A 115,343-nucleotide genomic window follows, 5' to 3' on the forward strand; every position below is an offset into this window, starting at 1 on the left:
GCTTCTAATTTGTCACCTTTTTGAACACGCACTATAAGGCGCAGACAGAGGTCTAGTTGCCTTGATACTTTATGCCTCTTAAAGTGTAATAAAACGGATCATCCTCTACTAATTAGGATGATCCGTTTTTTCGTTATGACGTTAATTTCTTATTCGTGTTCAATTTCTTATTGCAAGGTCGTTCTTTCCCTACGGTCGCAATAACAATTCCTAATAGAATAAAACAGCCACCGATATAAAAAGAAAAGGACAACGTCTCCTTTAACCATAACCAGCCAAGGACGGCCCCAACAATCGGTTGGAGAAAAAGAAATAATGAACCAACCCCTGCATCCATAAGTTCTAGCCCTTTATTCCATAGAAAGAAAGCTCCTGCAGTTGATACAGTTCCTAAATACAAAATACCTAAAATAATAGGTGTTTGACCAATTGTCATAGGCTCATTCATTTGTTCTACGATCATAAATGGCGTTGAAAACAAGAGGGCAAAAAACATTGAATACGTCGTTATCATGAGTGATGAGAATCTTCTAGATGCTTTTTTGACATAGACGGACAAGAGTGCCCAAGTCACGGCAGCCCCCACTAAAATGAAATTTCCTAAAGAGTAAGTCCCGACTCTTGGTGAACCTCCAATGCAAATCACCACACCGATCGTTGCCACGATAAGAGAAAGGAGCTTGCGAGCGGTTATCCTCTCTTTTAAGACAAACCAAGCAAAGAAGACAATAAAAGCTGGTGTGGATGATGTAATCAAAGCCCCTGTATGAGCATCTGATAACTTTGTTCCAATAAATTGGAAGGCTATGGAGATAAAATAGCCGATAAAACCGATCCACATAAATAATAACCCGTCTCTTTTGGAAAGCTGCTTCCTCTTTTTTTCTTTATGGCTAGCCATCATAACGGCGAATAGTAAGAGACAAGCGATCACATAACGAAACCAAAGTAATGTGATAGGTGGAACATACATTAAAATATATTTACTAACGACATACATACTTCCCCAAATGCTTGCAGCTAATGTTAAGCAGCATGCTCCTGCGATTGATTTTTTCATAATATCCAACCCTTTCTACATGGGAGTTTAATTAATCCCGCTAAGAAAGGCATGACTAAAAGCACATCATCCCTGTTCTTAGGAATAAAGGGCTGGTTGATCATTTTCAAAAAGATCAAAGTAAGGTCTTCTCATTGCCTACACCACCTTAAATCATCATCATATATATAAATTCGAAGAATAATGAAGTATTCCTGCTAATTTTTTTTAGATGAATCCATGACAGATTGCATGGCTGTAATGATCGCCAGTTTGTAGACATCTTCGGTATTGCATCCTCTTGATAAGTCGTTCACAGGTTGATTTAGACCTTGCAAGATAGGTCCTATGGCTTCATATTCACCAAGTCGTTGGGCAATCTTATAGCCTATATTCCCGGCTTCGAGACTCGGAAAGACAAAAACATTGGCCTTTCCTTTAAGCGGTGAGTCAGGAGCCTTTGTTTGAGCCACCTCTGGTACATAAGCCGCATCAAATTGAAATTCTCCATCGATGAATAAATCAGGACGTTTCTCTTTAACTAATTGGGTCGCTTCAATCACTTTATCTGTTTCAGGAGCCTTTGCTGACCCTTTTGTTGAAAAGCTGAGCATGGCAATCTTTGGATCCATACCAAATGCCTTTGCTGTATTAGCACTCTCTATGGCAATATCAGCTAATACTTCACTATCAGGGGCTATATTAATCGCACAATCCGCAAATAACAATTGCTCCTCTCCTTTTAGCATGATAAAAGAACCAGATGTTCGTTTCACTCCTGGTTTTGTTTTAATAATTTGCAAAGCGGGCCTGACCGTATCTGCCGTCGAATGGGTTGCCCCACTGACAAGTCCTGCCGCTTGATTTGTATACACTAGCATCGTTCCATAGTAATTTTCATCTTGAAGCCATTTTGCGGCTTCTTCTTTTGTTAACTTTCCTTTTCTACGATCAGCTAGTTTATCAGCTAAACGATCCAAATTAGGATCCTCTTCCGGGTGCTTAATGGAAAGCCTATCTTTCTTTTCAAGTTCTTGTATGTATGCTGGACATTCATCCCGCTTCGCGATTAAAATCGGAAAAATGATCTCTTCTTCTGCAAGCCTTTGAACCGCTTCACAGATACGACCGTCATGACCTTCAGGAAAAATCAGTTTAGGTTGTTCTTTTTTAACTTGGGCCTTCATTTGATCAAAAAGTGTGGTCATCATGGATCTCCTCCATTCAAAATATATTGCCTTTGTATCTTCCATTTCGAATTATAGAGTAGTTAAACCCCATAAAGTAAAGTAAGCTTATTTTAGGACAACTGTCTCGAATAGCTCACCATCAGTCTAAAACACCGTTGATGGTAGTTACGCCGATCCTCTACTCTTATTATATTGATTATAATGGAAAAGAACTCCCTTTGGAATTGTGACAATTTAGTGAACTCAAAACCGTCCGTTTCGCATCTATAATTATGATTATGATATAGTTAAGAATGTCAATAATAACAAGATAACATGTTATCTTATCAAATAAAATTGGACAAGCATTGATTTGACTATTTAGTCCGTACAGGAGTGATATAAAAATGAGTGAAGCAGCTCAAACTTTAGATGGTTGGTATTGTTTACATGATTTCAGATTTATTGATTGGAAAGCATGGAAAAGTCTATCCAGTGATGAACGTGAATCAACGCTTCAAGAATTTTATGCTTTTCTAAATGAATGGGATCTTATTCAGAAAGAAAAGAAAGGAAGCTATGCATTCTATTCCATTATTGGTCAAAAAGCTGATTTTGTCTTTATGTGGCTTAGACCAACATTAGCTGATTTGAATGCCCTTGAAACAGCCTTTAATAAAACAAAATTGGCTGAAGTGACCATTCCTGCCCATTCCTATGTTTCAGTGGTTGAATTAAGTAATTATTTAGGGCAAAGCGATGAGGATCCGATGGAAAATCCACGTATTAAATCTCGCCTGTTCCCTATTTTGCCAAGAACACAGTATCTTTGTTTCTATCCGATGGACAAGCGCCGGGATGGAGAAGACAATTGGTATATGCTTCCGATGTCAGAAAGACGTGAGCTAATGAAAAGCCACGGTTTAATTGGCCGCTCTTATGCTGGGAAAATCAAACAAATCATTACGGGCTCTATTGGTTTTGATGATTGGGAATGGGGCGTCACCTTATTTGGCGATGATGCGCTTCAATTCAAAAAACTCGTCTATGAAATGAGATTTGACGAAGTCAGTGCCCGTTACGGCGAATTTGGTTCATTCTTTGTAGGGGCCTTGCTATCTAAGGAACGCTTTAGCCAAATGATGGCTTTGTAATTTGATCTTTAGAATAACCGGGTCAACAAGATTCAGACTGTAGACAAACTCGAAGAATTTCGAGGTTGCTACAGTCTTTTTTATTTTAAAGTATGGTAAGATTTCCGCTGCGGATGGACTCATTCCGCGGGCGGGGCCGAGCCGCTTTTCCCGCAGGAGCTTACGATGAAGAGGAAAGCAAGCGTCTGGAGCGGAAATCAACCTTTTCTCCTACAATTCGTATACAAAAATTGTAAAAAGACACTGAAGAGCATGCTCTCGATACCTTTTGTCGACAATCTGAAACCGAGTCAATAAGGCTCGGTTTTTCTAATGCTTCTATCATTATTCAAAGACTACTGCCTCAATTTTTGATAAAACGAAAAGGTTTGCTTTATCTTACTGATTTTACTTTTAAAACATTGACTTGATTATTCAATGAATCTATTCCTTTAGAGATATCTTCAATACTTTCGATGATGTGTGACACATGTTGTGTTTGAGTAGCCGCACTTTGCTTTAAGCCTTTTACCATATCGGACGTCTGTTTTGAAATCTCGAACGTTTTCTTCGCATCATAAACGATGTTCGACAGAAACCCATGTTGAATATCAGCATTCTGTAGAATGTTTTCAATGCTCTCTCTAACTTGATAGACTGAATGTTTCATCGTTTTAATTTGTTCGTTCGTCTGATTTGCTCTCTTAATTTCTTCTTTACCCATTTGTAATTGTTCATGTTGGTTTGCTAGGGCTTGATCAAAGGTCACTTGGATATTTTTTATTCTTTTGTGAATTTGATTTGCTGCATCTGTACTTTGATTCGCAAGGTTTTGAACTTCGTCTGCTACTACAATAAATCCTTTTCCCGCATCTCCAGCTCTTGCGGCCTCGATGTTTGCATTAATCGCTAGAATATGTGTTTTTTCCGCAAATTCACTAACCGTCTCAACAATACTGTTAATTTCTTTCATATGGACCTGTAATTGATTGGATACCGTCATCATATGTTCATTCGTACGTCCCATTTTATAAACACCTTCAATAAGGTCATTCACCGATTGGGCGCTTTGTTCCAAGTCATTAACCGTTGTTATAGCGAACTGTGAAGAGACAGTCGCTTGTTTCTTTATGGATTCTGAAATATCAAGCCCTTTTTCTATCCGGTCTAATACATCTAATGACATCTCCGTTTCAGAGTGTGCACCTGTTGAAATCGATGTAATTGTCTCCTCGACTTTTGTTACTTGACGGTTCACTTCATCCGATGCTTGATGAAGGTGTTTAATTCGCTTAGTTGTGACTTCCGTATGATTTTGAATGGTGTAAACGGTTTCATTTAAACGTTCAACCATAACCTTTAAACAGTTGCTTAATTCTTCTAACTCATCATGAGTATGTATGTCTGGCATATTCACATCTAAACGACCACCGGCAACTTGACGCACTGATTTTTCAATATCACGCAAAGCTTTTGTTATATAATTTGCTGCAAAAAAGCCTAAAATACCTGACCATAAGATTCCTAGACAAATCGTTAGGATATTGAACCACCTTTCAGGTATCCATGAATCTACAAGATGTGATAGATAAAAAATAAAAAAACTACTGATTCCATACGTAATGATGGCGACAAGCGTCATACCAAAAACAAGCTTTTTCGTTAGCCCTACAAAATGATTCATATACTATCCCTTCAATCTTTTAGAATTTCCGAGTTGCTTAGTGATTGGGAATTTTCAAATTTAACCAATGTCACAACTATTATACTATAAACATGATAAACACTAAATACTTTTGATTGGTAAGCCTATAAGGCGCAGACAGAGGCCTAGAATGTGTCCCTACGACTTCGCCTTCTTGGCAATTCGATGCTTAATCGAAGAAGATTAAGCTAGTTGTACTTATACTTTTTTAAAGTGTGAGAAAAACCGCACCCAGGTCTTTTGTCCCTCTATAAGCCGTCAGCCCCACATATTTAATTAGCCATTGCCTGACTGCCTAAGCGGGTTAAAACCTATTTCGTTATTAAATTTACAAGCACCTTATGACAATATCTTTATATAATGAAATGAAAATAGAGTTATGACATATTTTATTTGTCATGAATTTATCGACCTCTTCATAAATTAGGTGTTAGAGTGCGGTCCATAACTGGGGGTGAACGAATGGCAGTTATTCAACATACTGAAAACGATGTTTCCTTATTAGCAAGGCTCATGCGGGCGGAAGCTGAAGGTGATGGATTACTGGGCATGTCAATGGTTGGAAATGTTGGTGTTAACCGTGTACTAGGTAATTGTTTGGATTTCAGAAATGTTCGAAACATAAGGCAAATGGTCTTCCAAAGCCCTGGTGGATTTGAAGCAACACAAAAAGGATACTTCTATCAAGCCGCTAGGGAACAAGATAAACGTTTGGCAAGAAGAGTCTTAAATGGTGCTAGATTTCATCCTGCTTCAAATTCATTGTGGTTTTTTCAACCACCTGCTTCATGTCCAGCTCAGTGGTACAATCAATGGAACTCGGGTAGATTTAAAGCCCATTGTTTCTATCAACCATCCGCGGCTGATTGTCCTAGAGTATTTTAAATAGACTAGTTGAGTCAGTGCAGTGAAAACATTTTACTAGCTTATAAAAACGTACTGTTAATAATTAGTAGAATAGAGCACTTGATTTAGACAATCTTACTCATTTTACATTTTATCACTGGTACATCAACCTAATAGAGGTTGTTCAAAAAGTCACCAAATGATAAGCTACGAATCTCGGCGTTGGCTTGTTTTTCCGGTCCTCATGTAGTAAAAACCTACATTCCGGTCCTCAAAACGGCGCCGCCTTGATCTTCTTGCTTCTAATTTGTCACCTTTTTGAACACGCACTAATAAAAGGAGTGAAATGATATGAGTTATTATTCATCTTTTCCAGAAGATCAGCAACGTCAGACATCGGGTATACCGCAACAAGGTATGCAGCAGGGTATGCAACAGGGTATGCAACAAGGCGTGCAGCCACAAATAACTGGATCTCCGACAACCATTTTCCCAGGACAATCAAGTATCATGCCTCCAGCACAGCAACAACCAGCTTTTCCGTTTCCATCCTTTACGACAACGCCGCCAACATCCCCTCAATTACCGTTATTTGAACAATCGTATATTGAAAATATTCTTCGACTAAATTTAGATAAGCCTGTTACTGTCTATGCTACATTTGAAAATAATACTCAATGGAATGCAAAAATTTTCAGAGGAGAACTTGAAGCCGCTGGACGTGACCATGTTATCGTGAGTGAATCGCCAACTGGCACTCGCTATATCATTCCTATGGTATTTGTGAATTACATTACATTTGAAGGACCTATTAGTTACTCCTATCCGTTCGCTCCTCAGCAGACAACAAGAGAATAGCCTTCAGAAAAATTCTGAAGGCTTTTTTTTAACACTTTTAGAAGAGCTTCTTATGCACGTAAAAAAGCAAGGATAACAAGGAACCAGCTAATTAAAAATAAGACGCCACCGATTGGTGTAATCGCCCCGAGAATACCGATCCCCGTCGTACTCAGTAGGTATAAACTTCCTGAAAACACGACAATGCCTAAAGCCATTAATATGCCCGCCCAATGAAGGGACTGAGATGGACCAGAAATGACTTTACTTGCTAAAATTCCTATAAGAATAAGACCAAGGGCATGCATCATTTGATATTGCACACCCGTTTGGAAAATTGATAGAGCATGTTCAGATAGTTTTTCTTTTAATATATGAGCCCCAAATGCCCCAAATGCTACTGATAAAAATGAAAAAATTGCGCCCAATATAATAAACCATTTACCCAACCGAACCACCATCCTTTTGGTTCTCTTGATGCATTGTCAGTTTTTTTAGTAATCTTGAATAAACGGCTTGCAGCCATCTTTTATTCATACCAAAATCTGCAATTCCAATTCGTGAAATCGATCGGAATTGAAGATTTTTTTTATCTTCATCAAAATAAAATTCCGCATCATGAGGAAGATTTAGAATGGGTGTTTTATATTCAACGTGTACGTAATGATCATCATTGACTTTTATTGCTGTCTTAGGAATGGTCGATAAAACTTCTTGTAAATAGCTCTTTGCCGTATCCATTGACACTCCCTTGTAAGATAACGGCACCATTCGCCGGTTTGGGTCATTATGTTCCGTTGATACTCCATTAGGCCATTTCGAGCATGGTAAAAGTTGTCCATTCCTTACTCCTAAATCAACGTGTGCGTTTTCTGTCATCTTATCATCTCCGCTTTTGGTATAAACCTGTTTATTCATTATCTACTCATCGTTTGATGTTTATTTAAGTGTTGTTTTTTATTTTTCTTCTTATTGTTATTGATAAGATAGCCAGCGAAGACAACTAAAAGGGCAAACAAAACAGCTATCCCTTTATTTATTAAGTCTGTTTGGAACCATTGATCAATTAATTGGTCTTTAAAGATCATTTCACCAGCAGTATAGCCTAATATAGCCGCACCAATGGTCACAATGATAGAGAACCTTTCCATTAACTTCATTAATAACTGACTTCCCCAAATAATAAGAGGCATACTTATCGCTAAACCAATAATGATGAGAAAGACATTACCATGTGCAGCTCCAGCGATGGCCACAACATTATCTAGGCTCATGACAAAATCAGCAATAATAATGGTGCGGACAGCACCAAATAAGGTTGAACTACTTTTTAAGTCTGGATCTTCATTACTCGTTAATAAATGAATCGCAATATAGAGTAATAGAATGCCTCCAATCATATTTAACAATGGGAGTTCAAGAAGCCAGAAAGCGATAAACGTGAGAATAATTCTTAGCAGTATCGCTCCGCCACTTCCTAATAATATGGCCGGCCGCTGCTTTTCTTTAGGTAAGTTTCGACAAGCAAGGGCGATAACAACGGCATTATCTCCGCTTAGCACTATATCAATAATAATAATACTTAATAATCCAATTAAAAAAGTCATTATATTTTACATCTCCAGTATATCTTCATAAGGTCATATATAAAGTATACCTTCATTTACCCTTCTACTCAATGGTTATGCGTGGGTGGATATGAAGATTTATCCTACACCAACACCATCTTTTAAGGATAAGGGGGTTCAAAGAAGATCAAACCCACTCAACTTAAAAAATTAGGTATAATTAAAGTTACAGTCAGAGACCGCAGCTTTATTACATCGCTTGAGGTCTGCTATTAGACAGATCATGAGAGAAAAAGGTGACCATATGGATTTCCAAATCGATTTTTTATCGTTTTTTGTGATACAAGTCAACGGTAAAGAAGATCAACTTAATAAAAGCTTTAAACACTTTCAAACTCTGGATCGAGATGACTATGAAACAAGTCGTCTTAAAGACTTTTTAGATGGTATACTTGCAAAAATTGTGAAACGAAAAGTGGACAAGCATCCAAAATCAGATCAAGTGTCAACTAAGCTCGGTTATTTTATTGTAGAGCCGGGTCATGAGCTAACCTCAAACCCAAACTATAATTTATTTCATCGAACACTCATAGCGAACACGAAAGAAGAGTTTAAAACCCAGAGCGAGGACCTTATACGACTTTATTTGGATACCAGTGCCGTTCGAGGCGGTGCCTTCCTAGTAGCAACAGCCGTTCCAAGAAAATATTTTGATGACCGGTTTCTCTTTATTATGAAATGCGATTTTGAACCCAAAGTCGCTTCCATAACAGACGAAGCCTCGCTTATTCATAAAGTTGAAATGGCGATTACAACAAAGAATATGAAATCGATCCAATATCCCTACATGCCTGAGGAGAGCATGATTGAGGAAACTGAAATTAAGATCCATCAAGCTTCCCATGCTCGTTATTTCGAAGACTTTTTAAAATTCGTGGATTATGAAGAATCCATGCCAATGATCATGAAGGAACAAGTCAAAACAATGGTACAGGAGCATTTCCATGAGGAACTGCCCGAGGAAAGCCCAGAGCGTCAAGCATTTGAAGAAGCGATGGAAATATGGGAATCAAGTGAAAAACGTGATATTCAAGAAAGGCTCACAACGGAACAAGTTGTTGAAGCCACTGCTCAAATCGTTGAACATACACCTGATGCTGAATTACAAATGAAAGTTGGAAATACAACCGTCAAAGGCCTGCTCGCTGATTTTGGCGAAAACCTGCATCTTGCGAAAGTGAATGGACGGTATGTCCTCGTTGTAGAAGCAGAATCCATCCAGTTTGAAAAAGGATTTTCACCTATAGAATTTCATAAGCCAGATGATTTGCATCGCTTAGTTGAGAGGATTGGGAAGAAAGGTTTCTGACAGTTAACTTATAGAGATTCGTTATCCCACACTCCTCTTTCATCTTAAAAAATACTTAAAAAAAAGAAAACGCATTATTGTCAGTGGAGTGGTACGTGGCTTTAAAGAATTAATTCTAAAAAAATTCCCAAAAGTTAGAGTTTCACTCTCATTTTCGGGGTCCAGTACAAAAGAAGGGATTTATTTGTCATCATCCTGTGTATCTTTATTATTTTCAACAACATACTTAAGAATCGATAACTTGTTCGTCCAGAATTGTTCATAATACGCGAGCCATTCCTTTAATTCTGTTAATGGTTCTGGATGAAGGCGGTAGCGTTTTTCCCTCCCGACCTTTCGTCCACTGACAAGATTTGCTTCAGATAAAATAACAAGATGCTTGGCAATGGCCGTACGAGTCATTGGGAAATGGGCCGTTATTTCTGATATCGGCAATTCTTTTTTAGAAAGTAATTTTAATACGTCTCTCCGTGTGGGATCAGCAATTGCTTGAAAGACATCATGCTTTTTTGCTGATTGCGCCATTACTTTTCAACAACCTTTCGAAGGCTTTCAACCATTTTCGCCCAGCCGTGATTCATTCTGTCACGAATAACGGAGCTTTTCTCGTTCGCTTTCGGCAGAATGTCATTAGGATGCTTCCATCCTCCGTGGATAAGGGTGAATTCTGTCTTTCCATCCAATTCCTTTAACAAAAAAGATACAACCCACCCGTCAAGATCCCAGGTAAATGACAGTTTGTTGGGAGGATCAAATTCTAAGACTTTACACGGCGAAGGTCCAAACGGTGTTTGTAAATGAAATTCATATCCGATCTCCGGCTGAAAATCATTCGGCATGAACCATGTTTCAATACCTTCTGAAGTAGCAGCGTAGTCCCAAACTTTTTGGATCGGTGCATCGATTAGAACGGTTTGTTTGATATCTGGAATCTGTGCTTGATGATTCTTATCCAAAATTATCTCTCCTTTTATATGAAATGTAAAACCTTTTGGTTGTGCTTTAGATTATATAACACTATTTGGTTTCATGTCAAATAGGAGGAAGTGATCAAAAAGAAAAGAAAACTTGCCGATTGGCTAGCCTATAAGGCGCTAGAAAAGAGGCTTAGAATGTGTCACTACGGCTTCGCCTTATAGGCAACTCGATGCTTAATCGAAGAAGATGATGCAAGTTGCGCTTATACTTTAAATTTTTATACTTCTTAAAGTGCAAAAAAACCGTGGTGATAAGAATATCAACCGCGGCTATTTTAGTGCGTGTTCAAAAAGGCGACAAATTAGAAGCAAGAAGATCAAGGCGGCGCTGTTTTGAGGACCGGAATGTAGGTTTTTGCTACATGAGGACCGGAAAAACAAGCCAACGCCGAGATTCGTAGCTTATCATTTGGTGACTTTTTGAACATCCTCTTTTAGTTCAATATTTCATATATTTATATTCTAAAAGATCATTTAACACAGATATTTGTTCAAGTAATTTCTTTCCGACATTGGTTTCTAATATTTTCTTTCGTCTAAGCTCTCTGTCGACGAGCCTTTTTACAGATAAAATATCCGCGCCGTTTTTAAGAACATCTTCTTTTGATGTAAATGGTTTATGGGCGACAAGCTGCATACCATATGAATTGTATAATAATGTATAACCAGCGATGCCTGTTTTCGGTTGATAGGCTTTTGAGAACCCCCCATCGATCACGATCATTTTACCGTTAGCCTTAATTGGATTTTCTCCATTTATTTCTTCAACTGGCGTGTGGCCATTGATAATGTGCCCTTGATCAGGATCTAAATCAAATTCTTCCAAGATTTTCTTACATGTATCTTCTTGTTCACGCAAGTGATAATATGGGTTTTTATGCTCAATGTGTGTTTCTTTTTCTTTAATAAAATATCTTTCAAATGTCGTCATATCCTTTTTGCCAAAAAGCGACGAATTTTCACCTGTCCATAAATACCAAATCATGTCGGTTGCAAGATCATCTGTTTCCTCTGGGTGCGCAAAGCTATAGCGTAAGTAGTGTTCAAATGTATCAAGTAAGTTTTTCCCAGAGTATTCTTTTCCTTCTATCGTCATATTCTTCATCGTGCCATCTTCATTTAAAGGGATGCACCCATGTATGAGCAGATTTCCATTATATTTTAAATAAAGACTCCCTTTTCTTATGAGAAAATTCATATGTCTCGAAAGTTTTTCTGAATGCTGAATCGCAAACAATAATTTTTCAATCACTTGCTCTTCTTCTTTTAAAAGCTGCTCAGGATGTTCTGGGTTAATTGTCGCAAAGCATGTATTTTGTAATGGATAGGTTTCACCATGGAGCCTGATCGTCATTTGATCGTAATCAATGTTGTTAAGCAATAATCTATGGTTCATTTCAAAATCCGGACGCCTCTGTATGATTGGCATTTCTAACTTAAATTGAATGATCGAGATCGCTTGATGAATTTTTGTAATTTGTAAAATTTCATCTTCGGAAATATCTTTGTCACTGGAACTCAATTTTGGCCTGAAAGCCGGATTATCACCGTAATATTTCTCCGCTAGATTGAGAAGTGGTCTTAAATTTATACCATAAACATCTTCAATAATGTCTAAATTGTCATACCTCGCACAGATCCGGATAATATTGGCTAGGCACACTTTTGAACCCGCATACGCACCGATCCATAAGATATCATGATTCCCCCATTGAATGTCAACGGAGTGGTACCCCATTAATGTATTCATGATTCTGGCTGGATCAGGACCACGGTCGTAGATATCCCCCACAACATGCAGATGATCAACGACCAATCTCTGAATGGTGTAGGCGAGTCCTGTAATCAGTTTATCTGCTTGACCGAGAGACATAATACGTTGAATAATTTTTGTGTAGTAGCTTTTTTTATCCGTGAATTCATCCGTTTTGTATAACAGTTCTTCTATAATATAGACAAATTGTTCGGGCAATGCTTTACGTACTTTGGAGCGTGTGTATTTCGATGCTGCAAATGAAACTAATTTAATCATGCATTCAATGGTTTTTGCATACCAATGGTTGAGGCTCTGAGGATCTTCAAACAAGTTTTTCATAAGTAATATCTTATCTTCAGGATAATAAACGAGTGTCGCAAACTCGTCGACCTCTTTACTTGAAAGTTCCTCTTTAAAAAGGTCTTTGATTTTTTCTTTAACATTTCCAGATCCGTTCCTTAAAACATGTTGAAACGCTCTATACTCTCCATGCAAGTCACTGACAAAGTGCTCCGTTCCTTTCGGTAAGTTTAAGATAGCTTCTAGATTGATAATCTCGGTGACTACTTTTTCTTCGCAATCATATTTCTCAGCGAGTAAATCTAAATACTTTGTATCCATCTGCATCCCCTCATATTGAACGAATTAAATATTGCAATAAAGATTGTAGGAGATCTCAAAAGATGAAACTTCCTTATATTGCGTGTTCAAAAAGGCGACAAATGAAAAGGGTTACTGGCTAAGTACGCTGGCATCCTGCCAGAACGCCAGTACTAGCCCGTCCTTGGCGTCGGAAGATCAAGGCGGCGCTGTTTTGAGGACCGGAATGTAGGTTTTTGCTACATGAGGACTGGAAAAACAAGCCAACGCCGAGATTCGCAGCTTATCATTTGGTGACTATTTGAACAACCTCTTATATTATTATACTATTCATAGACGGAAAACTCCTGCTATTTGGTTCATTTTAAAGATGCATATATAGTATGGGAGACGTTGGAAGAGAGGGTTAGACTGGTTTCTGCCGCTTGGTCATGGTTGTGGTAGACTAATAAAGTCATTCATCATGTGTCGAAATGCGGATGATTTTATAGAAAGCAGAAAGAGATGAAAATTTAAGACTATAACACGATTATAATAGGGAGATTTCTTGAATAATCTCTTAAATAAGCCCCCCTTCCCTTCAATACCTAAATCATTGGGATGGGGGGTTCTGTTTTAAGCTCTCTCTAACTTCGGCTTCATAATGAGCTGTTTGATTATTTTAAAGTTAGCTAGGGCAACACCACAAATAATGATCCCCCCACCTACGATTGAGATCCATGATACTTGTTCACGGTAGATCATAGCTCCCACAAACAAAGCAAGAAATGGCGAAATATATAGCCATGTGGATGGAAATAAGGGATTGGTATTCATCACTAGCCAGTAATAAAGCGAATGAGCGATCATTGAGCCAAGAATGATCAGATATAAAAGAGCCATGACGGCATGACTATGTTGAAATAAAAGGAATTGATGATCTTCTGTTAAAAAAGACAAGATTAATAACATGAAACTCCCGTGCATCATCTGTGCTCCATTCATCGCGACAGACGATGTTCCCTCCAATACTTTCATCACTTTTTTACTGTAGAGGGTGGCTGATGCAAAAAATATTTGCGAAATCAAAACAGCTATACAACCCATAAACCAATACACCGACGCATTTGAAGAAATGTTTGGCCATAAGAGGACCAAAACACCTACAAAAGCTGTACCGCAGCCTATCTTAGATAATACCGATACCGTCTCTTTTAATATCATTGTTTGTACCAAAATGATGAGAATAGGTGCCATCGCAGACAAAACAGCAACAATGCCGGAAGCGACATATTGTTCTGCCCAGTAGGATGCCGCAAATACAGAAAATGTCAGCCCCATCCCGGTTAAAAACATTTCTTTTTTTAACAATAATGAAAACGAGACTTGTTTTTTACTTTTCATCCATAACAGAATCATGAATCCTGCGACAAAGAACCGAACACCAGCAGAAAAAAATGGCGGTGCCCCCGAATCGACTCCTATTTTAATAGCTAAAAAAGTTGTTCCAAATATCATACACATAATAGTGTAATTGATGATGACCATTGCTTAAGCCCCTCCTTTTTTAAACATTATAAAAGGAGGCACATAGAACAGTTTTTATTCTATAGAACAGATGGAATCGACTATGTTAGAATGAAAAAAGGGATAGATACTTTAAAAAGGGCGGTGATTTCTGATGGCGATCGTTAAACAAACTCTTCCACTCTATCAGCAAGTTTATCAAGATATTCTCAGCCGAATCCAATCCGCAGAATGGAAGCCGGGAGACAAACTTCCTTCTGTTCGGACGCTAGCACGTGAGAGAAGCATTCATCGTTTAACGGTGTTAAAGGCTTACCAATTATTAATGAACGATGACTGGGTCTATGTCAAAGACAAATCTGGATATTATGTGGGGAGCCAAAGTCAACATCATTTCACCGATCATTCAAATCCCATTGTCCACTCTTTAGTTCAAAAAAACCATTTATCAGAAATACATCAAGCCGATGTCACGTTTCAATTTTCGAAAGCATTAATTGATCCAGCTCTATTGCCAAATCAATTTTTTTCTAAATATGTAAAAGATATATTTGATAAATATCCAAAAGTTTTAAGTACGTATGCCCCACTTGAGGGAGACCGTGAGCTTCGTATGTATTTAGCCCAGTTCTTTCATGAAAAGCAGTCACTCATGGTTAATCCTGAACAAATTCTGATTACTTCAGGTGCTCAGCAAGCCATTCATTTAATCGCTGAAGCCTTTATTTCACCAAAGGACGTTATCTTGATGGAAAGACCGTGTTATGGTGCGGCCATGGGAGCCTTTAGACAACAAGGGGCTTCGATCATTCCGGTAGACATTTTTCAATCTGGATATGATCTTTCGCAGATTGAATCTTATATGAAAGAGTACAAACCAAAGTTATTTTATTGTAACCCAACCTTTCACAATCCGACGGGATACACGATTCCTGACGAACAACGAAAACAGCTTGTTGATTTAGCTAGAGACTACCAATGTTTCATTGTAGAAGATGATTCGTTTTATGATATGTATTTTGATGAACCTCCTCCTCATCCAATTTTTAAATATGATACGGATGGTTTTGTCATCTACATTCGTGGCTTTAGTAAATATATCGCGCCTGGACTGCGGATTGCCGCCATAACATGCCACCCAATTATTAAAAAAGATTTATTAACGATCAAGTCGCTGATCGACAATGGAAGTCCTTTATTGACACAGAAAATATTCCTTCATTATTTTCAATCTGAACGCATGCGGCAGCACATTGAAAAATTACGTATTGCTTTGCAAATTAGAAAAGAAACAATGGAATTTGAGTTAAGAAAAACATCATGGAATTGGGTTAGCCCGAACGGTGGTCTCAACTTATGGGTGGAATGTCCTTCCTCCATTTCAATTGAAAAGTTGTTAAAGGACTGTCTAGATGCCTCTATTTCTTTTGTACCCGGAAGCGTCTGTGATCCTAAAAATGAGATGAACCATTATCTAAGATTAAGTTACTCATATAACAACGAAGGGCAGATTCATGAGGGAATGAAACGTTTGATTCGTATAGCTGAAGGGATGGGCTGAGTTCTAGTTGAGAAGTGAATACTTTGGTGGTAATTGTCTGCCTTCAGGTCGTGCAATCAGTGGGCGAACTCGTGCAATCTGAGAACAAACGTGTGCAAATTTGGCCAGAGGCGCAATTCTCCTTCGAGGCGGTGCAATTCTCCTCCGAAGTGGCGCAATTCTCCTTCGAAGCGGTGCATCTTAAAAATGCACCGGGCGTGAGCTGCCCGGTGCATGATGACATATTATTTTTTAAAAAGAGGTTTAGCTTTACCTGCAACATAGTGACTTCCATGACGATCCTTCACATCTTGGATCATCATACTGATGAGCAAGTTTTGGTTTTTGTAATCAAAACCGACAAACCAGCCATTCTCTGTCCCTTTTTTATCTTCTTTTGATTTTTTTAATTCAGCCGTTCCTGTCTTTCCTGCCACTGTGATGCCCTTAACGACGGGATCATGGGCTGAACCATTTGGCGATTCGATGACACCTTTTAATCCTTTTGTGATTGCATCAGCTTCACTTTGAGACATGACTTGTCTATGCCAGAAGGACGGCGTTGTTTCGTCATCCTTAATTAATTTTGGCTTGACGAGATTTCCATTATTTATTAAAGGTGTGTAGCTTACAGCTAGATGTAATGGTGACATTTCAATTTGACCTTGACCGTATCCAGAGTCTGCAAGCAGTATATCCGAGTCGATTTTCCCATCATTTGAAATGGAAGATTCCTGTGTTGGAAATTCAAATGGGACTTTTTCAGCAAAACCAAATTGTTTAAGACCCTGAATAAATTTATTGGCTCCCGTATCGAGCGCCGTTTGGGCAAAGTAAATGTTATCAGATGTGATAAGGGCATTATTGAGATCAACTTCAGAGAGACGACTGGATACCCGAGTGACTGAATAATTTCCCCAACTCTTATCTTTTTGCCATTCTTTACCTGATATTTTTTTCTTTCCATCAACCGTTATACTCCCATTTTCGAGTCCAATTGCTGCTGTTATCGGCTTGATTGTCGAACCTGGTGCATAAATTTTATTAAACTTCGCTGAAAATGGTCGGTTTGGATCATCATTTAATTTCTTCCAAGTCTTATCATTCCATCCGAAAACGAAACCGTTCGGATCGTAGGATGGCGAACTAACAAGAGCAAGAGCTTCACCAGTTTTAGGGTTGAGGGCAACAGAGGCCCCTGAGTCTCCTTTTAACTGATTATAAATCTTTTTTTGTAAATTAATATCAATGGTGGTCTTTACATCTTTGCCATTTTTAACGTCTTTTTTCGCAATAACCGTTTTCGTTTCACGAACTAAAATGGTCCACCCTGTCTGACCCCGCAATTGATTTTCGTAAACATTTTCGAGTCCAGCGACACCGATAGAATCCGTACTACTATAATTTTTATTTTCAGGTTTCTTAAGATCTTCCGCTGTTATAGGGCGTATATAACCTGTGACATGAGCCGCCGCTTCTCCGTACGGATAAAAACGCGAATCCACATCCCGTTTACTGATACCTTTCTGGCTTGTGAGTTTCTTCACGAGATCCATTTGGTCGGGTTTGACTTTTTTAATTGGAACAAATGAATCATCCGTGACCCAGCTAGCCGAAAGTTGTTTATCAATCTCATCTCTCGACATATCTAATTTTTTCGCTGTTTGGTCTAGAACCTTATCTTTGCCTTTGCCTAACTGACCAGGTACAATCCCTATTTCCGGAACACTCTCAGTAATAGCGAGGGCATTTCCATTCCGATCTAAAATATTGCCTCGAACCGCATCTGTTGTAAGAACCTGAATGGTCTGTCCTTTTTTTAATTGAGAGAAAATAAAGGAAGGATTCCAATTAATTTTCCAGTCCTCATGATCATTTGATTTTTCATTGACAAGAGTGGCTCGTCCGTTAAAGGAAACCTTACCCGCTTTTGTATCCATTGTGACTTTGTATGGGATATGTTGTGTCTTTTTATTGTCTGAATCTTTTTCAGACTGTTTTCCGACCGTCACTTTTAAATTGGTCGTACCCACTTGTTCATATATATTGTTATAACGATCAACGAATGTCTTCTTTGAGACCGATTTTTTGGCGTCATTTGATAGTTGTGCATACATAGATGAAAAGTTTTCTTTATTCCACTTGCTTACGTATTCATTCATTCGATCCTTGGCCGTAGGTTCATTGGAACAACCAACAAGTACAACAAACATGATACTCAATAAAAAACCGATCTTAATCTTAATTGTAGAGCCCTCCAATTATGTCAAATTCCTATATTTAGTATAATTGAAAAAAGGCATTATTCCAAATCAATATCATCCTGTTCGGAAGTTAATGACGGGACCTCACTTATCCCATTATGAATGGGAGCTTAGAAACTGACTTTTTGTGCCATGTTAATTATTTAAATAAAACATAATCACCAGGTCCTGTGAACGCTATGCCTACAACGGTCGCAATGAGGACTAAATTATATTCAAATCCATTATTTACCGCCCAAAAACCATTCGGTCCATGTACCGTTAAAATGGCATCAAGCATAATGAGACCTATCAAACTCGCACCAACAGGAACCCAAAAACCAATTAAAAATAAAATACCGCCAACGAGTTCAAAAACACCTGCTACAATGGCCCAAATTTTACCTCCAGGTTTGATTCCAATCGATTCTAACCATTCTCCTGTACCAGTCAATCCAGCCCCGCCGAACCAACCGAATAATTTTTGTGCTCCATGACCGACAAATGTAAGACCTATGACTAAACGGATAAGCAATAATCCGATGTCCTCCATGACTAAGTTACCTCCTTGTTTTTCTAAATTAACTTTTATTTTTGCTGCTTATTGGGGAGAAGATCACCGCCTCGTATCGAGAAACACAGGTGGGACAACTTCCCGTTACCACTCGATTTCTAACCATCATTCTATTGATTGACGTATTACTCCATCTTGTCCATTTTTAAAGAAAACTTGCCTACCCGCCAGCCTGTAAGGCGCAGACAGAGGCCTAGTTGAACTTATACTTTATAGAGGTTGTTCAAAAAGTCACCAAATGATAACTTGCGAATCTTGGCGCCCGCTTGTTTTTCCGGTCCTCATGTAGCGGATACAAGAGGATCGCTGGCTAAAATCGCTCACGTCCTGTGGCGGGCACCTGAAGCTACCACAACGCGAGGATTGCCGATCCAAAGAAAACTGACGCCGCTCTTAGCCTTCTGACGCCTAGGACGGGCAATTAACTGGCGTTTCTTGCAGGATGCCAGCGTACTTAGCCAGTAACCCTGTTCGTTTGTCACCTTTTTGAACACACACTTATACCTTAAATTTTTATTCTTTCTTAAAGTGTGAAAAAAACGTCCGCCCCGTTATCCATAGTGTCCAAAGATAAGGTAAGGGTGCGGTTAAGAATTGAATATATAAGGACCATGATGGTAACCATAAAGAGAGTAGCGCACCCAGACAGCCTAATAGACTAGCTCCTATTCCAACTAGTTTTACATAACCATGATATGAACAGGCCCATATCAAAAGACCAACGTACACCAGAATCATGGCTAAGTATCCCGCAAATAGTCCCCAAGTAAATAGAGCTCCCCACAGGGGATATAGTGACGTCTGCCCATGGATGATTTTATTCAGATGTTGGGGTAGGACAGCAATCTCGGCAGAAACTATGAGACACCATAAACCAAGAGATGTGATAAAAAGAGATGTGGGAATCCTGTTTACTTGTATCGGTGAATGTTTCATAAAAAAAATTAACCCAAGCAACCATATGGACAGACCAAATAAAAATAACCAATGATCTAAGATCCAATGATGATGCGCGGCCACTTCTTTGAATGCAAAGCCAACATCCCATGGATTCGTTAACAAAGGATGGAAGACTGTCGCGAGTCCAAGTAAAAGGGCACCAATAATCGAAATAAGAGCTGATAATTTTTGATTTTTCATCGATATCCCTCAGATTAGCCTTTTTCATCCAATATAGGCAAATATACGAATCTATAAACATGTTTATGAAGATCGAAAAAAATTGTCAGAGCCAACCTTGTCTATATCGCCTTCCTCTTAGATGAAAAGTTCCCTTTATGATAATTAAAAATATAAACAAATGGTATATATTACTAGTGCATAAAGCACGATATCTCTTGCATTATCCGTTTGACTTTTGTACTATAGACAAGGTTTGTATATTTGGGAGTTTTTTACATTATATTCTCATAATTCTAACACTTCAAGGAGATGACAACATGAGCCAAAAAAAGAGTGAGACATTTACTCCATATGTACCGGCTTCAAAGTCGTTACCCGAGTTAACGGTAACCGCCATTATATTAGGTATTCTTCTAGCTATTTTATTTGGTGCCGCTAATGCCTATTTGGGTTTATTAGTCGGTTTGACCGTATCTGCGTCTATTCCAGCTGCAGTTATATCCATGGGGATTTTGCGTGGAATTTTTAAACGCGACTCCATTTTAGAAAATAATATTGTGCAGACAATGACAACAGCGGGCGAAGCTTTAGGAGCTGGAGCTGTATTCACCTTGCCTGCCCTCTTTTTACTCAATATTAAGATCTCACAAATTCTTCTTATTTTTATTGTATTAACAGGTGGATTTCTCGGTGTCTTTATGATGGTGCCTTTGCGTAGAATGCTCATTGTTAAAGAGCATGAAATCCTACCATACCCGGAAGGCACAGCCTGTGCAGAAGTTTTAAAAAGTGGTGAAACAGGTGGCCAAAATGCCAAATTGGTCTTATCTGGCTTTTTAGTCGGTGGATTTTTAAAATTAATCGTTGATGCGGTTAAATTGGTAAAATCGGACTTGAATATTGGTATTTGGCGTTTTAAAAATGCTTTTGTCGGTATGGAAGTCTACCCTGCTCTACTTGGTGTTGGTTACATTATTGGACCAAGTATTGCTGCTCAGATGGCAGCTGGTGGGTTATTTGCTTCGATCGTCCTTGTCCCTATGATTGGATTTTTCGGCGGAGACAACGCAGCCGTTATTTTCCCTGCAACCGAAGCCTTAAAGCAATTGGATGCTGCGGCTATTTGGGACAACTATATTCGTTATATCGGAGCAGGTGCCGTTGCAGCCGGTGGTCTGATTACTTTATTAAAAACTCTCCCAACCCTTGTTAGAACCATCGCTGAAACGGTTCAATCATTACAAAATACGAATGGTGGGAAACGTTCACTCGAACGCACAGATCGCGATATGCCAATGAAATATGTTCTTCTCGGTATTATCTTACTCATTCTCATCATTGCCTTTGTTCCTCTAACTGAGGTTGGCCTTATTGGTGCGATTGCCATCGCGATATTTGGATTCTTATTTGTTACAGTAGCCTCTCGAATTGTCGGGGTTGTCGGAAGTTCATCTTCTCCGGTCTCAGGTATGACAATCGCAACGCTGCTTATTGTCGCATTAGTTTTCAAATTATTTGGCCAACACGGTGCAACTGGTATTCTCGCGACATTAACGGTTGCAGCCATTGTATGTACAGCTCTAGCCGTTGCAGGTGATATATCACAAGATTTAAAAACAGGTTATCTTGTTGGTGGAACACCATGGAAACAACAAGTGGCCATGCTTATAGGCGTTGCAGCTAGTGGTCTTGTGATGGGCTTTATGCTCGTCCTTTTCAATCAAGTCTATGGATTTGGAACAGCAGCCATGCCAGCACCAAAAGCCGTATTAATGAAAATTTTAGTACAAGGTATCTTCAATGGTAACTTGCCTTGGACCTTGATTATTATTGGAGCGGCTATTGCGGTTGCTGTTGAATTTATGGGAGTTAATTCACTAGTCTTTGCGGTTGGATTATACTTGCCTATCAATATCAGTATGACCGTCTTCTTTGGCGGAATCGTTCGCTATTTCGTCAATCGTTTTTCAAAATCAGATCAAGAAAGAGAAGCAAGTGTGGAACGAGGAACGTTGTATGCGGCAGGCTTAATTGCTGGTGAATCTCTTATTGGGGTCATCGTTGCCGTCCTTATCTGGGTCAAAGTACCGCTTCCAGCGAATGTCATCATTCAAAATCAATGGCTTCCATTTGTTCTCTTCCTAATCGTATGTTGGTTATTGTATCGCGTGAGCATGAAGAAAAGAAAAGCTTAATTAATAAAGATAAAACTTCCTTCCTGTGTTTGGAAGGAAGTTTTTTAATATACGAGGAGGTCGTGATATGAAGAAAAAAGATAACATGCTTCTTTTATCTCCAAAATTAAAAGAAGGGGTTAAAGTCGCAAGAGATCAAGATCCTTATTTACTGATACAACGTCAAAATTGGTTGGAACGCCTATCGATTCGTTTTTTTAAGCAACCTTCATGTCGGAAGATTAAACTCGATGCGCTTGGTGAGTTTGTTGTAGGTCAACTTGACGGAAAACAAACTGTTCTTGATATCGAAAAACGTTTTATCGAAAAATTTGGGAACGAAGATGACAAGGCATTAGCCCGTTTAGTAAAGTTTTTGCAAATTCTAGAAGCTAATCAATGGATTGAATGGAATAAATGATCGTAAGAAAAAAATGACTCCATCTAAACTGTGCCTCCAACTGTTAAGACGTTAAACAGTAGAGTTACAGTTTAAATCGGAGTCTTTTTCATTTATGATTATTTGTATCTTTTATAGATGGCTTGTGTCCCGCTATTTTCTTCTCCAGAGGCAGCGAGTTCTTCATAAAGTTTTTCCGATAGTGAAAGACCTGGTGTGTCTAAATTTAATGATTCAGCTGAAGAAAGAGCAATTTTCATATCTTTGATCAGGTGTTTGACATAGAATCCAGGTTCAAAGTCACCTTTTAACATTCTAGGTCCTAGATTAGATAGGGACCAGCTTCCGGCAGCCCCTTGTGAAATACTACTTAAGACTGTTTCAGGATCAAGTCCAGCATGTTCAGCATAGGCTAGGGCCTCAGCAACACCTAACATACCCGAAGCAATCGCTATTTGGTTGGCTGCTTTCGTATGTTGACCTGCGCCTGCTTTGCCTTGATAGACGATGTTTTTACCCATGGCTTCAAAAACAGATTTAACCGCTTCAAAGTCTTCTTTATCTCCGCCTACCATAATCGATAAGGTCCCATTTTTCGCACCTACATCTCCACCCGAAACCGGCGCATCTAATGCGTGAATCCCTCGTTTTTCAGCTTCTTCATGTATTTTTTCAGCGAGCTGTGGTGATGATGTGGTCATATCGATCACATAAGCCCCTATTTTGGCATGAGCCAAAATTCCATCTTCGAGATAAACAGACTCGACATCCTTTGGATAACCGACTATCGTAATAATAATATCTGACGCTTCTGCAATTTCAGCCGGTGAACCATACCAAGTGGCACCTTCTTTGACTAGTTCATCAGCTTTTTCCTTTGTTCGGTTATAGACATTAACATTAAAGCCGGCTTTAAATAAATTACGTACCATTCCTTGACCCATAACTCCAGTTCCAATAAAACCAATGATTGGTTTTGACATCCTCTTCACTCACTTTCGATGAACTCATGTTTTATCAATTATAAACATAACATGTCTTTCTGAATCCATCAAAAGATTATGAGACGACGAATAAATTAAACTTTTCGAATTCGAAAAACGCGTGTCAATACGTAAGGTGCTTGTGGGAAACTTAGGTTTAATTGCCATGCTCCGATCCCGCCGATGCGATACCTTTTGGCTAGCAAAGCTTTAGCAAAAAGGCTTCGTGTATCGTCGAACCAAACCGTATGATTCTGTCCTTCTTCATCTGTGTAATTAAAAAAGGCGGTTTGATCTCTCGTTGAATATTGAATAGGTACCTGGTACCTCATCGCCAAATTCGTTGCTGCTAGGCTGGATATGGCTGCGCCTGGATTTTGAGGAGTGACAGGAACAACCCAGTTATAACCATAATATGGAACACCTAAAAAGATCTTTTCTCTAGGCATCTGACTAATGGCATACTGTACCGTTTGTTCCACATTAGGTAGTGGCGCTGTTGGTCCTGGTTCACTGCCAACGTAATGCCAGTCATACGCCATAAGAAAGACGCCATCTACTGCAGCACCAATAGCGCCGTAATCATAGCCTCGGGTCCATGGTGCTGTGTCATCTACTTTTGCAGGCACCGCGACAGTTAACGATGTTCCTTGTGGCATTCTACTTTTTAACTCTTGTAAGAAACTCGCATAAACGACACGGTCTGAGCCTCGAACACCTTCAAAATCAATATTAACGCCACCATAACCATGAGATGTCATATAATTAATAATGTTTCTAATTAGATTTTCTCTTACTGTCGTTCCGTTTAGGGCACGAGTTGCAAGCTCAGGGCTAAAACCGCTTGATGTTAAGTTTGTGACAGTAATAACGGGCCTCACTCGACGTTGCCAGGCTGCTGTCACTGCATCTGTATCATCTAACGTACTGAGATCTCCATTCCAATTAAAATGTATTTCGAACAATGCAATGTATGTTAAGTATGGTGCGAAGTTATTCACTAATGCTGTATCAATGGAAGGTATCCGTAATTGCGTATAGCTTAAATTTGAGATAACCGTCTTTGGCGGAGTCGGTAAGTTGAGTATTTGACCAACCCTCAGTTGATTTGAATTGACGCCTGGATTGGCTCTTTGCATGTCTTCAATGGTTACATAGGCCGATCTTGCTATTGTAAAAAAACTATCTCCAGGCTGCACAACGTACTGATCCGTTGTAATTAAAAGTGCCTGACCTGGCACGACTTGAAGAAATTGTTGCAGGCCATTTACTGCACGTAATGTATCAAAATTTATATTGAATCTCTGACTAATGCTATATAAGGAATCTCCTGATTTTACAGTATAGACAAACAAGGTCTCCCACCCTTTCCATTGCCATTTTTAATTGGCTATAAAATTCATTCACTAGCTCCACATCTATTCCTATGATATTCATCTAGTTCTTAGATGTTCGAAAAGTTTTTAATGGAAGTGGGTTCATGGTTTCAAGTGGCCAAATGTACCAACAATTAAAATGGACATTTAACCATCCTAATAGAGGTTGTTCAAAAAGTCACCAAATGATAAGCTACGAATCTCGGCGCCCGCTTGTTTTTCCGGTCCTCATGTAGTAAAAACCTACATTCCGGTCCTCAAAACAGCGCCGCTCTTAGCCTTCCGACGCCCAGGACGGGCAAGTAACTGGCGTTTCTTGCAGGATGCCAGCGTACTTAGCCAGTAACCCTTTTCGTTTGTCACCTTTTTAAACACGCACTAATAGAAAAAAGGACCTTCTTGTGATAGTGTAAGACCAACTATTAGATGAGGTGATGACATGTCTTTGTTTTTAGCAAAGCCAACGGTCGAGTACGAAAAAGAGTATCTTGATTTTTATCATGAATGGAAGCAAAGTGGCGAACCGATGATTCCGTGGGTTATAGAAAAGGATCCTTCAGACTTTCCTCGAATGGTGAAGAGTCTTCTAGATAGCGAAAAAGGGATTGGTTTACCTGAGTCATGGGTTCCTGATTCAACTTACTGGTTAATGGATGAAAATCAGCGTATCCTTGGTGTTTCAAATATACGCCACCGTTTAACTGAAAATCTCTATAATTGTGGTGGTCATATTGGCTACGGCATCCGTCAAACTGAACGCCGCAAAGGTTTTGCTACAAAACTATTAAACTTATCGATTGAAAAAGCCAAAGGACTGGGAATCGAGAGAATATTGGTTGTTTGTGATGCAAGTAATATAGGCTCTAAGAAAACCATCTTGAAAAATGGTGGAGTAGAAGACCATGATTTTGTAGAAGAGGATGGGAACGTGGTTAAGAGATATTGGATTGAAGGCTAGTATTTTGAAGAAACATGGGGCGTGGAAGAACAAATAGATTTCTCATGTTCTGAAAAACACTAAAAAAGCTTACAAATCGAAAATGTAGTCCCTTTTAAAAAAGGACTACATTTTTTTAGAACTGTATTACTCGATAACCCATAAGCAAGATGACGATAAAATCAATACCAAATAGAATCCAAAGAATCGTTGTCGATTGACCACGTCGAATTCTAGCAGGAAGCATTTCCATAAAGCCGATTAATATTAAACTTAGAAACAACTTTATGATTGGGGTAATAGGAAAATGATAAAGTATCAGCATCCATACACCAGTAATAATCATCACTAAGTAAAAAAGGCGCAAGATCATAGCGGTTAGCTTCTGGCGACTAAAAAGGCATGTTAATAAGAATAAAACAGCTAAAATCATCCAAGAATACCCATGAATCGTCAGTAAAGTGTCTTTCACTTTCACCCCTCCATTCATCATTGATTACATTCAAGTAAATTTTACAATATTAAATATGTATATTTTGACTTGCTCTTATTTTATCATAATCAAGCGCTGACTATAAATTAATCTTGTTCATGTGCTGTTCATATTCAACTTATATCATGACTACTAGAAATTTGTTTAATCTTTACGTGAAAGGTATAATCAGTTCTATGCGATTTATTTAGGAAGAAACAAAGTCATTTGGCCACCCTGTTTAAAAAAACATAAATGAATATCACGTGAATAAAGGAGAGAAAAAATGGAGATAAAAAGCAGTCATTTAAAATTTGTTATTGCCGGACTCCTACTGGGAATGTTAATGGCAGCGATGGACAATACCATTGTGGCCACTGCTATGGGAACCATCGTATCGGATCTCGGGGGTCTCGATAAATTTATTTGGGTTACTGCGGCCTATATGATTACAGTCATGGCTGGAATGCCGATATTCGGTAAACTTTCAGATATGTTTGGCAGAAAGCGTTTCTTTATATTTGGTCTTATCGTTTTTTTAATTGGGTCAGCCTTATGCGGTATCGCCCAAACAATGACCCAGCTAAGCCTCTTTAGAGCTCTTCAAGGAATTGGTGGTGGAGCTCTGATGCCGATTGCCTTTACGATTGTGTTTGATATTTTCCCACCTGAAAAGCGTGGAAAAATGACAGGCCTATTTGGTGCCGTCTTTGGTTTGGCAAGTGTTCTTGGGCCGCTTCTTGGTGCTTATATTACAGATTATTTAAGTTGGCATTGGGTCTTTTATGTGAACGTCCCCATCGGTATTGTTGCGTTCGTCCTAATCACGACTTTCTATAAAGAATCTACTAAACATCATAAACAAGTCATTGATTGGACAGGAGCCATTACTCTTGTGATTTCCGTTGTGAGTCTTATGTTTGCTTTAGAGCTCGGTGGGCATGAATATGCTTGGAAGTCTTGGCAAATTCTAAGTTTGTTCGCTAGTTTTGCCGTCTTCTTTGTTGTCTTTTTCTTTGCTGAATTAAAAGCAAAAGAACCTATTTTACCATTTTGGTTATTTAAACGGCGTTTGTTTGCCGCATCACAAATCCTTGCTTTCTTATATGGTTGTTCTTTTATTATATTAACGGTCTATATTCCCATTTTTGTACAGGCCGTTTATGGTGGATCTGCAACCAATGCAGGATTTATTTTAACACCAATGATGCTTGGTTCAGTTCTTGGCAGCTCCATAGGAGGCATTTTTCAATCAAAAACGAGCTTCCGTAACTTAATGTTTATTTCTTTTATCGCCTTCTTTGCTGGTATGCTGTTACTTGCTAATATGACACCGTCCACACCTCATGCGTTACTTATTCTTTATATGGGGATCGCAGGTTTTGGAGTTGGATTTTCATTTTCATTACTACCTATGGCATCGATTCATCGGTTAGAGCCTCAATATCGTGGAACAGCTAATTCAACGAATACCTTCTTACGTTCGCTAGGTATGACCATTGGTATTGCTGTATTTGGCTCGATTCAAAATAACATTTTTACAGATAAGATGAAAGATGCTATGAAAAGTATTCAGCAACACTTGGCAGGTCAGGGTGGACAAGCAGGTGGAAATCCTCTTGCCAAGATAGATAATGTCAATCAAATCTTTCAATCCGAATATCGTTCGAAGATACCTGCATTTATTTTAGACAAAATCATCCATGCGATGTCAGTCTCCATTACACATACATTTCTGTTTGCGTTAATTCCGGTTGTTATGTCATTAATTTTTATTTTCCTCATGGGAAATGCAAGAAGTGTCGGGTCAAACAAATCTAAAGAAAAAGCATCGTGAATCTAGTTTAAGGGAGATGATTTATCTCCCTTCCTTCCGATTATAACCTGTATAGTTTATCCATTTATGGATGTTATTAAGTTAACGCAGGAGAAACTCCCGCAAATGTTCATCACTTATATTTGAAACTCCGAAAAGTTAATACCATGTGAGTGAAGTCACCTGGCTTATTCGGTGCTAACAACAGGGTGGTTTTGCCTTATTTTTAATAATTTGACCTTTCGAAGGGTCAATTTGATCATTCGGGTTGATATTGTAAGCGTTATCATTTATAATAATCTTAGGTTGAACAACAATTGTGGTTGTTATGGCATACGGCGTAGGTGGAGCCGATGCTGCAGGGCGCATATATCATGGGTCCTTTTTATTTTGTTATTTATCCAACAAATGTTTTGAGTGGCAAGATCATTATGTTACCATGGAGGATCTCATAAAGAAAAATGAAAATAGCCCCTCAAAAAACGAGGGGCTTGGGAGAGTTTTTGAAGAGGGTCGGCATGCTATGTTTGGTTCATAGTCTACTGACCCAATGGATGGAAGGTTAACCTAACTATATCAAGGTTTATCTACCAAATTTCTGACTCCAAAAATTGTGTTTTTTATTTACTTATTGATGACGCGTCAGATCACATTTATCTAATGGAATTAATCTTGTTTTGTTTTTCCATTTGTGCCCGAGCCATATAATCAAGAAAAGCGGAATCCCGATATACGCTGTTAATGCACCGATCCAATCGATTTGACCACCTGTAAAGGCTTGATAGTTTTGACCGATCGCCACAATCGCACAAATGATAAAGGCCAAGATCGGGCCAAATGGAAACCATTTTGCTCGATATGGAAGGTCAGATAAGTTGCCACCTTGAGCTTTGTAGGCTCGTCTAAATCGATAGTGACTGATTGAAATACCAAGCCATGCAATGAAGCCAGACATTCCTGAGGCATTTAGCAGCCATGTATATACCACGCCATCTCCAAATAAAGAGGCAATAAAAGCAACCGCTCCTATCGCTGCAGTAGCAAGAAGGGCATATACTGGAATCCCTCTATGATTCACTTTAGCTAAAAATCTTGGTGCTTTCCCTTCTGCTGCCAGGGCATATAGCATACGTGTTGACGCATAAAGACCCGAATTTCCGGCAGAGATAACGGCCGTTAAGATGACTGCATTCATCACAGATGCCGCAATCGCAAGTCCTGCTTTTTTGAAAACAAGTGTAAAAGGACTGACCATTACACTACCTGATGAAAGTCTTGGATCTGCATATGGAAGGATCATCCCAATAACAAAAATGGCCACAATGTAAAATAAAATTATACGCCAGAAAATACTTTTCATCGCTTTTGGGACGTTTTTCTCTGGATGTTCACTTTCACCAGCTCCGACGCCAAGAAGTTCAGTTCCTTGGAATGAGTACCCTGCCAAGAGAAGAACACTAAACATCGCTAAAAAACCACCATGAAACGGTGCATCACCTTTAGTGAAATTTGAAAATCCTGCCGTGTGACCTTTCATAATGCCTAAAATCATTAAGAGACCAATGATAATAAAAATGATAACAGTAGCGACTTTTATTAGAGAAAACCAGTATTCGGATTCACCGTATCCTTTTACCGATAAGATATTAAGCAAGACAATGAGTAAAAGAAATAGACCGCTCCACAAAAGGGATGAACTGTGCGGGAACCAATATTTCATGATAATGGTTGCTGCAGAGAGTTCCGCTGCAATCGTAATGGCCCAGTTGTACCAATAATTCCAGCCCAAAGCAAAGCCAAAGGAAGGATCAACAAAACGCGTGCCATACGTACTAAAGGATCCACTATGTGGCATATAGGCCGCAAGTTCCCCTAAGCTGGTCATTAGAAAGTACACCATTAAACCAATAATGGCATAAGCAAGCAGTGCTCCGCCAGGTCCTGCGGTATAAATAGAATTCCCACTTGCTAGAAATAAACCTGTACCAATGGCGCCACCTAGCGCAATCATTGTTAAATGCCGTGATTTTAAACCACGTTTGAGACCTGATGTCTCATTTGACTGAATAGACATGATGCTTTATTACCTCCAAAATTTTGGAAGAAAAAAGGGCAAAGCTTGCCAACCGGCAAACCTTGTTTAAGTAGACAAAACATGTCCACCATGCACTTATCTTCTTTAAGCACAAAAAAACCGCATAGATGTTGTGTATCCAAGCGGAAAAATGACCCTCTACCTCTTCCATTTGATAGCACACCACATTACCCTTGTAATGTGACAGTTCTGCTCCTATTCGATAGCAGCCCCAACGAAGTGAGCTAGGAATCTCAGTTTCGTTTCGGCGATATATCCTTTCAAACAGATTCATAGATCTTCCTATGTCTCCTCTGTCCTACTCATAGATATCGCGACCTCTACCCCACCGTACGATGATGAGGATGTTGATATGCAATTATGATAACGTTCTTTAGTGTACAGGAAAAAGAAAGCATGATCAAGAGTAGCAACTGTGGCAATATCATCCAACCAGTTGATTTTCATTATTTTGTCATAATTACACAATAATTTTTTTGATTTTTCCTTAATCATTAAGCAAGTTATCTTGAAAATGATCGTTATTTACCTCTCGCCTACATAGTAGATTGACTCGGTGCATGTCCTACTTTATTCATCTGGACCATTTTTTATCTACTATCCGTTTACTCGGCTGAAACTCGATTGTTCGTCACTTTTGATCCGTTTACTCGGCTGAGATTTTAATTTCTTAAGTTTTTCCATCATATGATCAACTATAATGATACTTCTTTATTCCCTTGATATTCTGCAATTGCACGTAAAAAGACTTCACCATATCGTTCGAGTTTTTGCTGACCGACACCTTTAATCATCAGAAATTCCATATCGGATGATGGGAGTTTCGCACACATATCACGCAACGATTGATCAGAGAAAACAACATACGGTGGCACCATTTCTTTAGCCGCTAGCTGTTTTCGAATGTCGCGTAGTTTTTCAAACAAAGCATCGTCTACGGTGACTTTAACAGCTTTGATATTTTCTTTTTTAAAGACTTTGCTTTCTCCTTTAAGCACACTGATCGCTTTTCGAGACAGCGAAAGTGTCGGATACGTTCCTCCGGAGGGGATTAGGTATTGGTCCGCCGTTAAAAAGTCAATAAAACTACTTACATCTTTCTGCGTCCGATCACGCATGATCGCATACGTCGATAATCGATCAAATCCAAAATCTTTAATGCGCTGATTCGTCGCTCCGGTTAAGATTTGTGCCACAAATGTTTTACCAAAGCGCTCACGAATGCGCTTGATGCAGGATAGAACCATTTGTGCTTCGCGAGTGACATCTTGCCGTTTGCGGTCATCCTTACAGTTCCCGCAACGTTCACATCGTTCAGACGATTGATCCCCAAAGTATTCAAGTATATAAGATTGTAAGCAATCCTCCGTATGACAATAACTAATCATTCGCTCAAGTTTGTGATATTCGTCTTTTTTTAAAACATCATCCATTTCAGATTGATCGATAAAGAATTTTTGCAATTGAATATCTTCTGGGGCAAATAGCAGGATGCAGTCTCCCCGTTCACCATCACGACCCGCACGCCCGGCTTCTTGATAGTAGGCTTCAATGTTTCGAGGCATATTATAATGCATAACGTAGCGTACATTCGATTTATTAATTCCCATACCAAAGGCATTTGTAGCCACAAGTACGGTCACATCATCATATAGAAATTGCTCTTGATTCTTCTGTCTGTCCTCTTCAGACATCCCTGCATGATATTTTCCGACCTGAATGCCTTCTTTTTTTAAAAAATGGTGAAGGTTGTCCACTTCTTTTCGAGTGGCAGCATAGATAATGCCGGGTTGATCTTTATTTTTTCTCACATATTCATTTATAAAAACACGTCTGCTTTGCCCTTTAATGACTTGAAAGTACAAATTATCCCGTGCAAAACCTGTTAGAATAACTTCTTTTCTTCCAATCTTTAATAGGTCGCAGATATCCGCTGTCACCCTCGGTGTTGCGGTAGCTGTCAAAGCGACAACGGTTGGGCGCACGGCGCAGCTCTCAATCATATTAATGATTAACCGATAGCTTGGCCTAAAGTCGTGTCCCCATTGAGAAATACAATGCGCTTCATCTATTGCAACTAAGGAAATATTAAGTTGAAGGAGGCGATTTAAAAAAGAAGGAACTTCTAATCTCTCAGGAGCGACATACAATAATTTATACCGACCATCTGATACACCCCTCAGGCGCTTCCAAGCCTCATCACTTGTGAGAGAACTATTAATAAACGTCGCCGATACCCCTTGTTTTTCAAGCGCATCGACTTGATCTTTCATAAGTGAGATGAGGGGAGAAATCACTAAGGTAATCCCTGGCAACATTAAGGCTGGAATTTGATAACAAACGGATTTCCCACCACCCGTTGGCATTATTCCTACTGTGTCTTGCTGATTAAGTAAGCGACTAATGATCTCTGCTTGCCCACTGCGAAATGAATCATAACCAAAATATTTTTTTAATAAACCTTGTGCTTCTTGAAGCATGCATGGGTCATCCTTCCCTACCATAAGTCAATCTATGTTTACGAGATCTTTTTCATTCGATAGTCTTATCTTAACGCAGGAGTTGACTTTATTTCTACCATTTTATTAAAAAAACAGTGGATAGGAATGGACGCCTTGAATAGACATAAACTGTTAACTTTCAAATAAGATTTGTTCTTTTTTACACTTTAAGAAAGTATAAGTGCAACTAGGCCTCTGTCTTCGCCTTTGGCCCCGCAATCGGCAAGTTTTCTTTATACTGATTTTTATTTGTATATTTTGGTTATCAGTATAAGTGCAACTAAGCCTCTGTCTTCGCCTTTGGCTCGCCAATCGGCAAGTTTTCTTTATTAAATGCCTTTTTCTTTATTTTTAAGATTTAATTCTTTTTGAGGAGATATGTTCGCTTTCAAGACATTTTTCATCATTTTTAAAGCATAATCATTGTCTTCCTTCACATTGGAAGCACAGCAATCTTGGGGGATGAAAAGCTTATAGTCTCGCATATAAGCATCATTAGCTGTGAATAAAACACAGATATTCCCAGCAACACCCATGAGGATCAGTGTTTCTACACCTAAATGCATAAGCAACGGTTCAAGTGGCGTTGCAAAAAAACCAGAATGTTTTGGTTTGAAGACAAAGTAATCGTCATCATCTGGGACCAGTGGCTTGATAATATCTTTAGCCTTTCCCTTCATAGCTTTAGATACAATGGCATGAACATCCGATTTCCAAAGATCGTAATGATCATTGATATAAATGATGGGAATGTGTTCTTGTTTACAACGCTGTTTTAATTCAACCATATTATGTATTTTATATTTGAGCTCATGAATGAGAAGATCCGCTTCTGGAAAGTCCATGTTGTTCATCATATCAATAATTAAAAGGGCGACGGATTGATTTAATTGTTTATCTTTCATAATGATTCATCATCTCTATCATTCCTTCTTATAACTTTTAATAGCTATATCCTTATCTCATTTATTTCATTCTGACTGTTTATAAAAAATTGGGTTAAACTTGGGGTTTTTCTAAAGAGCTGTGGCCAGTTTCACAAAAACACCCTTAATTATTTGGGAGTTGGAAGATGACATTGTTTTTAAAAGGGCAGTTTTAGCACATATTTTATGGTAAATAAACCCTATGGTCTTTTTGACTTTATTTTCTAGTTTAAATGTATTAATATAATTAATGCACACTAATTTTATAGGAATAAGAGGTGTAATACATGTCTTCATCATCAGCTTCTACTGCTTTGTCAAAAGACAATGTAAATAAAAAAGTCAAATCGCAAATCGTACCTCTTGGTTCTCCTCAAACTTGGCTTGTTATAAGCGCTGTGATTATAGCTATCATCCTAAGTATTGCCAGCATTTCAATTGGGGGAATTAAGCAGGGCATCCTTTTGTGGATAGGATTGCTATTAGGCGTTACTCTTTTTCACGCAAGATTCGGTTTTACATCTGCGTTCAGACGATTCACATCTGTCGGAAATGGAGAAGCGATCCGAGCTCATATGCTGATGCTTGCGGTTGCTAGTACATTATTCGCCATTATTTTTTCTGTAAATACCACTCTATTTGGAGCAAAACCGACACCTAACTTAGATCCTGTCGGCACAAGTCTCATTGTTGGATCTTTTCTTTTTGGTATTGGGATGCAGCTTGGCGGCGGTTGTGCATCAGGTACCTTGTACGCTGTCGGTGGCGGACGTACGGAAATGTTTTTTACTTTAATCGCATTTATTGTTGGTTCCGTCATTGGTGCTTGGCATTTTGACTTTTGGATTAATCAAATGCCATCCTTTAAACCCTTTTCTTTAGCAACAAGTACGGGACTCGGCTGGTTAGGCGGTTGGGTGCTTCAAATGATCATTTTTGGTTTTATTACTTGGATGACGTTTGTCGTTGAGAAAAGAAGGAAAGCGCCAAAAATGGCGTCTCTACCAACAACTACAGGCTGGAAGCGGATCTTCAGAGGTTCATGGCCTCTTTTAACGGCTGCTGTTGTTCTTGCAGTGCTTAATGCGGCTACATTATTTGTCAAAGGAAGCCCATGGGGCATCACCTCTGGTTTTGCTTTATGGGGTTCTAAAGCTGCTAGTGCCTTAGGAATTAATGTGGAAAATTGGGCGTATTGGTCAGGACCAAAAGCTGCTGCCCTCCATCAATCTGTTTTCACTGATGGAACAAGCGTGATGGACTTTGGCTTGATCATTGGTGCCTTTGTTGCCTCAACTCTTGGCGGACTATTCGTACTCAAAAAAATCCCAGCTAAACGATTAGCCGCTGCGATTATTGGCGGATTATTGATGGGATACGGCGCCCGCCTTGGCTTCGGATGTAATATCGGTGCCTATTTCAGCGGAATCGCTTCATTCAGCCTTCATGGCTACGTTTGGGCGATCATGGCCATGCTTGGTACCTATGTGGCATTGTACTTACGCCCATTGTTTGGCATGTCCGTCCCGAAATCAAGCGACCATTTTTGTTAACATCTGAAAAATAGGAGCTATACCTTACATTGATGAAGGTATGGCTCTTTTTTCTTATAAGGTTAAGGGTCGACTGGAATGATAGTGCTACTTCGAAACTTGATCGAACGACTTAAGGACGGAATTGAGCGACTTCGAACCTTAATTGAGCTACCTCAAACATAATTGAGCCACTTTGAACCTTAATTGAGCTACCTCAAACGTAATTGAGCGACTTTGAACCTTAATTGAGCTACCTCAAGCTTAATTGAGCGACTTCGAACCTTAATTGAGCTACCTCAAACATAATTGAGCCACTTTGAACCTTAATTGAGCTACCTCAAGCTTAATTGAGCGACTTTGAACCTTAATTGAGCTACCTCAAACGTAATTGAGCGACTTCATACCATTTACTAATTCCGGGTGGTGACAGTAGATTACGGAACAACAGGCACGCAATTTGACCTGTGAAGCCGTTTTATGCCATTCTAAATATAGCTTCACTAAATTCAATTACATATGAGGTGATATAATGGAAAATTTCACGTTTTATAATCCAACAAAATTAATTTTTGGCAAAGGTCAAGTGGAACAATTAAAAAGCCTCATTCCAGATTACGGGAAAAAAATATTACTCGTTTATGGCGGAGGAAGTATTAAACGGTCTGGTCTCTACGATCAGGTGATTGGTTTATTAAATAGTATAAATGTTGAACTCTTTGAGCTCTCTGGTGTTGAACCTAATCCAAGATTAACCACGGTAAAAAGAGGCGTCGACATTTGTAAAAAAGAAGGCATCGAGTTCTTGCTTGCTGTTGGTGGAGGAAGCGTGATTGATTGTACTAAAGCCATTGCTGCAGGTGCCAAATATGACGGAGACCCTTGGGATTTTGTCACGAAAAAACATCAAGTAACGGAAGCCTTACCATTTGGTACTATTCTCACCCTTGCAGCAACAGGTTCTGAAATGAATGCTGGTTCTGTCATTACCAATTGGGAAACAAATGAAAAATATGGTTGGGGTAGCCCTGTGACTTATCCTCAATTCTCTATTTTAGACCCCGTCAATACGTTCACAGTACCGAAAAATCAAACGATTTATGGTATTGTCGATATGATGTCTCACGTCTTTGAACACTATTTCCATCCAGCTAAACATACCCCACTTCAAGATCGTTTCTGTGAGTCCATTTTAAGAACCGTGATGGAAGAAGGACCAAAACTGGTTAACGACTTAGAGAATTACGACTTACGAGAAACCATTCTTTATTGCGGAACAATGGCGCTTAACGGTATGGTGTCAATGGGTTACCAAGGTGATTGGGCTACTCATAATATTGAACACTCTGTTTCAGCCGTCTATGACATTCCACATGGCGGTGGGCTTGCTATCATCTTCCCAAATTGGATGAAACACAACTTAGACGTAAATGTGGATCGATTCAAACAGCTCGCTGTTCGTGTATTTGATGTTGATCCTTCAGGAAAATCCGATCGTGATGTTGCTCTTGAAGGAATTGCAAAACTTCGCGAGTTTTGGAATCGTATAGGTGCTCCAAGTGCACTTAAAGATTATGAAATTGGTGATGATAAAATTGATCTGATGGCGGATAAGTCCGTGATTAATGGTGAATTTGGCCAATTCAAAAAGTTAAATAAAGAAGATGTTGTCTCGATTTTAACAGCGTCTCTCTAATAAATGGATCATTTGAAAAGGTAGCGGCTGTCCGCTGCCTTATAAAAAGCCACATGCCAAATTTTTTACTTTTTGGCTTGTGGCTTTAAATATTAATATTACTTCCCTGCTTTACTCGCGACCTTCATATTCTTTTCAAAGCAAACAAATGGATGTTCTTTTCCTAAGTCCATTTCTCCACGCAATTCATAGCCTGTTTTTTCATAAAGTTTTACAGCCCCGACATTGATTTTATATGTATCTAACCGAATTTGGTTGTATCCATGTTCGTGTGCAAAATCTTCAGCAAAGGCTAAGAGTTTTTTTGCAAGTCCTTTCCCTCTTGCTTCCGGATGAACAACAAGCCGGTGAATAATTAACGAGGGACCGTCGGTATAGTTCCATGGGATCTTTTCGGTTTCTTTATCATGATCTTCATTCAGTACGATCGCAGCCAAGTATGTGTCGTCCTCAGTATAAACGTATAATTCTTCATTCTCTATATCTTCAACTAATTGATCATGACTTGGATATTTTTCATCCCATTGATCAATTCCTTGGTCTTTCATGATTTTTACAGCTTGTTCGTACATGGAAAAGATCGCCTCTGATTCTGATAATTTGGCTTTATGCATTGTCATTCTCTATTGACCCTCCATTTTAAGATAAGATTGTGATAACTATCACAAAACAATGAAAGTTTATCATAACATAAGGTTAGACGCGCTCACAAATATTATCATTAGTTTGGTACACTTTTTCTAAAAACATACAGCCTTATGCGTATTTGTACCCTTTTATTTAGATGTTTAATCCCTCTTTTCGTCGTTTTTTGCATCCAATGATTCATCCATCTGTTTCTTCTTTTTATTTTTTTATTTCAATTACATTTGGTGTCACAAGCCTTAATAGAAAGTCATAAATTATTAGTGGAGCGGGCTATTTTGTATGTCCGAGCACTATTTTTAAAAAGGAGTAAAAGGATCATGGATGAACAAAATAAAGAACCTGAAAATAAATTAAGAAAACTTCCGCCAAAACCATTCAATTTTGGTCACGGACTCCTTGGCCAAATGGATGAGTTCTTTAAAAGTGAGTCTTATCGTGGTATTTTGGATTCCATTGATTCATTTTTTCAAAGTTCTTCATTGCAAGGTTATTCTTTTCCTGTAGATGTTTATGAAACGGAGTCTGAGTGGGTGGTTGATGCAGATCTTCCAGGTGTTGAGCGTCAGAATATCCATATTGAAATGTTAGGAGATCACCTCCGAATTTCAGTTGTACAAAAAGAAGAAACAAACGCCAATCATGATGCCGAGCATTATTATTATCATGAAAGACGCATGCAGCAATCTTCTCGAACAATATATTTACCTTATACCATTGTTAAACAACGGACGAAAGCGACGTTCAAAAATGGAAAGCTTCAAATTAGAGGACCGAAATATCCAAAAACGAATAATACATTGTCAATTGAAGACTAGAGGGCATTAGGTTTACCTAATCCCTCTAGTCTTTATCCCGTTAAACTATAGCAGAGCAGGTCTCTATCTCTAAGATTCACAGGACAACTTGTCCAATTGGTTTAGCTAATAATCTGTAGGGAAGTATCACTTTATTTTTCTAAAGTTTGAATAAATCGTTCAAGACGATCCAATCCTTCTTGTAATTGTTCTAGTGAATAAGCATACGATATTCGAATATAACCTTCTCCAATTGGAGAAAACGCATCTCCAGGTATCACCCCGACATGTTCTTTTTCAAGTAATTGATGAGCAAATTCAAAAGAGGTCAAATTGAATTTTTTAATTGAAGGAAAAACATAAAAGGCCCCTTGCGGACGAACGGTGTCGATACCCATATTTTTCAATCGTTCAAGTACATAGTCTAATCTTTTTTCATATGACTGCCGCATTGGTTCGGCATCATTAATTCCATTTGTTAAAGCTTCAATAGCCGCATACTGCGTAATACTTGAAATACATGTCACCGCGTATTGATGTGATTTAATGATGTGTTTAATTAAATCTTTATCAGATAAAATATACCCCATTCGCCAGCCTGTCATGGCATGGGATTTTGATAAGCCGTTTATCACGACTGTTTTCTTTTTCATAACAGGGTATTCTGCAATCGATAGATGTTTTATCCCATATGTAAGTTCACTGTAAATTTCATCAGAGAGAACAATCACATCTTCATCTTTTAAGACACTCACAAGATCATCGAGTTCTTCTTTTGTTAAAACACATCCTGTTGGATTACATGGATAAGGAATGACCACCATTTTCGTCCGATCAGATAGATGTTTTTTTATTTGTTCACTTGTAATTTTAAAATCGGTATGAGTTGTATCAACATATACAGGAACCCCACCACATAGTTCAATCGGCCCCGCATAGCCTGGATAAGCCGGTGCAGGAATAATCACTTCGTCTCCAGGACTTAAAAAAGTACGAAACGTGATATCTAGCGCTTCAGTTGCCCCAATCGTTGCAATTATTTCAGATTCTGGGTCATAATGAAGATGGTATTTCTTTAAGGCAAACTGTGAGATAGCTTCGCGAAGTTCCGGCACGCCTTCCATGGCGGTATATGCTGTATGATTATGATCGATGGCTGCTTTGGCTGCTTCTTTGACATGTTCTGGTGTTTCAAAATCAGGTTGTCCAATCGTAAGAGATAGGACATCTGGATACTTAGCCATGAGCTGAGTAAATCGTCTAATACCACTAACTTGAACTGCTTTAACATTTTCATTCACGAGGTGTTCCAATGTGATCATCCTTTGCCCTTTTCTCTTCTGTTTCTTTTCTTTTTTACCTTTATTTTATCATGACTTCGTCTTGCGGTGGTGTTGTCTTTTAAAAAAATTGGACCCCATCTATGCATCCATTGAGGTTACCTCTAGGTCACAGATAGGGTCATTTTCTTATACGGGTTCACTAATAAGATGATTATATTTTATTTTATTGTTGCTAGTTCTTCAACGTCTGTTGTCCAGCCAAATTCATCTTTTATTTTACCGCTTTGAATACCTGTAATGGCATCATAGAGTTTTTGAGAGATCGTTCCAATCTCACCCTTATTCACGTTCATCACATGATCTTCCCATTTCAATTCGCCAACCGGTGAGATAACGGCCGCTGTTCCTGTTCCAAAAACTTCTTCAAGTTTGCCAGCTTTAGATGCTTCGTAGATGTCTTCGATGGCAATTTTCTTTTCTGAAACTGGAACACCCCAGTGTTTCAATAAGTTAATAACGGAATCACGTGTCACACCTGCAAGAATACTTCCGTTCAACGCAGGAGTAACGACTTCACCGTCAATTTTAAAGAAGATGTTCATACTGCCTACTTCTTCAACGTATTTTTTCTCAACACCATCTAGCCAGAGAACTTGGGCATAGCCGACTTTTTCTGCTTCTGTTTGGGCTTTCAAACTGGCAGCATAGTTCCCTGAAGTTTTTGTAAAACCAACGCCGCCTTTGACTGAGCGAACATAGTCATCTTCAACGTAGATTTTAACGGGTTTTAATTGATCTCCATAATAAGAACCTACAGGAGATAAGATCACAATCAATTTATATTCAGAAGAAGGTCTAACTCCCAAGTAAGGTTCTGTAGCAATGATGAAGGGTCTAATGTAAAGAGACTGTCCTTCTGCTGTTGGAACCCATTCTTTGTCGACCGTAATTAATTTCTTAATGGCATCAATCACAAACGTTTCATCGACGGCTGGTATGTCTAATCGTTCGTTTGATGTATTTAGGCGACTAAGGTTTTTATCAGGACGGAATAAAAGAACTTGGCCTTTCTCCGTACGATAAGCCTTCATACCTTCAAATACAGCTTGACCATAGTGAAATACCATGGAGGATGGGCTTAAGGAAATCGGCTCATAAGGGACAATTCTTGGATCGTACCACCCTTTATCCGTATGATAATCCATCACAAACATGTGATCCGTAAAGTATCTGCCAAATCCTAGTTTGTTATAGTCTGGTTTATCTTTCTTTTGTGTCGTCAAAGTGATCTCTATTTTTTTACTCATCATGACATCTCCTTAGGTCTTCAATGATTAACATACATTATAGCAAGACCAACAAAAAACTTCTAGACATCTTTCGAATATTGTCACTATTTTGTGAAGAAAATGAAGAGTTTTGGCAATGAATCGTTTCTCAATAGGGTTGTATCCAATTTGAAGGCCATGCCAAGTCTGGTTAAAAAAACGTCAAAAAAACACGCTTATGAATAGAAGCTTTATTCATAAACGCGGTTCAATCTGACGTCTACACGATTAGAACGTTATAAAATTTCTACATAATTTGGATTCGCAGTGAGAAAATTGCCGCTTTTGAGCTTATACATTTTGGATTCGTTGACCCTTAAGGTTTTAACAACCGTAAATACTTCACCTTTATGAACTAGTCCTACTTTTGAATTCCAATCAGGTTTATTGTAATAATAAAGGTCTTGTACTTTCACTCGAACTCTAAAGGATCCGTCATTTGATCTCCTTGATGAAGTCCTTGCTGAAGCTTTTCCTTTATTTGCTCCCTTTTTGCTAGAAAGATGAAAAGCTTTAACGAGACCATTGACATGACCTCGGGCGATTTTTTCAATAAAGTTGGATTCTTTAAGTTTATTTGCATCGGAGTCATTATCAATAAAACCATTCTCTGTCAGAAGGGCTGGCATGTATGATTCACGCAAGACATGATAATTGGCTGTTTTCATTCCTCTATCTATAAAACGAGTGGTTCCTATCACGGCTTGATGTATGATATTTTGGTAAGTTGTCGTTGGGCTTCCTGTCCCAGGATAAACGTAGTCTTCATAACCTGTTCCTCCACCCGCGTTAATGTGGATGCTTAGAAAGAACTTGGCTCCCCAGCTATTGGCTTCATTCGTTCGCTGGCTAAGCGCCCTATAGGTATCCGTCGTTCGACTCATTTTTATAGAATGTCCCGTATACTCCCTCTCCAGGATGTCTCGTAATCGAAGCGCAATTTGTAGAGTTAAGTTTTTTTCTTGTAATCCATGGCCACTAGCACCTGTGTCCTTCCCGCCATGACCTGGATCTAAATATAATTTTAATGCCATCGACATATCCTCTCCTTTTGGGAATAGTTTGTCTTACTATTAGTTTATGAAATTATATTTGAAAATAGCTTGTACGATTGTGCCACGTGAGAAGAATAATTAAAAAATATGCGGTTTATTTAAATTTTATCAAAATCCCACGATAAAAAAATAACTCAAGTTATAACGTTCACCTCATTGCCATTTAACTTTGAATATTTCGTTAACTATCAATAATTTCTAACCACTTCTATCTAATAGCAAACAGACTTACCCTCTAGTGATTTAAAAGAAATTACTTTGAGATTTAATTATTTTCCATAATATGCATTAAATTTCAATGATTTCATCAGATCGTTCGTCTATACCTCTTTTAGTAGAGAACATATGATACTAGAGAACTTAGTTAAAGTTCAAAAAACATATTGAAGAAAGGATGGATTATATTTGTCAACATATCATACTAAGTACGGCAAAACTAAACATGATGATGATTGTGGATGTTATGGCAGCCTAAAAACACCCATGCGCAGTAGTCTAAGAACATCGAGGAATAAACACTCTCATTCTAAATCTTCCAAATTATCTGATGTAAGAATCAATCAGACATTCCCTATTACTCAAAGCATCCCTGGATCGACCCCTTCAATTTCCCCTATCCCAGGAGGAGCGCCCAACCGAAACTTTCCGAGTGCAATTGGCTCAGGTAACCAACTGACTATATTTAGAACCTTTACCAATAAAGATATCGAAAGATTCTGTAATTACAACCCTGTAAAAGACTTTAACCGCTGTTTAAGTGAGCATATTAATGCTGTTCCTTCCAATTGGACAAGAGAACAAGCCGAAATGATTCGAATCACACCTGAAAATACGACCAATGTCATTAACGAGCCTTTTCCACGAATCTCACCAGATGTCTGGATTTGGGATATGTGGCCATTAACAGAAAAGGATGGATCAATAGCTGTTCTTCCAGGAGGATGGCGAGTTCTTTTTGCGTTAACTGCACCAAAAAGTGTATTACCTGGAAAACGTCATGACGTCGCAAGAATTGGTTACTTTTATTCTCGAAATGGCGTTGATTGGATTGAAGGCGGAACTGTATTTCCAGAGGGAGCTTCACCTGGTTCCCGTGAATGGGCAGGATCGGCATTCGTAGAAAATGGAAGAGTTAATTTCTTCTACACAGCAACAGGAAGACGTGGTGAAACCCAGCTCACTTTTGAACAACGTATTGTACTAGCAACAGCCAACGTCGTTTCCAATTTAGACGGGGTCATTTTTACTAACTTTGGGCCTCATCGAGTTATCCTTGAACCCGAGGGTGTATTGTACCAAACCTTGCAGCAATCGCAAGGCGGAGGTATCATCTATGCCTTTCGTGATCCATTCTTCTTTAAGGATCCAGCCACGGGGTGTGAATACTTGTTATTTGAAGGCAACATCGGTGGTTTACCAGGAGAAATAAATTGTGGTCCAGGAGTTCCACCTGAAGCCAGTTTATATACAGGAAATATTGGCATCGCTCTTCTTCGTAATAATAATTACACTGAATGGCAGCTGCTCCCTGCTTTACTTCAAGCACCATGTGTAAACCAACAAACAGAACGGCCTCATATGGTTGTCAGCGGTGGACGTTACTACCTATTTACCGATAGTCACAGATTTACTTTCGCCCCTGGTCTTATGCCTGGTCCAGGTCCAGATGGTTTATATGGTTTTGTTGCGAGTCGCCTTCGTGGCAATTATGTTCCTTTAAATGGCAGTGGCCTTGTCGTTACCAACCCTCCGCAAGAACCATTTCAAGCTTATTCTTGGCTCGTTCTTCCTGATTTCACTGTGCTTAGCTTTATTGATAATTTTAACTTACAAGGTATTCCGATTGAGGAAGTTGGTTTACTTCCGCCTGAATTCCAATTCGCTCACTTTGGCGGTACACTAGCTCCAACCCTTCAATTAGAAGTCTTAGGAACCAGAACTCGGATTGTTAACGAACTAGCATTTGGATTGATGACGGTTTCCGAAACAGAAAGTCCAAAATGCCCTAACAAACACCTAGATAGGAATAAGGATTATCATAATAAGAAACACCATAAAAAATATGATTACGATCCAAAAAAATCATTTAAAAACAAACAAAAACAAAAGCATAGAAAAAAACAACAAAAACAAAAGAAACAGCATAAAAAGAAACAATATAGTTCAATATAAAGGAAAATCATTTATTTTTTTTAAAACAGTTTAGTTCTATAGCTCGCATCTTATAATACTAAGTATCTCCCTTATAAAGGCAAAGAAGTCCTTATTAAGGGAGAAAACTTAGTTACAACACAGCCTAAACAAGAAAAATAATAGATAAAAAAGATGACTCAATTTTACAAGATAGTCATCTTTTTTACATTGATTATTGATCTGTATCACATAGTTCATAATTATTCAACAATCATTTATCTCTTTCTACAAAGACTAATCCACAAATACAATGACAGTCAATGATAAATTTTTTTTGTACGAGATGAGGATACTTCGTTTTATCACTTGATTGATGGAATGTAAACACAGCACAACCATCTTCATGTTTAAATTTCTCAAGTGTAAGAATTGTCCCTCCAGTTAATTCGTCTTCTTCATTTAATGAAAGTGGTACAGAGGTACCTTTTAATATAAGAATAAATTTCTCTTTAGTTTTTGCTTTGCTTAACGTATCACATATACATCCCACGCAGGAATTTGTTTTTTTTCTAATTTTCTTACTTGTCAATTCATTAAACAGATTGGTCGTTTCCCTCGTCAAATCTGACATTTTTGGACATCTCCTTCTAAAATGATCATCAATATATGTATATTAACCTAACCTTATTGATGAATCCGCCAATGCCCTATTTTTAAAATTATTATATTCTTTTGCCTTTAAACCATATGACAAATTCAAATTCACTAACTGTATACCTGTATTAGGTTACAACCTTTTTAATTTCCTTAGATAGAAATTTTTGTACAAATAGCCTATACAAAAAAGCGCTAACTATAATAATGTATAGTAATCTTGCAATAAAGGCGGGCGAAACCTATGGCACACGAAGAAAATCGTTTTTCTATATATAATACCGTTATGAAGTTAGTGCCTGGAGATAAATTGAACGTTTTTCTAAAAGGTTCTAATCGGTCGTTGATGATGACTTTCTCTAAGTTTAATCATCATTGTTTAATTGGTTTCGACTTAAATAAACGCACGGTTCATTTAAACTATCAGGATGTTATCGCTCTAGAGTTAAATTCTGCATCTCTTCTTTATAACAAGTCTTCTTCTACGCCATGTTCCACTCAAACAAATGAAGCGACATTTAAGAGTGAATTGAGTTCAAATAATCAAACGACCCATTCTCAGGAAAAGAAAACTAATCAAGATAAAAAGGAAATTTCTCAATCCAAAATCAGCAACCGTTTTGACTCTTATATTAGACAGAGTTCAACTCTTAAAAAGATCCTTTTGCCACCTGCATCTTTCATTGATGAACCTGAAGTTATGTTAGATAAGAAATCCGATCAAAACGATCTAGAGTATAAACCGCATCATCCTTCTGAAGATACAATGAATAAAAAAGCACGCTCTGATTTCCATCAACCTTATCGAAAAAAGGTAAGCATCATCCTATCATCTTATAACGCTAAGGAAAGACTTTTGTTAGCCTTAAGGTCTTATTTATATCAGGATTTTCCAAAAGAATCCTTTGAAGTCATTGTGGTGGATGATGGATCTACAGATCAAACAATGGCTGCTATCAGTCAAATACAAACGAATTATTCCTTAAAATATATTCGTCTCCCAAATAATTCCGGAAGATCATGTGCAAGAAATCGAGGTATTGAGGCTTCAACAGGTGAAATTATCATTTTTAGTGATAGTGATATGATTGCTGAACCAAACTTTATTACAAAACATGTAACCCTTCATGAAAAATATGACAAAATATTTGTTTGCGGTTCTTTTTGGAATAAAATACATGAAAATTTCTCAGAGCAAGAAGGAACTTATATACCTTCAATAAACCCACAAGATATTTTGACGGGTCAACTCTTTGCTCATTCATCAAAACAAGATTTTTCTGGATGGTATGAGTTATTTGTCAATCAATATGACAGTGAACTTTCTGGATTTGAATTCCCTTGGATGTATTTCATCATAATGAATTGCTCTGTAAAATCGAGACATTTAAAAAAGATCGGTATGTTCGATGAACACTTCCAAGGATATGGAGGAGAAGACGAAGAGATGGGATACCGTCTTTGGAAAGACGGATTAAAAGGGATTGTAGATACTTCGATTAAAAATTATCATCAAGAACATCCTCGTTCCAAATTTCAAGCTCATGAAAGTCAGCAGAACATTCATTACATTATAGATAAACATCAGGAAATAAATCCAATTATGTATTATCGTATAGACTTTATAGAGCCAATTGAAAAAAGTCACGTTTTACAGTTAATCCGATACGTGATAAACGAAAAACTCGTATCCGGATCATTTGAGCAAAATTGTTATGATTTACTTTTTAACTATCACAAAGGAATACATTATCCTGTGCCACAAGAATTCATTTGGGATGTCGCTCGCCTACAAGACGATTCAAATTTAAAATCACTTACTGATTTTCTTATGAAGCTTATTTCTATTCTAAATATAAGGGAGAACGAATATTGAAAACATTTGGAGTTATACCCGCAGCAGGGTTAGGTACAAGATTATCACCACTCGCCTTTTCAAAGGAAATGTTCCCTATTGGTTATCAAAAATATCGAGGATCTTTAAGACCTTGTCCAGTTTCACAATATTTAGTCGAATCTATGAAACTAGCAAATGTTAAAGATGTTTTTTTTATCATTAATTCGTCTAAAACAGATATTTTATCCTACTATTTAGATGGTCAACGCTTTGGGATGAATTTTTCATATTTAATCCAATCCAAAAGCAATGGAATGGTCCACGCACTTGCTCAAGCAACACCTTGGCTGCCAAAGCAAGAAGACTACTTAATAACGTTTGGAATGCCAGACACATTGTTTAAACCCGACTCTCTCTATAAATCGTTAATTCAAAAGATAAAAGATAAACCTAATGCAGATATTATTTTAGGTGTATTCCCTACAAAGGCTTGGCACAAGTTAGGAATGACTACTTTAAAAGAAAAGAAAACAGACTTCCAAGTCGTTGATATAATCGATAAACCTAAAGTAAAACCTGAAACAGACTATGCCTGGGGAATAGCAGCTTGGACATCTAAATTTCAAAAATTCCTTTCTGATTACGTTAAAAATTATACCGATACAAACGAACTCGTCTTAGGAGATGTTTTCTCGACTGCCATGAAGGAAGGATTTCGGATCTATGCCGTTAAGGGCGAATCGTATTTAGATACCGGAACAACTGAAGATCTGTCAAAGGCTATTGAAAAAATGAATAAAACTGGAGGAGTATAAATGGGTACTGAGGTAAGTGTGATTATTCCATCCTATAATCGATATCCTCTAAACTTACTGGCCTTGGATTCTTTAGCAATCCAAACTTTTGATCCAAGTAAAATGGAAGTTATTTTCATAGATGATGGTTCAACAGATGAAACAAAAAATATTCTCAAAATGTATTATCCACCCTTCTCATTTCAATATATACGCACGTCAAACAAAGGAAGATCAAAAGCAAGAAACCTTGGAATTAAAAAGGCAAAAGGCAAAATTATCATTTTCCTAGATGCTGAAATGATTGTTAACCCTGATTTTGTCGAAAAACATTACACCTATCACCAAACTCATCCTAATGGTGTTCTAACAGGTGAACTGGGTTTTCACACGCTCTACTCCTTTGCATTTCCGGAACTAAATTCAAATCAATTAGCTCAATTAGAGGATCTCATAAATCAATCACCAATATATATGAAAAAATTCAACACCTTTATTGAAACAAGACGTCCCGTACAGTTGATCGATAAAAACGATCTCCATTCACAGGCTTTTCGGAAACTCTCATTTTTTTCTCAATCAGAATTAGACAAAAAAACAATTGAACTATTTGGAGAAGACTTAAAGCAGTTTCAAACACCATGGATGGCATTTGTAACAGCAAACGTATCGGTAAGAAAATCATTGCTTCAATTGAGTGGATATTTTGATGAATCATTTAGAGGATGGGGTTTTGAAGATTGGGAACTTGGTTTCAGACTTTATCAATACGGAGCTACCTTTGCCTATCGAAGAGATATTGCAGGTTACCATCAAGAACATCCTATATCTAATGATTCTAACTGGGAATCATCATTAACTAATTTTTGGCTGTTTCAAAAAAAACACAAATCAATCGATGTTCTTGCCATTGTATTCATCTTGTTGGGCTTGTACGATCGGCTCGATGTTCATTATATTTTAAAAGAATTTAAAACTCTTAAAGTGAAGTACCCTAATCAGTTCTCTTCTTATCGATACTCCATACGAGCCCTATTAAACACAGCGTTAGATTTAATGAAAGATGGAGAACCAGTAAAAAACTTAACAACCCTTTCTGGATTAGAACAACAATTACAAACTATTTTAACCGAACAAGATACGATTAAATCACTTGAAGCATATCCTAATTTAGTTAAAGCTTTCGACGATTTAACTTCTTTGTAAAAATGAGCTAATCCTTACAGAATGGAGTGTTCTTCATGGAGATAGATGTAAGTGTGATTATTCCATCATATAATCGATATCCACAAAATCTATTAACCCTTTACTCTTTACAAAATCAAAGCTTTGATCCTTCTAAAATGGAAGTTATATTTATTGATGATGGTTCAACTGACGAAACACCATGTATTTTAAACCAGTTCACACCTCCATTTCTTTTTAAATATCTGCGTAATGATAAAAATTTTGGTCGGTCAATATCAAGAAACATTGGTATTGAAAGTTCATTAGGGAAGATCATTATTTTATTGGATGCCGAGATGATTGTTGATCCAGATTTTGTACAAAATCACTATAACCATCACCAAACTGAAGAAAATCAGGTTGTATTAGGTACCTTTTATTATAAAAGTGTCTATACTTGTATCTTTCCTGAATTCGACCCCGTGACAAAGCTCAAAATAGAAAACATATTAAAAGACAAGAACTTAAACCTATCAAGTAAAGAACTTCAGCTCAATAAAGGAAATATCGTCCAACTACTATCACAACAAGATATTCAGGCTCAAAAATATCAACTTTTGGCTCATGAAGCACCTTACTTTCCACAAATACTAAAGCATTTTGGGGAACAATTGAGTGGATATCATCTTCCATGGACCACATTTCTTAGTGGATTTGTTTCAATTCCAAGATCATTACTTGATAAAATTGGTGGTTTTGAAGAAAGTTTTAAAGGATGGGGATTTGAAGACACAGAACTTGGCTATCGGCTTTATCTCGCCGGAGCTAAATTTCGCTATTATCCTAACGTATCTGCCTATCATCAAGAGCATCCCATAAATTATGTAAACATTTACCACGACTTAATGAAAAATTTTTATCGATACCAAGAAAAATACAACACCTTTGAAATTTCTGTCCACATATTAGTTCTACTTGAAGAAATTGATATGATAGAAGAAAATCTTGTCGTACGACAACATAAGCAACTTACTCAGGACTATCCTGATGACTTTGCACATTTTAAGAATGGGTTTCATATGATTCTTCAAAAAATAGCGTTCCTCTGTTCTAAGGATAAAACAATATCAAACTTATTGTACGAACTAAATCTGAAAGATCCAAAACAATGGAAACAAAAACTATTATCTGAAAGAGATCATATTAATTCTCTTGGTCATTATCAAAACTTTATTAAAGCGTTTAATACTATTGAGCACCTCTTATAGTTTTTTATTGACCTATTCTTAACTTGAGGTCTGTCATTTATCGATTCCTATTTAAAAATAAAGAAAACCTGACTGAAACTTCTTAGCCCAAGTCAGGTTTTTATCATTCTATGCCGTATATGTTCTATTTTTTGATCGTTATTCGAAAAAATCTTTTCCTTTTTCACTGATTAAAAATTGAATAAAGGATTCATTGTCTGTTAATTGTTTCTCAATATTTGAAGCAGATTTCATAACAAAGAATAAGCCAACTTTAGCGACAAATAAAGGCAATAACTTTTTCTCTTCAAAGATTAAGTCACTATAGCCTTCAACAAACAGGTCTGCATATGCCTTCTTGTCATGACTAGAAGCATTCATATAAATATGATATAAACCATAGGCCACATCGTATAGACGTATTTCACGTTGGATTCCATCCAGATCAAGAATACATGACACTTGTTCTTGATTGTCATATATGAGATTCCAAGGATGCCAGTCGTCATGGATGATTGATTGTGGAAGATGGTCGATGCTTTCTTTCGCCCATTGTTGATTCACATGATAGTACAAAGATTCTACGCGACTCAAAGCCGTTTTAGAGATCCTGTTACGCTTCTTATATAGATTTTTTAGTTTTTTTTCTAAGTTTTCTTCAGATGGATGATTTTTATAACCTGGTTGTGGTCCTTGAATACGGTCAGAAAGCGTATGATGAAATTGACTCAGTGTTTTTCCAAAAGATTTTATTTGATTGGGAAGAAAACTAAACTTTGAACCTTCAATAAATGGGAAGACTTGGACCATTCTATTTTTGTCAATAAAATAGCAATCACCCATTTTATTCCTGATTGTGCTTTGTACGGGTAAATTAACTTTTTTCAAACACTTTACAGTGTCTTCTATATAGAAGATGCGCTCTTTTGAAACAGGAAACGTAATATATCTTAAAACAAACTTTCCTTTTAGTGTTTCAAGGTAGATATTTGTATTAGTAGATCCTCCAAGCAAACTAATTTTCTGCTTAATTCTGCCTAGATTATATTCATTACAAACCTTTTGAATATCTTCTAGTAAAATTGGCTGTCCATATTTATCCTTTGTTATAATTTGCTGGTTAGACATATAATCCCTTCTTTAACCTGTATTAACAATTAGTAAACCCCACTTCTAACCGAAGGAAATTTAGGAACTGAAGTGGGGATTTTAAAGAAATACAAAAATCTAGTACTCTATCCCATAATGTTCACGCAAAGCTTTCTTCCATTTGGAATAGCGTTCATAATCCAATTCTTTCACTTGTTCAAGAAACGATCCCATCAACCTTCTCTTACGTAACCCTTTTAAAAATTTTATAGGGGCAGTACGGTTAATCGAGAGCGAATTAACATGATCTATGACCTTTAATCCTCCATTTACAACGTAAATATGGCGAAGATTGGCATCAATCCTTTTATATCCTACTTTTTCCATTTGGTGAAATAAAGATAAAATGCGTTTCGTCATGCTATAAGGAAAAGTGGTGTATTTCTCAAGATAATCTCTTAATGATTCTCCATTAATATATTCCATCACAATATAGTTTGGACCTACTTCGAACATATGAGGTACAATATTCGAGTTTTGCCCTGCTTCTAGTGCATTTCTTTCCATCGTACAATATTTTTCATCAACATATACCTTGACGCAACGATCATCAGATACCTTAAATACGGCCCCTTGTAAACCCTTACCGATTAATTTATACGGCGTTGGATTGAAAACGTCTAATTCCGTACCGTCATTATTTTTTTGGACACTAATTTTTTTTAAGTCCTCCATGTATTTAAACCCCTTTATGACTACTATATTCGTTAACTAAGATTTTAGACACGGCGATTAACTACTCTTCAAGAAAGAACTCTGGTATTTCAAAGAAACAACCCACTTATTCATGTTGATATGCCTATACCACATCTTCTTTACCTTCATATTATATTAAGAACGTTAATAAAAATTGAATAATGAGGTGTTTTCACATATGAAAAAAATCCTAATAACTGGGGTGGCTGGTTTTTTAGGATCACACCTAGCTAAAGATCTCGTAAATGAGGGAAATGTCGTCATAGGTATTGACAATTTTGTTTCAGGAAAATATCAAAATATCAAAGATCTCCCATCCAAACTTTTCTCTTTAATAAACACAAATGCAAGCTCAAACAAATTGCTTAGTCATTACTTATTACAAGACATTGATGAAATCTATCACTTGGCATCACCTGCTTCACCAAAGTATTACCAGGCATCCCCATTAGAAACAATCAAAGTCAATACTCAAGGGACAAAAAACATGCTGGAACTTGCCCAAAAAAACAACGCAAAAATGGTTTATACGAGCACTAGTGAAGCATATGGAGATCCGGAAATAACACCTCAAATTGAAAATTACCGTGGAAACGTTAATACATGGGGACCTAGGGCTTGCTATGATGAATCAAAAAGACTTGGAGAAGTTTATTGTTACCTTTATTACACATTATTTAATACAAAGGTCAAGGTCGCTAGAATCTTTAATACGTATTCTGCAGGTTTGGCCAATGATGATGGCAGAGTGATCTCTAATTTCGTTAACCAAGCGTTAAATAACGAAAGTTTAACTGTGTATGGAGACGGTTCACAAACACGCTCATTTTGTTACGTAACCGATACCATACTTGGGTTAAAGTTATTAATGAAACAAGATGAAGCAAACGGAGAAATCATTAATATCGGGAATCCGAACGAAATTAAAATTATCGATTTAGCTAATATCATCATTTCTCTAACACAAACAAAAAGTCAGATCACCTTCCATCCATTGCCAGAAGATGATCCGAAACAGAGACAACCTGATATAACAAAAGCAAAAAAATTGTTAAATTGGGAACCAAAAGTTGATCTTGTGAAAGGTTTAAAAGAAACCATTAAAGTCTACAAATTAAATCTTAGAAAGTAGTGGTATTGTGATTCTTGTTACTGGGGGAGCAGGTTATGTTGGTAGTCAAGTTGCTCGGATGCTATTAGATCTAGGACATGAGCTAATTATTTTTGACAATCTATCCAATGGCAACAAACGGGCGATTGACTCAAGAGCTAAATTTATTCATGGAGACTTAACTCGATATTCCGATATTCACGAAGTCTTTCGTCAAAATAAAATTGATGCTGTTATCCATTTAGCCTCGTATTGTTATGTAGGTGAGTCGGTCTTAAAACCTCTTGATTACTATCAGAATAATATTGTGTCAACGCTAAATTTACTCCAAGCCATGGAAAAATTCGATGTTGATAAACTTATATTTTCTTCTTCATGCGCTGTGTATGGAAGTCCATCTGTTCAATTAATGAATGAATTAACACCTACCAAACCTATAAATCCTTATGGAAAATCGAAATTAATGAATGAAACGATTATTCAAGATGTGGCTAAAACGACAGGTTTAAACTATGTTATTTTGCGTTTCTTTAACGTTTCAGGTTCAGACTTTGAACACAAAATTGGAGAAGATCACACTCCCGAAACCCATCTTATTCCGAATATTATACAATCAATTTTAGATAAAGATAAAACCATCGAGATTTATGGAGATGATTATCCTACCCCTGATGGGACTTGTATTCGAGACTATATCCATGTAAAAGATATTGCTTCTGCGCACATCAAATCTCTGAACTACCTCCTTTCAAATAATCCATCAAATAAAATATATAATTTAGGAACAGGTAAAGGGCACTCTATCAATGAAATTATAAACTATTGTGAGAAAGAAGCTTCTAAAAAAGCAAAAACTAAATATAGGAAACGAAGACCAGGGGATCCCGATACATTGGTCGGTGATTATAGTAAAATTCATAAAGAACTTCATTGGGAACCAAAATATACAATTCAGGACATTATTCATTCAGCATGGAAGTGGCATTCAACTTTTCCAAAAGGGTATAAAACGGAAGAGTAATACTAATAGGTCTAAAAGCGTTTTGCTTAAGGAAGACGTCATGTACGTCTTCCTTTTGTTATGTAGATTGACAAATTCCATCGAATCGCTTGAATTGAAACATATACATCTCCATTGATATACAGACGTTTCGTACCTCTCTTGTAGGGATATTTAGAAGAACGATGAATCTTTGAAGTTTAAATGAGAAAAAACGCCAAAAAAAGTGGAGATAGATCCACCTCCACTTTCAGTATTTATTTAATTCGTTCCATTTTGCAATCGAAAAACATTAGAGTTGTATTTCATCCCTTTGGATTTCAAGTAATTAACAATATAGTCCTCCTTATATCCTTCAAGAATTAATACACCATCCGCCTTATGATTGACAACATATTTAAAGGCTTTCTCTGCTGCTTCTAAGATCCTTCCCCCCGTGCAATAAACAATCTCTAAATCAACATAAGGAAGGATATTTATATAAAAATTGGAAATGGCTTTTTTTGTCCCTAGCAATACAAACTTGGGTCGATCATGTTTATAATAAATTAACTCTCTAATGTACTTACAAGTGATATGCATCATTTCATTACATGTTTCAGGCCAATTTTTGTTTGATAATGATTTTAAATATATTCGATATTGATAAAGAATTTCAGGCACCTTTTCAATTAAACCTATTTCTCCCATTCTAATCCACAAATCCATATCATAGGCTATCTTATAATTAGGATCGTATTTTCCGGCTTTAAAGAAGGCTTTTTTGGAAAAGGCGACCGTTCCATGACACAATGGACAACCTCTTAACTTTTCATAATTAATTTTTTCATTTGTATCGAGGGTATTCCAGTATTTTTCTATTGCCTTCAGTCTATATTGATCAATATCATCTTTACCTGTAATGCACTCCATAAATGTTCCTAAAACGGCAATATTGGTATTCGCATTTTGTATATACTCTACTTGTTTTTTTATTCTATCTTTGTAACTAATATCATCTCCATCTTGAATAAATATCCAATCGCCTTCTGCTAATTCGATAGCTTCATTTAACCGCTTAACAGATCCTTCATTGTGTGGATAGTGGATAACTTTGACTCTAGGATCTTGTATTCGATTTAGTATTTGACTTGTGCTATCCGTTGAACCATCATTTACGATAATATATTCAAACGTGTTATATGTTTGGTTAAGAATACTATTAATCGCCTCTTGTAAATATTCTTCTCCATTATAAACTGTCGTTACGACGGTTACTTTCATAAAAAGGTCCTCCTCTAATGAATGATGAAAACATTCTCATTTAATTTCAGGCCTTTATTTTGAAGAAAAGATAAGATCGTCATCGAATGTTCATCACCAATCATGACTATGGCATCTACTTTCTTTTCTTTATAATGCTCAAAAGCTTTTTCTATTGTTGATTGATGACTGCTTTTCAAATAGTTATGAACGAAAAAATGGCCCTTAGGGACGATCAATGAGCCAAAGGAGTTAAAGTCTTCTTCTTTTCCGATGATGGTGAAGGATGGCTTTCTTTTTAGATGATTAAATCTTTGCTTACAAATGTACTTCATTGTAATTTCCCGAACCTCTTTCATTGTCCATGACATGTTTTTCCTGCCAAGAGAATTTGAAACAACTCTCCAATAATACAGAACTTCGGGTACCTTTTGTAAGGGAAGGACTTCTTGCATGCGTAACCATAAATCATAGTCATAGGCAATTTTATACTTAGGGTTATATCCTCCTACTTGATCATATATCTTCCTAGAAAATATCATTGACCCGTGACAAAATGCATTTCCCCAATATCGATAATCATGAATATGATCTTTATCAACGCGAATATTAACTTCGCCATCTTTTCTTAATTGTTCATAAGGAACATTCTTATCTCCTGAAAAACATTGGACGAGTGAACCCACACCAGAAATACCTGGATGTGCTTTTATATACTCTATTTGCTTAGCAAATCGATGTTTACTACTGATATCATCAGCATCATGGATGGCAATCCATTTACCTTTAGCATACTCAATCCCTTTACGTAGAGAAGCCGATCCTCCACAGTTCTTTTTTGAATTGATCACAATCACTCGACTGTCGTTAATTTTTTTTAAGATTGTCGATGTATTATCTTCAGAGGCATCATTCACAATAATACATTCAAAGTCTTTATAACTCTGATTAAGAATACTATCAATCGCTTCTTGCAAATAATCTTCTCCATTATAAACTGCCATGACCACAGATAAGAACATCGCTATAGCCTCCTATCTCTTTATTTCAAAAATAGGCATTCCATAGTTTACTAGTTTCCAATTCCATAATAGTCAAATCCGATTTTTTCCACCGTCTCTTTATTAAGCATATTTCTTCCATCAAAAATAATCGGTGAGTCTACTAAGGACTTCATTTTTAGCCAATCGAGGTTTTTATACATCTCCCACTCCGTGCATAATATAACCGCGTCTGTATCCTTCAGTGTTTGATAAACATCATCGCTTTGAATGACATTCTTAATACCTATTTTTACCACTGGATCATGGACTTTCACTTTAGCACCTGCATCAAGTAATAGAGATATCACTTTAAGTGCGGGAGCTTCTCTCATATCATCTGTATTAGGTTTGAAAGTCAACCCTAAGATACCAATTGTTTTACCTTTTAACTTACCTAAAACCTTCTTAATTTTCTTTAGAAGATAGTTAACCTGCGTTTTATTTGTATTTACAGCAGCATTTAAAATGGTTAACTCAACCTGGCTATCTTTCGCTGTTTTCAGTAAGGCATTAACATCTTTTGGAAAACAAGAACCCCCATACCCTATGCCTGCCTGCAAAAAGTATTTTCCAATTCGTCGATCAAGTCCTATACCTTTTGCAATATCGTTAATATTAATGTCTAGTACATCACATAATCTTGCTAATTCATTCATGTAAGAAATTTTTAACGCCAAAAAAGAGTTAGCGGCGTATTTAATTAATTCAGCAGCTTTTGGAGAAGTTATAATAATAGGACAAGTAAAGTCCTTGTAAAGACTTTTCATCATGTTTGTTGCTTTTTCATTTAAACTGCCAATAACGATTCGATCTGGATTCAATGCATCTTGAAGGGCAGATCCCTCTTTTAGAAACTCCGGATTAGACACGACATCAAACGGAATATCATTTTTTTGATATTCTTTAACCCAATTTTCAACTAATGCTGCCGTACCAACGGGCACAGTACTTTTATCAACTATAACTTTATAAGTATTCATATATTTGCCTATTGTTTCTGCAACATTTTTGACATAACGCAAATTAGCACTTCCATCTCCGTCTTGTGGCGTCCCGACACAAATGAAAATGATTTCATTTTCTTTAATTGCTGTAATTGGGTCAGTGGTAAACGTAATATTCTCCCCATCAATATGCTTTTTAAGGATTTCTTCTAATCCTGGTTCAAAAAAATGAAGTTCACCCTTTTCTAACTTGTTAATTTTATTTTTGTCGAGATCAAGTCCTGTTACTTTGTGTCCCATTTCACTAAAAACAAGTCCTGTTGTCGCGCCAACATAACCTGTGCCAATAACTAAAATATTCATGTTGCAAGTTTCCCCCTGGTGTTATGCTTTTATTTTTCTGTTGATTTCCAGACTTTATTTATAAGGGCGATATATTCCGGAATTTTCGACACATCGTATGTTTTGCCCTTTATGACTGTCGCGTAGCTAGGGTGTTTTTTTAACATTAGCTTTATGGCATCGGTTAGCTGCATTTCAGATCCGATACCTGGTTTTGTTTTTTCTAAATAATCAAATAGCGTTGGTTCAAAAATGTATCTGCCAATGACGGCAAAATTAGAAGGCGGTGATTCCTGTGGCTTTTCAACAATGTCTTCAATTTTGTATTGATTATCCGCTATTTGTTTTGGGCTAATCACCCCATAGTTTTTCAACAGTGAATCATCCACGACTTTTAAGCCGATAATACTAGCTGCTTTATAGTTTTGGTACATATCAATTAATTGTAATAACGGAGGGTTGTTTTTTGATAGAATGATTTCATCAGGGAGCAGGACGGCAAAAGGTTCGTCTCCAACAAATCGTTTTCCTAAGTTTACGGCGGACCCTAAACCACTGGCATAATTTTGTCTAACATATTGAATGCGCACATTGGGGATTTGTAATTTCTCTATCAATTCGGCTTTGTTGTGTGCTTTAAGATACTCCTCTAATTCAGGATTTGTATCATAGTAATCAAGTATTAAATTTTTAGATCTAGAAACCACAATTAATATATCTTCTATACCTGATTCAATAGCCTCTTGGACGATATAATCAATCGCAGGTCTACCACAGATAGGGATCATTTCTTTAGGTAAAACTTTAGTAATGGGTAAATTCCTTGTTCCATATCCTGCCGCTGGAATGATGGCTTTTTTAACCCTTTTCATGTCTGTCCCTCCTTTCCAAGTAATATCAATGTATTCATTAAAGGTAGTAAAGTAAGTTGTCCACCGGGAGAAAGGGCTATATATAGGTGTTTGTAGGTATAGGAAAAATGCTTAAGGATTAAAATGAAGAAAACTTCATCAATAGGAGCAGTTATAATTAAGACTGTCAAGTTTTACTAGGTTAAACTAAGTATTTTATTATTTAAATTTTTGTTATAATTAATCCTTGATTGTATGGGTTTCGTTACTACGACCGTATTTTTCATATGGACTGAACATCTCATTGGTACATTATTCAAGTTATGGTCCCTACTGAAAACAGTTTAGTTTGTATTTTCTCAAGGAAAATTTGAGATTAAAAAAGTCAATGAGTGAGTGTTCAAAAGGGTGACAAATGAAAAGGGTTACTGGCTAAGTACGCTGGCATCCTGCAAGAAACGCCAGTACTAGCCCGTCCTGGGCGTTGGAAGGAAAAGAGCGACTCAGTTCCTTAGGACCGGAACTCCACGGGATGTGGTAGCTTCAGGTGCCAGCCACACACCTGAGCGATTTAGCTAGAGATCCTCTTCTATCCGCTTCATGGGGAACGGAAAAACAAGTAAGCGATGTCGCACTTTCATTTGGTGCTTTTTGAACATCCTCTAAGGGTAAAAAAGATATAAGATCGAAAGGAAGGTATATTAAGGTGAAAAAAGAAGGACAAGATGAGAACTTAAAAAAAGGGCTCTTGCCCCGCCATATCCAACTGATGGCTCTTGGTGGAATGATTGGAACGGGGATTTTTAAAGGAACAGGAGATACGTTAAACATTGCGGGTCCCGGAGTTATCCTTGCTTACCTACTTGGTGGATTATTATTATTTATCGTCATGGTGGCCTTAGCTGAAATGGCGGTTGTCTATCCTGAGCTTAATATTCAGCACTTGATTCATAAAGCCTTTGGTTTTAGGGCATCGATTATCGTTGGTTACCTCTATTGGATCAACTGGATTATTGTGACCGTTGTTGAGATTCTCGCGGCAGGATTTTTTCTACAATATTGGTTCCCTGCTGTACCACTTTGGGGACTCTCACTCATATGTGCCCTTGCTATACTACTTGTGAATTTTTCTAATGTTAAGTATTATGGTGAGTTTGAATTCTGGTTTGCAGGAATTAAAATTTTTGCTATTATTGCTTTCATCATTTTTGGATTAGCCATTCTTTTTGGGGTTGTTCCTGCTCATCACATTCATCCATCATCTAATTATTTTGATCATGGTGGTTTCTTCCCGCATGGATTTAGTGGCGTTATGAATGCCTTTTTAGTTGTCATGTTCTCTTATGGTGGTTCAGAATTGATCGGTTTGACGATTACGGAAACAAAAGATGCTGAACGAATCTTACCAAAAGTCATCAAAGGGGTGATTGGACGCGTTCTGATCTTTTATATTGTCCCGATTATCATTATTTGCGGACTTATTCCTTGGGACAAGGTATCAAACTTAGAGAGCAGCCCGTTTGTTCAAGTTTTCAATCTTATTGGGATTCCTGGTGTATCTCATATAATGAATTTTGTCATGCTTACAGCTGTTCTTTCTGCAGCCAACTCGGGTGTCTATGCGACAACAAGAACACTCTATTCCATGGCACAAAGAGGCGAGGCTCCTCCTTTCCTTTTGAAACTTTCAAAACAAGGTGTACCGATTGGTGCTATAACACTTAATTCCGTGTTCTTGCTTGTTGGCGTTTATCTTGCCTATCTATACAATGGCCCCATTATCAATGAATTAATGAGTATACCTGGTTTCACCATCATGATTGTGTGGATGGCCATTTGCCTAGCACAGCTAAAATTGCGTCCATCTTACCCTGTTCGCCCATATTTTAGAATGTGGTTCTTCCCTGTCACAACCGTGGTTGGGTTACTTGCCCTATTAGGTATTTTTATCTCATTTGTTATCAATAAAGCCAATTTTGTTGGGTCAATGACTTGTCTTATTATTATGGCTCTCCTTATTTTTCTTTCATTTTTTATTAAAAAAGATTAAATTCATTTTTTAGAGATGCTATTCGCATCTCTTTTTTTATACTTCAAGAAAGTATCCGTAGTGACACATTCTAGGCCTTTGTTCTAGCGCCTTACAGGCTGGCGGGTAGGCAAGTTTTCTTTATATTTTGGAGCGCCTATTGTTTTTAAGTGTATTAATTGATATAATACACTTAATTCAGTTAATACTTTGCACCTTGATGGGAGGAATAAAGATGGATGCAAAACAGGTTGGTTCATTGCAATTTATGATCGATTTCAGCCTCCCCCTTTACGAACAAATTCTTAATCAAATTCGCAGTAGTGTCGCGAAAGGAGAGATTGGTTTGGGAGAGAAGCTACCATCTGTTAGGGAGATGGCCCATAGCCTAAAAGTGAACCCTAACACGGTTATGCGAGCGTATCAAGAGCTTGAACGAGACGGTTTGACCGAAAAACGCCGCGGTCAAGGCACCTTTATTACTCATGACAAAGATAAAGTGGCTGAATTTAGAGATGACCTCGCTAAAGAATACATTTTAAATTTCATAAATAGTATGGAAAATCTAGGTTTTTCACTGACTGATATACAATCCTACTTAAAAATAATAGTGAGGGAGGGGCACCCACATGATAGAAACAATCATTAAATGTGAACATGCAACAAAGAAATTTGGTGATCGTTTCGCCTTAAATGATCTAAACCTTGAAATACCCAAAGGAAAAGTCATCGGTATTCTTGGCGAAAATGGGGTTGGAAAATCGACACTATTTCGGGTCCTTGTCGGATTAACACGATTGGATCAAGGAAAAATAACCGTTCTTGGTGAGCAGCCAAATATCAAATTAAATGCCAACATTGCTTACTTACCGGATAGAGCGAGCTGGTATCAAGATCAAACCGTGCGAAAAGCCTTTGAATTTGGTGTTAAACTACTTCCCCATTTTAATATAGAAAGGGCAAAGCAATTTGCTTCACTTATGAATCTTGATTTAGATATGAAGGTATCCAGTATGTCTAAAGGGCAAGAGTCAAGACTCATGCTTACGATGTGCATGTCTCGAAACGTTCCTCTTATCATCTTAGACGAACCTTTTTCAGGGATTGATGGAACATCGAGAGAACATATTATTGAAAGTATGATAGATTACATGAGCGATAGAGAAGTAACCATTTTAATGACAACTCATGAAATCTATGAAGCTGAAGGCCTTTTAGATTACGCCATCTTTCTAGATAAAGGTCATGTTTTAATCGCAGACGAGGCAGAAAATTTAAGACGTGAGCATGGTTCGCTTCACGATTTATCTCGAAAGCTGTATCGATGAGGGAGGGAGCAACATGTTATCTGTTTATTGGAATCTAGTCAAACACGATTTGAAATATCGTTCGAATAAAAATTTTAATTGGAAAACGTTTCGTTTTTGGACCTATGTCTACTGTATTCTTTTTATTATAGGCGTTTTTGGTGTCTTTACTTATGGAAGCTTCCATTGGAAGATAAACCTTACAACCATCTGGTATTTTCTCTGGATCCTGCCCTTCTTTACTTTTGGAATGGCTATTGGAAAATTGAAAGATGAATTTAAAAACGGGACCTATGGCTGGTGGCTCACACTCCCATATCCACGCTTAACACTTATATTAGCAAAACTATCAGCCTGCGCTATTCAAGTCGTTCAGATTATTATAGGGATTTTTGTTTTAATCACCGTTTTAGGTGGTTACATTTCATTTCTTAGTCCTGAAGGCTCGATGGACCGTTTTGTAAACTTTGTTAAAGTAGGTCTAACATGGAATGTTATTGTTATTCTATTTGTTCCTATCATGCTGAGCTTAGGTCTTGTTGTCGGCGTGCTAGTACAGTCTTCTTTAAAACCATTTCTAGGGTTCTTTTGGTTACTTTGGGGACTTTTTTGGGTGTTTTTTAATGTTTTTGGAACGAAGGATAACTTTGGATTTTTTCAATCTTTCTTTCAAACAAACCCTATAAGACTCGAAACGATCACAACGATCCTCACAAGTTGGATTCTCAGTTTTCTTATCTTGATTTTAATGGCAAAAGTTCTTGAAAAATATATTAAATTATAAAATGGGAGGCGTCATTCATGCCATTTCTGCTAGAGATTCAGAACTTAAGAAAGACTTATAAAAGTAAAAAGGCACTTGATGGTGTGTCCTTTTCCGTTAAAGAAAAAAGCTGCTTTGGACTACTTGGACCAAATGGCGCGGGTAAGTCAACCACGATGAAGATTTTGACCGGTGTGCTAACCTCGGATGGTGGAAGCATTAACATGTTTGGAAAAGATGCTCGCAAAAATAGAAAAGCGATTCTTCAACACATTGGATATGTGCCACAAGATATTGTTCTGTATGAGAAATTAAGTGCCTACGACAATCTCGTTTTTTTCGGTAAATGCTATGGACTTGATGGAGATGTACTTAAGGAACGTATTAATGATGTATTGAAACAAACGGGATTATCTGACCGAGCGAAAGATACAGTCAAAAGCTACTCAGGCGGGATGAAACGTCGAATTAACATTGCTGCTGCCCTTCTTCACAAGCCCAAGCTACTTATATTGGATGAACCTACTGTTGGGATTGATCCGCAATCTCGCAACCACATATTTGATATGATTCGTTCGCTAAAGGAACAAGGGACAACAATGATTTACTCTACTCACTACATGGAAGAAGTTGAAGCTCTTTGTGATGAGATTGCTATTATTGATAATGGAGAAGTTGTCACTCAAGGGACACTAGACTACTTATTTACTGAATATGGACGTAAAGCTGTCTATATGGAAAGTAAAACAAACTTCCCAACAGAAAAACTTACTGGCATAGAAGCTGTTCATTCTCACCATCAAGGGCTGATTATCGAAACAGCTGCTCCAGTTGATTTAATGGAACAAATTATTCACATATCAAAAGAACAAAAGATACTCTTACACCATTTGGAAATCGAAAAGCCTTCACTCGAATCTGTATTTTTGTCATTAACAGGAAAAACGCTAAGAGATTAATCGTTAGGGGGGATTCTATAAATGAATAATATTTTATTAAAAGAAATGCAATTAATGTTTAAAGAAAAAGCAAATCTTATTTATCTCATTATAATGCCGCTTGCTTTTATCATCATTTTTGGAACGATTTTTAACCACGCGGAAGATTCTACCATTACAGTAAATGTGACAGATAACGACCATTCTGCTGCTTCAAAAACATTTATTGCCCAAATGAAAAAGATTAAAGGTTTTGATGTTAAACTAAATCACAAAGATGTGGACAAACAGATTTCGCAAATTAAAGACGGCAAATTGAACTCACTCATTGTGATTCCAAAAGGGTTTAATGACCAGCTTGCATCAGGACAAAATAAGGCTAAAATCAGTTTCTATCAAGACGCTGCAGCTAGCAATGAAACCGCATCAATAGAAGCCATACTAAAAAATCTTTCTAATCAATATCGTGAAAATCAAATTGTGGGTGCTTTAGCCAAGGATGGTAAAACTGATGAGCAAATCAAAAGCATTATGAACTCACCGGTTACCATTGATTCTGTTAAAGAAAATTCCCATAACGTCGATATGATGAGCCAAATGGTTCCTGGCTACACCGTTATGTTTGCCTTCTACATCTTTATTAGTGTCATCAAGCGATTCTTTACAGAAAAAGAATCCGGTATGATAAGTAGATTGCAAAGTACAGGTATGAATCCGCTCAGTTATCTGCTTGGAATGTGGATACCTCATTTCTTAACCATCATGATTCAGTGTATTGTTTTAATTGGATTCGGACACTTTGTATACGGCATGCATATTGGAAGTTTTATCGGCATCTTCCTGCTGATCGTCTCTCTTGCTGTATGCGGCTCAAGTCTCGGTGTCGCCCTTTCCTTTATTGTAAAAAACGAGAATCAGGGCATTGGCATGACACAATTCATCGCTCTTGGTGGTGCGATGCTTGGAGGATTATGGTTTCCATCCAATATGCTTCCGAAATTTGCTCAAGCCATTGGCAAATTCACACCTCAATATTGGGCTCAACAAGGTTTCCTTGACGTTATCGTACGAGATATCCCTGTAACTGGACTATGGAAATCATTTGCTGCCTTAATAGCCTTTGGTATCATTGGAATTATCATTGCTCTAACAAGATATAAGGCATTTTTGCGCTCAGCTATAGAATAGTTTATCATCGATATTAATTTAAGATCCTTGTCTATTTTTTAGCAAGGATCTTTTTCTTCATGAGCCCTAATTATATAGGTTGAGCTTTATTTAGGAACTCAGATTGCATGACTTCTGGACTGAATTGCACCGCTTCGTACTCGATTTGCACGACTTTGAACTCGAATTGCACCACTTCGTACTCGAATTGCACTACCTCGTACTCGATTTGCACCACTTCAAAGTCGAATTGCACCACTTCACCCTTATAGGTCTATATGATTGGATATCCTCCAGTTTATAGGTTCTTCTCCTACTGATTCTAGAAATTGATTGGTTTTCGAAAAGGGACGGCTACCAAAGAAACCGCGATGTGCTGAAAATGGGCTTGGATGTGGTGAGGTAATAATATAGTGATCCTTGTTTGTAATTAACGTTTGTTTATTCTGAGCGTGACGTCCCCATAGAATAAATACAATGGGTTTTTCTCTTTTATTTAGACTTAGGATCACATGATCGGTAAAATGCTCCCAGCCAAAATTTTTATGTGAATTCGGCTCGCCTTTTCGCACAGACAAGACTGTATTCAAAAGCAATACGCCTCTTTTAGCCCATTCAATAAGGCAACCATGTTCTGGGATAGGGTACCCCAAGTCACCATGCAATTCTTTAAAAACATTTTGCAATGACGGCGGTTTCCGGACACCGGGTTTTACTGAAAAACTAAGACCATGAGCTTGATTTGGACCATGATAAGGATCTTGGCCCAAGATAACAACTTTGACTTTATCAAAAGGCGTCTCATTCAGCGCGTTAAACAAATCATACATATCTGGATATATGATTTTTGTTTCATATTCCTTTTTTAGCTTGGTTCTTAAATCTTTATAATAAGGCTTTTCGAACTCACTATTCAGTTCTTCAGCCCAATCATTTTTTAAAATTGTTTGCATATTGAACATCCTTTGATTCCTAGCATTAATAAGATAATCTTTAGTAGACAACTTTCCAGTTATGATTAACCGTTGCTTTGACTACTTTTCTATCTAAAATATAATTGGCGATAAGTTCGGATACATCAATTGGAATATCCTTTATGACCGGTTTTCCTTTATACATCGGATAATCTCCTGCTCCCCCAGAACGGTAATTGTTCATAACAACATCAAATTCACCTGATAAATCCAGTGGAGCCCCTTTATACTCTAGTTTAGTGATTCGTTCACCGACAGGTTTCGAAATGTCGATGATATAATCTATTCCTTCCCACATATCATAGTTATAATGTTGCGGTTTAGGGGTTGTAAAGGTTGTACTTACTTCTATTTCCTTGCCGTTATAGGTTTTAAAATAACCAGCCGATCGTTCTAGACCATCTTTAATATCTTGACCTGATATACGGATGACTTTTAACGTATTCGGGTAAATATAATTTGATACGACATCTCTCATGGTTACAAACTCTCGGAATCCGGGAGATTTATTATCAAACAGGGCTGTATTGGATATATCAACACCTGCCGCTTCCATTTGAACTCTATTTATGAACTCAATTAAAGGGTTATCCTGAATTCTTATTTTCATTGGATCCTTGACCGTCATGTCCCCGTCAATTTTTCCAATCGGTTGGTCTAGCCACTTTTGGGTTTCTGATTCATATTCACTCACATTTTCAAGTAATTCCTGATCCTCTTTCACGTCTTCAACTGGTAATAATTTCGATTCTTTCGATAAAATCCGAACACCATCAGATGTTTTTTCTAGTTCCAGTGTAACTTTAGCTAAATGAGTTCCATTACACCCTGGTTGAACGACGACAACTCCATTGACTTCCTTTTTTTCAATTTTTCTGTGTTGATGACCCGTTAATAATACATCAATACCACTAACTTCGGTGCATAGGCGATAGCCTTGATTTTCTCCTGTCAACGTTTCGGTAGGTCGGCCCGAGTCAAGGTCTGACTCAAAACCTCCGTGATAAGAAACAACGACCACATCTACCTGTAATTGATTTCTTAAATATGAAACCCATTTTTTAGCAGAAACAACGACGTCTTCGAATTCCATATTATTGATGTGTTCAGGTTTTTCCCAGTTAGGAATATAATGAGTGGTCAAACCTAAAATACCAATTTTCATGTTTTCGTATGTTTTAATAATATAAGGTGTTCCATAGTAAGGCTCTTTTGTCTCTAAGTTCAATATATTAGCAGAAAGCCACGGAAAACGAGATTCATCAACTGCTTTTTGTAAAAGGCACTGTCCGTAATTAAACTCGTGATTTCCAAAGATGGCTGCATCATAGTCGAGCTGGTTGGCTAAAACGATCATCGGGTTTGGTTTTTCATGATTTAAGCGTGCATAATGATAAGTTAAGGGTGTGCCTTGTATTAAATCACCGTTATCAATGAGAAGAACATGATCATTCTTCTCTCTTTGTTTCTTAATGATACTTGCTATCTTACCTAACCCAGAATGCTCATAATTATTATTGGCGTATTGAATGGGAAAAATATGTCCATGAATATCACTTGTCTCAAGAATGACTAATTTCATTTGCTTCATCACGTTCCATTCCTCGTCTCTCATTTTTAGAAGATTGCAAGCCCTATTCATGATCTCTATGTTCAATCTGCTTGCTAGATTTCCTCATCTATTTATTTTTTAATTACGTAATAGCCTATGTTTAATTTTTATTTTAGCATAAGTTTATACTCGTTAATATTTATTGCTTAAAACTGACAATTGGTTTTATTGATAAATTTTCTCACTAATATAATTTTTTATAAAATTTTATACTTTAGCATTTATTTCCTTAAAAAGATATATTATGATAGATTAGTATTCTATTTCAAAAATAATGGCTAGGGGGTCAAAAGTTTATGGTAAAAAAGATCGTCTTATTATTTGCTGCCTTAAGTTTAATCATCGGAGTTCTTTCCGGATGTGGTAGTAAATCTTCTGGGGGCTCGAAAGACTATGTTCCTAAGAAACTCTTAATTGGATTTGTTCCATCTTCAAATGCAGATACTCTTGAAGCAAGAGCTAAACCTCTCGCCAAATTGCTACAAAAACGTCTGGGTATCCCTGTTAAGGTCACCGTGACAACGGACTATAATAGCATTGTAGAAGCAATGGGCCATAACAAAATGGATATTGGCTTCTTACCACCTACAGACTATGTGCTAGCCCATGATAAAGGTTATGCTGACGTCCTTCTTCAAGCTGAACGCTTTGGTGTAAATCCAAAAGACGGTAAGTCGACTAATGAAAAAGTAGACTATTATTACTCTGGTATGTTAGTTAGAAACGACTCAGGAATAAAATCGATAAAAGATCTAAAAGGTAAAAAAATTGGTTGGCAAGATACCACATCAACAGCAGGCTACGTATTCCCAGCTGTAACCATGAAAAAAGCAGGTATTGATCCTCAAAAAGACGTCACTGGAGTCACCTTACAAGGTCATGATAAAGGGGTATTAGCTGTACTAAATAAAGATGTTGATGCAGCACCCGTATTTGTTGATGCACGTAACATTGTGGCTGCCGAATATCCTAACGTCTTCAAAGATACACACTATATTTTCCAAACGGCTAAAATTCCAAATGACACGATCAGCGTTCGCCCTGACATGTCTAGCAAGTGGAAAAAGAAAATCTCTGATGCATTCGTTGATATTGGTAATGATCCTGAAGGAAATAAAATTATTATGTCCATTTACACTCATTCTGGATATGCTAAGTCCAAAGATTCTAACTTTGATATAGTACGTGACTATAACAAAAAAATCCAAGAAGTTGGAAAATAAATTTTTAAAATACATAGGGGCGCTCGAGTATGAGCGGCCCTTATTTTATATCTACGACACTGATAAATGCGTCGTGTTGATACCTCATGTATCTGAAAAAATAGATTCAACTATAGCTGTTTTGTTTTGTAGAGACAAGAACGCCATTCGGATTTGTCTACTTGAACACGCCTCCACTCAGAACACAGCAAGATTAAAGTCTATATGTTATACAATCCTTTTCCTTATCGTAGCCGAAATATAATCGATAATCGTCACCATTACAATAATACCAATCAAAATCATACCAACTCGATCCCATTTATGTCCTTGAAGAGCAAAGATAAGCGGTGCACCAATCCCGCCAGCTCCTACAATTCCTAGAATTGTCGCTGCCCGGACACTTAATTCAAACCTGTAAAGGGTAAAGGAGACAAAAGAAGGCATAACTTGCGGGACGATGGCAAACCAAAGCGTTTGAATTTTATTTGCGCCACAAGATTTCAAAGCTTCAGAACTACTAAAATCCATATCCTCTATCGATTCTCCAAAGAGTTTTCCAAGCATTCCAATAGAATGAAACCCTAGAGCTAAAATACCAGCAAAAGGACCTGTTCCGACTGCTGCAATAAATAATAGAGCTAATATTAATTCAGGAAACACACGAATGGCGCTTAATACAAATTTACCTATACTGGAAACAAATTGATATTTGTTCATATTTCGTGCAGCCCAAAACGCGAAGGGAACACAGAGAATAGAAGAAATAAATGTTCCTAATACAGCTATGTAAAGTGTTTCAAGTAACGTTCTTAATAAATCCTCCCCCTCAGGATCATAAAAGTAATCCCAATCTGGATGTATTAGACCTGAGAAAATGGCTTTTATAGCCTGGACAGCAGAAGGTTTAAATTCCATGGCTGGCATGCCACTAAATGCCCAAATATAGATAACAGCAATAATGATGACACTCGTCCAAATCTTGATTCGCCGCATGATTCGTTTTTTTCTAATCGTCTCATTCATATCAATTTCTCCCTACACTTGTTACTGATCATGTCAATGATAACGACGACAATTAATGTGTAAATAATAATAGTCGATACCCTTTGATATTGAAATAATTTGAGCGTATTATTTAAATACAAACCAATGCCACCTGCTCCGACATAACCTAAAATGGCAGCAGCACGAACATTGATTTCAAAACAATATAGCGTATAGGATACAAATGATGCTATTACTTGAGGTACCACACCATAGAAGATCCACTGAATTTTATTTGCTCCTACAGCCGTCATGGCCTCTAATGGACCATTATCAATGGCTTCTACTGCCTCATAAGCGAGTTTTGCAATAACACCAAATGAAAAAACAGATAAGGCCATAATCCCTGCATTATCTCCAATACCAAGCACTGGAACAAACAGAGCAGCTAGAAGTAATTCAGGAATCGTTCGGATTAGATTCATAACAAATCGGAATGGGTAATAAATCACTGGCCACTTCACGACATTTCTAGATGATAGTAACGCAAAGGGTATAGCAATGATCGCCCCATAAGTCGTCCCAATAATCGCCATTCGAATCGTTTCTAACATGGGGTCTGTCACATAACTAAAGTAGCTCCAATCAGGTGGGAGCATCTCTAAAAACAAGCTTCCCATTCCTGGCAAACCATCTATTAAACTACTTATTGATACTTCTGATCCTGCGCTACTAGCCCATAAGATGATGATGATAAGAATAAGGGTCACAAGACGTTTCATCAAGGATAATCTTCGCTTCTTAAGTGCATCCATTAAACCTTCGCCCCTAACATTTCATCTTGCTTAACAGGTCGTCCATAGATACTTGAAAATACATCGTCTGTTGCATCTTCAACAGATCCATCAAACACAATTTCCCCCGCACGGACACCTACAATACGCGTCGCATATTGTCTCGCTAAGTCAACAAAATGGAGGTTAACGATCGTTGTTATCCCTGTCTCCTTATTAATTCGCTTCAAATCATCCATGACTTGTTTTGTCGTTAGTGGGTCTAGTGAAGCAACAGGTTCATCAGCCAGTATAATTTTAGCCTCTTGAGCAAGAGCCCTAGCGATGGACACTCTTTGTTGTTGTCCCCCAGATAACTCGTCTGCTCTTGAATAGGCTTTTTCTTCAAGATTTACACGTTTTAAAGCATTTAAGGCAATCGTTATATCTTCCTTAGGAAATAAACCAAGTATAGTTCGGATCGTTGAGTGATATCCTACTCGTCCAGAAAGGACATTACGAAGAACTGTTGACCGTTTAACTAAATTAAAATTCTGAAAAATCATGCCAATATCTCGTCGACATCTCAATAAGGCCTTTCCTCTCGCTTTCGTAATTGATTTCCCATCTATGATAATTTCACCGGATGTAATTTCGTGAAGTCGATTGATTGACCTAAGCAGAGTTGATTTACCTGCCCCGGAAAGACCTACAATCACAACAAATTCTCCTTTATTAATTTTAATGTTTACATTATTCAGACCTTTTGTTCCATTAGGGTAGACCTTGGATACATCCTTGAACTCAATCATATGTACTCTACGCTCCTTTTTATGATGGCTACTTACAAATTAGCCTATCTTAAATCTACCAATGGTCATAAAAAGATACAAGTAAAATCTACCATTTTACAAATAATTTATCAAAAAATGGTCTTGATTTTTATGTACTTCTCATAAATTAGTATGCCAAAATAAAAAAGGTCAACTACTTTATTCAATTTGGTCTTTTCCCTTGCCTTTTCTAAGCGACTATGGGGTTAGTTGTTTGCTAAAACAGCCTTTCACTATTATTTAGAGAAATCAAAAAAACCCTTCTCCACTCGGAAAAGGGTTTTCAGATCAAAGATTAGCTTAAATGTGTTTTAACGTAATCGATCACTTCGTCAACTGTATCTAAGTTTAAGAATGTTTCTTTATGCTTAGTAAGTTCTTCTTTCGAAAGTTTGGCAAGCTGGCTGCGTGCAGGTAAGATAGATGTTGCACTCATGCTAAATTCATCTAGACCAAGAGCTAATAGTAAAGGAATAGCTGTTTCATCACCAGCCATTTCACCACACATACCAGCCCATTTGCCTTCATTGTGTGCAGCTGTAATGACGTTGTTGATTAGACGAAGAATCGATGGGTTGTACGGTTGATACAAGTATGATACTCGTTCGTTCATACGGTCCGCTGCCATTGTGTATTGAATAAGGTCATTTGTTCCAATACTGAAGAAGTCGACTTCTTTAGCAAAACGATCAGCGAGTACGGCTGTTGATGGAATTTCAACCATCATACCAATTTCAATATTATCGGAAACAGAAGTGCCTTCAGCTACAAGCTTTTCTTTTTCTTCAAGTAAGATGCCTTTTGCTTCGCGGAATTCGTTAAGCGTTGCGATCATAGGGAACATGACTTTCAATTGACCATAAGAACTTGCTCTAAGTAGGGCACGTAATTGTGTTCTAAAGATATCTTGTTGTTCCAAACATAGACGAATGGCTCTAAATCCAAGGAATGGATTCATTTCTTTAGGTAGATCTAGATATGGAAGTTCTTTATCGCCACCGATATCAAGTGTACGGATAACAACGGGTTTTCCTTCCATTTTTTCTAAAACAGCTTTATAAGCTTCAAATTGTTCATCTTCAGTTGGTAATTTATCACGGCCCATATACAAGAATTCAGTACGATACAAACCTACAGCTTCACCGCCGTTATTAAGAACGCCTTCAATATCTCCTGGGTTACCAATGTTTGCGGCTAATTCAACGTGATGACCGTCAGCTGTTTTTGTGGATTCATTCACAAGTTTTTTCCACTCTTCTTGTTGTGCTTGGAAATCCGCTTGTTTCTTTTTGTATTCATCAAGTTCTTCCGGTGTTGGATCTAGAATAACTTCACCTGAAAGGCCATCTACAATAGCAAGAACGCCTTGTTCAGCTTTTTCCATGATTGTTTTTGTTCCCACAACGGCTGGAATCTCCATTGAACGACTCATGATGGCAGAGTGTGAGGTTCTTCCGCCAATATCTGTTGCAAATCCTTTAACATATTTACGATTTAATTGAGCTGTATCTGATGGTGTAAGATCTTCAGCAACAACAATCGTTTCTTCTGTAATGCTTGCAGGAGATGCAAATTGAAGATTTAATAAGTGGCTAATCACACGCTTCGATACATCGCGGATATCAGCTGCCCGTTCCTTCATATAATCGTTGTCCATATTTTCAAACATCGAAATAAACATCGACGATACATCATCTAAAGCAGCTTCTGCACTAAGACTATCTGACTCAATTTTGCTTTTCACTGCACCAACAAGTTCTGGGTCACTGAGAACAAGTAGATGAGCATCAAAAATGGCCGCTTTATCTGCTCCGAGTTCTACTTTAGCATTATCACGAATAACTTCTAGTTCAGATTTAGATGTAGCCAGAGCTTTTTCAAGACGCTCGACTTCACCTGCTTTGTCAGAGATGGTTTTACGTTCAATCACAATTTCAGGATTGGCTAAAACAAATACTTTTGCAATGGCAATTCCTGAAGATGCTGCAATACCTGTTATCTTTTCAGACATTTCATTCACCTAACCCTTCAGATTTCATCGTTTCTTCAATTGCTTGAATTGCTTCATTTTCATCTGATCCTTGCGCTGAAATTTTTACTTCTGCACCTTGTTGGATGCCCATAGCCATCACACCCATTATGGACTTCAAATTAGCTTTTCTACCATTATATTCAATATCTAAGTCAGAATTAAACTGACTTGCTTTATTAACGAGCGATGTTGCAGGTCTAGCATGAATACCGGCACTACTAGTCACCTTAAAAATCTTTTCAACCATGGTCGCTAACCCCTTTATCTTATTACTAACTTCTTCATTATATCAAGGATACTTGTTCTTTTGAATACGCTTTAAAAAAATATATAAAGTTGTCAAATTTAAATGTCTATTAAAAATAAAGCTGTATTTCTCAAGTGAATGAACACTCCGAGAAATAACAGCAAATATTATTATGCCTGTTCTATAGGTTTTTTCCAAACGCCATATACAAGACCAGTGATTAAAGCACCGATAATAATAGATAGAATGTACAAGACTGGATTCCCGTTAACAAAGAAGGCGACAAAGATACCACCATGAGGAGCTTGTAATCCAATCTTGAAGAATAGAGCAAGTCCGCCAGCAACTGCCGCTCCAATCACACTAGAGACAATAACGCGTAGTGGATCTGCTGCAGCAAATGGTATGGCTCCTTCAGTGACAAAAGTAGCACCAAGGACGTAAGCTGTTAAACCTGTGTCCCTTTGTTGTTTCGTAAATTTATTTTTAAAGAAACTCGTGGCAATACCCATTCCAAGTGGTGCAACCATTCCTCCTGCCATAATCGCAGCTTGAGCATAGTAGAAATGAGCATCAATCATAGCAATACCGAATGTAAAAGCCGCTTTATTAATTGGGCCACCCATATCAATAACGGTCATTGCGCCCAAAATCATTCCAAGTAGAACAAGGTTACCCGTTCCTAAAGATTGAAGCCAATCCGTTAAAGCATTCATGATCCAACGAATCGGTGAGTTGACAACATACATAATAAGACCCGTGATAAGTACACCGAGAACTGGGAAGATCAAGACAGGTTTTAATCCAGCTAAGGCTTGTGGTAGATTTGCAAAGACTTTTTTTATCAAGACAACGACATAACCCGCAAGGAAACCCGCAATTAAGCCGCCCAAGAAGCCTGCCCCACTATGAACAGCCATCATTCCACCTACCATACCAGGCATGAGTCCTGGACGTTCCGCAATACTAAAGGCAATAAACCCAGCTAACACAGGGACCATTAAGAAAATCGCATTATCTGCACCAATTAAATGGAGAGCCGCAGCAAAAGGATTATACTGTGGTGAATTTGGATTACTTGAGTTTATTCCAAATAAGAATGAAATGGCAATGAGAATACCGCCACCTACTACGAATGGGAGCATATGAGATACACCATTCATTAAGTGTTTGTAAAAAGGATTTTGTTTTGAACCGCTACTTTCTTTTGTTTCACTTTTTGCACCATCTCCATTGTAAATAGGTGCTTCTCCTTCTACAATTTGCTTAATCAAACCTTCTGGATTCCGAATACCAGCGGTAACAGGTACTTGAAGAACAGGTTTACCAATAAACGGTTCTAGGTCAACTTTTGTATCTGCTGCAACAATAATTCCTTTTGCATTTTTGATATCTTCAGGAGTCAAATGGTTTTGAATACCTGTTGATCCGTTTGTTTGAACTTTAATCTCATAGCCCATATCTTTAGCTTTTGCTTTAAGAGAGTCAGCCGCAATATAAGTATGAGCAATCCCCGTTGGACAAGCTGTAACTGCAAGAACTCGCACAGCATCTGGATCTACTGGTACTTCCTTTTTAGGTTCTTTTGCTGCTTCTTCAGCAGCCTTTTTCTCTGCTTCTTCAGCTTCTTCTTTTTCTTCAAAAACACGAATAATATCTTCAGGTGTTTCCGCTTTAAATAATTGTTCACGGAAATCAGGTTGAATTAAGTAAGTTGAAAGTTTTGATAGAGTTTGTAAGTGAGTTTGATTGGCTCCCTCAGTTGCAGCAATCATAAAAAATAAATGAGCAGGTTTCCCGTCTAATGACGCATAGTCTAATCCTTCTACTGATCGACCAAAAGCGATCGAAGGAACTTTAACTGCAGCCGTCTTAGCGTGTGGAATGGCTATACCTTCCCCAATTCCAGTCGTACTTTCTGATTCCCGTTTTGCAATAGCCGCACGATAATCTTTAAGGTCATTCAATTTACCAGCATCATATAAGACCTTGGCCATTTCATCAAGTACATCCTCTTTCTTCGTACTCTTTAAGTTTAGATTAACCGTTTCGACCGTTAATAATTCTGTTACTTTCATTTATGTGTAAACCTCCTTTATACTTCCGATAGCTTTACTTCAGGCAATAAAGCTTCAACATCCTCTTTTGTACATAAATCAACAGAGAAAGCTGTTGCGCTACCTGACGCAGCACCATTATGAAAAGCTTTGACTATGTCACCGCTAACGGAATATTCCGCTAAGAAACCGCCGACAACGGAGTCTCCAGCTCCTACTGAATTCTTTACTTGACCTTTAGGCGCTGATGCAAAAACAGCATCCTCTTTTCCTACAAGGAGAGCCCCTTTTCCACCCATAGATACGATAACATGTTCTACACCTAAATCGATTAATTTTCTCGCATGCGAAACAATATCCTCAACGTTTGTTAGTTCAACACCAAAGTAGTCACCGAGTTCAAGATGATTTGGTTTAATAAGAAATGGTTTCATGGTTACGACTTCATTAAAAGCAGGACCGCTTGTATCAACAATGACTTTGACATTCTTCTTGCTAACGACTTCCATCATATCTTTATAGATTGTTTTTGGTAGTGATTCAGGCACACTTCCAGACAATACAAGAATATCTTGGTCAGTCAGTTCTTTTAATTGATTAAAAAGCTGATCTATGTTTTCTTTTGTTATATCAGGAGCATGTCCATTAATCTCTGTTTCTGTATCACTTTTAACTTTTACATTGATACGGGAGTCTCCACTAACTTCTATGAAGTTTGTCCGAATATCTTCTTTGACTAAGGCTTGTTTGATAAAGTCTCCCGTAAAGCCACCAATAAAACCTAATGTTTCTGAACTGACGCCTAAACGTTTAAGAACAATAGAAACATTTATACCTTTACCTCCAGGCATTTTCTTATCATTTTTCACACGATTGATTTGTCCAGTTCGAAACTCGTTCACATCTAAAAAATAATCAATTGAAGGATTTAGTGTGCATGTATAAATCATATCTCGACCGCCTCAATTCTTGTTATTTGTTGATATTTCAATAATTTTTTACTGTTCTTTCTATTATTGGTTATAATGACAGCTTTATTTAACGGATTTACAGAGCTAAATGTGACCTGATCAAATTTTGATTGATCGGCTAATACATAGCAGACATCTGACAACGACATGACCTTTTGTTTAATTAAACCTTCATCTGGGTCAGGTGTTGTAAAACCATACGTTGTATCAATGCCGTTCATTCCCATAAAGCATTTATCAAAATGATAATGTGCCAGACCATCAAGTGCCCCTTTACCAACAAAAGCACTGGTGAGTGTTTTAATTCTGCCGCCAATACTATAAGTAGGAATACCTATATCAACACATTGTTCAATGATAGACAACCCATTTGTTACTACAATTATATTATGTCTTAAAAACTCAACCATATTAACAACGGTTGTACCAGCGTCTAAAAAAATACAATCTCCCGGTTCCACCAAATTAGCTGCAAATTCTGCGATCGCTTTCTTTTGTTCAACATTACGAACTCTTCTTGCTCCTAGAGAAGTTTCAACATTCGGAGAAAGTATAGATTGAGCACCACCATGAAAACGTTTAAGTTTGTTTTCTTTTTCTAAATAACTTAAATCTCTTCTGATTGTTGCTTCTGAACACTGCGTCCACTCAGCTAATTCTCTTATAGAAACTAAGTTTTTTTCATTAATTAGGCTCAATATAAGATGACGTCTTGATGGAGTTAACACCCAAATCACCTCACCAATGACCATTATAGATGAATGCCCTTTCTTATTCAATCAAAAAAATGCAATTTCGCTCACAAATAAAACAAACGTTAACAAAACTTTAATAAATTTAGACGGATATTTTGTAGAAATAACTCGAAATTCCAATTAATTTGTATCCTTGATTGCTTATTTTATAGTTTTGTGATTATTTCTGATCATTTTTACTATACCCTTATTGAGACTGTCCTAACATGGATGATTGTTATCCTGTAATTGAATTTATATCGGTGCTATGGATGATAACCATCAAAATATGAAAATGGTCTTTTACCTAAAGAAAACTTGCAAAGGCGCAGACAGAGGCATAGTTGAACTTAATTTATTCTTTCTAAGAGCGCAAAAAATAACCATAAGAATCAATCGGGATTGATTCTTATGGTTATAAGTTATTGCTATGTTTTTTCTTTTATCCCGCCTTAACGGAAAGTAAAGACCCCCACCTCAAGATGAGTATCCAAAGAAGATAGGTGGGGATGACGCAGGCTAAAAACCAGGCGTCCTGTCGCAACGCCTGCACTAGCACATCCTGTGCGTCGAAAGACCCCCACTGATGGAAGTTTCACTTCATCAGACCGTAAACCACATGATCCAAAGCGAGCCATAAACGACGACGGCTGCGATATAAAAACCAAAGGCAATGGCTAATATTCTGTAACCTCGACCATGATTCTCATTAATGTGCATGAACATTAACAATTGAATAAAGGCTTGGCAAATCGCTAACAAAACGATAATAGTTAATGTTGCCACCGTAGGAAGGGATAATGAAACGACAACCCACAAAGCAAGTAACGTCAAAATAAGTGATAAAGCTAATCCAATAACATGTTTCCACGGAAATTTATTAAGTTCATGGTTATTTGCGCTCATTATAACACCAACCCTGTCAAATAAACTGCTGTGAAAATGAAGATCCATACAACATCAAGAAAGTGCCAGTACAAACCGATAATGAAAGCTTTACGAGCGGTAACAGGTGTTACTCCTCGTCTAAGAAGTTGAATAACAACGCAAATCATCCAGACAATCCCTAAGCTAACGTGTGCACCGTGAGTACCAACAAGGACAAAGAAACCTGATAGAAAGGCACTTGTTTGAATGGTCGCATGTTCCACAGTTACATAGGTTATAAATTCGTTAAGCTCCATGCCTACAAATCCAAGACCTAGTAGTAATGTAATGACAAGCCAAGCAACAAGTCCTTTGACATTGTGTCTTCTAAGTTCTATGGTTCCTAAACCACATGTAAAACTACTGATCAATAATAGAAAAGTCTCGATCATAAATTCTCTGACTTCAAACAAGTCTTTTGATGTCGGACCACCTGCTGTGTGGCTGTGCAAGACAAGGTAGACTGAAAATAGAGCCGAAAACAAGACAATTTCAGCACCTAGAAACACCCAGAAACCAAGAATTTTGTTACTGCCTTCTTCTGTAGAGTATTCAATCGGTGTATGATTTGTTGTCTCCATTACGATAACCTCCCTGCTGCACGTTCTGTTTGTTCCACTTCTTCAGCTGGTATATGATGATGGTCGTCATGATCTTTAAATGATCGTAATATCATACATACAACGATACCAATGGCCCCAGGTATCGCCATCCAGTACCATTCAAAAACAAGACCAAATCCAGCTATGAAAAAGAATACAGATAAGATAAATGGAATTCCACTATCATTTGGCATATGAATCGCTTGAAACGGTGCTTTGTAGATAGAGTCAGCTGTTCCCTTTTCTTTCATATGTGCAAATGCATCAACCGTTTCTACCTGTGGAATATGAGCAAAATTATATTCGGGAGCAGGTGATGATGTTGCCCATTCTAAAGTTCGGCCGTTCCACGGATCTCCCGTTGTATCTCTTTTTCCATATTTTGCACTGTAAACAATCATCCAAACCATAATAAGGAACCCTACACCCATACCGAAGGCTCCAAGTGTAATAATAAGGTTTAACGGTTCCCACCCTAAGCCTGAAGGGAAAGTATACATTCTACGAGTCATTCCCATTAAACCAATAAAATACATTGGTAAGAAACAGATATTATAGGAAATCATAAATACCCAGAATGCCCATTTTCCTAATCGTTCGTTGAGAATATGACCAAACATTTTTGGCCACCAATAATGTAATCCAGCAAACACACCAAAGACGGTACCTGCAATGAGTACATTATGGAAGTGCGCAATAAGAAAGTAACTATTGTGATATTGATAATCGGCTGGTGCAAGTGAAAGCATAACACCTGTAATACCACCAATAGTAAAGTTTGGGATAAATGCTAATGCCCATAACATCGCTGTCGTAAATTCAATTCGTCCTTTATTTAACGTAAACAGCCAGTTAAATATTTTTACACCCGTTGGTATTGCGATAATCATCGTTGAGATGGAGAAGAATGAATTGACCATAGCTGTATTACCCATTGTAAAGAAGTGGTGAAGCCATGTTGTAAAACTCAAAACTGAAATCGCAATCATAGACCAAACCATCGCTTTATAACCGAAAAGCGTTTTATGTGCAAAGGTTGAAATAACCTCTGAGAAAATTCCCAATACAGGGATAAGTACAATATAAACCTCAGGATGTCCCCATATCCAGAAAAGGTTAGCCCACATCATCGGTGAACCGCCGGCTTCTATTGTAAAGAAATGCGCACCGAATAAACGATCAATCGACATAAGTGCTAAGGCAATCGTAAGTACGGGAAAAGCAAATATAACAATAATCGAAGTAACTAGTGTAGACCAAGTAAACATTGGCATTTTGAACAACGTCATACCTGGAGCTCTCATTTTAAAAATGGTAACTAAGAAGTTAACACCAGTGGCTAAGGTTCCAATCCCAGAAATTTGTAATGCAATAAGATAGTAATTTTCTCCGACACCTGGGTCTAGCTTTAACCCTGCTAGCGGGGCATAACTAGTCCAACCTGCGTCTGGTGATCCCCCGATAACGAATGAAATGTTAAATAACATCGCTGCTAGGAAAAACAACCAGAAACTTACCGCATTAAGAAACGGAAAGGCGACATCTCTCGCACCAATTTGAAGAGGCACGGCAATGTTCATCAATCCAAAGATAAACGGCATGGCCATAAAGAAAATCATGATTGTTCCATGTGTTGTGAATATCTCATTATAGTGCTGAGATGTTAAAAATGTATTATTTGGGATAATGAGCTGTGCACGCATAAGAAGCGCATCAACACCACCCCTAAACAGCATCAATATAGCGGCAATAATATACATGATACCAATCTTTTTATGGTCAACAGTGGTTAACCACTCATCCCACAGCCACTTCCATTTTTTGAAATAGGTTAAATAAAATACGATCCCTATTGATGCTAAGGCAATCGATGCATCTGCACCATAGATCATTGGATCTCCTGTTACAAAAAAGGAGCCTAAGAACGATTTTATGTTTTCGATCAACTTACTTTCCTCCCTTCGTGCTGTCATCCGACATATCCATTCCATCCATGTCGTTGTCTTGGGATTTTAAATCCATATGATTTTCCGGGATATCCATATGTTCCATGTGATTCATTTTTTTCATGGCTTTATTGTCTTTTTTATCCAATTCTTTTGGATATGACGAAAATGCACTCGTTTTTACATTACTTGGTTTCAAAAGATCCTCATATTTAGACATCGTCAAAGCTGGTTTTGTATCTTTAATATTTTGAATCCAAGCTTTATAATCGGCATCTGTCTTTGATAAGACATGGAATTGCATCCCTGCAAAACCTCTACCAGAGAAATTGGCACTTCTTCCTAAGTAATTTCCAACATGATCAGCTTGCAGCCATAGTTTCATCGGCATGTCAGGCATTGTATATTGTTGACCACCTAGTTCTGGAACCCAAAATGAGTTCATCGATGAATGAGCAAATAAATTAAATTTGACCGGCGTATCCTCCGGAATAACAACATAATTGACCGTTTGAATACCCTCGTCTGGATATCTAAATATCCACTTCCAATCCGCAGAAGTTACATTGATAGTAATAGCTTCTTTTTTTGACATACCCTCTGCAGGTTTAGGTGGGCCGTCTAAAGCAAACAATGTTTTAACAGTTGGAACAGCTAATAAAATACAAATAATCACAGGGATAAGTGTCCATGTAATTTCAAGTTTTGTATTCCCATGATTATTAGGATCGTATCCTGCATGATTATTTTTTCGTCCAAATTTCACAAGTACGTAAATAAAAATAATGAGCACAACAGCAAAGATAAAGGCTGTAAGAATAACGGACCAGATAATCAAATGATATTGTTGCCGAGCTATAGGTCCCTGTGGATTTAACACAGCAATCTTATTCGTACAACCTGTTAAAAATAGCAATAATAAAGAACATGCTCCGATTAATTTCATAGCAAGTTTTTTCATAATTGCTTAAATTCCTCCCTTCTTTCCGTATACATTTTCTCTAAGTAGAATTCGCCTTACACGCAATCATTATTATAGCATAATTTTTCATTATAACCTCATTAAATGAATTTATACTATAATAATGTTTACAACAAATATAAGTGTCTAAATTTATTCGGTTTTTAGATATAATATCGACACGATTCGTTCTCTTTTATGCGAACAACCATTACTTATTCTACCATGTTATACCACTTTTCTTAGTCTATTCAAACATAACTCTTGGCATACAACAAAATAGCGATTAGTATATTATTCAATTTGATTAAAAATTAATATAATTTAAAAGTTTCTAGAGGAATATTTATAAATAAGGAAGGTCTTTAAACGTAAAGATAACTTGCCGATTGTGGGGCCTATAAGGTACAGACCGAGGCCTAGTTGCACGTAATACTTTCTTAAAGTGTTAAAAAGTTGCATAGCGATCGCTATGCAACTCATATATTTATTCTTATACAAGAATAGATCAAGTTATCTACTTTTTACTGAGGGATCGAGAGGGTTTGACCCGGGTATATAATAATGGAACTTAAGTGATTGGCTTTCATTAATTTATTGACTGTCACGTCGTGAAGTGTAGCTATATCCCATAAACTATCACCGCTCTTTACTTTATAAGTACCAGATTTTGATGATGGCGACGTAGATGTTACCTTATTTACCTCCGCTTTCACCGAGCCATTTACTTTTAATGTTTGACCTGGGTAAATCATATCTGATTTTAACTTGTTAAGACTTTTTAAAGTTGAGACAGTCGTCTTATACTTGTTAGCAATTTTCCAAAGTGAATCGCCTGAACTTACTCTATATGTACCAGTTGAAGAACGAGTAGTTGAACTAGTTGACGTGGTTGTTGTTTTTGGCTTATTCACGCTTGGTTGTTGTGCCTTTTGGGTAGCTCCTGAAATAGTCAATTTTTGACCAATATGTATTATATCTGAAGTTAGATGATTTAGAGATTTAAGAGTAGAAATTGATACACCATATTGCTGACTAATTTTCCAAAGTGAATCCCCGCTCTTAACGATATACGAACCGTTTGAAGATGAGCTAGTAGCTGAATTTGAGTTTGAGTTTGAGTTTGAACTTGTATTTGTATTTTGTGGATGGTAGGTCATATTGCTAGGTCCACTAGAGTTGGTATTCAGAACTCTTCGCGATGTAACATAAGCTTTTGACCAATATGATGAAAACACATTTGTTAAATGAACGCCATAAGTTTCTTCCGCATCGATCATTTTCCCATTTCCAGCGTAAATGCCGACATGATTAATACTGCCATTTTGGTCGGTGTCAAAAAATATCAAATCACCAACTTGTAAATTACTTTTACTTACTGGTTGTCCAACTAAAGCCTGCTGTGACGATACCCGAGGTAAATTAATACCGAAATTAGCAAATACCGTTTTTGTGAATGAGGAGCAGTCAAATGAATTCGTTACACCAACTAACGCTCCGTAAACATAAGGTGTCCCTAGAAATTTCTCACCAAACTGGATAATTTCTTGTCCTGATGCTGCAAATGATTGGCTATTACCAGCTAATACGATGCCTCCAGCCAATATTGCAGGAATAATTATTTTTTTCATCATATCCCCCCAAGATGTATAAAGTTCTGCATTCTATTTAATATAAATTTTTATCGAGAGCCATTAAAGTCTATTTTTCTAGTTAACAGGAATAGTAAAGCAAGTCATCTATAAAGATAGAATAACATCCATTCACTAGATGTCATCAGACTTTCCTATCAATTATATGATTAATTTAAAATTTTTAATTGATAACCTCTGATAATCAATATTATATGCTTATTTTACTATTAATCAACCCAAAACTTTGCAAATATTGTCGTATTTTACCTATATTTTGCCGTTTTTCTTGACTACTGAAGTTGTTTAGAAATTAATTAATTTTCATCAGAGAATTTTGCCTGATACATTGCAAAATCTGCTCTCTGAAGGAGCGTTAGAATATCTGATCCATCTTCCGGAAAGATACCGGTACCAATACTTGCTGAAATCGATATTTCATAGTTGTTAAAATAATACCTTCTAGAGAGTTCTTTCTTTATGTTCCGACTTATATCGTCGATCTTTTCTAAACAGCTATCTACTAAGACTAAAAATTCATCGCCTCCATATCGATAGGCATGAAAGTTGAATTGACTTTTTAACTTTTCAAGTCGATGCCCTATTTCCTTTAATAACTGATCACCCATATTATGGCCATAGGTATCATTTACTTCCTTAAAGCCATTAATGTCTAAAAATAAAATACCAAATCGCTGATTACTCTCTAAACATTCAACAATTTTTTCGTTAAATGAGATTCTGTTTGGCAAATCGGTTAATGAATCGAAATAAGCTAATCGATGAATCTTGGCCTGATTGTCTTTTTGTGCCGTAATATCCTTTATGACATGACCAAAGAGGCAATCTCTTTTTGTTCTGATAAGATAAGTCGTCATTTCTAACCAGATCATCGTACCATCTTGCCGTTTTGTCTTAAATTCAATGACATGATCCTGATGTAAAGGGCTCTCACATAACTTTCTTAAATTATGTATTGATTGATCATTTTTATTTAATATAAAGTCTGAAAGTTGCTTGCCAACCATATCGACTTTTTTATAGCCAAACAAGTGTTTCGCTGCATTGTTTACAAGTTGAATCGTTAATTTTTGATTTGAAATAACGATGGCGTCTTTTACCGTCTTAAATAGATCGTGATAAATATAGACCATATCTGACCTGTTACGTATACGAAAGCTTCTTTTTATTTCTCTTTTTAACCAATCTATGATAAATTTCATCATTCCTTGATTTATAAAATGAGTATCAACATCAAATTTTTCGTTTGAATAGAATAGAAGCACTGAAAAACCATTCTTATCTGTGATTAATTTCTTTCCTATCACGTCATATTTTCTAAAGTCAAATCTAAAATTAACCATATCCTTGCTAAAATCAAAGTAATCTATGAATGGCTGATTAAGCTCGTCCCCTGATTTCAGCCATGGTCCGACAGCGTTTTTCACTATTCCTTTTCTCTCAGATGAAAAAGAGACAATAGCTCCACCTAATCCACCTAATAGCTGGCAGCTTAATAGAATCAGATCGTTTATTTTTTCAGATAAACTATTTGATTTAGACATGATATCGGCAAGAAGTTGATAAAAGTCGTTATTTATTTTTAAGATTGTTTTTCCAAATTCAGAGGCCATCCATTTTATATAGATGTCTAATCTTTGTTGATCTTGCTGCGAAAAATGACTCGGCAGAGGATCCGCCAAAAGTAAATGACCGATCAGCCTTCCTTCTTTATCCTTTATAGGATTGCTAATAGCAAAAGGTAAATCCGGTAATTCATGATGGTCAATTAATAAATCGATTTCTTGGAGTTTGTTCTTAGAAATTCCGTAAGTTGATAAGGCGTAGGGACGTGCGTCTCTTAAAATGATTAAAATAGCAATGGACTTCTTTAGAGCTTGAGCGACTTCATACAAAATAGGATCAAGATTCTCTCTAAGTTCAACTACTGAGGACTTTAGGGGAAAAATGGTTTCAAGATTCCGATGCATATTTTCTATTTTATTGAGGAAGCTATCATGAAAATTCATATTTCTCACTCTTCCAACTTTGTCATTATGACACTTTTATACTAAATTCGAATAATTATATACATTCTTATATCAATAAGACTAATGCACTATAATTACTGATTATCATGAATAGATAACTTATATGTAGGTAGGAGATGCTCAAAAAAGATTGGTTTTTTCATTGAACATGAACTTAGGTTATAGTACTTATTAACCATTATACATAGCAATCTAACTTATTTGCAAGAATTTGATAGATTATTATACAACATGTAAAAAGACACAAGAATCTTGACATTAATTTAGAGCACAGTCCCAGAAACTGTGCTTTTCAATCGTCAAATGTTCACTTTATTTAACAGGTCAAATTTTTAACATTTCATTGTCGTTATCCAACCATTTTCATCAACCCAATAAATAGTACACTTTTTTACAATAAGTAAAAACTAAAGAAACTCAAAATAAGGAGAGATACTCCCCGTATCCTTCTTTAACAAGATCTTTCTTAGGTATAAACCGGAGAGCTGCAGAATTAATACAATAACGAAGTCCCGTTGAAGCAGGCCCATCATTAAACACGTGACCCAAGTGTGAATCAGCGTATTTACTTCTGACCTCTGTTCTAATCATACCGTGACTTAGATCGGTATGTTCTTCAATATGAGCAGATTGAAGTGGTTTTGTAAAACTAGGCCATCCACATCCGGCATCATATTTATCTTTAGAACTGAATAGAGGTTCGCCGGATACAATATCGACATATAGACCTTCTTCTTCGGTTGCATAGTATTCATTTTCAAACGGACGCTCTGTTGCATTTCGTTGAGTGACATTGAATTGAATATCCGTTAATTTCTTTCTTAATTCATGTTCATCCTTTTTGACTCCCCAATGTTTCTTAATAAAAGCATCCCGGCCCGATCCTGTAAAATAGCGTTTATAGTGGTATGAATTTTTTTTATAATAATCTTGGTGATAATCTTCCGCAGGATAAAAAGTTTCCGCCGGTAAAATGGGCGTCACAATAGGTTTCTTAAAGATACCGCTCTCTTGTAATTTCTTTTTGGATTCTTCTGCTGCAGATTTTTGTTCTTCATTGTGATAATAGATGGCTGTTCGATAAGAAGACCCTTGATCAAAAAATTGCCCATCAGGATCAGTTGGATCAATTTGCTGCCAAAAGATCTCAAGTAATTTCTTATATGGAAAAACAGTTTCATCATAGGTTATTTGAACAGCTTCAACATGCCCTGTTAAACCGGTTGTGACCTCTTCATAGCTGGGATTGATCGTATGTCCACCTGTGTATCCAGAAATGACACGTTCAATCCCAGGTAGCTCATCAAAAGGTTTGACCATACACCAAAAGCATCCCCCTGCAAAAGTCGCCAGTTGATAATGCTGGTTATCTTGATTCATACGATTTCTCTCCTTCTCTTTTACCATGTTATATCTAATTTACCCGTAATAAATAGGATATAGCCACAAATTTGCTTATCGTGTTCAAAGTAAGCTATCATTTTCTCATCACCTTATGAGTACATCATAATTTCGTCCGTTAGGGAATTCTGATAAACTGTTAAGAGAAGAGAAAATATATGGATAGTATACTCTAGTTAGAAGTCTACCGGTAACTGACGTCTTAAGGAGGAATTCGCGATGAAGCCAATCGAGCAGCACCTTGTTCAACCCCTTATTGATACCTTTAAGAATAAACAGATTTATGTACATCTTGAAACAACAAATGGGGCGTATGCAACACATACAGATCAAACCTTTCATTCAGCAGGCGCATTTATCCGTAATGCACAGGTTGAATTTTCTCAAGGGAAACTCACGGGGGAAGGTCCATTCCGTGTTGGTTTAAAAATGGAGTTAGGCTGGATCTATGCCGAAGGACTCACCGATTTTGAGATAGATGAAAAAGGACGCCTGCTCCTTGCAGGGCATAATCGTGAAGGTAAGTTAGCCATTGCCCTCGAATTAAGCGAACACCCTTTTTAAGAAAGAGGAGGTACTAATTTGAATAAAAAACCCATCCTTGTCATTTTCCCACATCCCGATGATGAATCATTCGGAGTTGCTGGAAGCTTGATACAATGGTCCAATCAAGGGATCCCGGTCACATATTTATGTTTAACACTTGGAGAGATGGGGCGCAATATGGGGTCACCTATATTTGCCACAAGGGAAACTCTGCCAATGCACCGAAAACAAGAGCTCCAAGAAGCCAGTCGACTCGCTGGAATTAAAGATCTTAGAATGATGGGCTACCACGACAAGACGATTGAATTTGAAGATAAAGACGCACTCGCCGATGTATTTATTCACGTTATTCATGAATTAAATCCTCAATTAGTTATTACATTCTACCCTGGATACAGTGTGCATCCAGATCATGATGCTTGTGGTGCAGCCGTTGTAAGAGCACTTGAAAAACTCCCAAGCCAAGACCGTCCACTACTACATTGTGTAGGATTCTCACATAATATTGTAGATGACCTTGGAAAGCCAGATGTCATCCGCGACGTGTCAGACGTTATCGATCAAAAGTTAGCCGTCTTAGCTGCTCACACATCCCAAACTGCACCCATCATCAAAGAATTGAAACAAAATCCGAGTCTGCAAGAACGATTTAAGACAGAGGAATTTTGGACTTATTCATTCGATCAGTAATAATGGCATGCTTTGAAAAACAATCTATAATAAGGAGAAGATACTTCATGACTCATTATAAAGCTTTAACTGTTGCTGGTTCTGATAGCAGTGGTGGCGCAGGACTACAAGCTGATTTGAAAACTTTTCAGGAACTAGGCGTATATGGTATGAGTGCCATTACCACGATTGTCGCTATGGATCCGTATAATAGCTGGGCACACCAAGTCTTTCCAATTAGTGTAGATATTTTAAAACCCCAATTAGACACCATCGTTGTCGGTGCTGGTATCCATGCCATGAAAACAGGTATGCTCGGATCTCCAGAGATCATTGAATTAACGGCAAAAACGATAAAAGAAAACGATATTAAAAACGTGGTTATTGACCCTGTTATGGTTTGTAAAGGGGCAGATGAAGAACTTCAACCAGAAAACACAACGAGCTTACGAGAACTTCTTGTGCCATTAGCCACCGTAACAACGCCAAATCTTTTTGAAGCTGCAAAATTGGCTAAACTACCACCTATTACAACGGTAGATCAAATGAAACAAGCAGCTGCCATCATCCATGATCTTGGTAGTAGATATGTGATCGTTAAAGGCGGAAGCAAACTTAACACAGTTAAGGCCGTTGATGTACTTTATGATGGTCAAGATTTCGAATTAATTGAATCTGAAAAAATTGATACCCCATACATTCATGGCGCAGGATGCACCTATTCAGCTGCCATCACAGCCGAATTAGCAAAGGGACGTTCAGTTAAAGAAGCGATCCAAACAGCTAAAGATTTCATAACCGAAGCGATTCGTCATTCATTCAAATTGAATCAATATGTTGGTCCAACAGATCATAGTGCCTATAAAAAGAGCTTAACTACCCAGAACAATTAAGGTACGCAAGAGTTAAGAACCTATCCATTTGATGCGGATAGGTTCTTCTTTTTTATTCTTTTTCTTTTCGCTAAAAGTATTCTGCGGGCATGTAACCAATCATCTCCCTAGGCGACTTTTTGACTCGCAAGCCTCCTTCGCTGCGGCTTGCCCTGCGGCGTGTCCTGTTACGAAAGCAGCCGTAATATTATAACCTCCTGTATAGCCGTGAATATCCATAATTTCTCCACTAAAATAAAGACCTGCCATTTTTTTTGATGCCATCGTTTTGGGATTTATTTCTTTTAAAGAGACGCCTCCACCCGTAATAAAGGCTTTTTCGATAGGTAAGGTTCCAGAGACCCATACTGGAAACGCCTTTAACATATGAGCCATTTCACGACATTTTTCATAAGATAATTCATGATAATTCATAATAGGTGATAAGTGAATCTTCTCGAAAAGAAACATCAAGTATCTTTCTGGAACAATCCCTTTCCAAGCCGTTTTCAAAGTTTTTTTTGGACTTTCTTTGGCCAAATGGAGAAGCCATTGAAAAACATCTTCTTGATTTCGATCTGGCAACGTATCTATTTGAACTTCTAAGTGGGGTACTTTGAATTTCTTGAACGCTTTAACCACAAATTGGCTTAACCTGAGTATAGCTGGACCCGAAAGACCAAAATGGGTAAACAACATGTCCCAACGATGTGTTTGAATGGCCTTTCCCTTTGGATTTACAAGGGTTACGGCTACATCTCGTAAAGATAGACCCTGCAGTACTTTCTGTTTAATAAAAGATTCATCAGATAGCAACGGAACTTCTGTTGGATACAAATCTGTAATCGTATGCCCACATGCTTTCGCCCACGCATATCCGTCCCCTGTCGATCCTGTTTGTGGAACTGATTTACCTCCTACCGCAACAATGACTGTTAACGCTCTAATTTTTTCATTCGATACAAGTTTTACGCCTTGCACTGAACCTTCTTTGTTTAAAATAGCTTGAACAGGTTGATTAACACGTATATCAACGTTCAGCGACTTAACTTTTGTTAACAAAGCATCAACGACAGACTTAGCATTATTCGATACAGGAAACATTCTCCCGTGATCCTCTTCCTTTAATTCAATTCCTAGTTTTTCAAAAAAAGACATAATGTCGTGGTTATTAAAAGCTGACAAAGCGCTATAAAGAAAACGACCATTCCCTGGAATATGGCGAATTAAATCATCGATAGGCATGGCATTGGTGACATTACATCTCCCTCCGCCAGAAATAGCTAGTTTTCGCCCTAGTTTATCGCCCTTATCTAATAATAAAACGGACGCACCTGCTTCTGCGGCAGCAACCGAAGCCATTAATCCTGCAGGACCCCCGCCAATGACTACTACATCATATATCATCCCTACACCTCTACCATCAAATTATTACAAAAACAGACTTATTATAACATCAAATAAAGAAAACTTGCCGATTGGCCAGCCTGTAAGGCGCAGACAGAGGCCAAGAATGTCACTTCGGCTTCGCCTTATAGGCAACTCGATGCTTAATCGAAGAAGATTATGGTAGTTGCACTTACACTTTATACCTTAAATTTTAATTCTTTCTTAGAGTGTAAAAAAATTCGATAAAAAACCCCTTTTTTTTCAAAAATACTTAGTTATCTTCAAATAATTAAGCTATTATTATATTAGATAAGGTGAAATTTCATACAGGAGAGGTTTCGATCCCTCAACTGTTTGTTAGTTATACCAATCGGATTTTTTACGGGCAGTTTATCCACCACTCCCGCGCTTCTTCAATTCCACTTAATCTTAAGATAGCGTTCTTTCTGCCCGCCAATTAACTTAATAATGGACTGTTCATTTTATTATTCCGTAACAATGACTATTATAGACCGCCAAAGAGAACATTTTATGTTATCGATGAATGGTAATGAAGAGTTCGCCCATCATATATATTAAAAATCATTGGATTTCACATTAACTTAAGAAGGTGTCGACTTTGAAGTATATAAAACAATTTTTATCCTTTATCAAGCGTAAAAAAGCAAAAAGTGTTCAAAATCTAGTTGTACAAACATTAGATCCTGCTTTTTTTATACTTGATTCAAACCTTCAATTTAGTTATGTGAATCATGAAGCGGAACGATTATTAAATAAAAAATTAAATCGCCTTATTGGAAAATCGATTTTATCTGTCTTTCCCTCTTTAACCTACTTAGTCGAAAGATGTCGAACTTCCTACAGACGAAAAATTGTTCAAAACTTTCACTATTTACTACCCATCATAAATAATTGGGTCCATGTATTTATTTATCCCTCGAAACACAACATTTGTATTTTCATACAAACCGTGCCAAACGAACATTTATACATATCAGACATGAAAGTCTATCGGCATATTTTCGAACATTTTCCCGAAGCTATCTCTATTTTGAATATCGATGGTTTTGTTGGTTCCGTTAATCATGCTTGGGAAAATCTCTTAGGAATATCTGAAAAGAGAATCCACGGACACCCTCTTAGTACCATTATATCTAAAAGTGATGAAAACGCTGTTACCCAAGAATTAAAGAATGTAACCAAAGGACAAACGGTACAAATTAGTGTAAACGTCTTATACCGTTTTGAAAAACATCTTCACGTCGATATTACCATGATGCCCATTATGATTAATCAACAAGTGGCAAGAATCTTCATTACAATAAAAAAAGAGCCACAGTCCCTTACACATACAAAAAGAGAGAATAAGAATGAAGTGAAGCAATCGTTGTTTGATAAAATGAATCAGATTATTGGTTGGGATTGGGATTATAAACTAGATCAACTGACATGGCTCCCGCTTAAACGAGATCTTTTTGGGATTGAAAGTGAGGACCAAATCAATACACATAGAAAATTTACGATGTTAGTTCATCCAGAGGATCGTGATCAATTTCTTGAAAGCATCAATCGGGCAAAAACAAAGTATGACGAACCTAGTAAAATCTCTTATCGGATTATTCGTCCAAACGACCAAGAGATTCGTTATATCCAAAGTTTGGTACAACCGAATCATGAAGAGAATCATCACCAATTAACCGGCGTGATCAAAGATATCACAGATAATATCAAAGAACAAAATAAACTAAATAGAACCGAACAACTCTACCAACTTATTACTGAACACTCCTTAGAGATTATTGCTTATACTACGCCAGATGGAAGATATGAATATATTTCACCAGCTGTCCGCAGGCTTGGCTATGAACCAGATGAATTAATCGGTCGTTATTTTTCCAGTTACATACATCCTGACGATCTATATAAAATAGATTCACCTGATTATACAAATGTATTAACCTGCCGATTTCGACATAAAGATGGACATTATGTCTGGTTAGAGCGTTCACTGCAATATATAGAAAACAACCAACACCAAGTTGAAAAAGTACTCTCAATCAGCCGAGATATTAGCGAGAGAATCGAAGCTGAGGATATTATGAAACGTTCCGAGAAGTTGACAATGGCTGGTGAGCTTGCTGCAGGAATTGCACACGAGATTAGAAACCCACTAACCTCTTTAAAAGGCTTCTTGCAGATGATGCAATATGGTTATTCCGTCAAACAGCAATATTATAACGTCATGGAATCCGAACTTAACCGCATCGAAATGATTTTAAATGAACTATTACTACTCGCTAAACCAACCGTTAATAAATTTCAAAAACAAAATATCATGATGCTCATTGAACATGTAACGACCCTACTTGGAAGTGTGGCCAATATGAGTAACGTTGAACTTATCATAAACCCTCCAAAAGAAATGGTTTACATTAATTGTGATGAAAGTCAAATGAAACAGGTATTAATTAATTTAATCAAAAATGCAATAGAAGTCATGCCTAACGGAGGCAAAGTGACGATTAATGTTCAATCAACGACAAAATTTGTGACGATAAGCATTACTGATGAAGGGTCAGGTATACCTGAGGAAAAAATAAAAAACATCGGCCAGCCCTTTTTCACTACGAAAGAACAAGGTACGGGTCTTGGCCTAGCTGTTAGCTTTAACATTATAGAGAATCACAATGGTAAAGTATCAATTGAAAGCAAAATAAATCAAGGTTCAACATTCACATTAAGTTTCCCAACAATGGAGTGAACCTTCTTATCTAAAACCAGGTGAATCATCACCTGGTTTTCTATTTTTGTTAAAGGCTCTTTTTTAAAAGATTGTGGCTAGTTGGGCAAAAACAACCATTTTGTAAAAACAGCCTATTAAAAGTGTATTTTATTTTGACTCGTTTCATCATTACTCCGTTATAACCCGAAACCCGTTCGTCTCTGCAGGACCCCTTGAAATAATGGATTGTAATTTTGAAGCTAAAACATCTGGATCAAGCGGCATATCTGCTTTTATCCACCATTCAAGTACACCAAGAATGCCCGATGACACAAACGTTACCGTTACTTCTAAATCGATAGGATCAGCCGAATTCATGAAATGCGGATTTTCTTTGACCTTTCCTACCATTGCCTTTTTTAGTTGTTGCCTAAATCCAACAACACCCTCATTTATAAACATCACTTTAAAAAATAAATGGTGGTCCCGTATGTGTGTTAGCATTTTTGTTATATATTCAATGACCAGCTTTTCTTTTAATCTACCGTAATTTAGCGCTTTTTCCGGTTCAAGATTTTTCAATAATAGTTGTATTTCCTTTTTTATGATTTGGCTTAAGAGATCATATTTATCTTTATAGTGCAAGTAAAATGTTCCCCTACCGATTAGGGCCTTTTCTGTTATGTCCTTTATCGTGATATGTGTGAAATTTTTTTCCGCCAATAATTTGATAAACTGCTCTTTTATCGCATGTTTTGTTTTTTTGATACGTAAATCCACTGAAGGATGATCCAACTATCCCACTCCTATTGAACATTTTTATGTTATTTGTTCATTAGCCAACGTTTCATCAGTTATTGCATATTGCTTTATAAGCCTTCCCATCTTAACATAATACTGTACACATTGTTCAATATTGTATACAAGTTCACTAAAGTCTTACATGAAAGGATGCGAACAAATTGGTTATTCAACTGAGTGGTCACCATTTATATAAGAAATTTAAGCAACAAACCATTTTAAATGATGTCAATATTTCTTTAGCATCTGGAGAAATTTATGGTCTCCTTGGACCTTCTGGATCCGGAAAAACGACTTTGGTCAAAATATTACTTGGCTTAGAAAAATGCGATCAAGGTAAAGTGGAACTTTTTAATCAAAAACCGAGCATTTCATCCTTTCATCATTTAGGGTATATGGCCCAATCTGATGCTCTGTATGAAGAACTCACAGCTTATGAAAATCTAGACTTTTTTGGATCTATTCAAGGTTTGAGAAAAAAAGAAAGGAAGCAACGAATCGAGGAAGTTGCGGAAATTGTTCACTTAAAAGACCACTTATCAAAGAAAGTACTGCAATACTCAGGTGGGATGAAACGCCGGTTATCGTTAGCATGTGCTCTTATTCATAAACCGAAACTTTATCTACTCGATGAACCAACCGTTGGACTAGATCCATTGTTACGGCAATCTATTTGGGATCTCTTTCAAAAATTAAAAGATGATGGGGCAACGCTTATTGTAACCACCCATGTCATGGATGAAGTGAATCGCTGTGATCGTGTCGGTCTATTAAAAGATGGGAGAATTCTGGCGACTGGATCTCCTATTGATCTTTTGAAAACCTATCAAGTCAATTCTATTGAAGAGATTTTTTTGAAAGGTGAGAGTGACTAATGCAAAATGTACTAGCCTTAATGAACCGAATTTCTAGACAATTTATCCGAGATAAACGTACCCTTGCTTTATTAATAGCTGCTCCTATCCTCATTCTAACACTGGTTTGGGTTGTTTTTGCAGCAAAAACCGATGAACCAAAGCTCGCCGTTGTCGGTGATTCTAAGATGGGCATGGTTAAACAATTTACGCAGCACGATTTTCTGCACCTTCTACTGAAACAAGCACAGTCTAAATTAAAGAAACAAGAAATAGACGCTTACATTGAAATCAAGCAACCGCTTTCTGTTCATCTTGAAGGCAGCGATCCATCTACTAACCAAAAAGCCCTAAAGAAGATTCAAGATACCCTTGGCCAGACGCAAAATCAAGGTCAACAAGCCTTATCTATTCATTACCTTTATGGCAATAAAGACATGAAAATGTTTGATTCATTCGGCCCCGTCCTACTTGGTTTATTCGTCTTTTTCTTTATCTTCCTTTTAAGCGGCGTCTCTTTTTTAAGAGAAAGAACCACTGGAACTCTTGAACGGCTTATGGCATCGCCAATTAAAAACGTTGAAATTATTTTAGGTTATCTTTCAGGGTTTGGACTATTCGCGATGATTCAATCTATTATTTTAACGTGTTATAGCATTTATGTCCTTCAAATGCATATCGAAGGCTCGATCTTTTATGTCCTTCTAACGATCTTCATTCTTTCGTTAAGTGCCCTGACTCTTGGGATGCTGTTATCAACATTTGCGCGAAATGAATTACAAATTGTTCAATTCATTCCCATTGTTATTGTCCCACAAATCTTCTTTTCCGGATTATTCAAACTCGATAATTTACCATTATGGGGGCAAATCATAGGTCAATTTACTCCGCTATATTATGCTAGTGATGCGTTAAAAGATATTATGATTCGTGGTGCTCGATTCTCCGACTGGTGGGGCGATCTTGCTCTATTATTAGGTTTCTCTCTTCTGTTTATCATTTTGCATATGGTAACGTTAAAAAGCTACCGAAAAGCATGATGGCGTAAATGAATGTCAAAAAAACAAAACGTATGCCCGGCATTTTTTTGGGCATACGTGACTTATTTATCATGACTTTTGCTTTTCTATCTCTTCTATCAGCAGAGATAACTCTTCCCAACGCTCCATGGCTTTCTCTAATGCTGCTTCTGTTTCTTGTTGTTCATGAAACAACTCCTGAACCTTTCCAGCATCGCTTCCCGCTTCGATAATGGCATTTTGTAAATCTTCTAATCTTTGTTCTAAATGGGCGATTTTATCTTCTAAACCATTCCATTCTTGCTGCTCTTTGTATGACAACTTTAACTTTTTCTTAGTTGTTGTACGGCTGGATTTCTCGTTCAGCTTTTGATTTACATCCATTTGCTTGGCTCGTTGTTCAGCATTTATTTCTTCTTTACGTACTTGAAGATAGTCTGTGTAATCTCCTTCAAATCGCCGTATCACGCCATTACCTTCAAAGGCAATCAAGTGATTCACGACGCGATCAAGAAAATACCGATCGTGTGAAACAGTGATCACAACTCCTGGGAATTGCTCCAAATAGTCTTCTAAAACAGCGAGGGTCTCGGTATCTAAATCATTAGTTGGTTCATCAAGAAAGAGAACATTCGGCTCTTCCATTAAGACACGCAATAGATAAAGACGCTTCCTCTCTCCTCCTGATAGTTTCCGTATATACGTATACTGCATGCTTCTAGGGAATAAAAACCGCTCAAGCATTTGTTCGACCGTCACAGTTTGCCCATCTGCCGTCGTCATAATTTGCGCTTGTTCCTTGATATAATCAATAATGCGCAGATTTTCATCCATTTCAACATGTTCCTGCGTATAATAACCCAATTTTACCGTTTGTCCTACCTCAATGATCCCAGAGTCTGGTTGAATACGCCCAGCCATCATATTTAAAAGTGTGGTTTTACCGCTACCATTCGCGCCGATAATACCAAGTCGTTCACGAGGGACGATGAGATAACTAAAATGATGAATTAATTGTTTCTCCCCAAATCCCTTTGAAACATCTTTCATTTCGATCACTTCTTTACCTAAACGAGTGGAACCAATGGCTAAATCAACATCCTGGTGTTTGACGAATTCCTTTTTTTCTTTCATTTCATGGACTCGATCCACTCTTGCTTTTTGCTTGGTTGACCTTGCTTTTGCTCCTCGTCTTAACCAAGCAAGCTCTCGGCGAAGTTGATTACGATGTTTTGCATCACTCGCTATCGCTTGTTCTTCTCGTTCAGCCTTCTTCTCTAAGAAGGTTTCATAGTTACCCTCATAAACGTAAAGCTTCCCTTTATCTAATTCATAAATACGATTGGTTACTCGATTAAGAAAATACCGATCATGGGTGACAACAAGAAGAGCGCCCGGATAAGTTGTTAGATACTCTTCTAACCATTCTATCGTTTCGTTATCTAAGTGGTTTGTAGGTTCATCTAAAATCAACAAATCTGCCGGTTGAATAAGTGTTCTAGCCAGCGCCACTCGTTTCTTTTGACCGCCGGAAAGGGCTTGAACACGTTCAGAAAATTGAGTAATACCAAGTTTCGTTAAGATGGTCTTTGCGTCAGATTCAGCTTCCCATGCGTGAGCTGTATCCATCGATTGCTGCGCTTTTAAAAAACGCGACTGTTCTTGTTCGCTGTCCGGCTCACGTTCTAAACCCTGCAAGGCATTTTCATAGTCTCTTAAAGCCACCATGATCGCTGAATCCCCGCCGTATATATAATCCAATACGGTGATGTCGCGATCAAAACTCGGGTCTTGAGGTAGATATTCAGCATGAAAATCATTAGCATGTTGAATGGAACCTTGTTCCGCGCTATCCTCACCAGATAAAACTTTTAATAACGTTGACTTACCAGTTCCATTGACACCAATAAGACCAATCCGTTGTTTTTCCGAGATAGTAAAAGATATATGATCAAATAAGGTTTTATCACCATATGTTTTGACGAGATTGTCTACTGCAAGAATGCTCATTTCCATCATCCTTCTCTTTTAAGGCACTAGCTTCATTATAAGCGAATGGTTCTCAACATGAAAAGTTAATTGTGTTCATCTCATCATTAATCCGTGTTTCCATATTTAAAATTTATCAATTTATTCAATCATATGACTAAAAAAGAAACAGCGCTAACCTCACTGTTTCCATCTGCCAGTATTTAAGCTTACGCCCTCTTTAACCTTTTTTATTGAATTTTACTTCGGAACTCATTTACTTTCCTTTTCTTTTCGATAGTCAACCATGTCATAAACGGTGTCGGGTACATTCTCTATAAAAGGTGTGACCTGCCCCCCACTAAATAAGATCAAATTGTGCATCGCTCGCGTACAAGCCGTATAAAATAAATTTCTTTCTGTTTCATGGTGATAATGTTCAAGTGATGCATCATGAATAATGACAGCATCAAATTCAATCCCTTTGGCAAGGTAGACAGGGATGATGATAAATCCTTTTTTAAACGTATATGTTTCCTTATCCATCAACTGAATGGGTAATTTGCCCTTCAAATGATCATAAGCTTGTCTGCTTTCTTTCATCGTTTTACAAATGAGGGCAATTGTTTCTTTTTTTTCATTCTGTAATTGGTTCATTTTAGAAAGAATACCATCATAACGATCCGCAGAATCATCTACTTTGATCACAAGCGGCTTATTTCCTTGTCGATTAAACGGTTCAATACTCTTACCTTCTGGAATGATAGGCCTTGTGAAGGCCATAATATTTTCGGTTGATCGGTAACTTTTTAACAACGTCACTTTCTCAAAAGCATCCTGGCTATAGTGATGATTTGAGAGAAGCGTGTCCTCATGAAACGTATGTGCATAGATGGCTTGACTTAAATCACCAAGAATGGTCATATTGCAGTTTGGAAAAGCTCGTTTGATGTAATCAAATTGAAAAGGTGAATAATCTTGAGCTTCATCTATTAGAATGTGCTTGATCGACATATTCGGTTTCCGCCCTAAAAGACAATCCTTTAGATAAAGGAAAGGCACAGCATCCGCCCATGAGCATTGTCCATCATCAAGTTGCCTAATCGTCTCATCACAGATAGATGACCATCTTGATGGTAAATGGATGTGATCAAACGACGCATCCTTGCTATACTCAAATAATTGACGATAGATAGCCGGTATATCGATGAATGTCATTTTCTTCACTTGTTTTCGAATGGGGGTAAAATGTTTTCGAATCACGACTTTTCGAATCATACCTTCCTCCCGATCATAATCATCAAAGGTATCATCCGTAAAACGCTTGTTTCTTTGTAACTTTTTATAAACATTTAACAAATCTTCTTTATCGAGAAGCTCTCCCTCTTCCAAAACCCAATCTTCTTTTCGTTCTTTAAGGGCGATACGACTCACTTTCTCTAACAGAGATTCCGTGAGCATGGCCATACGATTTGAAATAGGGATACTTTGATCCATTGAATAAAAGACAACAGCAATATCTTCTTTAGAGATAATCACACGATTTCGAAACGTAATATCATCAAAAATAAGTCCATGAGTGCTTAACGACTTAACATATTGCTTTATCAGAGCTTTAAAATTTAATGTCGCTTTATAACGGATGCCTTCAACGTCTGTTTCATAATTTGTATGGTCTTCTGGTGTTAAATACATTTCCATTTGAGAGAATGGGTCTTCCAAACGTAGCTCACTATCTAACCGGTCTTCGACATAATCTTTCAATGTGGTTTGAAGCATATTTTCTTCCCCAAGTTCAGGTAATACCGTTGAGATATAACTATTAAAAATAGGATTCGGAGAAAAAAGCAAAATATTTTCTGAGCCTAGAGTTTTTCGATAGTGATAAAGTAAAAAAGCTACCCGCTGCAATGCTGCAGATGTTTTTCCACTTCCAGCTGCCCCTTGTACAATTAAAAACTTACTTGATGTATTTCGAATAATTTTATTTTGTTCCTTTTGAATCGTCGCAACAATGCTTTTCATCTGTGTGTCTGTATTATTCCCTAGAACATGCTGAAGAAGAGCATCACCTATGGTGACACCTGTGTCAAACATTCCCTCTAACTTTGATTGTTTAATAATGAATTGCCGTTTCAACGTGATTTCACCCGTGATCTCACCATCCATGGCCTTGTATGATGCTGGTCCTGGCGTATAATCGTAATACATACTAGAGATAGGCGCACGCCAGTCGTATATAAGGAATTCTTCATCTTTCTCATCCATTAAGGACGCTATACCAATATAGATAGATTCAGCTTCTTTTTCACCTGATTCAATAAAATCAATCCGCCCAAAATAAGGGGAGTCTTCTAGTCTTGCTAAGGTTTTAAGCCCACGATGGATTTGCCCATGACTTCTTTCACGTTCAGATAACAATTCCGCCTGTTGCCTTAAACTGGCTTGAGTTTCTACAATATCATCTGGTTCATCAACATTGACCGTGACATCTTCCCAGAAATTTTTCCGCAAATCAACAATGCCTTCTTTTAAGCCACTAGCATATCCTGTTAACTTTTGGACTTTATGTTTAATGGTTTTAAGAATAGCGTTCAATCTCTTACGTTCAAAGTTCAAGCTTTTATTCTCCATCAAGACACCCCTTTGTGATAACGTGATATCAGTTTCCATTTGTATAATGGATATGAATTGACAACGACGATAGGTTGTGGTAAAATATAAATTGTAGTATTATGCATAAATTTTACCTTTTTTGAATCTCTAATATATCATACATATCTTTAATCTGCAATATTTAGTAATCATTATTTCCCCAATCCCTTTTATTTTACTCCATCAATTGTTTTAGAATAATATTTTTGTTTCTTACATTTATACCTAAAAGTTATTAATCCTATGCATATAATTTATTTTACACTTGGTTCTCACAAGATTATTCTAAAAATGTATCTCTCCGTAAAAGAGGTTGTTCAAAAAGTCACCAAATGATAAGCTGCGAATTCTCGACGCCCGCTCGTTTTTCCGGTCCTCATGTAGCGGATACAAGAGGATCTTCAACTAAAATCGCTCACGTCCTGTGAGCAACGTTGAAGCTACCACATCGTGTGGAATGCCGGTCCTCAAAACAGCGCCGCCTTGATCTTCTTGCTTCTAATTTGTCACCTTTTTGAACACGCACTAAAAGCAAATTAATGTTATTAAAGGTGATTTTTCTTTAAAATACAAAGTAGCGTTCACTAAGGAGATGACTTTTAATGGTTGAAAAAAGACGAGTAAGCGAAAGTCGAATCATTAATACGGATCAAGTCTTAGTAAGTGATTTAAACAATTATAACACTCTTTTTGGAGGCGTTCTCATGAAGCGTCTCGATGGGTGTGCGACCCTTTCCGCAAGGCGCCATTCTAGAGTGAAAGAATGTGTAACAGCGTCAACCGACTCGATTGATTTTCTCTGTCCGATCACACAGGAAGATTCCGTATGCTTTGAATCCTTTGTTACATATACCGGACGATCCTCCATGGAGATTTTTTGTAAGGTCATTGCTGAAGACATGATTACAGGTTATCGACGAATTGCAGCCACAGCTTTTCTCACTTTCGTTGCCTTAGATGAAAATAAAAAACCCGTTCCTGTTCCAGGGGTCATTCCTGAGTCTGAAGAGGAAAAATATTTATTTAATACAGCCCCTAGAAGAGCCGAACATCGTAAACAAAGGAGACAACATAGTAAAGAACTCGCTGAATTTATTACTTTAAAAAAACCTTGGGAATAATATAATTAAATTTTAGTTGTACACAAATGATTTCTCGCTCTCCAAAAACTTTCGTATAGAAAAAGGTGAATATCCAAGTGAAGGTCTTATCCAATCTGCACGACTTACGAGAAGCAAAAGAAAAGATTGAAACATATAAAAATGAGCATGAAGAAACCTTTAGCCACTTACTACATTTAGTTAATCTCACTCGTCAATTACAATTCAAGTATGACTATCTTTGTGGAATCATAATGGGAGAAGATGTGACTCAAGTAGCTCCCCATTTCGTTCAAGATTCAATCATTGACCTCTATAAAAACGAAATAAATAAAATTGATCAGCGTTTCCATGACCTTAATGCATTAAAGTCACTATTGCGGGATTGCCACAACATTGGTTACGAAAATTTCTGTTTATTGGTCAAAGGAAAAACACCTGAAGAAATCAAAGGGATCTACCGCTCACGAAAAATGAGCTAATTCAAAACTCAAGCAGCGTCATTATTATGACGTTGCTTATTTAATATTATGATTAATGTCGCATTCAAGATAAAATCATTCTGAAAGTGAGTGTCAAAGGATGATCCACATCTTTTCTTTTATCCTATTATCCATTTTTCTTGTGCTCTTGCCGGGCCCTGATTATATTATCATTACCAAAAACACATTGAATTCGGGAAGAACAGCTGGATTAAAGACGTTATTTGGAACATGCATAGCCCTCTGTATTCATACTTTGATTGCCATCTTTGGTTTATCGGCCATTATCGTTCATTCGATTTATTTATTTACTATTTTTAAATTTACTGGGGCTGGCTATTTGCTATATCTAGGTATAATCTCTTTGTTATCTATTAGAAAAAATAAAAAATCTGATACATACAAACCAATCAAACCAATAGGGAAATCATTTTATTTTAGACAAGGTTTTTTCACTAATTTATTAAATCCAAAGGTGGCTGTCTTTTTCTTAACCTTCCTCCCTCAATTTGTTAATCCGAATCATTCCACATTTATTCCTTTTATTTTACTGGGCTTGATTTATATCGTCATCACGCTCGGGTTCTTTCTTGTTTATACCTTGATGATTCATCAACTGAATCATTTTATGCAAAAAGAGTCCACACAAAAAGCCATTCAAGGTTTTTCAGGCCTCGTTCTTATTGGTTTCGGTATTAAACTCGCTTTAGAAACAGGTCAATGAACTCTGGATATTTAATCAAGGCTTTATACACAAACACAAGGCTCAATTATGTCAATCTTTTACATAATTGAGCCTCTTATAGTGCGTGTTCAAAAAGGTGACAAATTAGAAGCAAGAAGATCAAGGCGGCGCTGTTTTGAGGACCGGAATGTAGGTTTTTGCTACATGAGGACCGGAAAAACAAGCCAACGCCGAGATTCGTAGCTTATCATTTGGTGACTTTTTGAACAACCTCTTATATCTATTTACTGCATGATCCAAAATAAAGATGATAGTGCTTTTGGCATCCAGGGTTAAAATCAGCCTGACACTTCGGACATTTAAAATGAGCATTCATATATTCATGAATGGTTAACTCATGTCCACAAACACCACAAAGAATTCCTTTTTCATCATACTCATCTTCGTTCCATTGCTCACTTCGATGATCTGCTACCTCCTCGTGGCATTCATAACACGAGTAATATTGACCACAGCATTTGAATTTTATAGCTATCACATCTTTTTTTGTATGATAATGTTTGCATCTCGTTTCATTATCAACCTCTAGTCCGTATACCATTGGTATTGTCTTTTTCAAAATTACCACCCCAAGGATCATTATACCGAAAATATAAAATGCAGGTGCCCATTGGAAACAGCACCCGCTATTTTTTTAATTATATTTTTTAAATCGCCATACGTGACTTAAGAAATCACCTTTCTCTATAGGTAAAGTCATACCCACGTTCATTAATTCATCTCCTCCAAATACTTTACCTGTGTTCATATCTTTATAACAGAAGTCTGGATTTAATCCAGCAAGTTTCAAAATTCTAATGGGCGGTGCTGGTACGGCTAATATTTGATAGTAGAAGCAAATAAATTCGTCTTGGTCTGGCGAGACAAATATCCAAGCTGTTTCATTACCTTCAAATGGACTTAAGATACGATGAAACGTTCCAAATTGAATTAAAGGACGAATCTCTTTATAAAAGGCCACTTGTTTCTTAACCATCTCTTTTTCTTCCTTCGATAACTTCGTCAAATCTAATTCGTAACCAAAGTTTCCGGCCATGGCGACATAACCTCTCGTTTCTAACGTTGTTATTCGACCAACTTGATGATTCGGGACTGACGATACATGAGCACCCATAGTGATTGGCGGGTAAATGATACTTGTTCCAAATTGGATTTTTAACCGGGATATGGCATCTGTATTATCACTCGCCCATACCTGGGGCATATAGTAAAGCATTCCTGGATCATATCGGCCTCCGCCACTTGAACAACTTTCAAATAATATTTTAGGATATTTGGAAGTGAGGATTTCTAGGACATAATACAATCCTAACATGTAACGGTGAGCGGTTTCCCGTTGACGTTCAGGCGGTAGTAAGGCTGACCCAATCTCTGTCATATGCCGATTCATATCCCACTTGACATAACGAATCGGAGCACTGGATAACACTTTTGATATGGCATCAATCAGATACTCACAAACATCTTGACGAGATAAATCTAGAACAAGTTGATTTCTTGCAACCGTCCTCGGCCTGCTCAGTACATGAAGACACCAATCCGGATGTTTTCGGTAAAGCTGACTGTCTGGAGACACCATTTCAGGTTCAAACCATAGTCCAAATGCCATACCTTTTCCTTCAATTCGCTTAGCTAGGCGGTTCAATCCATGTGGTAACTTTCGCTTATCGACAACCCAATCACCTAGAGAACTCTTTGCATTATCACGTTTCCCAAACCAACCGTCATCCAAGACAAAAAGTTCAATCCCTAGAGAACTCGCTTCATCAGCCAACTCTTCAATTTTTTTCTCATTAAATTTAAAATAGGTCGCCTCCCAATTATTAAATAATATTGGCCTGATTCGATCTCGATAGAGCCCCCGACACAAACGCTCTCGATAAAGATGATGATACGTTTGAGACATCCCATCTATTCCTTGATCTGAATAAACCATGACGACCTCAGGTGTTTGGAATATATCCTTCGGTGTTAATATCCAACTAAAATCAAAGGAATTGATTCCAATAGAAGCCCGGGTGGTTTGATATTGGTCCACTTCTACCTCTGCTTGAAAATTACCGCTATAAACAAAACTAAATCCATAGCTTACTCCACTTGTTTCATTTGTACCTTTTCGTAACAAGGCAAAGAACGGATCATGCTGAAGGCTACTCGCTCCACGCCTACTTTCTATAACTTGCATTTCCATAGCCAGAGGGTGCCTTGAGATATTCCGTTCATTTGTATGTGATCCATACAGAGTAAGCAAATCAAATTGATCATCACGAAAATCCACACTGCTACTTAGCGCTCGCAATATTCTTAAATTCTCTTTCCCCTTATTATGGAATTGGACAGACCTCGTCATCGCATTGTACCTCTCAAACACGGTATACGAGAGTGTCACCCATAGTCCAATCACCTTATCAACTAAGACAATTTCTAACGTCTCTGCTTCATGTTCATGTTCTATATATGTAGCTGGAAGGTACTTCAATTTTGGTTTCCCTTTATGTATACGATAGGAGTGGTAACGCAAATCAGTCACCGTTGAACCATTTTCTAACTGGATTTGATACGCCGGATGCCTAAAGTCTCCGTTCCCATAGGCTGGATATTCTAAAGGAATGTTATCTAAAGAAAAGGTTCGGTCAGAAGGGTCCGGATTTGGTGCAAATCCTCCTCTGTTGACGAAAAGAAGCGGACTGCTTTCTCTGTACTCTTTAACCTTCTTCCCCCAATATAAATGGGCTAGGTAACCATCACGTATCACTTGAAAGACATAGCTAAATCCCTTTCCTTGCAAGTGGAAGATGCATCTTTCCTTATCAAATAAAATCACGTTCTCATTCCTTTCATAGTTTAATGAGACAAATCAATTAAGTATATAAGTAATATGGACACTTTTAATTATTTTAGAATATACAATTTTGTTTATATTATTACTCGAGAGAACTTATTCATTTAATATATGTGGGCTTCTATCTCGATATGTAGCGTTCTACCTGATACTGAGCTTGGCCTATTCTGATAGAGATATAGCAGCTAAAGTCTATAAGAGGATGTTCAAAAACCTTTTTGATAAGAGGTATGTATAGATTCCTATCATTAGAAAAAAAACTAGAGAAACAGAAACAGAAACAAAAGGTCATGAACCTCCTGTTTCTGTTTCTTGTTTATCACTAAATTTTAGATAATGTTTCTGCTCGACTTATAGGAAGAGGAACATGATTATTAACATGATTCTCTCGAGATAAAATAGGGTTTTAAACGGTAGTCATGATAATCCGAATTTTGTTTGTTAATTTTGGATAATAAGATTTCTGCCGCTTTTTCCCCAACTTCAAAAGCTGGCTGCTTAATGACCGATAAAAATGGCGTTGTCACTTTCGTCCATTCATAATCATCATAACCAATCACTGCAAGGTCATTTGGTATATCGATATTTTTATGCTGTAGATAATGGATGGCACCCATTGTTAGTGTATTATTGGCAATAAACAGAGCCGTTACCTTTTGACTTTCGAGCAATTCACGAGTTAATTGTACGCCTGTTTCAAAATTGGATGGACCTGATTTGATTAGATTCGAATCAATAGATATACCATATTTTGATAACGCTTTCAAATACCCTTGAAAATGCTCATCACTTGTGTTCTCTCCACGTTCAGCTGAAATAAATCCAATCCGTGTGTGACCTTTATGAATCATATGTTGGATAGCCTCAAATACACCTTCCTGATTATCAATAAGAATCGTATCCCCAGGTTGATTCCTCATTTTTCGATCCACGTATACGATCGGATAATCCCCAAAAAGTGTATGATTACGAACCTTTTCTCGCAAATCATTGGTTGGAGCTAGAATGAGCCCGTCAATACACTTTGTATTAAAAACCTGAATTTGTTCTTCTTCGTCACATTCATTATTATAATTGCTAAAAATGAGATGGTACCCTTGTTTCTTAATATAATGCTGAATTCCCTGAGCGACGGACATATAGAAAAAATCAGGTGCCCCTTCATTGACTGTTGGAACAATGAGCCCAATGGTTTTTGATTTTTTACACCGCAAACTCCTTGCGATCAAATTAGGATGATAATTGAGAACAACCATTGCTTTTTGCACTTTTTGTTTTGTCACATCTGACACGAAACGGGTTCCATTAATGACATGGGATACCGTGGCAGTTGAAACACCTGATTTCTTTGCAACATCTTTTATATTTACTGACATATTAAACGCCACCACCTAGTTTAATTTTTTGCAATCGTTTACAAATTCATTTGCCAATTATTTATTGTATTAAAATACACGCTACATCAATCTTAAAACTATACATATGTGTTCACCAAACAAGAAATGATTACGCTTACAAATTTATTTAAATATAATACAAAAATTCAAATCGCTAATCACATTATAAAACAAAACGATTAACTTTTGCCAACTAAAAGTTCCTTTAGATTTTTATTAAAGGCTGGCTTACATGATGAACACCAACGAGTCCAAGGCATGTTAAAAAGATACGCTCAGCACCTAAAAAAGCATCCTCTGGATCAAAATACTCATTTAGTGTGTGTACATGACCGTAGTCGCCACCGCCTCCTAGTGTTACAGCGGGTATACCTAAACTAATAGGAACATTTGAATCTGTACTACTCGGACCTTCCAATGTGGCCGTTAATCCAATCGCTTTAACAGCTGCTATAGCCGCTTGAACAATGATGGCATCCTTCGATTGTTCTCCTGCAGGACGATCTCCGACTTGATTGATATCTACAGAAATTGAATTCGTATTCCAGCGATGATTTTCCTCTTCCACCGCAGAATATATGTGAGATAGAGCGACCTTCTTTAGTTTATTTAGCTCATCATATGAAGAAGAACGCAAATCGAGCGACATTGTGGCATCAGCTGCGATGGTATTAATGGACGTTCCACCTGTCACGGTTCCTACAGTAAAGGTTGTTTTCGGTTCTGAAGGTACCCGCATATCAGCAAGTTTGGCAATAGCTCTACCCATAGCATGAACGGCACTCGGTGTTCCAAAAGCACCAAAACTATGCCCACCTGGGCCTTTGAAGGTTACATGATAACGATAGCTGCCTGTCGCTAAATAGATAATTTCTTCGGGAGTTCCTGGTTCAATGGAAATAAAACCATCAATCGTCTTATCTTGTTCAAATAGAGCTTTGACTCCTCGTAAGTCACCTAGACCTTCTTCACCAACTGTTGCAACAAACACTAAATCCCCGACAGTTTGGATCTTACTATGGTTTAGTGAACGAAGTAACGTGAGTAGTACCGCAAGACCTCTTCCATCATCAGAAATGCCAGGTGCAAAGATCTTCCCACTTCTTATCGTCGCCTTTGTTTCTGTTCCTTCTGGAAATACCGTATCTTGATGTGCGGATATAACAATACGAGGGGTAGACTCAGTTCCTCGTCTAATACCAATAATATTCCCTTCTGAATCTGTCGTAACATCTTCTAGTCCATATGAAATGAATTGCTTCTTCATAAATTCCCCTCGATCATATTCTTTAAATGACGGAGCGGGTATAGAAGTTAAATGAATTTGCTCTTTGGCCGTTTGTTCATTGTCAGCTTCTAAAAATGCAAGACCTGCTTTAACTTCAGGATTTTCTATTAGTTCATGATAAATGGTATTAATTGTATCTTTATCTACCACTGTTCTTAATTTATTTCCATCCATTATAACAAGCCCCCGCAACTCATTCATTTCATAACATAATATATTCTATAAATTAACGAAAAATCCTTTTTACTTAGACGAATACTATTCGAAAAAATTCGACTTTTATTTTGATTTACAGAGACTTCCGCTACGGGTGGAGGCTCGCCGAACGCCCCTACGGAAAGCAAGCTCCTTGAGCGGAAATCAACCTTTTCCCCCACAATTCATATACAAAAATGACAAAAGGCACCGAAGAACATGCTCTCGATACCTTTTGTCGACAATCTGAGATCTAGTCAAACTAGATCTTTAGAATACAATCGTTTTATTTCCATGAACAATTATTCGGTCTTGTAGATGCCATTTGACAGCACGAGCAAGAACATTACGCTCAATATTTCCTCCCATTTTCTTTAACTCATCGACATCAAAACGGTGGTCAACCCTCACTGTATCTTGTTCTATAATTGGCCCTTCATCGAGATCGTTTGTTACATAATGTGAGGTTGCTCCAATTAATTTTACCCCGCGTTGATAGGCCCTTTCATAAGGTCTTGCACCAACAAAGGCAGGCAGGAATGAATGATGTATATTGATGATTTTCATTGGATGGCTCGCAACAAAGTGCGGTGTTAAAATTTGCATATAACGAGCGAGAACAATGACATCGATATCGTATTCTGACATTAACTGAAGTTGTTTCTTTTCAACTTCCGTACGATTTTCTTTACTTGCAGGCAAATAATAAAAAGGGATGCCTAATTGTTCAACAAGTGGGCGGGCTGTTTCATGATTACTCACAACAAGTGGAATTTCAGCCATAAGATCACCGTTTTGCCATTGCCATAACAATTCTCTAAGACAGTTTAAATCTTTTGACGCAAAGATGGCCATCCTTTTTAATTCTGATACTAAATGAAGCTCCCACGTCATAGAAAATGTCTCTGCGATAGGTTGAAAGTCTTCCATTAACGTTTCTTTTTTATCGATTAGATCTGGAGCTTCAAAGTCAATTCGAATAAAAAAGTCTCCTCCATGAGGATTAATGGAGTATTGGTTTGATTCAATAATATTTGCCCCATGAGAAAATAAAAATTTAGATATCTTTGAGATGATACCTGGCTGATCAAGGCAGCTAATGAGTAGCCGACCTCTATTTTTATTGATTTTTTTGAAACTATTTAGCTGAGATTCTATTTCCTTAAGCACTCCTTGTCGTCCTCCTAATTAAACTGTATCTTCTAAAATGAGAGTTAAAATGTCTTCCATACGGAAAAAATGTTACACGAAGACAAATGATGGTAAGCATCTCCTGCAGAACAAAATAGTGAAAAGGTTTCGTTTAAAGTGAAGCATCTTTTTGCTTTTGCTGGTTCACCCATTTTAAACCTTCACGTCTACTTAACGGTTTTAATTCATGCCTATCAATGAATGCTCGAACAAGATCCGGCTCTGTTTTTGAATACTCCCGCAAAGCCCAACCAATCGCTTTTTGGATAAAAAACTCGTTTGAATCAACATGGTCTAGAATGTATCGAAAGAGTCGTTTGTCATCGGTCTTTTCTTTATACTTTAATTGAAATAAGAGGGCCGTGCGCTGCAACCACATATTATCATGATTATTCCATTTTTCAGTGTATACATCAATGAAACTAGGGTCGTTTAGTAAGATTGCCCCAACCATATTTGAAGCAAGAAAATCCACTGTATCCCACCAGGATTTTGTGATAATTAAATATTCAATAAAAGAAAGATCGTCAGCATCCATGATTCTTTTCGATTTTCCTAAAATATCCATCGCAACCATTTGGTACTCTCGTTCAGGGCTCTCCCAAAGATCTATCACAACAACTCTCAAATCCTGTTTTGTAGAAGGAAGTCCTTGCTCCTTCAAAAAGGTTTTAAAAATTTCTCTTCGCAGGGGTGTTTTTAACCCTAAGAATTCAAATTGGTTTCGCATATACTGCTTCATTGATTTAGCCACGTCTTGATCACCGTAGCGTCTATATAGTTGAATGAGTTTTTCCGAATATGCATGCACTTGTTTTAATGACCCCTTGTTTCAAACGATTTTTCTATATTGTACACTAATTTCTGTATCTTGTACGCTCTTTATTACTATGAAAAAAATTAATGAACGGCATGTTGTTCTTGTGCTAACTGAGTCATTGTTTTAGAACTAGATGTAACGAAAATGGGTGTGTGGAGGGATATTTGATCATACAATTGTTCAGCGTCTTTATTATATAGACGAATACATCCCGAAGAAACGTTATAACCGATTGAAGCGGGATTATTGTTCCCGTGAACGCCATATATTCGACCATTCGTCCCCCACGCATCAAACCCTATCCACCTTGTTCCTAATGGATTTTTTGGACTTCCTCCAGGTATGTTCTTTTTTATATAATAGGGGTTCTTAACCTTGACAACAACATGGAATAGACCTTCAGGAGTTAATTGAGGCGTTCTTCCTGTACCTACAGAAACTTGCATCACGATTCTATTGTTTTTAATCAGAGCGAGACGATGTGTTGTTTTATTAACAATAATTAATGAAGAGGTATCATGAGTCTCGGCGAAACTTTGAGATATCATGAATATAAACAAAGATAAGCAAATAACGATCATTTTTTTAAGCATGACAGACACTCCCCATCGACCTTTTTTGATTAGTTTCTCTTAAAATGAGATGGTTCATCCTAATATAACAACTTTAAAAAATAGAGTATAATGAGTTCTAGGATTTCATTTTTAATGAGCAGGTGATTTATTTGATACTCATGATCGATAATTATGATTCATTTACATATAATCTTGTTCACTATATGGAAATACTCGGGCACTCTGTCATAACAAAATACAATGACCACATCACAACTGAAGATATCATCAACCTAAATCCTGATGTGATCTGTCTCTCACCCGGACCAGGAACCCCTATAGATGCTGGGTGCTGTCTTTCAGTCGTGAATAAATTTAAATCACATGTCCCTATTTTAGGTATTTGTCTCGGTCACCAAGTTATTGCCGAAGCATTCGGAGGACAAATCGAGAAAGCTGCTCAACCGATGCATGGAAAAACGGACCAGATTTTTCATGATGGACAAACCATCTTTCAAGGATTACCAAATCCATTAAAAGTGGCTCGCTATCATTCACTCGTTGCAAGTCATCCATTGCCAAAAGAATTGGTTCCTACATCAAAAACTGCAACAGGTGAAATTATGTCAGTCAGACACCAATCATTACCGATCGAAGGCATTCAATTTCATCCTGAAGCCATTCAAACAGAATTCGGATTAGAGTGTCTCAAGCAATTTTTTCAAACCTATGATATTCAGCCGGATAAGGAGCTATTGAAATGAGTATCCAATTGAACTATTTTTTTCGTCATCCGTATAGTTTGGATACTGATATGATGTTTGAAAATCCAATCGACATCCTTTGTACTTATAAGATTGAAGACATCCCGCTTCTTTTTAATCAGATCGAATCCTATTTAGATGATGGATATTATGTCGCGGGATATGTAAGTTATGAGGCAGCCCTTGGATTTAATTCTTCTATGACAACCCATACAGATACAAAAATGCCATTATTATGGTTTGGCGTCTTTGAGAAACCGAGTATGATTTCCACTGAAGAAAAGAGCTCAATCGCTCATTCATTAGCTTGGAAGCCTGATGTATCACCGGAAAGATATACGAAAGCCATCCAAACGATACATCAAGAAATAGAAAACGGAAATACGTATCAAACCAATTACACACTCCGTTTAAATAGCCCGTTTACAACGGATGCTCTGTCGTATTTTCATCAATTAAAAGAAGCCCAACGTGCAGATTTTTGTGCTTATCTCGACATTGGGGACTATCAAATTTTGTCTGCCTCTCCAGAATTGTTTTTCGCATGGGACGGAGAACATATTGAAACCAGGCCAATGAAGGGAACGATTCAGAGAGGGTTGACCTTTGATGAAGATCGACGACTTAAAGAAAAGTTAAAATCTTCAACGAAGGACCAAGCTGAAAATGTGATGATCGTTGATTTGTTACGAAATGATCTTAGCCGAATTGCCGAGAGAGGTTCTGTACACGTTTCAAAACTGTTCGATATTGAATCTTATCCGACGGTTCATCAAATGACATCAACAATCGAAGCAAAAACAAAACCTGAAACGACTGTATTTGATATTTTTAAAGCTTTGTTTCCATGCGGCTCAATCACCGGTGCTCCGAAGGTAAAAACCATGTCCTTGATTCATGAATTAGAATCCTCCCCTCGGGAAATCTATTGCGGAACGATTGGCTATATGACGCCAGCACGCAAGGCTATTTTTAATATTCCGATTCGAACCGTTTGGATCGATAAGGAAAATAGGCTGGCTGAATATGGTGTCGGCGGCGGCATTACATGGGATTCCAATGCTAAGGATGAATATGACGAGGTTGTCGCTAAAGGCGCTGTTCTTACGGCTAAGTTCCCAGAGTTTGATTTACTAGAAAGTCTCCTTTTGGAGGATGGTAAACTGGTTTTACTTGATCATCATTTAGCGAGATTAAGTCACTCCGCCGAATATTTCCAATATAAGTTGGATCAACATGAACTCAATTTAGCCCTTTTTAAACTTGAAAAGCAATTTCCTGTCGGTCGATTTAAGGTTCGGCTTATCGTCAATAAACAAGGACATTTTTCGATCGAAACACAGCCTATCTCGATCATTGCAGAGGATCAATCCATAAGATTAGGCACGTCACCCATATCATCTAACAACGTATTTCTCTACCATAAAACGACGTTCCGTGAAATGTATAAAGAGCACAAAGATGGACAAGAGGATGTATTTGATATTTTATTGTGGAATGAAAAGGGCCATATCACTGAATTTACAAATGGGAATGTTGTCGCTAAAATACATGATACACTTGTTACGCCCCCTGTTTCAGACGGACTTTTAGCAGGTACATTCAGGGAAAGTCTTCTCCATCAAGGAAAAGTGGAAGAAAAAAGCATCACTATAGAGGAATTAAAAAGTGCCGCGGAGATTTGGTTTATTAATAGCGTTAGAGGATGGATTAAGGTCCATTTCTAGAAAAATAAAGGATGAGATCATCATGCATCTCATCCTCAGTTTATCTCTTAGAACTACCTTTATTCTTTATTCAAATTTCAATGGGTCCCCATTAAATGGTTCATCAGCTACTTTGATGGATTCTGTCGGGCAACCTTCGTAAGCATCAATTAAATCTTCATAAAGGCTTTCTGCAATTTCTGCTGTCCCTTCGTTATCATCTGGTATGACAAAGGAAATACCTTCATCATCATAATCAAATATATCTGGAGCTGCCGAGCCGCAAGCCCCGCACGCAATACACGTATCTTTATCAACGATTGTAAACTTAGGCAATAATTTTTCATCTCCTTTTAAAAAGGATGACAAGACGGCGTCATTCAACTCGTATAAGTAGCCCCTAATCCCATTTTCTTTAATAACTTTCGATAGGCAATCGATGTCTTATCTGCTAAAATATGAGCTTCTGCTTGTAAATCGAGAGGGAGTTCTTCAGGCTTCTGATTTTCAACCATTTCACGATCTTCATTAAATATTTTCAAGTTAAATTCATAAACATCTTCAATCGGTTTGTCTTTATCAAAATTCCGAGCTATCGGGCAAAAGAGTCGTGTATAACGAGCCGAAATAGGACATGGGACATTTAATATCCAAAGGCGTCCACCTTCTGGAAAATGAACGGTCAACCGTGCCGCCAAAGGTGGAAAAACATCAAAAACACGAAGCCATTTAAAGACTTCCGGTGCTAGATCTTGAAATCCTTTTGGGTAATTACTCACATTACTTAAATACTCTGTATGCAGACCGTAATCTGTTTCTTGCACTTTGTAGCTTGGCACAAATGGATTATTTCGATCTCCAAAGGTTTCTGTATGTACCCATGCAAAGTGAGCGACATCTAGGAATCCTTCCATTTGTCTCCCAGCTGATCCGGCAATGTCAATCGTCGGTGGCAAAATGGGTTGAAACTCCGCATCATCCCACACAGGAAAAGGGGGAATCTCTTCTTTTTCTCCTGCGATAGTCGTCCAAATGAGACCGTATCTTTCAACGGTTGGATAGACATTCATACATAATCGCGGCGAAATTTTTGCACCAGGATGGGCTGGAATGGATGTACACTGACCATCAGGCCCATAACTGAAACCGTGATAAGGACAGACGATATTATCGCCTTCGACCCACCCCATACTCAGCGGTGTCCCTCGATGAACACAAAGATCTCTTGCCACAATAGGCTTATTATTTTGTGTTCGGTAGAGAACGAGTTCAACGTCAAGGAGTTTCACAGCCATTGGTTTTTCAGTGGCTTCGTCTGCTCGAGCGACCGGATACCAATATTTCGATAAAACTTCCCAGTCCTCTCGGGTGAACGTACAATCACGTGGATACGGTGTTGGGTTCTTCTTTTTTAGCTTTGAATCTACCATACTATTTATCCCCCTTTGACAATGCGACTAACTTCCGCGGTAAACTTGATAACTCCAAGGTGTGACAAGTAATGGAACATGATAATGCACGTTTGGATTTGAAATACCTACACGTACACTGATCACATCTAAAAAGGAAGGTTCTTCTAGAGGACTATTTTTTTGTTTAAAATAATCCCCAATATGAAAAAGAAGTTCATATGTTTCTTTTTTTAACTCATTTTCAGATATTAGAGGTTCATCAACCCGGCCATTTTCATTTGTCATAATGGTTTTCAGAACATCCTTTGTATCTGTTAAGCGTACTTCTACTTTAACATGCGCTGCGGGAACGCCATTTGCTAAATCCAAAATATGTGTTGTTAATCCGGCCATCTTCTAAAAGCAACCTTTCCATTAGTCATCTTATTATTCACCGTGATTAAAAGATTCCACTTTGATTCATTATTCATTAAGTCCGTTGTTTGGATTCTAAGTTATCCGTTATACGATCCTTTAGACGAAAGGATGCAATTGTAAAAATTTCTTTCAAAGCACATTCAAACTCTTCTGCTTGGTTATGTTGTAATCTTGTTTCCATATCTTCATATATTTCCTGCTTACTTTTTCCTTTAATAGCTAGAATGAAAGGAAAACCAAATATCGTCATATATTGTTCGTTCATGAGTAGAAATTGATTGTATTCATCATCACTTAATTGATTAAGGCAAGCTGTTTTTTGTTCCTCCGTCGATTCAGTACTCATTCTATTTCTCGTTCCTAACTTAGGGTGAGCCTTGATCAAGTTTAATTGATTTTCTATCGACGATTCCCTAACGATCGTGACCATACGATCAAATAAGGCATGAAGAGATGGATATGGACGAAAAACAATCGCCTGTTTCATAATCCAAGGAGAAGATTCAAAAACACCGTCTAAGCACTTTTCACACTCGGAAGCACTTGCCTGATTAAAATCTTCAATGGACATCATGGTTCA

The 115,343-nt window shown here is 37.4% G+C and carries 99 protein-coding genes and 1 riboswitch; of the genes, 37 read left to right on the top strand and 62 right to left on the bottom strand.

Annotated features, from left to right (window positions below):
• Positions 1 to 133: 133 nt before the first annotated feature.
• Positions 134 to 1,060 carry a DMT family transporter gene (locus FG390_RS03850; RefSeq protein ID WP_141189720.1) on the bottom strand — a complete coding sequence of 309 codons (927 nt, stop codon included), beginning with the start codon at positions 1,058 to 1,060 and terminating at the stop codon, positions 134 to 136.
• 197 nt (positions 1,061 to 1,257) lie between these two features.
• Complete coding sequence (gene pta, locus FG390_RS03855; RefSeq protein ID WP_181406377.1) at positions 1,258 to 2,247, bottom strand: phosphate acetyltransferase; 990 nt, start codon at positions 2,245 to 2,247, stop codon at positions 1,258 to 1,260.
• 368 nt (positions 2,248 to 2,615) lie between these two features.
• On the opposite strand from pta, the gene hemQ reads away from it, so the two are divergent.
• A complete protein-coding gene (gene hemQ / locus FG390_RS03860; protein WP_141189722.1) occupies positions 2,616 to 3,362 on the top strand; it encodes a hydrogen peroxide-dependent heme synthase in 747 nt (248 codons plus the stop codon).
• Positions 3,363 to 3,735: 373 nt separating this feature from the next.
• Here hemQ and FG390_RS03865 read toward each other — a convergent pair whose 3' ends face one another.
• Positions 3,736 to 5,025 carry a methyl-accepting chemotaxis protein gene (locus FG390_RS03865; protein WP_141189723.1) on the bottom strand — a complete coding sequence of 430 codons (1,290 nt, stop codon included), beginning with the start codon at positions 5,023 to 5,025 and terminating at the stop codon, positions 3,736 to 3,738.
• A 483-nt stretch (positions 5,026 to 5,508) separates the two neighbouring features.
• Here FG390_RS03865 and FG390_RS03870 point away from each other — a divergent pair, with 483 nt between their 5' ends.
• Together FG390_RS03870 and gerQ are read left to right on the top strand one after the other, a co-directional pair.
• Positions 5,509 to 5,931, top strand: a complete 423-nt coding sequence (locus tag FG390_RS03870) for a cell wall hydrolase (RefSeq protein WP_141189724.1) — start codon at positions 5,509 to 5,511, stop codon at positions 5,929 to 5,931.
• A gap of 312 nt (positions 5,932 to 6,243) precedes the next feature.
• Positions 6,244 to 6,750, top strand: a complete 507-nt coding sequence (gene gerQ, locus FG390_RS03875; RefSeq protein WP_181406365.1) for a spore coat protein GerQ — start codon at positions 6,244 to 6,246, stop codon at positions 6,748 to 6,750.
• 50 nt (positions 6,751 to 6,800) lie between these two features.
• Here the strand turns inward: gerQ and FG390_RS03880 are convergent, their stop codons facing one another.
• The 3 genes from FG390_RS03880 to FG390_RS03890 are packed head-to-tail and all read right to left on the bottom strand — an operon-like array spanning position 6,801 to position 8,336.
• Entirely contained in the window at positions 6,801 to 7,178 is a 378-nt protein-coding gene (locus tag FG390_RS03880; protein WP_246092676.1) for a DUF423 domain-containing protein, read from the bottom strand.
• On the bottom strand, positions 7,171 to 7,608 hold the full coding sequence (locus FG390_RS03885) for a DUF1499 domain-containing protein (RefSeq protein WP_181406366.1): 438 nt from the start codon (positions 7,606 to 7,608) through the stop codon (positions 7,171 to 7,173). The genes FG390_RS03880 and FG390_RS03885 overlap by 8 nt, the downstream gene beginning before the upstream one ends.
• Before the next feature lie 38 nt (positions 7,609 to 7,646).
• On the bottom strand, positions 7,647 to 8,336 hold the full coding sequence (locus FG390_RS03890) for a TerC family protein (RefSeq protein ID WP_141189727.1): 690 nt from the start codon (positions 8,334 to 8,336) through the stop codon (positions 7,647 to 7,649).
• A 265-nt stretch (positions 8,337 to 8,601) separates the two neighbouring features.
• On the opposite strand from FG390_RS03890, the gene FG390_RS03895 reads away from it, so the two are divergent.
• Positions 8,602 to 9,666, top strand: a complete 1,065-nt coding sequence (locus tag FG390_RS03895; RefSeq protein WP_141189728.1) for a DUF3900 domain-containing protein — start codon at positions 8,602 to 8,604, stop codon at positions 9,664 to 9,666.
• Positions 9,667 to 9,846: 180 nt separating this feature from the next.
• On the opposite strand, the gene FG390_RS03900 is transcribed toward FG390_RS03895, so the two are convergent.
• The 4 genes from FG390_RS03900 to FG390_RS03915 form a co-directional block, all read right to left on the bottom strand.
• Positions 9,847 to 10,191, bottom strand: coding sequence for an ArsR/SmtB family transcription factor (locus FG390_RS03900; protein WP_141189729.1), 345 nt, complete (start codon positions 10,189 to 10,191; stop codon positions 9,847 to 9,849).
• Entirely contained in the window at positions 10,191 to 10,622 is a 432-nt protein-coding gene (locus FG390_RS03905) for an SRPBCC family protein (protein WP_141189730.1), read from the bottom strand. Before FG390_RS03905 ends, FG390_RS03900 begins: the two co-directional genes overlap by 1 nt.
• Positions 10,623 to 11,082: 460 nt before the next feature.
• On the bottom strand, positions 11,083 to 13,020 hold the full coding sequence (locus FG390_RS03910) for a fructose-1,6-bisphosphatase (protein ID WP_141189731.1): 1,938 nt from the start codon (positions 13,018 to 13,020) through the stop codon (positions 11,083 to 11,085).
• Positions 13,021 to 13,614: 594 nt separating this feature from the next.
• The gene (locus FG390_RS03915; RefSeq protein WP_141189732.1) at positions 13,615 to 14,526 is read right to left on the bottom strand and encodes a DMT family transporter; all 912 of its coding nucleotides are present in this window, start codon (positions 14,524 to 14,526) and stop codon (positions 13,615 to 13,617) included.
• 133 nt (positions 14,527 to 14,659) lie between these two features.
• Between FG390_RS03915 and FG390_RS03920 the strand changes: the two genes are divergently transcribed.
• On the top strand, positions 14,660 to 16,066 hold the full coding sequence (locus FG390_RS03920; protein WP_141189733.1) for an aminotransferase-like domain-containing protein: 1,407 nt from the start codon (positions 14,660 to 14,662) through the stop codon (positions 16,064 to 16,066).
• Positions 16,067 to 16,290: 224 nt separating this feature from the next.
• Here FG390_RS03920 and FG390_RS03925 read toward each other — a convergent pair whose 3' ends face one another.
• The 3 genes from FG390_RS03925 to FG390_RS03935 all read right to left on the bottom strand — a co-directional run bounded on the left by FG390_RS03925 (position 16,291) and on the right by FG390_RS03935 (position 20,002).
• Entirely contained in the window at positions 16,291 to 18,258 is a 1,968-nt protein-coding gene (locus FG390_RS03925; protein WP_258311563.1) for a penicillin-binding transpeptidase domain-containing protein, read from the bottom strand.
• Positions 18,259 to 18,448: 190 nt separating this feature from the next.
• Positions 18,449 to 18,841 carry a DoxX family protein gene (locus FG390_RS03930; RefSeq protein WP_141189734.1) on the bottom strand — a complete coding sequence of 131 codons (393 nt, stop codon included), beginning with the start codon at positions 18,839 to 18,841 and terminating at the stop codon, positions 18,449 to 18,451.
• A gap of 534 nt (positions 18,842 to 19,375) precedes the next feature.
• Complete coding sequence (locus FG390_RS03935) at positions 19,376 to 20,002, bottom strand: hypothetical protein (RefSeq protein WP_141189735.1); 627 nt, start codon at positions 20,000 to 20,002, stop codon at positions 19,376 to 19,378.
• Positions 20,003 to 20,301: 299 nt separating this feature from the next.
• Here FG390_RS03935 and FG390_RS03940 point away from each other — a divergent pair, with 299 nt between their 5' ends.
• Entirely contained in the window at positions 20,302 to 22,179 is a 1,878-nt protein-coding gene (locus FG390_RS03940; RefSeq protein WP_141189736.1) for an OPT family oligopeptide transporter, read from the top strand.
• Between the two features lie 67 nt (positions 22,180 to 22,246).
• On the top strand, positions 22,247 to 22,579 hold the full coding sequence (locus FG390_RS03945) for a PqqD family protein (RefSeq protein WP_141189737.1): 333 nt from the start codon (positions 22,247 to 22,249) through the stop codon (positions 22,577 to 22,579).
• 98 nt (positions 22,580 to 22,677) lie between these two features.
• On the opposite strand, the gene FG390_RS03950 is transcribed toward FG390_RS03945, so the two are convergent.
• Both FG390_RS03950 and FG390_RS03955 read right to left on the bottom strand, forming a co-directional pair.
• On the bottom strand, positions 22,678 to 23,541 hold the full coding sequence (locus FG390_RS03950; RefSeq protein ID WP_141189738.1) for an NAD(P)-dependent oxidoreductase: 864 nt from the start codon (positions 23,539 to 23,541) through the stop codon (positions 22,678 to 22,680).
• 95 nt (positions 23,542 to 23,636) lie between these two features.
• Positions 23,637 to 24,896: a glycosyl hydrolase family 18 protein gene (locus FG390_RS03955; protein ID WP_141189739.1), complete on the bottom strand. Its 1,260-nt coding sequence runs from the start codon at positions 24,894 to 24,896 to the stop codon at positions 23,637 to 23,639.
• A gap of 460 nt (positions 24,897 to 25,356) precedes the next feature.
• Between FG390_RS03955 and FG390_RS03960 the strand changes: the two genes are divergently transcribed.
• Positions 25,357 to 25,875 (top strand): GNAT family N-acetyltransferase, encoded by a 519-nt coding sequence (locus FG390_RS03960; protein ID WP_141189740.1) that lies wholly within the window; start codon positions 25,357 to 25,359, stop codon positions 25,873 to 25,875.
• Between the two features lie 115 nt (positions 25,876 to 25,990).
• Here the strand turns inward: FG390_RS03960 and FG390_RS03965 are convergent, their stop codons facing one another.
• Positions 25,991 to 26,326 carry a DUF1516 family protein gene (locus FG390_RS03965; protein ID WP_181406367.1) on the bottom strand — a complete coding sequence of 112 codons (336 nt, stop codon included), beginning with the start codon at positions 26,324 to 26,326 and terminating at the stop codon, positions 25,991 to 25,993.
• Between the two features lie 286 nt (positions 26,327 to 26,612).
• Here FG390_RS03965 and FG390_RS03970 point away from each other — a divergent pair, with 286 nt between their 5' ends.
• On the top strand, positions 26,613 to 28,163 hold the full coding sequence (locus FG390_RS03970) for an MDR family MFS transporter (protein WP_141189742.1): 1,551 nt from the start codon (positions 26,613 to 26,615) through the stop codon (positions 28,161 to 28,163).
• 607 nt (positions 28,164 to 28,770) lie between these two features.
• On the opposite strand, the gene FG390_RS03975 is transcribed toward FG390_RS03970, so the two are convergent.
• From FG390_RS03975 to FG390_RS03985, 3 genes are all read right to left on the bottom strand, one after another.
• On the bottom strand, positions 28,771 to 30,216 hold the full coding sequence (locus FG390_RS03975) for an amino acid permease (RefSeq protein ID WP_141189743.1): 1,446 nt from the start codon (positions 30,214 to 30,216) through the stop codon (positions 28,771 to 28,773).
• A 168-nt stretch (positions 30,217 to 30,384) separates the two neighbouring features.
• Positions 30,385 to 30,568: riboswitch (Lysine riboswitch) on the bottom strand.
• 364 nt (positions 30,569 to 30,932) lie between these two features.
• Complete coding sequence (gene recQ / locus FG390_RS03980; RefSeq protein WP_141189744.1) at positions 30,933 to 32,717, bottom strand: DNA helicase RecQ; 1,785 nt, start codon at positions 32,715 to 32,717, stop codon at positions 30,933 to 30,935.
• Positions 32,718 to 33,067: 350 nt separating this feature from the next.
• On the bottom strand, positions 33,068 to 33,643 hold the full coding sequence (locus FG390_RS03985) for a cysteine hydrolase family protein (RefSeq protein WP_141189745.1): 576 nt from the start codon (positions 33,641 to 33,643) through the stop codon (positions 33,068 to 33,070).
• A gap of 308 nt (positions 33,644 to 33,951) precedes the next feature.
• On the opposite strand from FG390_RS03985, the gene FG390_RS03990 reads away from it, so the two are divergent.
• Positions 33,952 to 35,217, top strand: coding sequence for a YeeE/YedE family protein (locus tag FG390_RS03990; RefSeq protein WP_141189746.1), 1,266 nt, complete (start codon positions 33,952 to 33,954; stop codon positions 35,215 to 35,217).
• Between the two features lie 511 nt (positions 35,218 to 35,728).
• The gene (locus FG390_RS03995) at positions 35,729 to 36,892 is read left to right on the top strand and encodes an iron-containing alcohol dehydrogenase (RefSeq protein WP_141189747.1); all 1,164 of its coding nucleotides are present in this window, start codon (positions 35,729 to 35,731) and stop codon (positions 36,890 to 36,892) included.
• 98 nt (positions 36,893 to 36,990) lie between these two features.
• On the opposite strand, the gene FG390_RS04000 is transcribed toward FG390_RS03995, so the two are convergent.
• Positions 36,991 to 37,512, bottom strand: a complete 522-nt coding sequence (locus tag FG390_RS04000) for a GNAT family N-acetyltransferase (protein WP_141189748.1) — start codon at positions 37,510 to 37,512, stop codon at positions 36,991 to 36,993.
• A 345-nt stretch (positions 37,513 to 37,857) separates the two neighbouring features.
• On the opposite strand from FG390_RS04000, the gene FG390_RS04005 reads away from it, so the two are divergent.
• Positions 37,858 to 38,355 (top strand): Hsp20/alpha crystallin family protein, encoded by a 498-nt coding sequence (locus FG390_RS04005; protein WP_141189749.1) that lies wholly within the window; start codon positions 37,858 to 37,860, stop codon positions 38,353 to 38,355.
• A gap of 131 nt (positions 38,356 to 38,486) precedes the next feature.
• On the opposite strand, the gene FG390_RS04010 is transcribed toward FG390_RS04005, so the two are convergent.
• From FG390_RS04010 to FG390_RS04020, 3 genes are all read right to left on the bottom strand, one after another.
• Complete coding sequence (locus FG390_RS04010; protein ID WP_141189913.1) at positions 38,487 to 39,647, bottom strand: aminotransferase A; 1,161 nt, start codon at positions 39,645 to 39,647, stop codon at positions 38,487 to 38,489.
• Between the two features lie 188 nt (positions 39,648 to 39,835).
• On the bottom strand, positions 39,836 to 40,927 hold the full coding sequence (locus FG390_RS04015) for a branched-chain amino acid aminotransferase (protein ID WP_141189750.1): 1,092 nt from the start codon (positions 40,925 to 40,927) through the stop codon (positions 39,836 to 39,838).
• 254 nt (positions 40,928 to 41,181) lie between these two features.
• On the bottom strand, positions 41,182 to 41,979 hold the full coding sequence (locus tag FG390_RS04020; RefSeq protein ID WP_141189751.1) for an N-acetylmuramoyl-L-alanine amidase: 798 nt from the start codon (positions 41,977 to 41,979) through the stop codon (positions 41,182 to 41,184).
• A 426-nt stretch (positions 41,980 to 42,405) separates the two neighbouring features.
• Between FG390_RS04020 and FG390_RS04025 the strand changes: the two genes are divergently transcribed.
• Complete coding sequence (locus FG390_RS04025; RefSeq protein ID WP_219995042.1) at positions 42,406 to 44,172, top strand: glycoside hydrolase family 68 protein; 1,767 nt, start codon at positions 42,406 to 42,408, stop codon at positions 44,170 to 44,172.
• Positions 44,173 to 44,404: 232 nt separating this feature from the next.
• Here the strand turns inward: FG390_RS04025 and FG390_RS04030 are convergent, their stop codons facing one another.
• Positions 44,405 to 44,764 carry a hypothetical protein gene (locus FG390_RS04030; RefSeq protein WP_141189752.1) on the bottom strand — a complete coding sequence of 120 codons (360 nt, stop codon included), beginning with the start codon at positions 44,762 to 44,764 and terminating at the stop codon, positions 44,405 to 44,407.
• Positions 44,765 to 45,031: 267 nt separating this feature from the next.
• On the opposite strand from FG390_RS04030, the gene FG390_RS04035 reads away from it, so the two are divergent.
• The 4 genes from FG390_RS04035 to FG390_RS04050 are packed head-to-tail and all read left to right on the top strand — an operon-like array spanning position 45,032 to position 49,853.
• Complete coding sequence (locus FG390_RS04035; protein ID WP_141189753.1) at positions 45,032 to 46,663, top strand: glycosyltransferase; 1,632 nt, start codon at positions 45,032 to 45,034, stop codon at positions 46,661 to 46,663.
• Positions 46,660 to 47,439, top strand: coding sequence for a sugar phosphate nucleotidyltransferase (locus FG390_RS04040; RefSeq protein WP_181406368.1), 780 nt, complete (start codon positions 46,660 to 46,662; stop codon positions 47,437 to 47,439). The genes FG390_RS04035 and FG390_RS04040 overlap by 4 nt, the downstream gene beginning before the upstream one ends.
• A complete protein-coding gene (locus FG390_RS04045; protein WP_141189755.1) occupies positions 47,440 to 48,624 on the top strand; it encodes a glycosyltransferase family 2 protein in 1,185 nt (394 codons plus the stop codon). It abuts the gene before it with no gap.
• Between the two features lie 35 nt (positions 48,625 to 48,659).
• Positions 48,660 to 49,853, top strand: coding sequence for a glycosyltransferase family 2 protein (locus FG390_RS04050; protein WP_141189756.1), 1,194 nt, complete (start codon positions 48,660 to 48,662; stop codon positions 49,851 to 49,853).
• Between the two features lie 138 nt (positions 49,854 to 49,991).
• Here FG390_RS04050 and FG390_RS04055 read toward each other — a convergent pair whose 3' ends face one another.
• Both FG390_RS04055 and FG390_RS04060 read right to left on the bottom strand, forming a co-directional pair.
• On the bottom strand, positions 49,992 to 50,960 hold the full coding sequence (locus tag FG390_RS04055) for a phosphotransferase (RefSeq protein ID WP_141189757.1): 969 nt from the start codon (positions 50,958 to 50,960) through the stop codon (positions 49,992 to 49,994).
• A gap of 99 nt (positions 50,961 to 51,059) precedes the next feature.
• Positions 51,060 to 51,656 (bottom strand): protein kinase family protein, encoded by a 597-nt coding sequence (locus FG390_RS04060; protein ID WP_141189758.1) that lies wholly within the window; start codon positions 51,654 to 51,656, stop codon positions 51,060 to 51,062.
• 199 nt (positions 51,657 to 51,855) lie between these two features.
• Here FG390_RS04060 and FG390_RS04065 point away from each other — a divergent pair, with 199 nt between their 5' ends.
• Positions 51,856 to 52,809 carry a GDP-mannose 4,6-dehydratase gene (locus FG390_RS04065; protein WP_141189759.1) on the top strand — a complete coding sequence of 318 codons (954 nt, stop codon included), beginning with the start codon at positions 51,856 to 51,858 and terminating at the stop codon, positions 52,807 to 52,809.
• Between the two features lie 7 nt (positions 52,810 to 52,816).
• Positions 52,817 to 53,809 (top strand): UDP-glucose 4-epimerase GalE, encoded by a 993-nt coding sequence (gene galE / locus FG390_RS04070; protein WP_141189760.1) that lies wholly within the window; start codon positions 52,817 to 52,819, stop codon positions 53,807 to 53,809.
• A gap of 240 nt (positions 53,810 to 54,049) precedes the next feature.
• Here the strand turns inward: galE and FG390_RS04075 are convergent, their stop codons facing one another.
• From FG390_RS04075 to FG390_RS04090, 4 genes are read right to left on the bottom strand one after another with little or no spacing between them, the layout of a single operon-like run.
• The gene (locus FG390_RS04075) at positions 54,050 to 55,051 is read right to left on the bottom strand and encodes a glycosyltransferase family 2 protein (protein WP_141189761.1); all 1,002 of its coding nucleotides are present in this window, start codon (positions 55,049 to 55,051) and stop codon (positions 54,050 to 54,052) included.
• Between the two features lie 14 nt (positions 55,052 to 55,065).
• Positions 55,066 to 56,052, bottom strand: coding sequence for a glycosyltransferase (locus tag FG390_RS04080; RefSeq protein WP_141189762.1), 987 nt, complete (start codon positions 56,050 to 56,052; stop codon positions 55,066 to 55,068).
• A 50-nt stretch (positions 56,053 to 56,102) separates the two neighbouring features.
• Entirely contained in the window at positions 56,103 to 57,380 is a 1,278-nt protein-coding gene (locus FG390_RS04085; protein WP_141189763.1) for a UDP-glucose dehydrogenase family protein, read from the bottom strand.
• 29 nt (positions 57,381 to 57,409) lie between these two features.
• Positions 57,410 to 58,231: a UTP--glucose-1-phosphate uridylyltransferase gene (locus FG390_RS04090; protein ID WP_141189764.1), complete on the bottom strand. Its 822-nt coding sequence runs from the start codon at positions 58,229 to 58,231 to the stop codon at positions 57,410 to 57,412.
• A 748-nt stretch (positions 58,232 to 58,979) separates the two neighbouring features.
• On the opposite strand from FG390_RS04090, the gene FG390_RS04095 reads away from it, so the two are divergent.
• From FG390_RS04095 to FG390_RS04120, 6 genes are all read left to right on the top strand, one after another.
• Positions 58,980 to 60,260 carry an amino acid permease gene (locus FG390_RS04095; protein WP_141189915.1) on the top strand — a complete coding sequence of 427 codons (1,281 nt, stop codon included), beginning with the start codon at positions 58,980 to 58,982 and terminating at the stop codon, positions 60,258 to 60,260.
• A gap of 214 nt (positions 60,261 to 60,474) precedes the next feature.
• On the top strand, positions 60,475 to 60,888 hold the full coding sequence (locus FG390_RS04100) for a GntR family transcriptional regulator (RefSeq protein WP_141189765.1): 414 nt from the start codon (positions 60,475 to 60,477) through the stop codon (positions 60,886 to 60,888).
• Complete coding sequence (locus FG390_RS04105; RefSeq protein WP_141189766.1) at positions 60,869 to 61,567, top strand: ABC transporter ATP-binding protein; 699 nt, start codon at positions 60,869 to 60,871, stop codon at positions 61,565 to 61,567. The genes FG390_RS04100 and FG390_RS04105 overlap by 20 nt, the downstream gene beginning before the upstream one ends.
• 13 nt (positions 61,568 to 61,580) lie before the next feature.
• Entirely contained in the window at positions 61,581 to 62,330 is a 750-nt protein-coding gene (locus FG390_RS04110; RefSeq protein ID WP_141189767.1) for an ABC transporter permease subunit, read from the top strand.
• Between the two features lie 17 nt (positions 62,331 to 62,347).
• Positions 62,348 to 63,268, top strand: a complete 921-nt coding sequence (locus tag FG390_RS04115; protein WP_141189768.1) for an ABC transporter ATP-binding protein — start codon at positions 62,348 to 62,350, stop codon at positions 63,266 to 63,268.
• Between the two features lie 21 nt (positions 63,269 to 63,289).
• Positions 63,290 to 64,435, top strand: a complete 1,146-nt coding sequence (locus FG390_RS04120; protein WP_141189769.1) for an ABC transporter permease — start codon at positions 63,290 to 63,292, stop codon at positions 64,433 to 64,435.
• A gap of 245 nt (positions 64,436 to 64,680) precedes the next feature.
• Here the strand turns inward: FG390_RS04120 and FG390_RS04125 are convergent, their stop codons facing one another.
• Together FG390_RS04125 and FG390_RS04130 are read right to left on the bottom strand one after the other, a co-directional pair.
• A complete protein-coding gene (locus FG390_RS04125; protein ID WP_141189770.1) occupies positions 64,681 to 65,367 on the bottom strand; it encodes a uracil-DNA glycosylase in 687 nt (228 codons plus the stop codon).
• Between the two features lie 40 nt (positions 65,368 to 65,407).
• The gene (locus FG390_RS04130) at positions 65,408 to 66,979 is read right to left on the bottom strand and encodes a bifunctional metallophosphatase/5'-nucleotidase (protein ID WP_141189771.1); all 1,572 of its coding nucleotides are present in this window, start codon (positions 66,977 to 66,979) and stop codon (positions 65,408 to 65,410) included.
• A 317-nt stretch (positions 66,980 to 67,296) separates the two neighbouring features.
• On the opposite strand from FG390_RS04130, the gene FG390_RS04135 reads away from it, so the two are divergent.
• Positions 67,297 to 68,223: a phosphate/phosphite/phosphonate ABC transporter substrate-binding protein gene (locus tag FG390_RS04135; RefSeq protein ID WP_141189772.1), complete on the top strand. Its 927-nt coding sequence runs from the start codon at positions 67,297 to 67,299 to the stop codon at positions 68,221 to 68,223.
• 207 nt (positions 68,224 to 68,430) lie between these two features.
• Here FG390_RS04135 and phnE (FG390_RS04140) read toward each other — a convergent pair whose 3' ends face one another.
• From phnE (FG390_RS04140) to msrA, 15 genes are all read right to left on the bottom strand, one after another.
• Positions 68,431 to 69,228 (bottom strand): phosphonate ABC transporter, permease protein PhnE, encoded by a 798-nt coding sequence (gene phnE / locus FG390_RS04140; protein WP_141189773.1) that lies wholly within the window; start codon positions 69,226 to 69,228, stop codon positions 68,431 to 68,433.
• Positions 69,225 to 70,004, bottom strand: a complete 780-nt coding sequence (phnE, locus tag FG390_RS04145) for a phosphonate ABC transporter, permease protein PhnE (protein ID WP_141189774.1) — start codon at positions 70,002 to 70,004, stop codon at positions 69,225 to 69,227. Before phnE (FG390_RS04145) ends, phnE (FG390_RS04140) begins: the two co-directional genes overlap by 4 nt.
• Positions 70,004 to 70,774 carry a phosphonate ABC transporter ATP-binding protein gene (gene phnC / locus FG390_RS04150; RefSeq protein ID WP_141189775.1) on the bottom strand — a complete coding sequence of 257 codons (771 nt, stop codon included), beginning with the start codon at positions 70,772 to 70,774 and terminating at the stop codon, positions 70,004 to 70,006. The genes phnE (FG390_RS04145) and phnC overlap by 1 nt, the downstream gene beginning before the upstream one ends.
• A 316-nt stretch (positions 70,775 to 71,090) precedes the next feature.
• The gene (ptsP, locus tag FG390_RS04155) at positions 71,091 to 72,806 is read right to left on the bottom strand and encodes a phosphoenolpyruvate--protein phosphotransferase (RefSeq protein WP_141189776.1); all 1,716 of its coding nucleotides are present in this window, start codon (positions 72,804 to 72,806) and stop codon (positions 71,091 to 71,093) included.
• A 1-nt stretch (position 72,807) separates the two neighbouring features.
• Positions 72,808 to 73,074 carry a phosphocarrier protein HPr gene (locus FG390_RS04160; protein ID WP_141189777.1) on the bottom strand — a complete coding sequence of 89 codons (267 nt, stop codon included), beginning with the start codon at positions 73,072 to 73,074 and terminating at the stop codon, positions 72,808 to 72,810.
• Between the two features lie 170 nt (positions 73,075 to 73,244).
• Positions 73,245 to 75,152 (bottom strand): PTS fructose transporter subunit IIABC, encoded by a 1,908-nt coding sequence (locus tag FG390_RS04165; protein WP_141189778.1) that lies wholly within the window; start codon positions 75,150 to 75,152, stop codon positions 73,245 to 73,247.
• A 17-nt stretch (positions 75,153 to 75,169) separates the two neighbouring features.
• Positions 75,170 to 76,081: a 1-phosphofructokinase gene (pfkB, locus tag FG390_RS04170; protein WP_141189779.1), complete on the bottom strand. Its 912-nt coding sequence runs from the start codon at positions 76,079 to 76,081 to the stop codon at positions 75,170 to 75,172.
• Positions 76,078 to 76,854, bottom strand: a complete 777-nt coding sequence (locus FG390_RS04175) for a DeoR/GlpR family DNA-binding transcription regulator (protein ID WP_246092677.1) — start codon at positions 76,852 to 76,854, stop codon at positions 76,078 to 76,080. The genes pfkB and FG390_RS04175 overlap by 4 nt, the downstream gene beginning before the upstream one ends.
• Before the next feature lie 585 nt (positions 76,855 to 77,439).
• On the bottom strand, positions 77,440 to 77,742 hold the full coding sequence (gene qoxD / locus FG390_RS04180; RefSeq protein ID WP_141189780.1) for a cytochrome aa3 quinol oxidase subunit IV: 303 nt from the start codon (positions 77,740 to 77,742) through the stop codon (positions 77,440 to 77,442).
• A complete protein-coding gene (gene qoxC, locus FG390_RS04185) occupies positions 77,742 to 78,344 on the bottom strand; it encodes a cytochrome aa3 quinol oxidase subunit III (protein WP_141189781.1) in 603 nt (200 codons plus the stop codon). Before qoxC ends, qoxD begins: the two co-directional genes overlap by 1 nt.
• Entirely contained in the window at positions 78,344 to 80,308 is a 1,965-nt protein-coding gene (gene qoxB, locus FG390_RS04190) for a cytochrome aa3 quinol oxidase subunit I (RefSeq protein ID WP_141189917.1), read from the bottom strand. The genes qoxC and qoxB overlap by 1 nt, the downstream gene beginning before the upstream one ends.
• Before the next feature lie 4 nt (positions 80,309 to 80,312).
• Positions 80,313 to 81,272 carry a cytochrome aa3 quinol oxidase subunit II gene (qoxA, locus tag FG390_RS04195; protein ID WP_141189782.1) on the bottom strand — a complete coding sequence of 320 codons (960 nt, stop codon included), beginning with the start codon at positions 81,270 to 81,272 and terminating at the stop codon, positions 80,313 to 80,315.
• Between the two features lie 524 nt (positions 81,273 to 81,796).
• Positions 81,797 to 82,906 carry a LysM peptidoglycan-binding domain-containing protein gene (locus FG390_RS04200; protein ID WP_258311550.1) on the bottom strand — a complete coding sequence of 370 codons (1,110 nt, stop codon included), beginning with the start codon at positions 82,904 to 82,906 and terminating at the stop codon, positions 81,797 to 81,799.
• Between the two features lie 314 nt (positions 82,907 to 83,220).
• Positions 83,221 to 84,933: a sensor domain-containing diguanylate cyclase gene (locus FG390_RS04205; protein WP_141189783.1), complete on the bottom strand. Its 1,713-nt coding sequence runs from the start codon at positions 84,931 to 84,933 to the stop codon at positions 83,221 to 83,223.
• Positions 84,934 to 85,371: 438 nt separating this feature from the next.
• The gene (gene msrA / locus FG390_RS04210) at positions 85,372 to 86,334 is read right to left on the bottom strand and encodes a peptide-methionine (S)-S-oxide reductase MsrA (RefSeq protein WP_141189784.1); all 963 of its coding nucleotides are present in this window, start codon (positions 86,332 to 86,334) and stop codon (positions 85,372 to 85,374) included.
• A 240-nt stretch (positions 86,335 to 86,574) separates the two neighbouring features.
• Between msrA and FG390_RS04215 the strand changes: the two genes are divergently transcribed.
• The 3 genes from FG390_RS04215 to pdxK are packed head-to-tail and all read left to right on the top strand — an operon-like array spanning position 86,575 to position 88,463.
• Positions 86,575 to 86,919, top strand: a complete 345-nt coding sequence (locus FG390_RS04215) for a YojF family protein (protein ID WP_141189785.1) — start codon at positions 86,575 to 86,577, stop codon at positions 86,917 to 86,919.
• 18 nt (positions 86,920 to 86,937) lie between these two features.
• Positions 86,938 to 87,591 (top strand): bacillithiol biosynthesis deacetylase BshB2, encoded by a 654-nt coding sequence (gene bshB2, locus FG390_RS04220; RefSeq protein ID WP_141189786.1) that lies wholly within the window; start codon positions 86,938 to 86,940, stop codon positions 87,589 to 87,591.
• A 47-nt stretch (positions 87,592 to 87,638) separates the two neighbouring features.
• Entirely contained in the window at positions 87,639 to 88,463 is an 825-nt protein-coding gene (pdxK, locus tag FG390_RS04225) for a pyridoxine/pyridoxal/pyridoxamine kinase (RefSeq protein WP_141189787.1), read from the top strand.
• A gap of 99 nt (positions 88,464 to 88,562) precedes the next feature.
• On the opposite strand, the gene FG390_RS04230 is transcribed toward pdxK, so the two are convergent.
• Entirely contained in the window at positions 88,563 to 89,849 is a 1,287-nt protein-coding gene (locus FG390_RS04230) for a BaiN/RdsA family NAD(P)/FAD-dependent oxidoreductase (protein WP_141189788.1), read from the bottom strand.
• Between the two features lie 601 nt (positions 89,850 to 90,450).
• Between FG390_RS04230 and FG390_RS04235 the strand changes: the two genes are divergently transcribed.
• Positions 90,451 to 92,592: a PAS domain S-box protein gene (locus tag FG390_RS04235; protein WP_181406370.1), complete on the top strand. Its 2,142-nt coding sequence runs from the start codon at positions 90,451 to 90,453 to the stop codon at positions 92,590 to 92,592.
• Between the two features lie 150 nt (positions 92,593 to 92,742).
• Here FG390_RS04235 and FG390_RS04240 read toward each other — a convergent pair whose 3' ends face one another.
• Positions 92,743 to 93,348, bottom strand: a complete 606-nt coding sequence (locus FG390_RS04240) for a TetR/AcrR family transcriptional regulator (RefSeq protein ID WP_141189790.1) — start codon at positions 93,346 to 93,348, stop codon at positions 92,743 to 92,745.
• 167 nt (positions 93,349 to 93,515) lie between these two features.
• Here FG390_RS04240 and FG390_RS04245 point away from each other — a divergent pair, with 167 nt between their 5' ends.
• On the top strand, positions 93,516 to 94,229 hold the full coding sequence (locus FG390_RS04245; protein WP_141189791.1) for an ABC transporter ATP-binding protein: 714 nt from the start codon (positions 93,516 to 93,518) through the stop codon (positions 94,227 to 94,229).
• Positions 94,229 to 95,248, top strand: a complete 1,020-nt coding sequence (locus FG390_RS04250; RefSeq protein WP_141189792.1) for an ABC transporter permease — start codon at positions 94,229 to 94,231, stop codon at positions 95,246 to 95,248. Before FG390_RS04245 ends, FG390_RS04250 begins: the two co-directional genes overlap by 1 nt.
• 69 nt (positions 95,249 to 95,317) lie before the next feature.
• Here FG390_RS04250 and FG390_RS04255 read toward each other — a convergent pair whose 3' ends face one another.
• Together FG390_RS04255 and helD are read right to left on the bottom strand one after the other, a co-directional pair.
• Entirely contained in the window at positions 95,318 to 97,237 is a 1,920-nt protein-coding gene (locus FG390_RS04255; RefSeq protein ID WP_141189793.1) for an ABC-F family ATP-binding cassette domain-containing protein, read from the bottom strand.
• 231 nt (positions 97,238 to 97,468) lie between these two features.
• Positions 97,469 to 99,829: an RNA polymerase recycling motor HelD gene (gene helD, locus FG390_RS04260; protein ID WP_141189794.1), complete on the bottom strand. Its 2,361-nt coding sequence runs from the start codon at positions 99,827 to 99,829 to the stop codon at positions 97,469 to 97,471.
• A 623-nt stretch (positions 99,830 to 100,452) separates the two neighbouring features.
• Here helD and FG390_RS04265 point away from each other — a divergent pair.
• The 3 genes from FG390_RS04265 to FG390_RS04275 all read left to right on the top strand — a co-directional run bounded on the left by FG390_RS04265 (position 100,453) and on the right by FG390_RS04275 (position 102,156).
• Positions 100,453 to 100,971 (top strand): acyl-CoA thioesterase, encoded by a 519-nt coding sequence (locus FG390_RS04265; RefSeq protein WP_141189795.1) that lies wholly within the window; start codon positions 100,453 to 100,455, stop codon positions 100,969 to 100,971.
• A gap of 77 nt (positions 100,972 to 101,048) precedes the next feature.
• The gene (locus tag FG390_RS04270) at positions 101,049 to 101,432 is read left to right on the top strand and encodes a hypothetical protein (protein WP_141189796.1); all 384 of its coding nucleotides are present in this window, start codon (positions 101,049 to 101,051) and stop codon (positions 101,430 to 101,432) included.
• A 100-nt stretch (positions 101,433 to 101,532) separates the two neighbouring features.
• Positions 101,533 to 102,156 (top strand): LysE family translocator, encoded by a 624-nt coding sequence (locus tag FG390_RS04275; protein WP_141189797.1) that lies wholly within the window; start codon positions 101,533 to 101,535, stop codon positions 102,154 to 102,156.
• 241 nt (positions 102,157 to 102,397) lie between these two features.
• On the opposite strand, the gene FG390_RS04280 is transcribed toward FG390_RS04275, so the two are convergent.
• The 7 genes from FG390_RS04280 to FG390_RS04310 form a co-directional block, all read right to left on the bottom strand.
• The gene (locus FG390_RS04280; protein WP_373681525.1) at positions 102,398 to 102,718 is read right to left on the bottom strand and encodes a CHY zinc finger protein; all 321 of its coding nucleotides are present in this window, start codon (positions 102,716 to 102,718) and stop codon (positions 102,398 to 102,400) included.
• 93 nt (positions 102,719 to 102,811) lie between these two features.
• Positions 102,812 to 105,001 (bottom strand): alpha-galactosidase, encoded by a 2,190-nt coding sequence (locus FG390_RS04285; protein WP_141189799.1) that lies wholly within the window; start codon positions 104,999 to 105,001, stop codon positions 102,812 to 102,814.
• 392 nt (positions 105,002 to 105,393) lie between these two features.
• Complete coding sequence (locus FG390_RS04290) at positions 105,394 to 106,395, bottom strand: LacI family DNA-binding transcriptional regulator (RefSeq protein ID WP_141189800.1); 1,002 nt, start codon at positions 106,393 to 106,395, stop codon at positions 105,394 to 105,396.
• 226 nt (positions 106,396 to 106,621) lie between these two features.
• A complete protein-coding gene (locus tag FG390_RS04295; RefSeq protein ID WP_141189801.1) occupies positions 106,622 to 107,878 on the bottom strand; it encodes a M20/M25/M40 family metallo-hydrolase in 1,257 nt (418 codons plus the stop codon).
• Positions 107,879 to 108,169: 291 nt separating this feature from the next.
• Positions 108,170 to 109,069 carry a formyltetrahydrofolate deformylase gene (gene purU / locus FG390_RS04300; protein WP_141189802.1) on the bottom strand — a complete coding sequence of 300 codons (900 nt, stop codon included), beginning with the start codon at positions 109,067 to 109,069 and terminating at the stop codon, positions 108,170 to 108,172.
• A gap of 133 nt (positions 109,070 to 109,202) precedes the next feature.
• Positions 109,203 to 109,901, bottom strand: coding sequence for a DNA alkylation repair protein (locus FG390_RS04305; protein ID WP_141189803.1), 699 nt, complete (start codon positions 109,899 to 109,901; stop codon positions 109,203 to 109,205).
• An 89-nt stretch (positions 109,902 to 109,990) separates the two neighbouring features.
• Entirely contained in the window at positions 109,991 to 110,503 is a 513-nt protein-coding gene (locus FG390_RS04310; protein ID WP_246092678.1) for a L,D-transpeptidase, read from the bottom strand.
• Between the two features lie 131 nt (positions 110,504 to 110,634).
• On the opposite strand from FG390_RS04310, the gene FG390_RS04315 reads away from it, so the two are divergent.
• Together FG390_RS04315 and pabB are read left to right on the top strand one after the other, a co-directional pair.
• A complete protein-coding gene (locus tag FG390_RS04315) occupies positions 110,635 to 111,228 on the top strand; it encodes an anthranilate synthase component II (RefSeq protein WP_141189804.1) in 594 nt (197 codons plus the stop codon).
• The gene (gene pabB / locus FG390_RS04320; RefSeq protein ID WP_141189805.1) at positions 111,225 to 112,955 is read left to right on the top strand and encodes an aminodeoxychorismate synthase component I; all 1,731 of its coding nucleotides are present in this window, start codon (positions 111,225 to 111,227) and stop codon (positions 112,953 to 112,955) included. The genes FG390_RS04315 and pabB overlap by 4 nt, the downstream gene beginning before the upstream one ends.
• A gap of 66 nt (positions 112,956 to 113,021) precedes the next feature.
• On the opposite strand, the gene FG390_RS04325 is transcribed toward pabB, so the two are convergent.
• From FG390_RS04325 to uraD, 4 genes are all read right to left on the bottom strand, one after another.
• Positions 113,022 to 113,270: a ferredoxin gene (locus FG390_RS04325; RefSeq protein WP_141189806.1), complete on the bottom strand. Its 249-nt coding sequence runs from the start codon at positions 113,268 to 113,270 to the stop codon at positions 113,022 to 113,024.
• A 44-nt stretch (positions 113,271 to 113,314) separates the two neighbouring features.
• Positions 113,315 to 114,364 carry an aromatic ring-hydroxylating dioxygenase subunit alpha gene (locus FG390_RS04330; protein WP_141189807.1) on the bottom strand — a complete coding sequence of 350 codons (1,050 nt, stop codon included), beginning with the start codon at positions 114,362 to 114,364 and terminating at the stop codon, positions 113,315 to 113,317.
• A gap of 27 nt (positions 114,365 to 114,391) precedes the next feature.
• Positions 114,392 to 114,739 (bottom strand): hydroxyisourate hydrolase, encoded by a 348-nt coding sequence (gene uraH, locus FG390_RS04335; RefSeq protein ID WP_141189808.1) that lies wholly within the window; start codon positions 114,737 to 114,739, stop codon positions 114,392 to 114,394.
• A 76-nt stretch (positions 114,740 to 114,815) separates the two neighbouring features.
• Positions 114,816 to 115,337 (bottom strand): 2-oxo-4-hydroxy-4-carboxy-5-ureidoimidazoline decarboxylase, encoded by a 522-nt coding sequence (gene uraD, locus FG390_RS04340; RefSeq protein WP_141189809.1) that lies wholly within the window; start codon positions 115,335 to 115,337, stop codon positions 114,816 to 114,818.
• Between the last annotated feature and the right edge of the window lie 6 nt (positions 115,338 to 115,343).

Source organism: Terrilactibacillus laevilacticus (genome assembly GCF_006517395.1).
In the GTDB taxonomy this organism is placed as follows: Bacteria; Bacillota; Bacilli; order Bacillales; family Sporolactobacillaceae; genus Terrilactibacillus; species Terrilactibacillus laevilacticus.

Excerpts from the sequence above, each read along its gene's own strand:
- FG390_RS03850 (WP_141189720.1), bottom strand. The coding sequence starts at position 1,060 with ATGAAAAAATCAATCGCAGGAGCATGCTGCTTAACATTAGCTGCAAGC.
- pta (WP_181406377.1), bottom strand. The coding sequence starts at position 2,247 with ATGACCACACTTTTTGATCAAATGAAGGCCCAAGTTAAAAAAGAACAA.
- hemQ (WP_141189722.1), top strand. The coding sequence starts at position 2,616 with ATGAGTGAAGCAGCTCAAACTTTAGATGGTTGGTATTGTTTACATGAT.
- FG390_RS03865 (WP_141189723.1), bottom strand. The coding sequence starts at position 5,025 with ATGAATCATTTTGTAGGGCTAACGAAAAAGCTTGTTTTTGGTATGACG.
- FG390_RS03870 (WP_141189724.1), top strand. The coding sequence starts at position 5,509 with ATGGCAGTTATTCAACATACTGAAAACGATGTTTCCTTATTAGCAAGG.
- gerQ (WP_181406365.1), top strand. The coding sequence starts at position 6,244 with ATGAGTTATTATTCATCTTTTCCAGAAGATCAGCAACGTCAGACATCG.
- FG390_RS03885 (WP_181406366.1), bottom strand. The coding sequence starts at position 7,608 with ATGACAGAAAACGCACACGTTGATTTAGGAGTAAGGAATGGACAACTT.
- FG390_RS03890 (WP_141189727.1), bottom strand. The coding sequence starts at position 8,336 with ATGACTTTTTTAATTGGATTATTAAGTATTATTATTATTGATATAGTG.
- FG390_RS03895 (WP_141189728.1), top strand. The coding sequence starts at position 8,602 with ATGGATTTCCAAATCGATTTTTTATCGTTTTTTGTGATACAAGTCAAC.
- FG390_RS03900 (WP_141189729.1), bottom strand. The coding sequence starts at position 10,191 with ATGGCGCAATCAGCAAAAAAGCATGATGTCTTTCAAGCAATTGCTGAT.
- FG390_RS03910 (WP_141189731.1), bottom strand. The coding sequence starts at position 13,020 with ATGGATACAAAGTATTTAGATTTACTCGCTGAGAAATATGATTGCGAA.
- FG390_RS03915 (WP_141189732.1), bottom strand. The coding sequence starts at position 14,526 with ATGGTCATCATCAATTACACTATTATGTGTATGATATTTGGAACAACT.
- FG390_RS03920 (WP_141189733.1), top strand. The coding sequence starts at position 14,660 with ATGGCGATCGTTAAACAAACTCTTCCACTCTATCAGCAAGTTTATCAA.
- FG390_RS03925 (WP_258311563.1), bottom strand. The coding sequence starts at position 18,258 with ATGTTTGTTGTACTTGTTGGTTGTTCCAATGAACCTACGGCCAAGGAT.
- FG390_RS03930 (WP_141189734.1), bottom strand. The coding sequence starts at position 18,841 with ATGGAGGACATCGGATTATTGCTTATCCGTTTAGTCATAGGTCTTACA.
- FG390_RS03935 (WP_141189735.1), bottom strand. The coding sequence starts at position 20,002 with ATGAAAAATCAAAAATTATCAGCTCTTATTTCGATTATTGGTGCCCTT.
- FG390_RS03940 (WP_141189736.1), top strand. The coding sequence starts at position 20,302 with ATGAGCCAAAAAAAGAGTGAGACATTTACTCCATATGTACCGGCTTCA.
- FG390_RS03945 (WP_141189737.1), top strand. The coding sequence starts at position 22,247 with ATGAAGAAAAAAGATAACATGCTTCTTTTATCTCCAAAATTAAAAGAA.
- FG390_RS03950 (WP_141189738.1), bottom strand. The coding sequence starts at position 23,541 with ATGTCAAAACCAATCATTGGTTTTATTGGAACTGGAGTTATGGGTCAA.
- FG390_RS03960 (WP_141189740.1), top strand. The coding sequence starts at position 25,357 with ATGTCTTTGTTTTTAGCAAAGCCAACGGTCGAGTACGAAAAAGAGTAT.
- FG390_RS03970 (WP_141189742.1), top strand. The coding sequence starts at position 26,613 with ATGGAGATAAAAAGCAGTCATTTAAAATTTGTTATTGCCGGACTCCTA.
- FG390_RS03975 (WP_141189743.1), bottom strand. The coding sequence starts at position 30,216 with ATGTCTATTCAGTCAAATGAGACATCAGGTCTCAAACGTGGTTTAAAA.
- recQ (WP_141189744.1), bottom strand. The coding sequence starts at position 32,717 with ATGCTTCAAGAAGCACAAGGTTTATTAAAAAAATATTTTGGTTATGAT.
- FG390_RS03985 (WP_141189745.1), bottom strand. The coding sequence starts at position 33,643 with ATGAAAGATAAACAATTAAATCAATCCGTCGCCCTTTTAATTATTGAT.
- FG390_RS03990 (WP_141189746.1), top strand. The coding sequence starts at position 33,952 with ATGTCTTCATCATCAGCTTCTACTGCTTTGTCAAAAGACAATGTAAAT.
- FG390_RS03995 (WP_141189747.1), top strand. The coding sequence starts at position 35,729 with ATGGAAAATTTCACGTTTTATAATCCAACAAAATTAATTTTTGGCAAA.
- FG390_RS04000 (WP_141189748.1), bottom strand. The coding sequence starts at position 37,512 with ATGACAATGCATAAAGCCAAATTATCAGAATCAGAGGCGATCTTTTCC.
- FG390_RS04005 (WP_141189749.1), top strand. The coding sequence starts at position 37,858 with ATGGATGAACAAAATAAAGAACCTGAAAATAAATTAAGAAAACTTCCG.
- FG390_RS04015 (WP_141189750.1), bottom strand. The coding sequence starts at position 40,927 with ATGATGAGTAAAAAAATAGAGATCACTTTGACGACACAAAAGAAAGAT.
- FG390_RS04020 (WP_141189751.1), bottom strand. The coding sequence starts at position 41,979 with ATGGCATTAAAATTATATTTAGATCCAGGTCATGGCGGGAAGGACACA.
- FG390_RS04030 (WP_141189752.1), bottom strand. The coding sequence starts at position 44,764 with ATGTCAGATTTGACGAGGGAAACGACCAATCTGTTTAATGAATTGACA.
- FG390_RS04035 (WP_141189753.1), top strand. The coding sequence starts at position 45,032 with ATGGCACACGAAGAAAATCGTTTTTCTATATATAATACCGTTATGAAG.
- FG390_RS04045 (WP_141189755.1), top strand. The coding sequence starts at position 47,440 with ATGGGTACTGAGGTAAGTGTGATTATTCCATCCTATAATCGATATCCT.
- FG390_RS04050 (WP_141189756.1), top strand. The coding sequence starts at position 48,660 with ATGGAGATAGATGTAAGTGTGATTATTCCATCATATAATCGATATCCA.
- FG390_RS04055 (WP_141189757.1), bottom strand. The coding sequence starts at position 50,960 with ATGTCTAACCAGCAAATTATAACAAAGGATAAATATGGACAGCCAATT.
- FG390_RS04060 (WP_141189758.1), bottom strand. The coding sequence starts at position 51,656 with ATGGAGGACTTAAAAAAAATTAGTGTCCAAAAAAATAATGACGGTACG.
- FG390_RS04065 (WP_141189759.1), top strand. The coding sequence starts at position 51,856 with ATGAAAAAAATCCTAATAACTGGGGTGGCTGGTTTTTTAGGATCACAC.
- FG390_RS04075 (WP_141189761.1), bottom strand. The coding sequence starts at position 55,051 with ATGAAAGTAACCGTCGTAACGACAGTTTATAATGGAGAAGAATATTTA.
- FG390_RS04080 (WP_141189762.1), bottom strand. The coding sequence starts at position 56,052 with ATGTTCTTATCTGTGGTCATGGCAGTTTATAATGGAGAAGATTATTTG.
- FG390_RS04085 (WP_141189763.1), bottom strand. The coding sequence starts at position 57,380 with ATGAATATTTTAGTTATTGGCACAGGTTATGTTGGCGCGACAACAGGA.
- FG390_RS04090 (WP_141189764.1), bottom strand. The coding sequence starts at position 58,231 with ATGAAAAGGGTTAAAAAAGCCATCATTCCAGCGGCAGGATATGGAACA.
- FG390_RS04095 (WP_141189915.1), top strand. The coding sequence starts at position 58,980 with ATGGCTCTTGGTGGAATGATTGGAACGGGGATTTTTAAAGGAACAGGA.
- FG390_RS04100 (WP_141189765.1), top strand. The coding sequence starts at position 60,475 with ATGGATGCAAAACAGGTTGGTTCATTGCAATTTATGATCGATTTCAGC.
- FG390_RS04105 (WP_141189766.1), top strand. The coding sequence starts at position 60,869 with ATGATAGAAACAATCATTAAATGTGAACATGCAACAAAGAAATTTGGT.
- FG390_RS04110 (WP_141189767.1), top strand. The coding sequence starts at position 61,581 with ATGTTATCTGTTTATTGGAATCTAGTCAAACACGATTTGAAATATCGT.
- FG390_RS04115 (WP_141189768.1), top strand. The coding sequence starts at position 62,348 with ATGCCATTTCTGCTAGAGATTCAGAACTTAAGAAAGACTTATAAAAGT.
- FG390_RS04120 (WP_141189769.1), top strand. The coding sequence starts at position 63,290 with ATGAATAATATTTTATTAAAAGAAATGCAATTAATGTTTAAAGAAAAA.
- FG390_RS04125 (WP_141189770.1), bottom strand. The coding sequence starts at position 65,367 with ATGCAAACAATTTTAAAAAATGATTGGGCTGAAGAACTGAATAGTGAG.
- FG390_RS04130 (WP_141189771.1), bottom strand. The coding sequence starts at position 66,979 with ATGAAGCAAATGAAATTAGTCATTCTTGAGACAAGTGATATTCATGGA.
- FG390_RS04135 (WP_141189772.1), top strand. The coding sequence starts at position 67,297 with ATGGTAAAAAAGATCGTCTTATTATTTGCTGCCTTAAGTTTAATCATC.
- phnE (WP_141189773.1), bottom strand. The coding sequence starts at position 69,228 with ATGAATGAGACGATTAGAAAAAAACGAATCATGCGGCGAATCAAGATT.
- phnE (WP_141189774.1), bottom strand. The coding sequence starts at position 70,004 with ATGGATGCACTTAAGAAGCGAAGATTATCCTTGATGAAACGTCTTGTG.
- phnC (WP_141189775.1), bottom strand. The coding sequence starts at position 70,774 with ATGATTGAGTTCAAGGATGTATCCAAGGTCTACCCTAATGGAACAAAA.
- ptsP (WP_141189776.1), bottom strand. The coding sequence starts at position 72,806 with ATGTCTGAAAAGATAACAGGTATTGCAGCATCTTCAGGAATTGCCATT.
- FG390_RS04160 (WP_141189777.1), bottom strand. The coding sequence starts at position 73,074 with ATGGTTGAAAAGATTTTTAAGGTGACTAGTAGTGCCGGTATTCATGCT.
- FG390_RS04165 (WP_141189778.1), bottom strand. The coding sequence starts at position 75,152 with ATGAAAGTAACAGAATTATTAACGGTCGAAACGGTTAATCTAAACTTA.
- pfkB (WP_141189779.1), bottom strand. The coding sequence starts at position 76,081 with ATGATTTATACATGCACACTAAATCCTTCAATTGATTATTTTTTAGAT.
- FG390_RS04175 (WP_246092677.1), bottom strand. The coding sequence starts at position 76,854 with ATGGTCATTGGTGAGGTGATTTGGGTGTTAACTCCATCAAGACGTCAT.
- qoxD (WP_141189780.1), bottom strand. The coding sequence starts at position 77,742 with ATGAGCGCAAATAACCATGAACTTAATAAATTTCCGTGGAAACATGTT.
- qoxC (WP_141189781.1), bottom strand. The coding sequence starts at position 78,344 with ATGGAGACAACAAATCATACACCGATTGAATACTCTACAGAAGAAGGC.
- qoxA (WP_141189782.1), bottom strand. The coding sequence starts at position 81,272 with ATGAAAAAACTTGCTATGAAATTAATCGGAGCATGTTCTTTATTATTG.
- FG390_RS04200 (WP_258311550.1), bottom strand. The coding sequence starts at position 82,906 with ATGATGAAAAAAATAATTATTCCTGCAATATTGGCTGGAGGCATCGTA.
- FG390_RS04205 (WP_141189783.1), bottom strand. The coding sequence starts at position 84,933 with ATGAATTTTCATGATAGCTTCCTCAATAAAATAGAAAATATGCATCGG.
- msrA (WP_141189784.1), bottom strand. The coding sequence starts at position 86,334 with ATGAATCAAGATAACCAGCATTATCAACTGGCGACTTTTGCAGGGGGA.
- FG390_RS04215 (WP_141189785.1), top strand. The coding sequence starts at position 86,575 with ATGAAGCCAATCGAGCAGCACCTTGTTCAACCCCTTATTGATACCTTT.
- pdxK (WP_141189787.1), top strand. The coding sequence starts at position 87,639 with ATGACTCATTATAAAGCTTTAACTGTTGCTGGTTCTGATAGCAGTGGT.
- FG390_RS04230 (WP_141189788.1), bottom strand. The coding sequence starts at position 89,849 with ATGATATATGATGTAGTAGTCATTGGCGGGGGTCCTGCAGGATTAATG.
- FG390_RS04250 (WP_141189792.1), top strand. The coding sequence starts at position 94,229 with ATGCAAAATGTACTAGCCTTAATGAACCGAATTTCTAGACAATTTATC.
- FG390_RS04255 (WP_141189793.1), bottom strand. The coding sequence starts at position 97,237 with ATGAGCATTCTTGCAGTAGACAATCTCGTCAAAACATATGGTGATAAA.
- helD (WP_141189794.1), bottom strand. The coding sequence starts at position 99,829 with ATGGAGAATAAAAGCTTGAACTTTGAACGTAAGAGATTGAACGCTATT.
- FG390_RS04265 (WP_141189795.1), top strand. The coding sequence starts at position 100,453 with ATGGTTGAAAAAAGACGAGTAAGCGAAAGTCGAATCATTAATACGGAT.
- FG390_RS04275 (WP_141189797.1), top strand. The coding sequence starts at position 101,533 with ATGATCCACATCTTTTCTTTTATCCTATTATCCATTTTTCTTGTGCTC.
- FG390_RS04280 (WP_373681525.1), bottom strand. The coding sequence starts at position 102,718 with ATGGTATACGGACTAGAGGTTGATAATGAAACGAGATGCAAACATTAT.
- FG390_RS04290 (WP_141189800.1), bottom strand. The coding sequence starts at position 106,395 with ATGTCAGTAAATATAAAAGATGTTGCAAAGAAATCAGGTGTTTCAACT.
- FG390_RS04295 (WP_141189801.1), bottom strand. The coding sequence starts at position 107,878 with ATGGATGGAAATAAATTAAGAACAGTGGTAGATAAAGATACAATTAAT.
- FG390_RS04310 (WP_246092678.1), bottom strand. The coding sequence starts at position 110,503 with ATGCTTAAAAAAATGATCGTTATTTGCTTATCTTTGTTTATATTCATG.
- pabB (WP_141189805.1), top strand. The coding sequence starts at position 111,225 with ATGAGTATCCAATTGAACTATTTTTTTCGTCATCCGTATAGTTTGGAT.
- FG390_RS04330 (WP_141189807.1), bottom strand. The coding sequence starts at position 114,364 with ATGGTAGATTCAAAGCTAAAAAAGAAGAACCCAACACCGTATCCACGT.
- uraH (WP_141189808.1), bottom strand. The coding sequence starts at position 114,739 with ATGGCCGGATTAACAACACATATTTTGGATTTAGCAAATGGCGTTCCC.
- uraD (WP_141189809.1), bottom strand. The coding sequence starts at position 115,337 with ATGATGTCCATTGAAGATTTTAATCAGGCAAGTGCTTCCGAGTGTGAA.